The following is a 115,343-nucleotide window of genomic DNA, read 5'->3' as shown; positions in this document are numbered from 1 at the left end:
CTGACCTCGACCGCCACGCCCAGCAGCGCCAGGCAATTGACGCGCATTACGGCGGCCGCGGCCAGAAAGGCGGGCGTATAGACGAGCGCGACGATGTGCGCGGCCAGCACCGCCGTGAGCACCAGCACCGGCAGCAGCACGAACGCGACGGCCAGGTTGGCACGCTGGTTCAGGCCCAGCATGCCGGCCACGTCGCGCCGCGCCTCGAGCGCCGACAGGCGCGCGCCGATGGCGTTGGCGACGCTGGTGCGCACCAGCGCGACGAGCGGCATGATCACCGCGCCGATCGAAAACGCGGCGAAGGCGGCCGGGGGAAACAGGGCGGCGGCCACCCACTGGTCGGCCTGGCCGCGCAGCAGGAAGAGCGCCCCTGCCATGCCGAACGGCAGCGCGTAGGCGAGCTGGGTGCGCAGCAGTGACTCGTGCGCCGAAGGTGGCGGTGGCGGACGCGGCGGGCCGCCGCACCCGTCGCTGCGTACGGGCTCGACGTCGGTGTCCTGGCGCCGTACTTCGCCGACCACCAGCGCCAGCTTGAAGGCGGCATAAGCGACCAGCGCGGCAAAGACCAGCTCAACGCGGCCCCACAAGGCGGCCAGCGCGATGGCCGCCACGCGCAGCACCGCCAGGGCAACGATGAGGCGGGCCTGGCGGCCCACGTCGCCGCGCGCGCTGGGCAGAAATTCGGCCAGGCTGGCCGCCACCCAGAGTGTCAGGAAAGCCGGCAGGAACCAGGCCGCGCCGGCGATGCCGCGCAAGCTGGTCGGCAGAACACTGTTCCAGGGACCGAACAGCAGGCCGGCGCACGCGCCGCTGAGCAACAGGAGCAGCATGGTGTTGCGCACATACACAGCGCGCTCGGCGGCACCCGCGCGCGGCAGGAAATAGAACAGACTGCGGGGCAAGCCCAGCGGGGCCAAGGCCATTGCCGCGCCGATTGCCAGCCAGGCCAGCCGGTAGTCGGCAAAGGCCGGCGCCGGCAGCAGACGCACCAGCGCCACGGGCAACAGCAATTGCAGCGCGAAGTCGAACATGCCGGCGGCCGTCAGCGTCAGCGCGCCACGCCTGAGGCTGGCGTCAGGCATGGCGGCCGCCATCGACGTCAACTGCGGCGTGCGCATCGACGTCAACATTCGCGTGAGTATTGGCGTGAGTATCGGGGTGAACGTCGGGGTGAACGTCGGCCTTGACGCCGGCCTGGGCGTCGTCCTGAACATCGGCCCGAGCATCGGCGTCAAGATCGGAAGCCGCATCGGGGTAGTCGCAAAACTCGACATAGCCGGCGCTGCCGCGCGTGGAAATGACCCGTGCCGGAATGCCGACCGCCACCGCGTTGGGGCACAGGTCGCGCGAAACGACCGCGTTGGCCCCGATGGCGCAGCCGCTGCCCACGGTCACGGCGCCGATGATGGCCGCTCCCGGGCCGATGTAGACGGCGTCGCCGATCACCGGCACGCCCCTGCGCGCGCCGCGGTTGAGCTGCCCGATCGTGACCCCTTGCGAAATATTGCAGTTGCGTCCGATAACGGCCGCCTCATTGACAACGATGCCACCGTAGTGCCCGATGTAAAATCCAGGCCCGATGCGCGTGGTGTAGGGAATCGATATGCCAAAGCGCCAGCGCAGCCGTTTGTGCATCAGGCGCGCCAGCAGATGGGCGGGACGCCACGGCCAGCTCGAGGCGCGCGTCATGGCCGCCAGGCGCAGCCAGAACATGAAGCGAAAGCCGGGCACCAGCCGGTAGGCGCGCAAGCCCGCCGCCAGCCCGCCCTGCCCGCTCAGATGGCGGTACAGGTCGGCGCGCCAGAGCCGGCCGAGCGCGCGCCGCTGCACGCGGTTCATGACGGCACCATGGCAGCGAGGTAGGGCGCGGCCACCGTCTCGGGTGCCAGACGGGCGCTGGCGTACTGGCGGCAGCGCGCGCTGCAGGCGGCCCAGTCAGCCGGCGCGTTCAGCAAGGCGCGCGCGCGCGCGCCGGCCGCGTCGGCAGAGTCGACGACAAAGCCCAGACCGTGCGCGGCGATCAGGCCGTCGGGGTCAAAGCTGGCAATCACGGGCACGCCATGGGCCCACGCCTGCAGGTAGGTATTGGGGAAGCCTTCGAAGGCCGACGTGTTGACGAACAGACGCGCGTTGGCAAACAGCGCGCTGGTGGCGCCAAAGCGTACCTGCCCGTGGAACTGCAGGTTGGGCAGCAGCGCCGCCGCGTCGAGCACGCGCCGGTAGAGCGCTGTTTCGCCGGGGTGGGCCGCGCCAGCCATATGGCAGCGCAGGCGCGGCACCTGGCGCGCAATGTCGATGAACCATTCAGGCCGCTTCATAGCGCGCAGGTTGGCCACCCACAACAGGTCGGCGTCGCGCTCGTCAAGCGGGCGCACGCTGGCGGGCAATTCCGAAAACATGCCGGCCAGGCGCGCCTGTACGCCGTAGTGCTCGCGCAGCAGCTTGGCCTGGGTGCGCGTCTGGGCCAGCACCGCGTGGGCGCGCTGCAGGCCGTAGCGGTACAGCAGGCGGTCGCGCGCATGGCCGAGCATGAGCGTGGCCGGCGCGCAGTCGGCGTCGGACGCGACGCGAAACACGAAGCGGCGCGCATGGCGCCGGCAAAAATGCGCCATGACCGCTGCCATCGGTCCGGCGCAACTGGTGTAATAAATGTCGGCGTCCGCTTGCACCAGCGCATTCCAGGTGCTGGCCAGGCGCGGCGAAAAAAAGCGCAGGCCCGGCAGGCCGTCGGCCAGCGCGAAGGTCTTGCGCACGTCGACCCCGTCGATGCGCACGAGCGCGTTCTGGCCGAAGTCGCCCACCAGGGACGTGACCGCGTACCCCTGGCGGGCCAAGTGGCGCGAGAGCAAGGCATGCTGCACTTCTTCGCCGCCGATGTGCACATCCTGCCCGTCCAGGTCGGCAAATACGCCCCAGGCGTAATAGTTCAGCATGCAGATGCGCGCCGGCCGCGCTGGGTTGTCGCGCGCGCTCATCGGGCTTCCCCCGCCGGCGGGCCGAACGGCTGGTGGACCCAGGCCGGGGCCGATGCGACCGGCCTGGACCGGCCGTGCAACAAGCCGCCGCAGCCGAACAGGATGCCCAGTGCGATCCAGAAATAGGACTGCGAAAAGCTGGGCGTGAAATGGTCGTCCGTCAAGCCCTGCACAAACCACAGGGGAATGAGCACGGCGCCGCCGGCGAACAGGCCGCGCAGCGCGGGCGACGCATGCGCGCGCGACAGACGGATGAATTCGCGGCGCGCGAACAGCAAAAAAGCGAGCACAAAACCGAAGCCGACCAGGCCCAGGTCCATCAGGCCGCCCAGCCAGGCGCTGTGCGGCTGTGCCACCGGCAGCATGCGGTTGAGCCTCACGGGCGGGCTCCACAGGATGGAGTAGATGCCGTGCGGCATGACCGGTTCAGCCAGCACGTAGGGCAGCAGCGGCAGCCAGATGCCGTCCAGGCGTCCGGCGGTGACGGCGCCGCGATCGGCGCGGGCCACGCCCGTCAGCGCGCGCTCCGAGAGCGGCCCCAGCACGGCCGGGCCGATGCAGGAGGCCACGATCAGCGCCACGATCACGGCCTTGATACTGACGCGGCGCCAGAAATACACGAGGTTCACCAGCAGCAGGCCGACGAAGGCACCGCGCGAAAACGTCATCAAGACCGACACGGCGAACACCAGCGCCGAGACGAACAACAGGCGCCGGGTAAAGCCGGGCCCGTGCGCGCGGATCGAAAACAGCGTCAGCGCATAGAGCATGTTCAGGAGCAGCCCCATTTCATTGGCATGCATGCCCAGGCGCCCGAGGAAGGTGCGCGCCAGCGGCGAGGCCAGTTCGCGCAAGGTCATGCCGGAATTGACCAACAGGAAGCCAACCAGCGCGCAAAACACCCAGCCCGAGGCGAGCATCAGGTAAATGAAGCGCTCCGGCCGGCGGCTGTGGCGCACCGCGAGCGCCACCAGCAGCGCCAGCAGCACCATGAACTGGGGCTTGAAAAACATGTCGCGCAGGTAGCCCAGGCCGTCGTTGAACTGGATCAGCTTGTCCGCTTCAAAATGGCGCGGGATCAGGTGCACGCTGGACACGCCCACCGCGGCGGCAACGCCAATGGGCAGCACGTACCATAGCAGCAGGCGGGTGGGAATGAGCGGGTCGCGCCAGCGCCGCAAGCCGGCGTGCACGACGTAGGACACGGTGGTCAGGAACAGGATCAGGTTGAGCGGATTGAGGCCGCGCATGCCCATCATTTCGTGCGGGAAGAAGGTCAGCGCCGACAAAGGCATCAGCACGATGGCAAAGCCGACGCCGGCCCGGAAGTCGAGCAGCACCCACAAGGAAAACGCGGCCATGACGACAATCGCCGGCACCAGCAGGCCAATGAAGGGCACCGCCGCGCCAAGCACGGCGGCCAGCAGCAACAGCGCCGCGCCGGCCAGGGCGGCCCTGGCGCCGCCGTGGAACATGACGCGCGCGTACCCGCCTGGCGCTTCATGTGTGCTCCGCGCTGCCTGCGCGCCTTGCGCCGCCTGCGCCTGCGTGCTCTCACCCGTGCGTGGAAACTGGCTCATGCGGTCCTCACTGTGCGCCGGCACCCAGCAGGCGCGCGCGCACCGCAGGGTCAAGCGCCTGCATCAAGTCGTCGACAAAGGCCGCCTGCAGCGCGAACGCGGCTTGGGCGTCGGCGCCGATGGTCGAGACCCGGAACAGGTAGCCGTCGGGGATGTAGTCGGACAGCGCGTACTTCAGCTCAACCAACTGGCGGTCGAGGTAGCTGCGCACCACGCTGCTGCCCATCGTGAACCAGTACGTTACCGGTTCGATGCGCGGCCCGTTCGAAGCCACCATGCGCGTGACGGGCACGTTGCGCCCGCCCACCCGCAGCTGGCCGCTGCGCAGCGCGTCGATCTGAAAGCCTTGCGCCACATAGCACACTTCCTGGCGGTGCGCGCGCAACTGGCGCGTCTGGTTCGATCCATAGGCGATGGCCAGCATCACGCGTTGTCCCTGCGGGTTGACGTAGGTGCGACTCAGCGTCTGGCTATAGATCTGGCTGATGGCTTCCTGCTTGACGCCGGACGGCACCACGGCGAGCACTTGCGGGTCGAGCCGCCAGCGCCCAAACGCGGCCGGCACGCTGGTTTCGAGCACGATCTTGGGCGCGGTATCGGCCAGCAGTTTTTGCGGCTTGATCAGTACGGCGGCGAGCGCGGCGCAAGCCATCAGCAGGGCCGGCGCCAGCGTGGCGCGCGGCGCGCCGAAGGCTGCGCTGGCTGGCGCGCGCGGCGCGGGCGCGCCGGCAGCGCGCCGGAACAGCGGGATGCCGGGACCGGCCACGCCGACGCGCAACAGCGAGTCGGCCGCGATGATCAGCATCAGCGCGCTGACAAACAGCACCATGCCGGCAAAACCGTGCAGGAAACCCTGCCCCGCCGCGTCGCCCAGGTGATAGGTGACCAGCGTGAGCACCAGCACGCGGATCACATTGCTGGCGAAGGAAATGGGCACGATCAGGATGGCCAACAACACATTGCGCGCCAGCGATTGATGGCGCACGACGTTCAGGTACAGCAGGCCAAGCGCCTCGAGCGTAAACAGCGTGTGCAGGCCGGCGCAGGCGTCGGCCACGAGCAACTGGTATTGCCCGATCTGCAAAATGACGCCGGTGCGCGAGATCGGGTAGCCGGCCCAGTAGAGCAGCTTGTCGACCAGGTAGGAGACGGCGGTTTTCATCGGCAGCGTCAGCATGTCGACCAGGGAGCCGGGCAACGGCAGCATGAACAGCATGAAGAACAGGGCGAACCACTGCACCCGCAACGCCGCGCCGCCGCGGGCCAGCAGCAGCAGACCGGCCAGGTTGGCCAGCAGGGAGCCGATCTCGAAGAGCGCGATATCCTGCGAGCGGCCCAAGAAATACAGCGCGCAGCCGAGCAGCAGCGCCGGCCAGCCCAGCCAGCTGCCGGGCGCGCCTTCGCTGGCGGCGAGCATGGCATTCCAGTTGCGGTAAATGAGCCACAGGGCGATGCCGAGGATGATGGGTCCGTGCGCCTGCTCTTCGGTGCCCCAGGGGCCGGTGAACATGCGGTACAAGCTGGGTATGTACATCAGCGCCAGCACCAGCGCCAGCGGGGCCCAGCCCGCGGTCTTGCGCAGGGCGCGCGCGCGCGACGCGCTGCCAGCCGCGCGCGCCATACCAAAGGCGCCATTGGCGGCGGCACTGTTGGCGGCGGCGCTGTTGGCGGCGGCGCTGTTGGCGGCGGCACTGTTCCCGGTCGCGCCGGCACCCGCTGGCGGCAACCGCAGGCTCATGGGAACTCCACCAGCACCGCGCCGAGCACCTTGGCGCCGTTCTGGCCCACCTTGTCGGCCAGCGCATGCAGCTGGTCAAGGTGGGTGCGGTGCTTGCGCGCCACGATCAGCACAGCGCCGGTGCGCGCGGCCAGCAGCAGGGCGTCGAGCGCGCGCGCGCTGGGCGTGACGTCGTACAGCACCACGTCGTGGCGCGCCTCGAAAGCGGCGTTCAGGCTGGTCATCGCCGGGCGGCTGAGCAGCTCTTGCGGATTGGGCGGCAGGGTACCGGCGCCCAGCAGCGAGAGCGTGCCGAACGACGCCAGCGGTTCGGTCAGGTCGGACTCGATGCGCCCGGCGAGCATGTCGGCCAAGCCCTGGCGCGCGCCCGTATTGAAAATGGCTTGCTGCGACGGATGGCGCAAGTCGGCGTCGACCAGCAGCGTGCGCCGCCCGAGCTGGGCAAAGGCGACCGCGAGGTTGGCGGCAAACAGGCTGGCGCCGTCGCCCTGCCCCACGCCGGCCACCACCAGCGACTTGTGGCCGCGCGCGAACCAGCGCAGCAGCAGCTGGCTGCGCACGGCGCGCAGCGTTTCCGCCCGCGCGCCAAAGGGATCGCAGGCGGCCACGAGGTAAGGCGAACAGCCGCCCTGGCCCGGTTGCACGTACGGATAGTCGAACTGGCGCGCCAGCACCTGATCGATGTCATCGTCGTCGACCAGGCCCAGGCGCTGGGCCGCTTCGCCGAAGCGAATGCCCAGTTCGTCCTGCATGCGCAGCACGCGCTCGGCGTGTTCGGGGGTGATTTTACCGGCAGCGAGCAGCAGCGCGCCAATGCGCGACTCGGCGCGGCGCTGCTGTTCGGCTGCGGCGATGGACAGTTCGGAATGGGTCATGCGATTCCCCTAGTTGAGCCGCAAACGGCGCGGCAGCATGGCGAGCATCGGATTGCGGCGCGCGCGTGTGGGCGCGCGCCAGTCGATGACGCCGAACACGGGCACCTGCAGCACGTCGACAACGTCGGCGTCCGAACGCACCCGGCGGTCGAGCATTTCGGCCAGCAAGGCGAACGCCAGACCCAGCATGGCACCCAGGAACAGCGCGACCATGGTGTTGAGCATCACGCGCGGGGCCGCCGCGCCGCTCGGAGCGGTGGCCGGGTTGAGCACGGAAATGTCGGACTGTTCGGATTGCCCCTCAATCTTGGTTTGCGAAAAGCGCTGCGCGGCCGCGTCAAAGGCGCGCTGCGCGCTCTCGACGTCCTTGACCAGCACGCCGAGCTCGTCGTGGTTGCGGTTCAGTTCGAGCACGCGCGTCTTTTGCGCCTCGAGCGCTGCGCGCAGGGCCCCCGCGCGCTGCTTGAGAATCTGCGCGTTGTTGCTCACGCTGTTGGAGGCCGACGCCAGCTGCGCGCCCAGCAAGGTGCGGATCTTGTCGACTTCGGCGCGCACGCTGCGGTACTGCGGGTGGTTGCTGCCCAGGCGCGCGCCCACCTCGGCCAGGCGCGTTTCGGCCGAGGCAAGCTGCACCTTGAGGTTTTGTACCACCGGGCTGGCCGCCACGTCGGGCGACTCGGCCGCGCGCTCGCCCAGCGCCATGCCCTGGCGCGAGGCGGCCTCCATGGCCTGGGCCTGGGCCGCGACCAACTGGGCCGACAGGTCGCCCAGCCGGTTCAGCTCAACGTCGACGCGGCTGTCGATGCTGACGATGCCGCGTTCCTGCTGGTATTTTGACAGGCGGCTCTGCGCCGCTTCGACATTGTCGCGCAACAGCCTGGTTTGCTCGTTGAAGTAGGCGGCCGCCTTTTTCATCGGTTCGGCCTTCAGTTCGACCGACAGCTTTTGGTATTCGTCGGCAAAAGCGTTGGCGATGCCGGCGGCAAAGCGCGGGTCCGAACTGCGGAAATTGATTTCCACCACGCTGCTCTCGCGCGACGGCACCACGTCCAGGTTCTTGAGGAGCAAGTCCGCCAGCCAGTCGCGCACGCTGCCCTCGCCGCCGGTGCTGGCGCGAAAGCGCTCCAGCACTTCCGGGCTGGACGCCAGCTTGAGGCGGTCGACCACGCGCCCGGCCACGTTCTTGCTGCTGATGATGTCGATCTGCGTGGCCATGTAGCCCGGCAGCAGCTGGCTGGGGATGACGATGCCGGTCAGGGTGTCCATGCCCTTGTAATTGAGCAGCACCGACGCGGTCGCGTTATACGACTTGGGCAGCAGCACGCTGACCAGGAAGGTCAGTGCAACGGTGACGAGCACGGTGGCGAAGATGATGCGCCTGCGCGCAAGCAGGATTAGCAAGAACTGGAACAGTTTCATCGGGCTACACTCCTGGTGGTGCCGGCGCCGCCGGCGATGGATCAGAACCAGCTCTCCTTGACATACACGACGTCGTCGACCTGGATCAGGTCGTCGCCGCGCGCTTTGATGGTGCGCAGTTGCCCTTGCCCGTCGCGCCGCTTGATGACCAGATCGCGCTCGGTGCCGCGCAGCGACAGCCCGCCCCCGGCCGACAGCGCCTGCGTCACCGTCATGGCCCGTTCCAGGCGAAAGGCACCGGGGCGCTGCACCTCGCCGTAGATATAGAAGCGGGGCGCACGCTCGACAAAGACAACGTCGCTGCCGCTGACCGGATAAGCGTCACCCAGCTGGCCGGCGCGCATCAGCTGCACCACGTCGACTTCGTCGCGCGTGCTCTGGCCGTTACGCGTGCGAATCAGGCTGACCTTGTCGCCACCGTCGCTGGAAATGCCGCCCGCCATGGCCAGCATGTCCATCAGGCTGCGCTTGCCCTCGACCGGATAGCGGCCCGGGCGGTTGACCTGGCCCAGCACCGACACCGTCTGGCTTTGCACGGCGGTGACGATGATGTTGACCTGGGGTTTTTTGACGTAGCCGCCGGCCTCGAGCAGCGCGGCGATTTTTTTTTCGGCCGCCGCCGTCGACAGCCCGCCGACTGCCACCTGCCCCACCAGCGGAAAGCTGATATTGCCCGCTTCGCTCACGCGCGTTTCAAGCGCCAGGTCGGGGCTGCCGTAGACCGACACCTTGACGACGTCGCCCTCGCCCAGCGGCAGGTCGGCGCCATGGGCAGCGCTGATGGAAAGCATGAACAGAGTCGCCAGGGCGGCATGCAAAAGTCGTTTCATGTTGTCACCTCGCTTGATGAGTGATGATGGGAATTGCCAAAAAAGCGCATGCTTATTTCAGTCCGGCCACGCCGCGCGCGGTCGCCTCGTACCCCGCCGCCGCCGACCGGGTTGGGCCGGCCGGGCTGGCGGGGCTGGCCGGGCTTCCGGCAGCGGCTGCGCTGGCCTGGCTGGCGCCGGGCAATGCCGCCAGGTTGAGATACTCGATGCGCGCGCCAGCGCGCAGGCGCGCAAGTTCGGCCTCGGCCGCCTCTTTGCCGCGCTTGGTCATGAGGAATTTTTCAATCTGGGGCGCCGCCAGCGCCAGCGAGGCTGGACTGTCCTTGATGCCGGTGATGCTGACCAACATGCTGCGCGCCCCTTCCTTGACCACGAACAGGCGCCCGGGCGTCATGCTTGCCAGCCGGGCCGCCAGTTCGGGCGCGAGGTCGGACGTGGTGCGCGATGCCTCGCCGCGCACGTACTTGATGCGCCTGGCGTCGAGCCAGGCGGCCACGTCGTCGAGCGTGCGCGCCTTGTCGGCCGCCAGCTTGAGCTCGTCGCTAAGTTCGCTCGTGTCGATGATGAGCTGCTGCATGTCGAACTGCTTGCGGCGGGCGAAAAATTCGGGATGCTTGCCGTAGTACTCGCTTACTTCCGCCGCGCCGGGCTTGTCGATGCCGCCGATTTTTTTCTGCATGTACGCTTGCGCGACGATCAGCGACTTGGCCCGTTCGATGGCCTGCACCACCTTGGGATCGCGGTCGAGCTTTTCGCGCGCGGCCTCGTTTTGCAGCAACTGGCGGTCGATCAGCGCCTCAAGCAGTTGCTTGCCGGCGCCTTGCTGCTGGGCTGCCTGCACATTGGCGCGCTGCAGTTCTTCGTTCAGCTGCAGCACGGTGATTTCCTTGCCGTTGACGCTGGCAAGCGCTTGCCCCGGCTTGGCCGGCGCATCGTTTTTGCTGCACGCCACCAGCAGGCCGGCGGCAAGCATGAGGGCCAAGATGTTCGTATTCAATTTGACTCCTAGCAATATTGTTAAGATTAATTAATACATAACATTCTGTCGAAATTATCACACACATAAAAAAAGAACGCGCCCATCGTGGCGACGAATTCCGCGCTGCATGCCGGGCTCGTGGCCCCGCCGCTCAGTGCGCGTTTTCGCGCGTGAGCACGACCTTGACGGTCTTGACGATGATCCACAGATCGAGCCACAGCGACCAGCTGCGCAGGTAATCGAGGTCGTAGCGGATGCGCGCTTCCATCTTCTCGAGCGTCTCGGTTTCGCCGCGCAAACCATTGACCTGGGCCCAGCCGGTGATGCCGGGCTTGACCTTGTGGCGCAGCATGTAGCCCTTGATCAGCTTGCGGTACTGCTCGTTGTGCGCCACCGCATGCGGGCGCGGCCCGACAATGCTCATGCGTCCCTGCAGCACGTTGACGAATTGCGGCAGTTCGTCCAGCGAATGGCGGCGCAAGAAAGCGCCCAGGCGCGTCACGCGCGGATCGCCCGCGCGCGCCTGGACGATGGCCGCGCCGTCGTCGGTCACGGTCATCGAACGGAATTTATAGACAATGATTTCCTCGCCATACAGCCCATAGCGGCGCTGGCGGAAAATGACCGGCCCGGGCGAGGTGCACTTGACCGCCAGCGCAATGAGCAGCATGGCCGGCAACAGCGCTGTCTGGATCGCCAGCGCCAGCACAATGTCGCTGCCGCGCTTGATCATGCTGTTCAAGCCCATGAAGGGCGTCTCGCAAATGGCGATGGCCGGCATCCCGCCCACATTGTCGAAGCGCGCCTGCATCAGGTCGAATATATAAATGTCGGGCAAAAAATAGACCGAGGCGGTGGTGTCCTGCAATTCGTCCAGCAGGCGGCGGATGCGCGGCTGGGCCGAGATCGGCTGGCTAATGAAGATGAGCTTAATGTTCTGGGCCCGCACATGGGGTGCGATGTCGGCCATCTTGCCCAGCATCGGGTGGCGCAGCGCGGGCGGGTGGCGTGCGGCCAGGCGGTCGTCGAAAAAACCGTCGACTTGCATGAACAGGTTTTTCTGGCGCTCGCAAATGCGCGCGAATTTCAGTCCCACCTCGTTGGCGCCGATGATGACGACCGAGCGCACTTCCGTGTGCCTGCCCTTGACGACGGCGCCGCGCCGCAAGCCGATATGGCTGACCAGCATCAGCAGCGGCACGGCCAGCACCCAGGCCAGCAACACGCGCGCGTCATAGTAGTACACCAGGCCGCTGGTACGGCCCAAAAACAGCAGCACCGCCACCGTCAGCAGCCAGCCGAACAGCGTGTCGCGCGCGTAGGCCAGCATGCGCCCGCTGCGCCAGGCGCGGTAGGGGTCAACCTGCTGGTACACGGCCGACGAGACGAAAAAGGCCAGGATCATCAGCACCAGCGCGTAGCCGTTGAAGGGCTCGCTGAAAAAGCGCGCCGACAGGTACAGCGTGCCCATGATGATCAAAGGGTCGAGCACGCGCTGGAAAAACGAAATCAGCGGTATGTCGTTGACCGTCATGGCGCGTTCAAAACTGGGCGCTGGCACTCACAGAAAACGTGTTGGCCTTGAAACTGCCGTTTCCCAGGAAGACGGCGCCGCTGCGGCGCTGGTGCGCATAGTTGGCGTTCAGTTGCAAGGTGCTGCGGGGCGACCAGGTGACGCCGAGCGCCGCATTGCGCAGCCGGTCGCGGGCCTGGCCCTGCAGCGCCGACAGAAAGCCCCCTTGATAGCGCCGCCGCTCGCTCGACAGCGAGGCGTCCACCCGCACTTTGGCGCTTGCATCCCAGCTGGCCCCGGCGCTGGCGCCGCGATTCAGGCTGTAGCTGACCAGGTCGCTTTCGACGGCGGCGAACTCGCGCCAGGCCGCCGCGTTCAGGCGCAGTTTCTGGCGCGGATTGAGGCTGGCCGTGACGCGGCCGTTAAAGCCCTTGGCGTCGCGCTGGCCAAGCAGCTCGTGGCGGCGCCTGGCGTAGCCGGCCAGCACATTGACGCTGCTTGCACCGGTGACGTTCCAATGGACCTTTGCTTTAAGCTCGTCCTGGGTGAAGTCGTCGTTGACCAGCATGCCACTGATGCTGCGTGGATTCGGATAGCGTCCCTTGACGCGGCGCACCACCACGCCGGCCGTGCTCCCGCTGCGGGGCGTAAAGTCAAGACCTGCCTCCAGCGCGTCTTCAGTGCGGTCGTTCACTTGCTGGATGGGAATTTGATAGCTGTACTTGTCGCGCGCGGCGGCCACGCGCAGGCGCCACTGCGGATGCATGCGCCAAGCGCCGTCGGCATGGCCGCGCCGGTGCTCGCGCAGGTTGCGCTCGCGCGTGCGGATATCGGTGTACGGCGCCAGCGTTTCGGCGTAACTGGCGCCCAGGCTGCCTTCAAGCCGGTTGCCGAGCTGCCAGTCGAGCAGGCCGAGCATGTCCTTGCCGTTGTAGTCGATCTGCTTGAAGTGATCGAACTTGACGCTCGACACCTTGCCTTGCAGGTAGACCTTCTGGCGACCGTAGGCCTTGTCGAACAACAGTCCACCGATCAGGTAGCGCGCCCAGTCGCTGCGCTGGTTGTCGAAGGCGGGCCGGTCGCCGGGGATGCGAAACAGGTTGTCGTCGTGCAAGGCGCCGGCGCTGGCAACCAGGTGAAAGCCGCCCAGGGGGCCGGGCGGAGTTTCAGGGCGCTGCTGGGCCGCCGCGCCACCGGCGAAGGCCAGTAGCAGAAGAGGTAGCACCAGCGGCGCAAGGCCGGGTGCAAACGCCGGCCCGGGGCCAGGATGAAGACGCGAAATGGTTGCCATCGTCGTTTGTCTTGGTGTTTGGTCGTTCTGTTAGCACGGCAATCATTACCAAAATGTCCATTGAGCAGTACGCACGATCCACAGGCCGAGGATGCCGTTGGTCACGCCATGCGCAACAATGGCCGGCCACAGCGATCGCGCTCGCATGTACAGCACGCTGTAAGCGGCGCCTGCAACAATGCCCGCCAGCCAGAGGTTATGCTCGAAGCCGAACAGCACTGCGGCGATGGCCACGCTCGAGAGCCTGACCTTGGCTGGATCAACGGATTCAAAATTGCTGTTGTCGAGCCAACGCAGCAGGAACGAGCGCCAGAACAGCTCTTCCATTACAGGCACCACCAGCGCCGCGCCCGCAATGCGCAGCCCCACCAGCAACCAGTCGACCTGGCCGTTGGTACGGGGGTCGAAACCTGCCGGGGAACCGATCAGCATCCAGCCGCTGCTCAGGCTGATCCACAGTGCAAAAACGGCCAGGCCGACCAGCACAGCGATACCAGCCCCTATAGGAGTGAGCCGGATGCTGTGGAGTTCCGTGTAGTATCGCCAGCATATGACCAGGGTCACGACAACGGTAAAGATCTTGACGGGATAGAGCCAGCGCAAAGCAGACGCGGACACGCCTAGCCGCTCGCGCAAGTCGGCGACGACGATGAAGGCCATGTAGGCCAGGAAAGGAAGGATGCGCACCCATGCCGCGTGGCTGAGCATGGGCGCGTTGGCGGTGCTCGCCTGGAGTGGGGATTGCCTGTCGTTGTCGGACATACTGTTCCATTTCCAGGCACGCGGCCCGTGAATCTCACCCTTGCTATCAGCCCTTGGCGCGCGCCTCGATCAATTCCCATTTTTCAAGCGCGTCCACCAGCAACTGGTCGATCTGCTCGAAACGGGTATTCATGCGCTTGGCGTCGGCCGGATTGGTCTTGTAGAAATCCGGCGCATTGAGCTGGGCCGTGATGGCCGACTGCTCGTCCTCGAGGCTGGCGATCAACAGCGGCAGCTCGTCGAGCTCGCGCTGTTCCTTGTAGCTCAACTTGACTTTTTTGGCAACCGGCGTTTGCGCGGCAGCGGCGGCGGCGGCAGCCTTGGCGGCCGGCTTGGGCGTGGCCGGGGCCAGCGCCTTGACGCGTTCCCAGTCGCTGTAACCGCCCACGTATTCGCGCCAAAACCCATCGCCTTCGGCCACGATGACCTGGGTCACCACGTTGTCGAGGAAGGTACGGTCGTGGCTGACCAGGAATACGGTGCCGGTATAGTCTTCCAGCAATTCCTCCAGCAATTCGAGGGTGTCGATGTCCAAATCGTTGGTCGGCTCGTCAAGCACCAGGCAGTTGGCCGGCTTGGCGAACAGGCGCGCCAGCAGCAGGCGGTTGCGTTCGCCGCCCGAGAGCGACTTGACTGGCGAGCGCGCGCGTTCCGGCGCGAACAAGAAGTCGTTCAGGTAACTCATCACGTGCTTTTTGGCGCCATTGATTTCGACCCAGTCGCTGCCCGGCGCGATGGTGTCCATCAGCGTGGCGTTCTCGTCGAGCTGAGCGCGCATCTGGTCGAAATACGCGACCTGCAGCTTGGTGCCCAGCTTGACCTTGCCACTGTCGGCGGTTTCTTCGCCCAGGATCATTTTCAGCAAGGTGGTCTTGCCGGCGCCATTCGCGCCAATCAGCCCGATCTTGTCGCCGCGCAGGATGGTGGCGCTGAAGTCCTTGACGATGACTTTTGCGCCGTAGCTCTTGCTTACGCCCTCGAGGTCCGCCACGATCTTGCCCGAGCGCTCGCCCGACGTCACTTCCAGCTTGACCTGGCCTTGCTGGTCGCGGCGCGCGGCGCGCTGCAGGCGCAGCGCTTCGAGACGGCGCACGCGCCCTTCGTCGCGCACGCGGCGTGCCTTGACGCCCTTGCGGATCCAGATTTCTTCTTGCGCGAGCACCTTGTCGAACTTGGCCGCTTCCACTTCTTCAATTTCCAGCTGTTCGCTCTTGCGCGTCTGGTAGGCGGTAAAGTTGCCCGGATATGACAGCAGCTTGCCGCGATCGAGTTCAATGATGCGGGTCGCCACGTTGTCGAGGAACGAGCGATCGTGGGTAATGAACAGGACCGAGCCCTTGAAGTCGCGCAGCAAGCTTTCCAGCCACATGATCGAGCGGAAGTCGAGGTGGTTGGTCGGCTCGTCGAGCAGCAGCACGTCGGGCGCCGACACCAGCGCCACGGCCAGCGCCACGCGCTTTTGCATACCGCCCGAAAGCGTACCCATCAGCATGTCGCCCGATAGGCTCAGCCGGTCAAGCGTGGTATCGACCTTGTTTTGCATGCTCCAGCCGTCGCAGGCGTCGAGCTTGACTTGCAAGTCGTGCATGCGGTCCATCAGCGCGTCGTCGTCGCCCTGCCCGAACTGGCCGGTCAGTTGCTCGTACTCGGCCAGCATGGCAGCTTGCTCGCCCATGCCGGCGGCAACCGCGTCGAACACGGAGGTGGCCGGGTCGAAGCTCGGTTCCTGCTCGACGTAGGCGATTTTCAGGCCCTGTTGCTGGACCAGCAAGCCATCGTCGAGCTTGAACTTGCCCGAAATGACTTTCAACAGCGATGACTTGCCGGTGCCGTTGCGCCCGATCAGGCCGACGCGCTCCGTGGTTTCAAGGGAAAATTCTGCATGATCGAGCAGCGCGACGTGGCCGAACGCGAGTTGCGCCGACGATAGGGAGATGACAGCCATAGTGATTTCAGAGTGCGCGGCCCGGAACTGGCGGCCAAATTGAGGAAAGAACGCAGTATTGTACAGATAGATGCGCTACAGCACCCATCTGGGTGCCAATTTACCGACAAGCAACCGACAAGCGACCGACAAGCGACCGACACGCAGGGCGGCAAGTGGTGGTATCGCCAGCAGGAATCGAACCTGCATCTATCCCTTAGGAGGGGATTGCACTATCCATTGTGCGATGGCGACACACCAGCGGCGAATTATACAGGGTAGGCAGGCGTGCCGAAAGCTCAACAAGGGCATTGTTGTACGCGGCCGGTTGCGCGGCCCTCCTTCGTCGTGGCGCTAGTCGCCAAGAAACCGTTCCATTGGCGTTAAGGGGCGCGACAATGCTCACACAACGGTAAGCGCGATCAAAACGGCGCAACAGGCGCATGCCGCTTCCACCAGCGGCCTAGCTGCTGCCCACCGCGCTGTTCGCCGCAAGCAAGGTAACCGCACACCAGCGCGCCCCCTTCCCGCAAGCCATCGTTGCCGGCGCACAGTTTGCAGACCAGCTTACGCGCTACCTCCCCATCGTTGAGCAAACCGAGTTGGCGCTGCAAGCCGGCCATTGCCCCAAGATACGGGCGCACGCGCCTGGCGGGATACACCGACGCAAAAAATTCAGCGGCATAGCGCGCGCGCTTGGCCGCGATGCGCACGCGGTGCCGCTGCTCCGGCGTAGCGCCCTTGAGCTTGCTTCCACGCTTGAGCAGACGCTGCTGCTCCGCTGCCAGCACGGTATCGGCGAAATCGACAGCGTGCATCTTCAGCCGGGTCTTGCCTTTGGGCGATAGACCATCGCGCCAGCCGCGTTGGTCCACCCACTGTTCCAGGTGCTTGACCAGCCTTTTAAATCGCAGTGAGGAAACCTCCCGGGCCACCTGTTCGTGCGACGCCAGGCGTGCCTGTTGCACGGCATCCCTGACGCCGGCCAGCGCAGGGTTGCCCGGCAATGCATCCTCGACCTGCGGCAGCGTTTCGGTCAGCAGCACGTCCCAGTCGCGCGCCGGTCCGAGCTGGTCCATCAGCCACACCAGTTCCAGCGCGATCTCCTCGGGCGAGCGCAACACCTCATCGAACATCGCCAGCGCGGCGCGCAAGCGGCGCACTCCCACGCGCATCTGGTGCAAGCTTTCCATGTCATGGAAACGCGTAACGCCGACTTCGTTTTCCAGTATCTGTTCGATACCGTTGCGCATGATCGCCTCGAAGGATTGCTCCAGGCTCATGCGCTTGCTGAGGTGCAAAGCAGCAGCCTTGGCTGCTTTGGGTGTCGTGGGAAATTGAACAGCGGCGTCCATGTGAGTTCCTCCTCACTGCCATTGTGAGCGTGATTACCATACGAGGTGGTTTCGTTACCTCATTGTATGTTCAAGCAGTGAGCGTCCCGGCACCTTCGATCAGCGATCAGGCAGGCTGTCCAGAAACGCGGGACCACAACCGCGCAAGCGGGCCGGCGTGTCATCAATGAACGGCGGCGCCAGGATATTGTTGGCATATAGCGCCATCAATCCCGAGACCAGCAACACCGGCAGTGCAGTCCAGCCCAGTGGTTCGTAGGAATACCCCATGGCGCCAACGATGCACAGGCCGCCGAACACAAGCAGCCCAAGAGCGGTCAGATTGAAGGCGCGGCGGCGCTGACGATGCGCGCCGCACAGGCCGATGGCGAGTTTGACTTGCTTGCGTACGATCAGGTGGGCAATGATGTAAAACAGCAGCGCGACAAACAGCAGAATATACCAGCCCGGACTGTGCCAACTGTAGGTGCGCGGCTTGTCCATGGTCGCCGGCGCATTGCATTTCACGCAGCGCTCAGGCAAGCCTTGGCCCGCCGGCACCACCAGCAATTTGCCATCTCGAAAGCATTCAGTTCCCGAACTGTTCAGTGCGGACTGTGGTGGGGCATACGGATTGGCAACGGGTTTGTCGAAATTCAAGATGGCGCTCCGAGTGTCTCTGGTAACAGGATGATTGTTGCACATGCGCGCCGCAATAGTGGCGTGCCATCCTCATGCAAAATCATGACAAAATGTAATTTTTTGTATGTGCAGACAGACAGTGTTGGCCCTACTGCTCAGGAATCACCGCCGTCACCTCGATCTCCACCCGCGCCCGGTCTTCGATCAGCCCGGCCACCTGCACCGCCGTCATGGCCGGAAAATGGCGCCCGATCACGTCGCGATACGCCTGCCCCACTTCCTTGTGCGCGGCCAGGTATTCCTTCTTGTCGAGCACGTACCACGTCATGCGCACGATATGCTCCGGCTTGGCACCCGCCTCGGCCAGCACATCGACGGCATTTTGCAGCGCCTGGCGCACTTGTCCCGCAAAGTCGTCGGTATGAAACGCGCATTGGCCATCCCAGCCGATCATCCCGCTCACATGCACGCTGCGCCCGCTGGCCGCTATGCCGTTTGAATAGCCGCGGGCGCGGGCCCACCCGGGAGGTTGAAGAAAGTCCATGTCAAACCCTTTGTTGTCTAGCCGATCTGCTGTTCAGTGGCCGCGTCGCGCAGCAGTTCGCGCGCGATGATCAGCTGTTGCACTTCGGTCGCGCCTTCATAAATGCGCAAGGCGCGAATCTCGCGGTACAGCCGCTCCACGGGGTGCTCGCTCACCACGCCCAAGCCGCCAAACATTTGCACCGCCGCATCGATCACCTTTTGCGCCGTTTCGGTCGCCGTCATCTTGGCCATCGCCGCTTCCTTGGTCACCTTGCGGCCCTGGTCGCGCTGCCAGGCGGCGCGGTAGGTCAGCAGCGCGCAAGCGTCGATCCCGGTTGCCATCTCGGCCAGCTTGGCCTGCGTCAGCTGGAAGTCGGCCAGCGTCTGGCCGAACATCTTGCGCGTGGCGGCGTGGGCGATCGCTTCGTCAAACGCGCGCCGCGCAAAGCCCAGGGCAGCGGCGGCAACCGAGGTGCGAAACAGGTCCAGCGTTGCCATCGCCACCTTGAAGCCTTGCCCGCCCTCGCCCAGGCGTGCACTGGCCGCCACGCGGCAATTGCGAAACACCAGGCGCGCCAGCGGATGCGGCGCGATGACGTGGATGCGCTCGGCGATTTCCAGGCCCGGCGTATCGGCGTCGACTATCAAGGCGCTGATGCCGCGCGCGCCGGGCGCTTCGCCCGTGCGGGCAAACACCACGTAAAAGTCGGCGATGCCGCCATTCGAGATCCAGGTTTTTTCGCCATTCAGCACATAGCTGTCGCCATCGCGCACCGCGGCGCACTGCATCGCCGCCACGTCCGAGCCAGCCTGCGGTTCCGACAGCGCGAACGCCGCAATCGCTTCGCCGCGCCCCACGCGGGCCAGGTAGCGCTCCTTGTTGGCAGCGCTGCCGAACAGCGAAATGGCGCCGGAGCCCAGACCTTGCATTGCAAAGGCGAAGTCCGCCAGGCCATTGTGGCGCGCCAGCGTCTCGCGAATCAGGCAAATGGCGCGCGTGTCGATGGCGCCGCTGTCCTTGCCCACGGCGAAATGCAGCCAGCCGGCGTCGCCCAGCTGGCGCACCAGCTTGCGGCAATCTGCATCGACATCAAGCCCGTGCGCGCCGGCCACGTGTTGCAAGGCCCAGGCGTCGAGCGATTTTTCCAGTTCGCCATGGGCCGGCGCGAAAAACGGCCAGTCCAGATAGGTTTTGTCTGCCATGTCAGTCGCCTTCAAATTGCGGTGTTTGTTTGGCTACAAAGGCGTGGTAGGCGCGATGAAAGTCGTTGGTCGCCATGCAGATTGCCTGCGCCTGCGCTTCGGCTTCGATCGCTTCATCCACGCCCATATTCCACTCCTGCTGCAGCATTTTTTTGGTCATGCCGTGCGCAAAAGTGGGGCCGTCGGCCAGCGCGCGCGCCATTGCCTGCGCCTGCGCGAGCAGCGTTTCGGGCTCGCTGATGCTGTTGAAAAACCCCCAGCGCTCGGCCTCCGTGCCCGACATCGAACGCCCGGTGTACAGCAGTTCGGCGGCCCGGCCCTGCCCGATCACGCGCGGCAGCAGCGCGCAGGCGCCCATGTCGCAGCCGGCCAGGCCCACGCGCGCAAACAAAAAGGCGGTCTTGCTGCGCGCCGTGCCAAGGCGCAGGTCCGACGCCAGCGCCAGGATCGCCCCGGCGCCGGCGCAAATGCCGTCAACGGCGGCGATCACGATCTGCGGGCAGGCGCGCATCGCTTTGACCAGGTCGCCCGTCATGCGGGTAAAGGCCAACAGGCCAGGCATGTCGAGCTGCGTGAGCGGGCCGATAATGTCGTGCACGTCGCCACCCGAACAAAAATTTTCGCCGGCGCCCGTGATCACGAGCGCCTTCACATCGTCGGCATACGCCAGCGCGCGAAACAGGTCGCGCAGTTCGGCGTAGGAGTCGAACGTCAGCGGGTTCTTGCGCTCGGGGCGGTTCAAGGTGACGGTCGCCACGCCCTGGTCGACGTCAAAGCGAAAGTGCGTGGCCTGGTAGTTGGCCAGCGCGCTGCGGTTGCCCGGCAGCTGCTGCGCCTGGCCTGGAAGATAGCGCATGGTGAGTCCTTAATCTTTCTTGTCGTCCGACGTGTTCAGGTGCTGCTTCATGTGCGACAGCAGGTGGATCAATTGTCCCTTGTCTTCGGGCGAAATCGCGTGCAGCATCTCGGCGATCCAGCCTTCGTGCACCACCGCCATCTGGGCAAAGGTGCGCCGCCCGGCGTCGGTCAGCTTGACGGTGTAGACGCGCCGGTCCTTCGCATCCGGCACGCGCGCGACCAGCTTTTCCTGCTCCAGCTGGTCGGTGATGCCGGTGATGTTCCCGCCGGTGACCATCATGCGCTTGGACAGCTCGCCCATGCGCAAGCCGTCCGGATGGCGTTCGAGCTGCGCCATCAGGTCAAAGCGCGGCAGCGTGATGTCGAACGTGGCGCGCATGCGGCTGCGGATCTCGTTCTCGATACGCACCGTGCACGAGAGCATGCGCAGCCACAGTTTAAGCGACTGGTGATGGTCTTGCGTGAGGCGGCTGGCAAGGTCCAGCGCCGCCTCCTGATTGCCGTTTTCCATTTCGCCCATGTCAGCTCTCCAGGAGTTTGGCCGCCACCTGCTGCGGCGTGAGGCCGGCGCCGGCGGCGGCCAGCTGCCGCTCGCGCTCCAGGTTGCGTTCGAGCTGCAGCTTGGCGGGCCGGTACTGCTTGGGCCACTCCACCGCCGCAAAGCCGATCCTGGCCGTCTCGGTCAGCGTCCACGCCGGGTTGGCCAGGTGCGGACGACCGACCGCGCACAGGTCCGCGCGCCCGGCCGCGATGATGCTGTTGGCGTGGTCCGCCTCGAAGATCGCGCCTACCGCCATGGTCGCAATGCCCGCTTCGTTGCGCACGCGGTCGGCGAACGGCGTCTGGAACATGCGCCCGTAGACCGGCTTCTCCTGCTTGCTCACCTGTCCCGACGAGCAGTCGATCAGGTCGGCGCCGGCGTCCTTGAACAGGCGCGCGATCTGCACCGCGTCGTCGGGCGTGATGCCGCCTTCGACCCAGTCATGGGCCGAAATGCGCACGCTGATCGGCTTGTCCGCCGGCCAGGCCGCGCGCATGGCGCGAAACACCCGCAGCGGATAGCGGCAGCGGTTTTCCAGGCTGCCGCCGTAGGCGTCCTGCCGGTAGTTGGTCAGTGGCGAAATGAACGAGGACAGCAGATAGCCGTGCGCGCAGTGCAGCTCGAGCCAGTCAAACCCGGCTTGCGAAGCGGCGCGCGTCGCGCGCACGAAATCGGCCTCGATGCGCGCCATGTCTTCCTCGGTGGCGGCGCGCGAGACTTGCGACACGCCTTCCAGGTACTGCTGGCTGGACGCCGACACCAGCGGCCAGTTGCCGTCGGCGAGCGGCTGGTCGATCCCTTCCCACATCACGCGGGTCGATCCCTTCGCGCCCGCGTGACCGAGCTGGATCGCGATTTTGGCGCTGGTATTGGCATGCACAAAGTCGACGATGCGCGTCCACGCAGCCGTATGCTCAGGCGTGTACATGCCCGGGCAGGCGGGCGTGATGCGCGCGTCCGCCGACACGCACGTCATCTCGGCGAACACCAGGCCCGCGCCGCCCATGGCGCGCGCGCCCAGGTGCACCAGGTGGTAGTCGCCGGCCACGCCATCGACTGCCGAATACTGCGCCATGGGCGAGACCACGATGCGGTTCTTGAGCGTGACCGCGCGCAGGCGGAAGGGCGTGAGCATCGGCAGCATTTGACTTTGACCCTGCCGCTGGCTCGGCGCCGCCACGCCTGCCTGTTCGCAGGCGCGCCGCGCAATCCACTCCTCAAAACCGGCCACGTAGGCAGCGTCGCGCAGGCGCAGGTTTTCGTGCGACAGGCGCTGGCTGCGGGTAAGCATCGAGTAGGCAAACTGCGGCGCTTCCATCGCGCTGTAGCGTTCAACGTTTTCGAACCACTCCATCGAGTTGCGCGCGGCGCCCTGCAGCTTGAGCACTTCGAGCGCGCGCGCGTCCTGGTATGCCTCCAGCGCGTCGCGCGCCGTGGCGTGCTTGCCAAAGCAGCGCGCCAGTTCTATGGCGTCTTCCAGCGCCAGCTTGGTGCCCGAACCAATCGAGTAATGCGCCGAGTGCGCCGCGTCGCCCATCAGCACCACTGGCGTGGCGCCGTTCCAGTGTACCCACTGGGCGCACGCCACGCGCGGGAATGTGATCCACATGGCAGAACCGCGCAGGTGACTGGCGTTGGACATCAAGCCATGGCCGTCCAGCTGGTCGGCGAACAGGCGCTCGCAAAACGCGATCCCCTCTTCTTGCGTCATCTGTTCCAGGCCGCTGTTGCGCCATACTTCCTCGGGCGTCTCAACGATAAAGGTCGAGGTGTCGGCGTCGTACTGGTAAATGTGGGCCTGGAACCAGCCATGCTCGGTTTGCTTGAAGGCGAACGTGAACGCGTCGAACTTCTTGCGCGTGCCCAGCCACACAAAGCGGCAGCGGCGCGCTTCCACCTGCGGCTGGAAAGTGGCCGCATAGCGCTTGCGAATGCGGCTGTTCAAGCCATCGGAGGCGATCACCAGGTCGGCCTGGTAAGCGGCGGCGATCTGCTGGTCGTCCTCGACATCGCATTCGAAGATCAGCTGCACGCCCAGCTCTTCGCAGCGCCGCTGCAAGATATTGAGCAGGCGCTTGCGCCCGATGCCGCAAAAGCCATGCCCGCCCGAGGTGATGCGTTCATCCTTGAAGAAGATGTCGATATCGTCCCAGTGGTTGAACGATTGCAAGATGGCGCGCGCCGATTCTTCATCGGCCAGCGACAGGTTGCCCAGCGTCTGGTCGGAAAACACCACGCCCCAGCCAAAGGTGTCGTAGGGGCGGTTGCGCTCGACGACGACGATGTCATGCGACGGGTTCTGCTTTTTCATCAGCAGACTGAAATACAGGCCGGCGGGTCCCCCGCCGATACAGACGATGTTCATTTATGCGGCTCGCAGTTTGAAGCGTTGAAGCTTGCCCGTTTCGGTACGCGGCAGCTTGTCGATGAAGGTGATCGCACGCGGATACTTGTAGGGCGCAATCTGCGCCTTGACGTAATCCTGCAAATCGCGCACCAGTGCGGCGTCGGCCGCCACGCCCGGCTTGACGATGACGTAGGCCTCGACTAGCTGGCCGCGTTCGTCGTCGGCGCGGCCCACCACGGCGCATTCGAGCACCGCCGGATGGCGCAGCAGCACGTCTTCCACCTCCGGGCCGGCGATGTTGTAGCCGGCCGAAATGATCATGTCGTCAGTGCGCGAGCGGTAGTAAAAATAACCGTCGGCGTCCATTTCATAGGCGTCGCCGGTCAGATTCCAGCCGTCGTGCACATAGTCCAGCTGGCGCGCGTCGGCCAGGTAGCGGCAGCCGGTCGGGCCCTTGACGGCCAGACGCCCGATCACGCCGGGGCCGGCCAACGCCCCGTCGGCGCCGATAATGCAGGCTTGGTAGCCGGGCACCGGCTTGCCGGTGGCGCCGGGCCGGATGTCGTCGCCGGCGGCCGAAATGAAAATGTGCAGCAGTTCGGTCGCGCCGATGCCGTCGATCATGCAAAGGCCCGTTGCCGCCTGCCAGGCGTCGCGCGTGGCCAGCGGCAGCGCTTCGCCGGCCGACACGCTCTTGGCCAGGCTGGACAAATCAAAACCGGCGGCCAGCGGCGCCATCTGGCGGTAAAAAGTGGGCGCGGTAAAACAGACGGTGGCGCGGTAGCTGGCAATCGCGGCCAGCAAGCTGTCAGGGGTGAGTTTTTCCAGCAGCACGCCGGCCGCACCTACGCGCAGCGGAAACAGCAGCAGTCCGCCCAGGCCAAAGGTGAACGCCAGCGGCGGCGTGCCGATAAAAATATCGTCAGCCTGCGAGGCGAGCGTGTGGCGCGGGAAGCAGTCGCAAATGGCCAGTGCGTCGCGATGAAAATGCATCGTCCCTTTTGGCACGCCCGTGGTGCCCGACGTAAAACTGATCAGGCAAACGTCGTCGGCGGCCGTGTCCAGCGCTGCAAAGGGCGTTGTGTGGCGCGCCATGCGCAGTTCCAGCGCATCCGGCTGGCCCGGCGCGTTGAAGTAGACGATGTGGGAAACCGGTCCAGCCAGAGCGTCGATCTCGCCGCGCAGGTTGGCCGAGCAGAGCACCGCGTCGATGCGCGCCTTGCCCGCGATGGCCTCCAGTTCGCGCGCGCGCAGCAGCGGCATGGTCGGCACGGCGATCAGCCCCGCCTTGAGCACGGCCAGGATGCAGGCGGCCATCATCGGGTTGTTGGCGCCGCGCAGCAGCACGCGGTTGCCGCTGACCAGGCCCAGGTCGCGCCGCAGCACGTGGGCAATCGCGTCGACCCGGCGCTGCAGTTCGCCATAGGTCCAGCGCTCGCTTGCGCCAATGACGGCGATGCGCTCGCCCCAGCCTCTGGCCACGGCCGCGTCAAGCAGTTCGGCCACGCAGTTCAGGCGCGCGGGATAGGCCAGCTCGGGCAGGTCGAAATGGAAGTCGGGCCACTGCTCGGGCGGGGGCAGATGCTCGCGCGCGAACGTGTCCTGGTAGGCCGATGGGCTCAATACTGGTGCAGTGAAGCGTGTCATGGTCGCCCCGATGCGGTTCAGTCAAATATCCGAGCAGATACTTTAGACTTAAACTATCGCCCGATCAAGACAAATCGCAAACCAGGCGGCAAACGTGGCGGCGCATCTGGCCCGGCAGGCTCGGCAGGCTCGCGGCGCTTCAAGCTCCCAGCGATCAGGCGGCGCGCTGCAGCCGCTTGACCGCTTCGCTCTGGTGCATCACTGCGCGCACTGTCTCGCCCAGCGCGTCGCGCACCTGCTCGTCGTCGAGCGTGCCTTCGGGAAAGCCGCGCAGGATGGCGGCCGCCTCGCCCAGGCCGAGCGTCAGGCAGCCGGCGTGCAGGCGCTCCAGACGCACGCGCGCCTGGCTCGACTGGCCTCCCGCGAGCAGCGCGGCGATGTCGCCGCTGGCACTGGTGAGCTGCGCCTGAAAGCCGCCCAGATAGACCAGCAGGCGTTCGCCGTTGATGCCCAGGCGCTGCATGGTGGCCTGCGCGGTCTCGGCGCCGGGCGTGGGCGCGGGTGCAAACGGCGCCATGTAGGTCTTGACCTGCTCGCCCTGGAACGGCTTGACCAGGTAGCCGTCCACGCCCAGGACTTCTGCCTGGCCGACCGTGGCGCTGTCGTTGGCGGAGGTGACCAGCACGAACGGCATGGCGCCCAGCGCGCTGTCGGACTTGACGCGGGCCAGCAGATCCATGCCGGACAAGCGCGGCATGCGCAGGTCGCAAAAACAGATCGCGGGGCGCAGGCCGTCTGCCATTTGCTGCCAGGCGTCCTCGCCGTCTTCGGCTTCGAGGATGTCGAATTTGCCGCACGCGTCGATCAGGTGCATGAGCACCATGCGCGAGACCACGTCGTCGTCGACTACCAGAACTTTCATGCCTGTCTCCATTGTGAGGCCTGCTCGTAGTATGGCAAGTCAATCAATATTACAGCAAATTCATGGGCGATTTAAGCATTAAATATTGAACAACTCAAATTGAACAAGGCCATGTTTTGAGCGCAGCTTGAAAAGCACGTGCGATAACCAGCCCTACCCTCTGCTGGCGTGGTTGGCGCTGGCCGCAAAGTGGTCGAGCAGAACGCGCAGCTGCGGCAGGCCCGCCTCGACCTGCTCCCACTGCCGCGCGTCGGCGCCCGCTTCCAGTTCGCCGCACAGCGCGTGCAGTTCGCGCGCGTCGAGGTAGGCGGCGCTGCCGCGCATGCCGTGCAGCAGGCGCCCCGCCTCGAACTGGTCGCGCGCGGCGACGGCGGCCTCAAGGTCGGCGCGCCGTCCAGGCAGGTCGGCCACGAACGCGGCGCGCATGCGCGCTTTCAGGTCGCTGCTGCGGCGCCCCGCATTGTGCGGCGGCGCGATCGACAGCGCCGGCCCGCCCGTAAACACGCCGAACATGGTGTCCAGTTCACTGGTGCTTGGCGCCGGCGCGCCGGGTGCGGCCATGGGCGCCATTGCAATGCCGCGCGCCAGCTGATGCGCGATGGCGCGTCCGAGCTGGCAGTGGAGCGCAGCTTCATCGACGGGTTTGCTCAAAAAGTCGTCCATGCCGCTGTCAAGGTAGCGCGCGCGGTCTTCCTCGCTGGCGTTGGCGGTGAGCGCGACGATCATCAGCGCGCTGTCCTGCACCGGGGCGCCGCGCACCCCGCCGGCGCGGATCAGGCGCGTGGCGGTGGCGCCATCCATTTCCGGCATGCGGGCGTCCATCAGTATCAGGTCGTAGCGCACGGCGGCGCAGGCGGCCACGGCGAGCGCGCCATTGTCGGCGATGTCGACTTCATGCCCGAGTTCTTCGAGCATCATGCGGATGATGATCTGGTTGGTCGGGAAGTCTTCGGCGCACAGCACGCGCAGGCGGTAAGGGTGCGGCGCGAGCGGCGCATCGTGCGCGCTGGCCGGCGCCACGCCGGCGGCCAGCGGCAGCACCACGCTGAAGGCGCTGCCCTGCCCGAGCGTGCTGTCGACCTCGATCCGCCCGTCCATCAGGTCGACCAGCTGGCGGCAGATCGCCAGTCCCAGGCCGGTGCCGCCGTAGCGGCGCGTGGTGGTGCTGTCGGCCTGCTCGAACTTCTGGAACAACCTGCTCAAAGCGTCGGGCGCAATGCCGATCCCGCTGTCTTGCACCGTCAAGCGGATCAGGTGCGACTGTTCGGGCGCGCCGGGCAAAGGCTCGACCCGCACCCGCACCGCGCCGGCATGGGTGAACTTGAAGGCGTTGCCCACCAGGTTGACCAGCACCTGGCGCAGCCGGGTCGGGTCGCCCTTGACGAACGGCGGCAGGCGCGCATCGAGCTCGATGGCAAAATCGATGCTGCGCGCGGCGGCTTGGCCCTCGAACAGGGTGGCCACGTTGTCGAGCATGGGCTTGAGCGCAAAATCGATGTGCTCGAGCGTCAGCTTGCCGGCCTCGATCTTGGAAAAGTCGAGCAGGTCATTGATGATGGTCAGCAGCGACTGGGCGTTGGCCTGGCCGCGCGCGATCTGTTCGCGCGTATTGTCCTGCAGGTGCGCATCCTTGAGCGCAAAGCGCAGCATGCCGATCACGCCAGCCAGCGGGGTGCGCATTTCGTGGCTCATGTTGGCCAAAAATTCGGACTTCTGGCGCGTTGCATCCTCCGCCTTGAGCTTGGCCACGCGCACCTGCTTTTCCTGCTCGACCAGCCGGGCCTGGGTCTCTTCAAGTTCGCGGTAGGCGCGCGCATTGTCGAGCGCCACGGCGGCGTGCGCGGCCAGCGTTTGCAGCATGTCCATGTGCACCTGCTGGTACGCGTTCTTTTCCACGCTTTGCACCGACAGCACGCCCATCACGCGCTGCTTGACGATCAGCGGCACGTACATGGTGGACACCGGCAGCGAGCCCAGGGCGTTGTCGAGCAGCGCCGACGGCGGCGGCGCGCTGGGCGGGGCCTCCAGATAATTCGGCCACTCAGTGGCGATGTCGTTGATGAACACTTCGCGCCGGTGTTCCAGGCACCACACGGCCAATTGCAGCGGATCGGACAGCGCGCGGCTGTAGAGCGGGCGCCGCACGCCCTGGTCCATTGCGAACGGAAACGTCAGCTGGCCGGCCGCCTCGTCGAAAAAACCGATACCGAAAATGCGCGCGTCCATCAGGTGGTGCACATGGCGGTACACCGTCATCATGATGGTTTCCATGTCGAGCGTGGCGGTCAGCTCGCGTCCGATTTCGGACAGCACCGAGATATTGCGGTGCGCTTGCTCGACGTTTTCCTTCTGGCGCTCCACTTCCGCCTTTTGGCGCTCGGCCTCGGAGCGGCGCAGGTCCGCTTCGCAGCGCTCGCTTTCGGCGTCGCTGCGGCGCGTTTCAAGTTCGCCCTTCTGGGTTTCGAGCAGCCGGTTCTGCTGCTCGATTTCGAGCGTGCGCGCGCTCACCTGGCGCTCGAGCCGCTCCTTCTGGCGCTGCAGGCCGGACAGGCGGCCCCGGTAGGCGCCCCAGGCGCTGCCCAGCACCAACAGCGCTGCGCCCGTGCGCAGCCACCAGGTCTTCCACCACGGCGGCAGGATCGTCACCGTCAGCGTGGCTGCGTCCGCGCTCCACACGCCGTCCTTGTTGGCCGCCTTGACGCGGAACGAATAGCGTCCCGGGTCCAGGTTGGTGTAGGTGGCGAAGCGGCGCGCCGCGTCGGTGACGACCCAGTTTTCGTCAAAGCCCACCAGTTGGTAGGCGAAGCGGTTGCGCTGGGGCGCGGCGTAGTGCAGGCCGACGAACTCGAACGAAAACACCGAGTCGGCCGCTGCCAGCGTCAGCGCGCCGGTTTTTTCGATGGGCGCCGTCAACAGGCGCGGGTGGACCTGTTCGACCGGCTTGTTAAAGATCTGAAAGCCCGTGATGACGGCGCGCGGCGCCATGCCATTGTCGTGGATCGCATCCGGGAAAAACGCCGTCACGCCATTGAAGCCGCCAAAGTACATGGCCCCGTTGGGCGCGCGCAGCGCCGAGCCGTCAAAGTACGCCCCTTCGATGGTGCCGTCGATGGCGCTGTAGTTGCGCCACTGGCCGCTCTTGACATCGAGGCGCGAAATGGCGCTGTTGGTGCTGACCCACAGCTTGCCCGCGCCGTCTTCAAGCATGGCCGCCACGCCTTCGTCGGCCATGCCGTCCTGCACCGTGTAGCGTTTGAAGCGCGCCTGGCCGTCGGCGCCGATCCGCATGCGATTCAGGCCGCCCGCGGTGCCCACCCACAGCGTGCCTGCACTGTCTTCAAGCAGGTAGTGCACCTCGTCGTGGGAAAGGCTTTCCGGATTGCGCGCATCGTGCCTGAAGTGGCGGAACTTGCCGCTGGCGCGGTCGAGCAGTTCGAGGCCGTCGAAGGTGCCGATCCACAGCCGGCCGCGCCGGTCCTCCAGGATCGGGCGACCGATATTGTCGGACAAGCTGGTGCTGTCGCTCGCATCGTGGCGGTAAGTCAGTACCTTGCCGCTGGCCGGGTCGAGCCGGTGCAGGCCGCCGCGCGAAGTGAGCCACAGCATGCCGGCGCGGTCGGTGAGCATGCCGCGGATGGTATTGCTGTCGGCGTCGCCGTTGGCCAGCACGTGGCGCTGCATGGCGCCGCTCGGGTCGATGCGCGTGAGGCCCGTGGTACTGCCCACCCACAGCGCGCCCTGGCGATCGCGCGCCAGCGCGCTGGCGGTTTGGCCTGCCAGTGTGTTCGGGTCGGCGGCGGCGTGCCGGTAAAAGCGCGCCTCGCCGCTGACCGGGTCGACCCGGCTCAAGCCATCGTTACTGCCGATCCACAGCTTGCCGTCGCCGGCGTCGAGGATGGCGCGCGCCTTGTTGTCGAGCAGCGCATACGGCGCGGCGCTCTGACGCACGATGCGCGCGAAGCCGCCGCTGTTCAAGTCGACCCGGCTCACGCCCGCGTACCAGGTGCCGACCCAAAAGGTGCCGACGCGATCGCGGTACAGGGCCGACACCTGGTTGTCGCCCACGCTGCGGTTGTCGCCCGGCGCGTGCCGGTAGTTGGCAAAGCGGCGCGCGGCGCCGTCCCACAGATACAGGCCGTCGACACAGCTGCCGACCCACACGGCGCCTTCGGCATCCTGGTACAAGGCGCTGATGGCGCCCGCCTTCAAGCCGTGCGCGGCGCCCAGCGCCACGCGCGGCGCGCCAGGTTGGCCCAGCTTCCAGCTTTCCAGGCCGCCCTGGCTGCCGATCCACAGCGTATTGCTGCGGTCTGCCATCAGCGCCGCCACGGCAGTCAACTTCGGATCGGCGCCGGCGGCGGTATGGTGGATAAACGGTGCGCCGCGCCCGGCCAGGCTGTCCAGGCCCGCATTGGTGCCGATCCACAGCGTGCCGGCGCGGTCCAGCGCCAGCGCGCCGATCTGGTCGTCGGCCAGGCTGGCCGGATTGGCGCTGTCGTGGTGCCAGGCCTGGAAAGCGCCGCTGGCCGGATCGAAGTGCTGCAGGCCGTCGCCCGTGCCCAGCCACAGGGCGCCGTGGCCGTCGTCGACGATGGTGCGGATGCGCCGGTTGCCGTTGCCATTGCGCTGCGCCTCGCCGGGGCGGTAGTGGCGAAAGCTGCGCGTGGCCGGGTCGAACAGGTCCAGGCCGCCGTCGGTGCCGATCCACATGCGGCCCTTGGGATCGATGTGCAGCACGCGCACCCAGTTGTTGACCAGGCTGCGCGCGTCGCCGGTGGCGTTGCGGTAGTTGATGACGCGGTAGCCGTCAAAGCGCGACAGGCCGCCCTGGCTGCCGAACCACATGAAGCCGTCGCCATCCTGGGCCACGGCCAGCACCGATTCCTGGGCCAGGCCCTGGTCCACCGACAGGTGCTCGAAGCGCAGCGTGCGCGCTGGCGCGCCGCCGGGCGCGGCCTGGGCTGACGGCAGCCAGAATGGCAACAAGCCCAGCACGCAGCACAGCAGACAGCACAAGCGCCAGAACAACGCAGAGAACAAGGCAGAGAACAAGGCAGAGAACAAGGCGGTAGGCAGCGCGACGAAGCGCCGCAACATCGGACCGTGAGAGCAGGCGCGGGTCGGCAAGGTCAAAATGTCAGGCCGCGGCGCGTCTAGCCGGCGTGGCGCCGGCGGCGCGCACGCGCCTGGCCTGGCGCTGCACGGCATCGGCCACGGCGCACAAGGCCGCGTCCAGGCTGGCGCTGTCGTTGGCGCCCTGGCGCGCCACGTCGAGCGTGGCCGCCGCCTGCCACAGGCCGAGCGTGGCGCAGCCGTTCAAAAAAGCGTCCACGCGCAGCCTGGCGTCGTCCGTATTGCCGGCCTCCAGCAGCGCGGCCAGGTCGCGCCGCCCGCTGTCGAGCTGCTCGCCGAAGGCGCCCAAGTAGGCCAGCAGGCGCTCGCTGCCGATATGCAGGCGCTGGGCCGTGACGAGCGGGTCTTCGGCCAGCTTATCGAGCGTGACCTTGAAAATTTTGTCGAGGTGGGCGCGCGCCTCAAGCGCGTGCAGCGGCTTGAGGATGTAGCCCACCGCACCCAGCGCCACGGCCTGCAGCACCGTGTCGCGGTCCGAGGCCGAGGACACCAGCACGAAAGGCAGCGCGGCCAGTGCCGGCGCGGCCTTGATCCGCTGCAGCAGGTCGATGCCGGACATGCGCGGCATGCGCACGTCGCAAAAGCAGATGACGGGGCGCAGGCCCGCCTCGAGCAGGGCCCAGGCGGCCTCGCCGTCTTCGGCTTCGACCAGGTCGAACACGCCATACACCGACAGCAGGTCGATCAAGGCCATGCGCGAAACAATATCGTCGTCCACTACCAGCGCTTTCATGCGATGTCCTTTTTCATGTTGTGCTTGGGCCTAGTCGCCGAAAAACTTCAGGACATCGGTTTTGCGCGCCTGGGTGTCGCGCTGGCCCAGGCGTATCAGTTCGCAGGTGTAGCTCGATTCGAACAGCAGATAAGACGCCAGCGCCGCGCCGCGCGCCTCGGTCGCGCCGATCCCCGAAAGCATGGTGCGCACCGGGGCCGGCAGGCTGCCCGTGTGGCGCGCGGCGATGGTGTCGAGCCGTTCGGAGGGCGCGATCACCAGCAGCTCGACCGGTTTGAGGGGCGTTTTGGCCAGGTACTCGGGCGGCAGCATCGACAGCGTCAGGTTGATGCGGTTGAGCCGTTCAATGTCGACCGCCAGCGAATCGAGAAAGATCGACGACATGGCGTGGCCGGCGATTTGCGCCAGGCTCGGATAGCGCGCCTGCTCGGCGTCGTGCACGGCCGGTTCGTGCAGGCGCCCGGCGCCGATCACCAGCACCTTGGTCGCACCGAGGTGGATGGCCGGCGAAATGGGGGCCAGCTGGCGCATCGAGCCGTCGCCGCAAAACTCGCGCCGCCCGCCCAGGTACAGCGGCACGGCCGGAAAAATGAAGGGAATGGCGGACGAGGCGAGCAAGTGTTCGACGCCGATCTGGTGCTGCATGGCGATGCGCTGCATGCGGATCCAGGGCGCGATGTCGGCCGCGGTCTGGTAAAAGGTGACGTGGTTGCCGGCGGTGTAGGACGAGGCGGTCACGGCCAGCGCGTGCAGCAAGCCGTCGCCGAGCGCCGCGTCCAGCCGCGGCAGGTCGAGCATGCGGTGCAAGAGGCCCACCAGCGGAGTGTTGTCGAGCAGTGAAGTAGGCGGCGAGGCGCGCCACTTGCGCAGCAGCCAGCCGAACGAGAGCAGCGAGAGCCAGCGCGCACCGGAACGGATCACGCCCAGCGAATCGGCGCGGTAGACCTGGTCGACGGTGAAGTTTTCCCAGACGTCGAGCAGCTTTTGCACGCCTTCGCTAAAGTTGTCGGCGCGGCAGGCCAGGGCCACCGCGTTGATCGCGCCGGCCGAGGTGCCGCAGATGATATCGAAGGGATTGCGCGCGGGGCGCCAGCCCGCTTCCCACAGGATCTGGGAGATCGCTTGCAGCACGCCCACCTGGTAAGCGGCGCGCGCACCGCCCCCGGAAAGAATCAAGCCGGTTTTCTGTTCTATTCCCATACAGCAAGGGTATCAGGGTTTAAGGCGTGTACGATAGCAAAACCTTGCGGTTTGAGCATTTTTGGGGACAGACCACCACAGCATCCCCAACGGGAGGTGGATTTCCGTTTGGATTCGTGCACCGTTCCCGCTCAGTCGCCTTTGGCTACGCCTTCGCGGCGCGGGTCGGCGCCGCCGAACCACCAGTCTTGCCCATGAATGTTGATGCGCTCGATCGCGTGCAGGCCGGAATTCATCTCGAAGCTGCGCAGGCTGTGCCCGCGCGCCTTTAACGCTTCCTGCACCGCCGGTGGAAAACGCCCGGTCTCCAGCTCCGTCGGTCCGTTGCGGCTGCCAAAATTGGGCAGGTTAATGGCCTGCTGCACGTTCAACCCCCAGTCGAGCGTGCCCACCAGCGTCTTGGCCACGTAGTTGATGATCGCCGGCCCGCCGGGCGAACCGACCGCCATCACCAGCTTCTTGCTGGCGCGGTCGAACACGATCGTGGGCGACATGGCACTGCGCGGGCGCTTGCCGGCCTGGACCCGGTTGGCGACGGGCCCGTCGGCGTCGGCCGAATCGAACGAGAAATCGGTGAGCTGGTTGTTGAGGATGAAACCGCGCACCATCTGGCGCGACCCGAAAGCGTCTTCCACCGAGGTCGTCATCGAGACCGCGCCGCCGCGCCCGTCCACCACCACCACGTGCGAGGTAGAGGCCGTTTCGATCGCGTTGTCGCGGCCCCACGCCACCTCCATGCCGGGCGGGGTGCCGGCGGGCGCGGTGCCCATTGATTTTTCGCCGATCAGCGCGGCCCGCTTGGCCAGGTAAGCTTTGTCGATCAGGCCGGCCACGCCGCGCCCCGGCAGCGGCACGAAGTCGGTGTCGGCCGCGTAGCGATTGCGGTCGGCGTAAGCCAGGCGCGCAGCTTCGGTCATCAAGTGCAGCGCCTCGATGGCGGGCACGCCATTGACCGGCGGATAGGCGCCCAGGTTGCGCGTTTCCAGAATGCCGAGCAGTTGCGCGATTGCGATCCCGCCTGACGAGGGCGGCGGCATGCCGCACACGGTGTAGGCGCGGTAGTCGCTGCACACGGGCGAACGCAGCTTGGGCCGGTAAGCCTTGATGTCGGCCGCCGTCAGCAAGCCCGGATTGGTCGGGTGCGATGCCACCTTGGCGGCGATATCGCGCGCAATCGGGCCGGTGTAAAACACTTCCGCTCCGCCTGCGGCGATTTCGCGCAAGGTGGCAGCGAGCGCCGGGTTTTTCAACACGTGGCCGCTAGGCCACGGCTTGCCATCCTTGTAAAAATAAGCACCGGCTTGCGGATCCTTGCCGATGTGCTGGTCGTAGGCCAGCAAGCCGTTCAGGCGCGCGCTGACGGCAAAGCCGTGCTCGGCCAGCCCGATGGCGGGCGCGAACAGCACCTTCCATGGCAGCTTGCCGTGCTGCTTGTGCACCATGGCGAGCATGCGCAGTACGCCCGGCGCGCCGGTCGAGCGCCCGCCCACCACCCCGGTCATGCGCGAGACGGGTGTGCCATCGGGGTTTTGGAACAGCTTCTCGGTGGCGGCCGAAGGCGCCGTTTCGCGCCCGTCGAACGCTTGCATGGTCTTGCCGTCATAGTGCATCAGGAACGCGCCCCCGCCAATGCCCGAGGACTGCGGCTCGACCAGCGTGAGCACCAGTTGCACCGCGATGGCCGCGTCAATCGCACTGCCGCCTTTTTTGAGCATCTGGTAACCGGCATCGACCGCGAGCGGATTGGCTGCGGCGACCATGAATTTTTTCGATGCCCAGCCTGCCTTGGCGGCGTAGCCGGTGGCCACTTCAGGCGCCGCCTGGACGGCATCTTGCGCCGGCGCCTGGCTAACGACACACGCGCAGGCCAGCGCCAGCAGCTTCAACTTGACCATGTACTCTCCAAATGAAACGCGCGGCCCCAGGCCGCGCGCTTGAACACCGGTATCGTACAGGAATTGCGTTACTTCGGTTGCATGCGGATCGCGCCGTCAAGACGGATGGTTTCGCCATTGAGCATGGTGTTCTCGATGATGGCGCGGGCCAGCTGCGCGTACTCGGACGGGCGGCCCAGGCGCTGCGGGAACGGAACCATATTGCCCAGCGCGGTGCGCACTTCTTCGGGCATGCCCATCAACATGGGCGTTTCAAAAATACCGGGGGCGATCGTCATTACGCGGATGCCGCTGCGCGCCAGGTCGCGCGCCATCGGCAGCGTCAGGCCGACCACGGCCGCCTTCGAGGAAGCGTAAGCGGCCTGGCCGATCTGGCCGTCGTAGGCCGCCACCGAAGCGGTGTTGATGATCACGCCGCGTTCGCCCGACTCGGCAGCGTCAAGCTTGCCCATCGCGTCGGCAGCCAGGCGCGCCATGTTGAAGGTGCCCACCAGGTTGATGTTGACGGTACGCTGAAACACGTCGAGCGGGTGCGGTCCATCCTTGCCGACGGTTTTGACGGCCGGTGCGACGCCGGCGCAGTTGATCAGTCCGCGCAGCGTGCCCAGCGCGGTGGCGGCGGCCACGACGGCCAGGCCATCGGCCTCGGAAGTCACGTCGCACTTGACGAAGCTGCCTTGCAATTCGGCGGCCAGCGCTTTGCCAGCTTCCACCTGCACGTCGGCCAGCACGACTTTCGCGCCCGCCTCGACCAGCATGCGCGCGGTAGCGGCGCCCAGGCCCGATGCGCCGCCGGTGATGATAAATACATTGTTTTCGATTTGCATGATATCCCCTTAAAAGTTCTGTGTAACGTTTACGTAAACGTCAAGTAACCCGATTGTATCGAACTTTGGGCGGGAAAAACCGGTCAGCCGCAATTTTTAGAAGCACTGCACCGTCATGCCATTGTTATTGCATAACTTGCCCTGGGGACTGATCAGCGTGGTGCCGACCCCGCCATTGAAGCGGCCGCCGTTGGCGTCGGTGCAGGTGGCGCCCACGCAGTTGAGGTTCAGCGGCCCCGGCGCCACGCCCGGAACCGGCAGCGAGGATGGTGGCGACGTCAATTGGGGTGCATACACTGCCGGCGGCGGCGCCGGGCGCACATCGTCGTCCAGTACTTGCCGAACGGCACGCCGCTGGGCCGGCTTTTTGGCGGGCGCGGGTTTCCCGTCAGCCGGCTTTTTCGGCACGATTCTTTCCTCGCCCACGCGCGGCGGCCGTTCGGTTGCTGCCGCGCCGTTTGCGAACAAGGCGCTCGCGGCGAGGGCCGAGAGCAAGACTGGTTTCAGCAGGTTCATGAAGGTCCTCCCGGGGGCGCATGGCCAACAGCTCATTATGTGCTTGCGGACCACGGTTCGTTAGCGCGCGAAACACTTTGTAACAAGGCCCGCAGCTAGCCCTACGTCAGACACTGCGTCAGGCACGGGTCAGTTTGCCCCTGTACCATGGCGCAAACTATAGGAGACGCATTATGCAAACGGCACAGCAGATGTACCAGGAAAAATTATGCAAGGCGGCCGAGGCGCTGGCCGTATTGCGCGATGGCGATATGATCATCGTGCCCACCGGCGTGGGCGAGCCGCCGGCGTTGTTGACGGCGCTATCAAGCGAGCGCCGAACGTTTCAGGACGTCAAGGTGGCGCAAATTCTGGCGATGCGCAAGTTCGATTATTTTGACATCGACACGGCTCATCACGTTCGTCACGCGGCGCTGTTTTTGGGCGGCGCCTCGCGCGCGGCGGGCCAGACCGGCTGGTGCGACTTCATTCCGAATTATTTTTCAGAACTCCCCAAGCTGATCGACGACGGCCTGATGCCGGCCGACGCGGTCTTTTCGCTGGCCTCGCCCATGAATGAACAGGGCTTCTTTTCATTGAGCCTGGGCACCGACTACACCATGGCGGCCGTGGCCAAGGCGCGCGCAGTGGTGCTCGAGTGCAATCCCAACGTGCCGTTCGCGCACGGGCAGTGCCACGTGCACATCTCGCAAGTCACGCGCATCGTCGAGAGCGCCGAACAGGTCATGGAGGTGGGTTTGCCGACCATCGGGCCGGTGCAAGAAGCGATCGGCAAATACGTGGCCGACATGATCGACGACGGCTCGACGCTGCAAATCGGCTACGGCGGCATTCCCGACGCCGTCGTGATGCAACTGTCCGGCAAGCACGACCTGGGCATCCATACCGAAATGATGGGCGACGGCATCCTCACGCTGGTCGAGTGCGGCGCCGTCACCAACCGCCAGAAGAGCTTCATGAAAGGCAAGATGGTGGCGACCTTCGCGCTGGGCTCGAACAAGCTGTACCAATTCATGCACCACAATCCGATGATCGAAATGCATCCGTCGAACTTTACCAACGACCCGTACATCGCCGGGCAAAACGACAAGCTGATGTCGATCAACGCCAGCTTGCAGGTGGACTTGCTGGGCCAGTGCGGGTCCGAGAGCATCGGCCACCTGCCCTATTCCGGCACGGGAGGCCAGAGCGACTTTGTGCGCGCGGCCAACCGTTCGCGCGGGGGCAAGTCGTTCATCGTGCTGCCGTCGACGGCGAAGGACAACACCTTGTCGCGCATTGTGCCCGTGCTCTCGCCCGGCACGCATGTGAGCACCAGCAAGAATGACGTCAACTATGTGGTCACCGAGTACGGTGTGGCGCAGCTGCGCGGCAAGTCGGCCAAGCAGCGCGCGCAGGCGCTCATTGCGATTGCGCATCCGGATTTCCGCGGCGAACTGCGCGCGGCGGCCAACAAGATGGGCGTGTTTTAACGGCGCGTTCAGCGGCAATATTGACGCGACGTGGCGGTGATTGAAAAGGCTACGCCTTGCACCATGCCTTTCAATGAAGCATGGTGCAAGACGGGCAACCGGTCCAGTCAGGCTGGCGTGCCTTCGCGAATGGCTTCGCGCAGTTGCTGACGAAACGCTGGCGTGTCCTGGTGATTGTGCACGCTGACCGCGTGCTGCACGGCCACTTCCATCAACTCGGCGTCGCTGTCGGCGGCAATCGTGACGGTGCACTTGGATTCGCTGGGAAACTCGCGGCAATCGATATATTTGCGGGACATGATGGCCTCCTCCAAAAATAAACTCCCACAAAAAAGTATAGGTCCGCGCGCGCAAAATTCAAGCAGCAGCAAGACCAGGTCTACCCCGGGGTGGAGTTTCATGAAAAAAAGCCGCGCGGCGGGGGCCGGACGGCTTGGTTAAGGAAACAGGGGTGAACTCCGTGGCGCGCTACTTGAGCTGGACCGGTTCGCCTTCATCCTTTTTGAGGTCGGCCGGTACCGGGTTGGCGGGGACGACGTCCGGTGTCGGCGCAGGCATCGGCACCACCGACGGTTCGATGTTCTGCGCCGCCGGCGCGGCCATCGGCAGCGGGGCCACGGGCGACGCTGGCATCACTGCCGGCGCATGCATCGCCGCGGCCGGCGTGACGGCAATCCAGCCCGTCACCGGCAGCAGCGGCACCAGCAGCAGCGCGACGATGTTGATGATCTTGATCAGGGGGTTGACCGCGGGACCGGCCGTGTCCTTGTACGGGTCGCCCACGGTGTCGCCCGTGACCGCCGCCTTGTGCGCTTCCGAGCCCTTGCCGCCAAAGTGGCCGTCTTCGATGTACTTCTTGGCGTTATCCCATGCGCCTCCGCCCGTGGTCATGGAGATGGCGACGAACAGGCCGGTGACGATGGTACCCATCAGCAGGCCGCCCAGGGCGGCAGGCCCCAGCAGCATGCCCACCACCACCGGCACCACCACCGGCAGCAGCGACGGCAAGATCATTTCCTTGATCGCCGAGGCGGTCAACATGTCGACCGCCTTGTCGTATTCCGGCTTGCCGGTGCCATCCATGATGCCCTTGATATCGCGGAACTGGCGCCGCACTTCGACCACCACGGCGCCGGCGGCGCGCCCCACCGCTTCCATCGCCATCGCCCCGAACAGGTAGGGAATCAGCCCGCCGATGAACAGGCCGACGATTACCATCGGGTCCGACAGGCTGAACGAGGCGGCCTTGCCGGCCGATTCCAGCGCGTGCGTATAGTCGGCAAACAGCACCAGCGCGGCCAGGCCGGCCGAACCGATTGCGTAGCCCTTGGTCACGGCCTTGGTGGTGTTGCCCACCGCGTCCAGCGGATCGGTAATGGCGCGCACCGATTCAGGCATGCCCGACATTTCGGCGATGCCGCCGGCGTTGTCGGTGATCGGTCCATACGCATCGAGCGCGACGATGATGCCGGCCATCGACAGCATCGACGTGGCGGCAATCGCAATCCCGTACAACTGCCCCATCTGGTACGAGGCCAGGATCGCGGCGCACACGGCCAGCACCGGATACGCGGTCGACTTCATCGACACGCCCAGGCCGGCGATGATGTTGGTGCCGTGGCCGGTGGTGGAGGCTTCGGCGATGTGCTGCACGGGTTTGAATTCGGTGCCGGTGTAGTACTCGGTGATGTAGACCATCAGGCCGGTGAGGACAATGCCAACCACGGCGCAGCCCATCATCTTCATGCGCATCGCTTCTTCGGCCCACACCATCCAGGTGACGGCGGCAAAGCCGATCAGCGACAGGCCGGCCGCCCACCACAGGCCCGTGTACAGGGCCGACATGATTTTTTTGCCCGGCTTGGCCTTGACCAGCGAGCAGCCGACAATCGAGCCGATGATCGACACGGCGCCCAGCAGCAGCGGATAGATGACCGGGGTGGTGCCGGCGTTGGTGATCATCAGCGCGCCGAGTAGCATGGTGGCGATCAGGGTGACGACGTAGGTTTCGAACAGGTCGGCGGCCATGCCGGCGCAGTCGCCGACGTTGTCGCCCACGTTGTCGGCGATGACGGCAGGATTGCGCGGATCATCTTCGGGGATGCCCGCTTCGACCTTGCCCACCAGGTCGGCGCCAACGTCGGCGCCCTTGGTGAAGATGCCGCCGCCCAACCGCGCGAAAATCGAGATCAGCGAGGCGCCGAAGGCCAGGCCAATGAGCGGCTTGATGATGTCGTGGGAAGTCAGGGGGCTGCCGGCGGCCTGGCGCGAGAGCATCCAGTAAAACAGCGTGACGCCCAGCAGGCCCAGGCCGACCACCAGCATGCCGGTGATGGCGCCGCCCTTGAAGGCAACGTCGAGCGCCTGGTTCATGCCCTTGGTCGCCGCCTGCGCGGTGCGCACGTTGGCGCGCACGGAGACGTTCATGCCGATGAAACCGCACGCACCCGAGAGCACGGCGCCCAGCGCAAAGCCGATGGCGGTGTTCATGTCGAGCAGGATGCCGATGGCAATCAGGAGCACCACCCCGACGATGGCAATGGTGCGGTACTGGCGCGCGAGGTAGGCGGCTGCGCCTTCCTGGATGGCCTGTGCGATTTCCTGCATCCGGGCGTTGCCGGGGTCCTGCTTGAGAATCCAGCTGCGCGTGAGCAGACCGTAGATGACGGCGATCACGCCGCATGCCACTGCAAAGATCAAATAGCTTTCTGCCATGTCGTCCCCTTATCCTATTTTTTCAAGTAACACAAAAACACATCCGAAAGGCCGGGTAGGCCTGCCTTACTGCGCACTGCAAAACGTTGAATCAACATCTGGAGCGAGGGATGGCAAAGCATCCGCATTAAAAAAGCGGACTTGGCGTCCGCTTCTTTTTACATCTGTTTTTACATTTATTCCGACAGCGCCGCGAAGGCCGCGTCGCGGATGGTGTCGACAGGTCCGACACCGGAAATGCGGCGGTATTTTGGCGCGCCGGCCAGGCCCGATGTGGCCCAGTCGTTGTAGTAGCCCAGCAGGACTTCGGTCTGGTTATGGTAGACCGACAGGCGGTTCTTGACGGTTTCTTCCTTGTCGTCGGGACGCTGAACCAGCGGCTCGCCGGTGACGTCGTCGATATTGTCCACTTTTGGCGGATTGTTGGTGATGTGGTACACGCGCCCCGAGGCGGGGTGCGAGCGGCGACCGCTCATGCGGTCCACGATTAGCTCGTCAGGGACGTCGATTTCAAGCACGTAGTCGATGCCCACGCCCGCTTCTTTCATGGCGTCGGCCTGGGCGACGGTGCGTGGAAAACCGTCGAACAAATAACCGGACTTGCAGTCTGCGTCTTTCAGGCGCTCTTTGACGAGGCCAATGATAATGTCGTCACCCACCAGGTCGCCCACATCCATCACTTTTTTCGCAGCCAGGCCAAGTTCGGTGCCGGCCTTGATGGCGGCACGCAGCATGTCGCCGGTGGAAATTTGCGGGATGTTGTATTTTTCTTTGATGAAGTTAGCTTGGGTGCCCTTGCCGGCGCCGGGTGCTCCTAACAGAATGAGACGCATGAAAAAATTCCTAAGACTGATTTAAAATTGGTGGTGATGCATATGCGATGACCTTGATACGAAACTTACCACAAAAGTATGCGTCAACGCCAATCGGGGGGTGAATTGCCGTCTTTTTGCTTGATATGGCGCAAAACGGGGATGTTTTGACCGCTTGCAATGTTCGTGTAAGTAAACTCAGTTACCGGTTTTTACGTACCGCAGTGAGGAATGTAGGTCGGATAAGCGCTAGCGCAATCCGACATGCGTCGCGTTGACGCACGTCGGATTGCGCTGCGCTTATCCGACCTACGCCCGATCCCAAAAAACGCCGCGTTTCGCGAGGACGATGGGAGATGATTTTACTGTGTGTAGTGCTTGCGTACGCGCGCCAGATCTTCCGGCGTATCCACCCCCGCCGCCGGCGCACTGTCGGTCACGTGCACCGCAATCGGATAGCCGTGCCACAGCACGCGCAGCTGTTCCAGCGCTTCGATGTCTTCCAGGGGCGAGGCTTCAAGTCCCGGATACACTTGCAGGAAGCGGTTGCTGTAGGCGTACAAACCAATATGGCGCAGCGGCACATACCCGGCCGGCAGCGCCGCCCGATCGGCGCCAAACGCGTCGCGGTGCCACGGGATGGTCGCGCGCGAAAAATACAGGGCCCGTCCCAGTTTATCGAGCACCACTTTTACCACGTTGGGATTGAACGCGTCGGCTGCGTCGCCGATCGGGTGGGCGCAAGTGGCCATCGGCACCGCGTCGCTGATGCAGGCGGCAGCAGCTCCCAGCAACGCCGGGTCGATCAGCGGCTCGTCGCCCTGCAGATTGACCACCACCGCGTCGGGCGCCAGTTCCAGCGCGCGCGCCACTTCGGCGATGCGGTCGGTGCCCGACGGATGGTCGGCGCGCGTCATGCACACTTCCACCCCGTGCGCGATGCAGGCGGCGGCGATGTCGTCGTGATCGGTGGCCACGACAACCCGCGCAGCGCCCGACAAGGCGGCCCGTTCGGCCACCCGCACCACCATCGGTTTGCCGCCAAGGTCGGCCAGCGGCTTGTTCGGCAGGCGCGTTGAAGCCAGGCGCGCCGGGATGATGACGATGAAACCGTTGGCCGCGCCCATTACACGGGCTCGATCTTGCGCGCTTCGTCGGCCCACATGATCGGGATGCCGTCGCGGATCGGGAAGGCCAGTCGGTCGGGGCGGCAGGTCAGTTCCTGCGCTTTTTTGTCGTACTCCAACGGCCCTTTGCATACAGGGCAGACCAGGATGTCAAGCAGGCGAGCGTCCACGGCATTTCTCCACAATGTGTTCGGCCAGCGCGGCGTCAAGCTGCGCCGTCACCGGAACGACCCACAGTCTCGGGTCGTCTTTGAGATGTTCAATTTGCCGACATTTTACTGCATCCTTCTCGGTGATCAGGATGATCTCGGCGTCCAAGCCGGCAAACGGCTGGTCCAGGAAATCGTGATGGTCGGGCAGCGCCAGCTCGTCCACGTCCAGGCCGGCGGCGCGCAGCATGGCGAAAAAGCGCGCCGGATTGCCGATGCCGGCCGCCGCCACGATGCGCCTGCCGGCCAGCGACGCCAGCGCCACGCCCTGCCCCGGGCGCAGCAAGGGCTCGGCCAGCGCGCCTTCAAGCTGCATGCGGTACGGCTGGCCGCCCACGGCCTGGCGCAGCGCGTCGGTCAGTTGCGGTGCGTTGACGACGGTGAAATCGCGCCGGCGCGTGGCCGGCTCGCGCAAGGGACCGGCCGGCAGCAGATAGCCATTGCCCGCGCCGCGCGCGTCGAACAGCATGATTTCGACGTCGCGCTGCAAGGCGTAGTGCTGCAAGCCGTCGTCGGAGACCAGGATATCGACCTCGGGGTGCAGCGCCAGCAGCGCTTGCGCGGCCGCCGCGCGGGACCGCCCCACCACCACCGGGCAGCCGCTGCGCACGTGGATCAGCAGCGGCTCGTCGCCCACTTCCTGCGGCGTGGACGCCGCCGTCACGGCGCGCGGCGCCTGGCCGCTGGCGCCATGGCCGCGCGAGACCACGCCTGGCCGAAAGCCTGCTTCGCGCAATACGCCGCACAGCCAGATCGTCAGCGGGGTCTTGCCGGTGCCGCCGATGAAGATGTTTCCGACCACGACCACCGGCACCGGCAGGTGCGTGGACTGCTTCAAGCCGGTGCGATACAGCAGCGCGCGCAGGCTTGTTAGTGCCCGAAACAGCAGCGAGACCGGCCACAGCGCGCGGGCCAGCAACCCGCGGCGCTGCCAGGCTCGGGTGAGCGTCGTTTCAAAGGAAGGGGAAGCCATGGGCGATCGGATGGAGAAGCCAGGGAGCGCGGAAAGCTACCCGCGCGTCCCTGTTACTTCTTGGTGCCGGTCTGCGCGGCGAAGGTCAGCTTGTCGTAGCCGGCCAGGCGCGCAGCTTCCAGCACGTTGATGACCATCTGGTGCATCGCGAACTGGTCGGCGTTGACGATCACAACCGGACTGACGTCGGCCGCCGCGCCTTCGGGCTTGGCGGCGCCGGCGGCGCGCTTCATGTCTTCGGCCAGGTCGGCCACGCTGCGAAACGAGACCGCGGTGTTGTTGATCGTGTAGTTGCCCTTGGCGTCGACCGTCACGTTCAATTCAAACGGCTTGTCGAGCGCTTTTTCGGCGTCCGCCGTCGGCAGCGTGATCTGCAGTTCGGTAAACTTGCTGTAGGTGGTCGTCACCATCAGGAAGATCAGGATCACCAGCAGCACGTCGATGAACGGGATCAGGTTAATTTCCGGATCCTCGCGCTTGCGGCCACGGCGAAAGTCCATCATTTGCGCGCACCGTGGACGATGTCGACGAATTTGACGGCCTGCATTTCCATGTCGATGATGAAGGAGTCGACCAGCGCGCGGAAATGGCGGTACGCCACCAGCGAGGGCATGGCGATGGCCAGGCCAAAACCGGTGTTGTACAGCGCGACCGAAATGCCGTGCGCGAGCTGGGCCGGATTGGCGCCGCTGGCCGACTGCGAACCGAAGATCTCGATCATGCCGACGATGGTGCCGAACAGGCCCATCAGCGGCGCGAGCGAGGCGATCGTGCCCAGCGTGGTCAGGAAGCGTTCCAGCAGGTGGGCCACGCCGCGCCCTGCTTCTTCGATCGACTCCTTCATCATCTCGCGCGGCGCTTCGACGTTGCGCAGCGCGGCGGCCAGCACGGTGCCGAGCGGCGAATTGATGCGCAGCTTGTCGATCACGTCAGGGGTGATCTTGCCATTGTGGTAGACGCGAATGACCTCGTCGAGCAGCTGCTTGGGCAGCAGCTTGGAGCGGCGCAGGTAGATGGAGCGTTCAATGATCAGCGTCACGGCGACGATGGAGGCAATCAGCAATAGCCAGATAGGCCAGCCTGCAGCTTGAAGAATGGCGAGCAAAACAAACTCCTGAGTAAGGGTACTACCGGATCGGAACGAACCCCGGCAATGTAACGTGTTGCCAGCCGGACGGCAAGTACAGTTCTGCACATCTTCTGTGGATAAGATTGTGTGCAAGAATCGCGGTAAGTCGCCAAGTCTTTGTTTTTAAATAGAAAAATAGTCATGCGCAAAAACAAGGCAGTAGAAAATTAATCACGGCGCCGGTTGACCGGCAGCCGCAGGTGATCGGTTCGGGCTTCCCGGCCTGGCAAGTTCTGCACAACTTCTGTGGATAAGATTGTGTGCAACGATCCTGGCACTGCCGCAGGTCATTGATTCTTATAGGATATATGCCGGTGCGTAAATTGAAGGCATCGCCACTTATCCACAATCGCGAGCTTTTGCACATCTTCTGTGGACAACTTTGTGTGCAACCGTTCGGGGAGCTCGACAACTGTTTGAAAGCAAAGGAAATTTTACACCTGCTTAACTTTGTGGCGCCTGCCCCGCGGCAAAAGTGGTCTGACCCTGTTGTATAACATGGCAGCACGCTATAGCGGCAGCGGCGAAGTTTTGCACACCTTCTGTGGACAACTGTGTGTGCAAGGCGCATGGAAGTCGTGCAAGTCGTTGAAAGGTAAAGCAATTTCTTACCTGCCAAACTTTGTGGCAGCGCGCGCAAAGACTGCCGGCAACTGGAAAATTTATTTCCTTGTGTGATTATTTCTTGGCAACAAGTATAATACCGCAACTATTTCCCGGTCGCTGGAATTAGCTCTTGGACAATGGAGCAGCAGCATGGCAGGTGCAAGCGCAGTGCAGATGTCAATGCAGGTGGCAGTCGAGGGGCAAGCCGATGGTGCCGCCCAGGCGTCCAGCGCGCCCGGTGTTGCGCCAGAGTCGGCGTCGGACCCGCTGGCGGCGCTCCGTGCGATGTGCGCGATCGCTCACTTTCACCAACTGCCCGCCGACCCGGCCACCGTCGCCCACCAGCTCGGCCTGTCCCCCAGCGACGCCCCTTCGGTGAACGATCTGTTGCACTGCGCCCGTCATCTCGGCCTCAAGGCCAAACTGAGCAACACCACCGCCGAGCGTTTCAGCAGCACCCCCTTGCCGGCGCTGGCATTGATGCACAGCGAGCACGGCACGCTGCGCGCTGTCATCCTGGCCCAGTGCGACGGCCAGCGCGTGCTGTACCAGGAAGCGGGCCGCAACGGCGGGCGACCCATGATTGAAGCGCTGGACGCCTTCGCCGCCCAGTGGACTGGCCAGCTGATTTTGGTGGCCAGCCGCGCCAGCCTGACCGGCGCGCTGGCCAAGTTCGACTTTTCCTGGTTCATTCCCAGCCTGGTCAAATACCGCAAGCTGCTCGGCGAAGTGCTGCTCATTTCTTTCATGCTGCAGCTGTTCGCCATGGTCAGCCCGCTGTTCTTCCAGGTCGTGATGGACAAAGTGCTGGTGCACAAGGGCGTGACCACGCTCGATGTGCTGGTGACCGGCCTGGTGGTGGTGGTCATTTTTGAGAGCGTGCTCAGTGCCTTGCGCGCCTACGTCTTTAGCCATACCACCAGCCGCATCGACGTCGAGCTGGGCGCGCGCCTGTTCCGCCACCTGGTGCAGCTGCCGCTGGCCTACTTTCAGGCGCGCCGCGTGGGCGACTCGGTGGCGCGCGTGCGCGAACTGGAAAATATCCGCAATTTCTTAACCGGCAACGCGCTCACGGTGGTGCTCGACGTGTTTTTTTCCATCGTGTTCATCGCGCTGATGATGTTTTACAGCGTAGCGCTGACGCTGATCGTGCTGGTCAGCCTGCCGCTCTACTTTGGCCTCAGCCTGGCGGTGGTGCCGCTGCTGCGCCAGCGCCTGGACGTGAAGTTCGCGCGCGGCGCCGAGAACCAGGCCATGCTGGTGGAAACGGTGAGCGCGATCCAGACCGTCAAGGCGACCGCGCTCGAACCGGCTTTCGGCAAGCGATGGGACGCGCAACTGGCCGCCTATGTCGCCGCCAGCTTCAAGACCCAGAACCTGGCCAGCATCGCCCACGAGGGGGTGAACCTGATCGGCAAGCTGGTGGGGGCGGCCACGCTGTGGTACGGCGCCCATCTGGTGATGGACAATGAAATGACGGTGGGCCAGTTCGTGGCCTTCAATATGTTCGCCCAGCGCGTGTCGCAGCCGATCATGCGCATGGCGCAATTGTGGACCGATTTTCAGCAAACCGGCATTTCGGTGGCGCGCCTGGGCGACATCCTCAACACCCGCACCGAAGTGGCGCCGGCGAGCGCCGCCCAACTGCCCCAGCTGCAGGGCCATGTCACGCTCGACAACGTGACCTTCCGCTACCGGCCGCAGGCCGCGCCCGTGCTCAACGGCGTGTCGCTGGCCATTCGCGCCGGCGAAGTGCTCGGCATCGTGGGCCGCTCCGGCTCGGGAAAAAGCACGCTGACCAAGCTGGTTCAGCGCCTGTATTCGCCCGAAGCGGGACGCTTGCTGGTCGACGGCATCGACATCGCCCTGATCGACGCGGCCCAGTTGCGCCGCCAGGTCGGCGTGGTGTTGCAAGACAATTTGCTGTTCAACCGCAGCGTGCGCGAAAACATCGCCATTGCCGACCCGGGCGCCCCGCTGGAAGCGGTGATCGGCGCGGCCAGGATGGCCGGCGCCCACGAGTTCATCAGCGAATTGCCCGAAGGCTACGACACCATGGTCGGCGAACAGGGCGGCAGCCTGAGCGGCGGCCAGCGCCAGCGCGTGGCCATCGCACGGGCGCTGTTTACCAATCCGCGCATCCTGATCCTGGACGAGGCCACCAGCGCCCTCGACTACGAAAGCGAGGCGATCATCCAGCGCAACATGGCGCAGATCTGCAAGGGACGCACCGTGATCATCATCGCCCACCGTTTAAGCTCGGTCCGCCGGGCCGACCGCATCATCGTCATGGACAAGGGCCATATCGTCGAAGCCGGCGCCCACGATGCGCTGCTGGCCCAGCCGGGCCTGTATGCGCACTTGTGGCGCATGCAAGATGGCGGCCAGCCGATCGACGCCGCTGCGGCGGCGCAGCCATGAGCGGCGCTCCCCATCCGCTGCGCGCGCTGCTCGCGCGCTACCGCAGCGTATTGGGCGCGGCCTGGGACGAGCGCGCCGCGCTGGCCGGTCCGGCGCGCCTGGCCGACGAACTGGCCTTCCTGCCGGCCGCCATCAGCCTGCAGGAAACGCCGCCCCACCCGGCGCCGCGGCGCCTGGCCTGGTGCCTGATGGGACTATTCGTACTGGCGCTGGCCTGGTCCATCATCGGCCAGGTCGATATCGTGGCGGTGGCGCCGGGGCGCATCATTGTGAGCGACCGCACCAAACTGATTCAGCCGCTCGAAGCGAGCGTGGTGCGGCGCGTGCTGGTCAAGGATGGCCAGCATGTGCAGGCCGGCCAACTGCTGGTGGAACTGGACCCCACCGCCGCCAGTGCCGACCAGGCCAGCGTGGCTGAACAGCGCAGCGCGGCCCTGAGCGAACAGCAGCGCAGCGCCGCGCTGCTCCGTGCGCTGGCCGACGGGCGGCGCCCGGATGCCGGTGACAACGCGCAGCATGCGGCCCAGCTGCAGTCGGAATGGCTGGACATCAGCGCGCGGCTGGCCCGGCTCGACGCCGACAGCGATCACCGCCAGGCCGAAATGAACACGGTGCAGGCGGGCGTTGCCAAGCTGGAGGCGACGGTGCCGCTGGCCCAGTCGCGCGAATCGGACTTCAAGCAGCTGGTGGGCCAGGGCTATATGTCGGGCCACGCCACCCAGGACAAGACGCGCGAGCGCATCGAGCTCGAACGCGACCTGGCAACCCAGCGCGCGCGCCTGATCGAAGCGCGTTCGGCGCTGCAGGAATCGGTGCAGGCCAAGGCGGCCTACCGCGCCGAAGCGGTGCGCAGCCTGAGCGACCGCGAAGCGCAGGCCAAGAGCCGTTACCAGCAGCTCGACGCCGAACACAGCAAGGCAAGCCAGCGCAAACAGCTGACCCACCTGAGCGCGCCGGTGGCCGGCGTGATCCAGCAATTGGCCATCCATACCGCCGGCGGCGTGGTCACCCCGGCCCAGGAGCTGATGATCGTGGTGCCCGATTCGGCCCAGGTCAGCGCCCAGGTCAGCGTGGCCAACCAGGACATCGGCTTCGTGTATGCCGGCCAGATGGTGGACGTGAAGCTCGAGACCTTTCCGTACACCCGCTACGGCACGGTGCGCGCGCGGGTGGACGTGGTCACCAGCGACGCCGTCACGGACGACAAGCATGGCGCCTTTTATCCGGCCACGCTGACGTTCGCGCAAAAGGATATGCTCATCGATGGCAAGCGGGTGGCGCTGGCGCCGGGCATGAACATCACGGCCGAAATCAAGACCGGGCGCCGGCGCATTATCGATTTCCTGTTAAGTCCCGTGCAAAAGGCCGGCGGCGAAAGCCTGCGCGAACGCTGATCCACCCAGTTTGCGGCCCAGGCTGCAGGAGCACTGATGAAAGCGATCTATCCCGTCCTGGCGGTCGGCGCGCTGGCCGTGCTGCTGGCGACGCTGCGCGCGCCCAAGGCCCCGCCGGCTCCCATTGACGGCTACCTGAACGGCCGGCACGTGGTGTTCCCGGCAGAGCGCTATACCTTTCTTGCCACCACGCGCATGGTGGCCGGACGCAGATTCATCACCGACAATTTATGGGGTTTCCGCTATCCCAGCATGGCGCCCATGCTGCCGCGCGAGCGCGCCGACTTCCTGCGTGCCTACGCGCATACCGACTGGATCAAGGTGGCGGTGCTGGGCTACACGCCGGCCGTTGACGCCGACTTGGCAACGAGAGCGGCACGCACCTGCATGAATTACACGATCGCCCACGCGGACCAGCCGGGACATGCCATGCTCCTGACTGACAAGGATGTTTTCGAGCGCGACCCGCAACGCCATTTCGGCGGCCTGCACCGCTTCAACGCGCCGTCCAGGCCGCCCTACAACGATGCCAGAACCTATGGCGGGCCGGTGTCTATGTACTGGGACGACAGCAGCGGCGCGGCCTGCACGCTGATTCAATGCAGTGCCTATGCGCGCCAGCTGAAAGGTCAGCACTGCGATCACACGTATCAAGACCGGGTACGGCATCTGGAATTTTCGATGGACTACGACTCGGCTCTGCTTCCCCATTGGCGTGATATCCAGAACCAGACCGTTGCCATTTTCGATTCGTTCCGGTAGAGCGACAGGGGTCTCGACGGCGCTTGTCGGATAAGGGGGCCGCCCAGGCGACTACGTCCTTTTCCGACGCCATAGCCGACACTTCGGCGTCCAGATTGCCTTTTCCTTCCTTCATCTTTTGCACATCTTCTGTGGACAACTTTGTGTGCAACCGTTCGGGTTGCTCGACAAGCCATTGAAAACAAATGACTTTTTGCACCTGCTTAAGTTTGTAGCGCCGCCAGCTTTTCCACTTGTGGTCTGACCCCGAATTGACGCGCGGCCCGAATTGTGCGGCAAGGCGGGCTATTTTTGCTGGCGCTGGGCAAGTTCAGTCGCTTCGATGAACTTGATCAGCCAGGTCTGGAAGGTATCTTTCCAGATACCGTTGTGGCCATTCAAAATCGTGCCGTCGGTGCGGGCGACGAGAAAAGGATTGCCAGGCTGCGCTTCCTGCGCGGTACGGGTCAGGCACAGCGTCTCCTCATTGCCACGCTCGTTTTTTGTCTTTTCACAGAATTGATCGAACCACCGCGCGTCGGCCAGCTGCTGTGGCGCGCTCGCGGTTTTGCGCAGCGTGTGCGTGACGTAGTCGCCATAGTTGCCCAAGGTAGTACGTTCCCGTTCGCTCCAGCGGCCCGTCAGGAGTTGCCCCGCGGAGAAGGCAAAGCGCGTCGGATAGTCGTTTGATGTGGAAATTGTCAGCAGCGTGGGCTCTTGCGCCCGGTTGTATTGTTCCTGGATGCGCCGGTTGCTGTTGAAGGCGGAAAACCGGGAGGCTTCGAAGGCCGGGTTGAGCAAGATCGTCAGGTTCGCCGCGCCATAAAAGGCGTCGTAGACGCCGTGGCCGCCCGGATGGGCCATCGATTGGTTGTGCAGCAGGACGGGCGCGACCGATGAGAACAAGATGCGCGCGCCAAAGCTGTGGCCAATGGCGGTGATGAAGTCTTTTGGATCGCTCCGGCGCCGTTTGATGTTAGCCGCGGCGCCCAGCAGCTTGGTGACGTTTGAGACGGCAATGGCGCGGTCCGCCGCATTTTTGCGGTCCCAAAACGTGAGGTTTTTCAAGCCCGGCACGGGACTGGAGGCACCCGGCCAACCGATGAACACGCCCACCACGTCTTGCCCGCTGTTCTTTTTGGCGTCCGTCAGCTTGGCAACGAGCGCGGTAAAATTTTGCAGGTCGCTGTCTGCAGGAGCAGAATTGTGCTTCCAGCCATGCACGTAGAAGACGACGAATTTCGACCGGTGCGCACTGCCCGTCGCCGTAGCGCCGCCGCCGATTTCAAGCAGGACGTCCGTCCACTGGCAGCGGTCCATCAGTTCGCCATTGTCCGACAGGTCGAGTTTGCGAACGATGGGACTGCTTGATGGTCGGGGGATGTCGGACGGATCAGGTCCTTTCCAGCGGGACGTCGTTTTCCATGGTTCGCAGCCTAAACTGACGTCCGCATCGGTCGGTGTGTGGGTGCATCCGGCCAGCGCAAAGCAGACAAAAGCGGCGACTGACCCAACTGCCCCAACTGCGCCGACTGTTCGGACAGTCGCGCCCTTCAAATGTGTCGGAAGCGCCGCCGCCATGGATCTTGTTGTCATCTGCCGCGTCCGGATAAAGGTTGTCGAATAGCCAAAGTATGCATGGAGTCGGCCCATTTTGCTACCAGCGCAAAGGCGGGCCGGCTCCTGCGGATCTATCACCAGAATCTGTGGATAACTTTGTGAGCAACTATGGAGCGGTTCGCCAAAGTCATTGATCTATAAGGGTTTTCGTCCACTGCCTCTAAATGACGCAGCCAGCGTTTTTCTTTTATAATCAAACACTTATAAAAAATACTTGATGTCGCGGCGGAACTGTGACATAAGCATGACCGTCGTAAATTTTTGTGGACAGCTTTCCCCATGCAGACTTCGCCCGACCCCGATTCCAGCTATACACCGCCGCCGGTACTGACCGTCACCGCCCTCAACGCGCAGGTGGCGCGCCTGCTCGAGCGCTCCTTTCCGCTCACCTGGATCGGCGGCGAAATCTCCAATTTTACGCGCGCCAGTTCCGGCCACTGGTATTTCACGCTCAAGGATGATGCCGCCCAGGTGCGCGCCGTGATGTTTCGCGGCAAATCGCAGTTCGCCGGCTTTACGCCGCGCGAAGGTGACAAGGTCGAGGTGCGCGCGCTCGTCACGCTGTACGGGGCGCGCGGCGACTATCAGATCAATGTCGAGGCGATCCGGCGCGCCGGCGTGGGCGCCCTCTACGAAGCGTTCCTGCGCCTGAAGGACACGCTGGGCGCGCAGGGTTTGTTCGACCCGGACCGCAAGCGCGCCCTGCCCCTGTTTACGCGCAGCGTGGGCATTGTCACCAGTCCCAACGCGGCGGCCCTGCGCGACATTCTCAGCGCGCTCAAGCGGCGCGCGCCGCACGTGCGCGTGGTGCTGTACCCGGCGCCGGTGCAAGGCCAGGGCGCGGCCGAACGGATCGCCGCGGCGATTGCCAGCGCGTCTTTCCGGGCCGAAGTCGATGTGCTGCTGGTGTGCCGCGGCGGCGGTTCGATCGAAGACTTGTGGAGCTTTAACGAAGAAGTCGTGGCGCGCGCGATCGCCGCGTGCAGCATGCCGGTGATCGCCGGCGTGGGCCACGAGACGGACTTTACGATTGCCGACTTTGCCGCCGACGTGCGCGCCGCCACGCCCACCGCAGCGGCGGAACTGGCCGCCACCGCGCACGCCGACTGGATGGCCTCGCTGGGTGCCGACGCCGTCGACCTGCGGCGCGCAATGCGGCGCACGCTGGGCGAGGCCAGCCAGTCGCTCGACAACCTGGCGCGCAGGCTGCAAAGCCCGTCGGCCCAGATTGGCCACCAGCGCCTGAAACTGGTGGCGCTGTCGACCGCGCTCACGCACGCGGTGCGCGCGCCGGTGGGGCGGCACGGCTTTGCGCTGGCGCAGTTGCGCGCGCGCTGGGCCAGCCACAAGCCCGATGCGCGCGCGCGCCGGATCGAGATCGACTCGCACCGCCAGCGCCTGGCCAGCGCGCTCGCCTACCAGCTAAGGCAGCGGCGCCATGCGCTGGGCGCGCTGTCGGCCCAGCTCGAGCTGCTCAATCCCCAGCGCACGCTGGAACGGGGTTACGCGATCGTGCGCGACGGGGCCGGAAACGTGCTACGCTCACCGTCCCAGATCGCGCCGCGCCAACTGCTCAACATCCGCCTGGCCGAGGGCAGCGCCGAGGTCGGGGTTGCCAGCGTGCAGGGCGCACTGGATTAGCCTGCATCGAAAGCCGAGACGCACTACAATAAGGGTCGTTTGCACATTCATCACGCTCTTAACGCCAATCACGCTCTCAACACCAAAGGACAAGCCATGGAACATACACTGCCGCCACTCCCCTACGACATGGACGCGCTCGCGCCGCACATCTCCAAAGAGACGCTCGAATACCACTATGGCAAGCATCACCAGACCTACGTCACCAACCTGAACAACCTGATCAAGGGCACCGAGTTCGAGAACCTGTCGCTCGAAGAGATCATCAAAAAATCGTCCGGCGGCATCTTTAACAATGCGGCCCAGGTGTGGAACCACACCTTTTACTGGAACGGCATGAAGCCGGCCGGCGGCGGCGCACCAGCAGGCGGCGCAGCGGACGCGATCAACGCCAAGTGGGGTTCGTTCGACAAGTTCAAGGAAGAATTCACCAAGTCGTGCCTGGGCAACTTCGGTTCCGGCTGGACATGGCTGGTGCAAAAGGCCGACGGTTCGGTCGATATCGTCAACACGTCCAACGCGCTCTGCCCGTTGACCACCGGCGACAAGCCGCTGCTCACCTGCGACGTCTGGGAGCATGCTTACTACATCGACTACCGCAACGCGCGCGCCAAGTACGTGGAAACGTTCTGGGGCCTGGTCAACTGGGACTTCGTGGCCAAGAACTTCGCGTAACAAGCGACGGCGCGCGCTGTGCGGCGCACCGCGGCGCGCGCTGCAAACAAGGCCTTTGTCGCAAGACAAGGGCCTTTTTTTCATCACAAGCGATAGTGGATTCTCATCTCGAGGGATCTCGTCATGCGCTTTCGTTCATTGCTGCCGGCCATTGTTGCCGCATCCTGCCTGGCCCATTCCGCCCAGGCACAAGAAGTTCTTCCCGGATTGTATTTTTCGTATGCCGACTGGGAACTTGCCTGCGACAACACCGGCACGTGCCGCGCCGTCGGTTACCAGCGCAGCGCCGATGCGGCGCCGGTATCGGTGCTGCTGACGCGCCGCGCCGGTCCGGGCCAGCCGGTCAGCGGCCAGTTGCTGCTCGGCGAGCGAGTCGATGCCGCGGCGCGCCTGCCGCCGGTGCTCGCGCTGACGCTGCGCATCGACGGGCGTGACGCCGGCAGCGTGATGGCCGGGCGCAGCAAGGTGGCCCTGCCGCCCAAGGTGCTGGGCGCGCTGCTGGCCGCCCTGCCCGGCACGGCCAGCATCGCCTGGACGGCTGGCACGCAGCGCTGGCAATTGTCGGGCGAAGGCGCGGCGGCGGTGCTGCTCAAGATGGATGACTTTCAGCGCCGCATCGGCACCCGCGGCGCCTTGCTCAAGCCGGGCACGCGCTCAGAAGCGCAGGTGCTGCCGGCAACGCCGGTTCCGGTGGTCAATGCGGCGCGCTGGGTCAGCACCACGCCGCCAGATGCGCACTGGGTCCAGGCGCAGGCCGCGCCCCTGCGTCAAGCCTTGCGCACCAGCCTGGGCGAGCAGGATTACTGCCCCGTTCTGGACGACGCCGCGGCAGCGCCGCTGACGGTGCGCCGGCTCGACGCGCAGCGCCTGCTGGTGTCGGCCCGCTGCTGGGCGGGCGCTTACAACGTGGGCGACGGGTACTGGGTGGTCGACGCCGCGCCGCCGTTTCACCCAGTGCTGGTCACCACCTCGGGCAGCGAGGCCGACGAGCCGGCCATCGTGGCCAGCCACAAGGAGCGCGGCCTGGGCGACTGCCGCGCCAGCGACGCCTGGACCTGGAACGACGCTGCCTTCATCCATACCAGTTCGGCGACTTCGGGCATGTGCCGGATGGTGGCCGCCGGCGGTGCATGGAATTTGCCGCGCATCGTCAGCGACGTGCGCCCGGCCCGCTAGCGGGCGCTCACTCCCGGTGCGGCACCTGCATGCCAAGCTGCACCGCGGGGCGCGCGAGAAAAGCTTCCAGCACGCGCATCACGTTGGTGTAGCCGGCGATCCCGACCAGCTCGCCGGCGCCGTAAAAGGTGTTCAGCGTATTGACCCACGGAAAAATCGCAATGTCGGCGATCGTGTACGCATCGCCCATGATCCAGTTGCGCCCGGCCAGGCGCTGGTCCAGCACGGCCAGCAAGCGTTTCGCTTCGGCCGCGTAACGCTCGCGCGGGCGCTTGTCTTCATAGTCCTTGCCGGCGAACTTGGTGAAAAAGCCGAGCTGGCCGAACATGGGGCCGATGCCGCCCATCTGGAACATCAGCCACTGGATCGTTTCGTAGCGGCCGGGGGCATCGGCGGGCAGGCATTTGCCGGTTTTTTCGGCCAGGTACAGCAAAATGGCGCCGGACTCGAACAGCGGCAGCGGCGCGCCGTCCGGGCCATTCGGGTCGATGATGGCCGGGATCTTGTTGTTCGGGTTGAGCGAGAGGAATTCGGGCGAGGTCTGGTCGGCGCTGTCAAAACTGACCAGGTGCGGCTCGTACGGCAAGCCTGCTTCTTCGAGCATGATGGCGACCTTCACGCCGTTAGGCGTGGGCAGCGAATAGAGCTGGAGGCGCTCCGGGTGGCTGGCGGGCCATTTTTTGGTCATGGGGAAGGCGGACAGGTCGGGCATGCTGGCTCCTGGTAAAGATGGGTAGCGCTGGAGTCTACGTGCTATTCAAAAATCACGCTGGGGGCTGGAATGTTCGGAGTCGGTCGCAGATTTTCAGCACGCTGGCGTGTCATCAAATGTATCCATTTGTCCGCCCTTTTGCGCATCTGGCCGTTGGCGGCGCGACTCTTATACAATAGCCGCCGAGGAGATATGCCATGTACCGAGTGATGCTGGTGGAAGACGATATGCGCCTGGCGCAGCTGGTCACGGAATACTTGAACAGTTATGAATTCACGGTCGACCTGGTCACCCGCGGCGACACCGCGCTGGCCAGTTTCAAGTCGCTGGCCCCGGATGTGGTGGTGCTTGACCTGATGCTGCCGGGATTGGACGGGATGGTGGTGTGCCGCCAGATTCGCGAGCTTTCCGCGGTGCCGGTTCTGATTTTGACGGCGCGCGAGGATTCGTATGATGAAGTGTCGGTGCTGGAACAGGGCGCCGACGATTTCGTCAACAAGCCGGTGCAGCCGCGCGTGCTGCTGGCGCGCCTGCGCGCACTGATGCGGCGCGCTAGCGGCAGGAGCGAGCCGGAAGGCCAGGGCATGGTGTTCGGGGCGCTCTCCATTGCGGTGAGCGACCGCAGCGTGACGTGGCGCGGGTTGCCGTGTGTGCTGAGTAATACGGAGTACAAGCTGCTGCTGGTGCTGGCCGAGTCGGCCGGTCATGTGCTCTCGCGCGATGCGCTGCTCAAGAAAATGCGGGGGATTGAGTTCGATGGGCTCGATCGCAGTATTGATAACTGCATTTCCAAGTTGCGCCGCAAGTTCGATGATGTGGATTCGGAAAAGATCAAGACGGTGTGGGGTGAGGGGTATTTGTTTTCGCCGTCGGCGTGGGGGTGATCTGCGCTTTTCCGCCCTACGTTGCGCTGGCGACTATGCGGGTGGTGGGCTATTCGTAGATGGGGTTGATCGCCAGGGGGGCGTTTTGGGTGACGACGTGGCTCTTTTCGCCCGCCGCGCTGAAGCGGTAGGTCACTACCCGGAAGCCTTCGTACGGGTCGCCCGGAAAGGCCGGGCCGTCTTGCGTCGTCAGCGCTTCGCCCTCCCCTTTGCGCACCCGTACGCCCGGGTCAACCATGCCGCGCGCGAAGACGAAGCGCACGCCGGTGCAACGCAGCGCGCGCAGCGTGGCGTCCACTGTGCGCTGGTAAGCGAGCGCTTCTTCGCAGGCGCTGCGCAGGTCGCCCGTTTCGTACACGCCGTCCGCTCGCACCACAATCGAGATGCGCGGGCGGAATACGTACTGGCTCACTTTGCGATTTAACACCAGCGCCGCATTCTCGTCGTATGCCGACTTGAGCAGCGGGAAGACGGTGCGTCCGGTCGCGTCCAGCGGCAGGTTCACACTGGTTCCCTTGCCCTGCAGCGATAGCTGCAAGCCTTCGGGCGCCAGGTTTTTGTCCTGGGGCATGACCTGGAAGTGGTTCTGGATGAAGTGCTTGCTTTTGCCGTACTTTTCGAACGCGACCATCGCCCGGTAGGCGTCGCGGTAGCTCACCCATTGCCCGTCATTGACTTGCGCCACGCCCGATCCGGCCGTGAACAGCAGTGCAAAAAACGCGGACAAGGAGGTGAATGCGCGCATGTCAGAACCGGTAGGCCAGGCCAGAAGAAACGGAAACATTTGTCGGCCGCTGTACCAGCGGGCTATGGCGCGCGTCACCCTGCAATCGCGTGACGCGCGCCCCGCTGACCAGCAGCCAGCCGGGCGCCAGCGCCCAGTTCCAGCGCGCCCCCAGATACACATCCTGCACGCCCCCGCCGGGCGCGTACGGGCGGTGGCCGCTGCTGGTCGCTTCGCTGCCGCCGACGCCAAAAAAACTGGCGTTGTAGCGGTTGTTGACCAGCGTGGCGCCCGCCGACCAGCTCAAGCGGTGGTGCGCGGTGATGTCGGCGGCGGTGTGCTGCACGGCCAGGTTCCAGACCAGGCCGTCATGCCACTTGCCGGCGCCGTACAGCACGCTGTTGGTCAGGCGTAGCGTGGGCGTGACGTCATAGTTGACAAACGCGCCGGCCTGCAGGCGCGCCTTGATCGGGTCCATGCCTTGCAAGCCGTCGCCGCCGGACGCTGCCCCGCGCTGGCTGGTCGGCTGCATCACGCCGGGGACGGTTTGCTGGCCGATGCCGTCGATGGCCTCGCCGGTGCCATCGACGCCGCGCCGGGTCTGCACGGACAGCAGGGGCCCGTATTCGAGCGTGGGCTGCTGCGACAGATGCATGCCGGCGCTCATGCCGGAGACGAACACGCCATTGCTCCACTCAAGCTGCAGCAGCGGCAGCGCGCGCACGCGCCGCGCGTTGCCGCCCTGGTAGACGGGCTGCGTAATGGCGCCCAGGCCGATGTACAGGTCGCGGCTGCCGTCGGGCATCGGGTTGTTCGCGGGCGTCTGGGCCTGCGCTGCGCTGCAGGTGAACAACAGCGTGAGCAACAGCGTGAGCAACAGCGTCAGCGGCGGCGCGAGAAACGTTTTCATGGTGGTGTCAGGGGAAAGTCCGGATGGCTCATATTCTACCTTGCCCGTTGACATCCCTAATTGCACGGCAAGTAAGTGCACGGCAAGTAATTGCACGGCATGTAACATGGCACCCGGCCGGGCCGCCAGGCGACGCGCTAGGCGTGCGGCGGCCGGACCGGTTGCGCGTACTGCGAATAAAAAAAGCCCACGATACTGATGCATCGGTGGGCAAACGGAAACCGATAACTTCATCTTAGGCAACAATGCATTCCCATTCCCCCTCACACTGTCCCGTATTTGTCGTCCATTTGTAATGTTCCCAAGCCGATCGGCCTCGCATACAATGCTGGCAGGAGGAAAGCAGATGGTTTTGGCAACAGAACGTGAGGCGCTGCCGCGAAAGGGTGCATGAACCGCATCTTCTTTCGCTTTTTCGTGCTGGTCATGCTGTCTATCACGGTGGCCACGTTCGTCATCTATTTCGTCATCAGTCGCCTGTTCGGCGACCCGCTCGACGACATCGCGCGGCGCCAGGCGGCGGCCCAGATTTTTCTCATCGAACAGTATGTCGACAAGGCCCCCGGCGACGAGTGGCTGGTGCGCCTGAACAAGGTGCGCGAAGTGTCGGGCATCAATATCGAACTCATCGCGCTGGCCGATGCGCGCACCGCCCTGCCGCGCGACCTGCATGCGGCGCTCGCGCGCGGCGAGGTCGTGCTCGACATCTCCGGCAAGGCGTTTTACCGGCGGGTTGACCTGTCGGGCAGCTACTACGTGGGCAGCGCCGACGAGGTAATCCTGGCGCGCGACTTGCCCATCGATATAGGACTGGCGCTGCAGATGGAAGCGGTACGCTATGTGATCGTGGCGCTGGCGCTGCTCATTCCGATTGCGCTGTGGTCGCGCTCGCACTGGATGGGCTTGCAGGTGCTCTCGCAGGTCGCCGACCAGGTGGGCGCGGGGGATTTATCGGCGCGCGCGATACTCAAGCCGGGGGCCAGTGTGTATCCGCTGGCCGAGCGCATGAACCTGATGGCCGGGCGCATCCAGAGTTTGCTCGACGCTCAGCGCAACCTGATCCATTCGGTGTCGCATGAATTGCGCACGCCGATTGCCAGGCTGGGGTTTGCGCTGGAATTGCTGCGCGCCCACGCGGGCGATGCGGCGCTCGAGCCGCGCATCGCGGCCATGGAGGGCGATGTCGAGGAGTTAAATGGGCTGGTCAATGAGTTGCTGGGGATGATCAAACTCGATAACGCGCAGGCCTTGCAGCTGGAGGAGGCGCGCGTCGACGCCTTGCTGGCCGGTTGTGTGGCGGCGTTGCCGCCGTCAACTTGCAAGGTGCAGGTGGTGCTGGGCGAGCAGCTGGGCATGGTCCGGGCCGACCGCCGCTTGCTGGCGCGCGCGATTGGCAATTTGCTGACCAATGGGCAGAAGTATTGCGATGCGACCGTGGTGCTGTCGGCCAGGCGCGGGGCGGGGCTGGAGATTGTGGTGGAGGATGACGGGCCGGGGATTCCGCAGCAGGAACGCGCGCGCGTGTTTGAGCCGTTTTATCGGCTTGACCGCAGCCGCGATCGGGCCACCGGCGGGTTCGGGTTGGGGTTGTCGATCGCACACAAGGCGGTGGCGCTGCATGGGGGGACGATTCGGGTGGAGCAGTCCGTGGTATTGGGAGGGGCGCGGTTTGTGATCAGTTTGCCGGGTTAGGGGTAGTGGGGGGCGTCGATTTTTGGCAAACGAGGATGTTGCCACAGTGGCGTCGTGTCGTAGGTCGGATAAGCGTAGCGCAATCCGACATGCGTCACGTTCACGCACGTCGGATTGCGCTACGCTTATCCGACCTACTTGCCTTGGCAACGCGACGATCTACCGGGGCTGGCGCGCTATTCTTTGACGCTCGGCTGCAGGTGCGTGAGGCCGTACCACAGGTGTTCCCACCAGTGGGGACGCGAGTTGACAACCTGCATGCAGATGACGTCAACCTCGCCCTTGAAAACCTTGTCCTCGCATTGCTTCGTCATCAAGGCGTGGCGCTGGTTTTCTGCATTGACCAAGGCGATGGCCAGCCATAGCGCCAGGCCAGCCATCAACACCGCCAGCGTCCACGCGACCTGATTGACGTGGCTGGTCTCGAACAGATCCTTGACGTCGGGCCGCGACCCGTCGTAAATTTTCAAGATCTTTTTTTCCGTTTCGTCGCTCATTTGCTCACGGTTTTCTTCGCTGGCGCAGGCGCCGCCGGCGCGGCGGCGCTGTAGCCTTTTTCCTTCATCGCCATGGCAACGAGGGCGTCGAGCGTGGCGCCGGCGGCCCCCGCTACGCCGCTGCTGGGAATGGCCGGGTTGGCCTGGCCTACCGCGCCTGGCGAGGTGACGTATTTGCCGTCGACGACGAAGGTCGGCGTGCCGTCAATCTTGTAGGTGGAGACCATCTGCGGCAAGCGGCGCAGCTTGGTCAGCACGCCGAAGGAATTCCAGTATTCGGTGAACTTGGCTTTGTCCAGGCCGCTCTTGGCCACCCAATCCAAGATGGCCGCGTCAGTCATCAGGCGCTGGCGCTCGACGTGCACGGCGCGAAACACCTTGGGGCCGTATTCGTCGCTCTTGCCCATGGCATCCAAGGTTACCCACAGGTGCGCTTCCGGATCGGCCGGTCCCTGGAAGGGAAAGGCGACGCGCTTGAAGGTGACGTCGCTACCGTGTTTTTTGACCCACTCGGCCACGTGCGGCTCCATCAGGTTGCAGGCCGGGCAGTGATAGGCGAAAAATTCGATCACTTCGATCTTCTTGCCAACCGCCTGGGTCGGCTGCGGCGCGGCCAGCGTGGTATATTCGGCGCCGTTTTTCGGATCGGCAGGAGTTGCCATGGCGGTGGTGGCGATCATGGCGACGGCGGCGACAGCAAGACGGAGGGAACGCATAAGGTAGTCCTTGTTGATTGATTGAGCGAACGACGCGAGATTACCACTTTTTTGGGCCAGGCCCGGGCCGGCGGGAGCATTATTGCAATTACTTACCTCTGTAACGCAGGGTTACCGCCGGCGTTGACGCGCCAGTTCGAGTTTTTCGCATAGGTCGGCCACGCCGGCAGCCATGCGCGGCCCGGCGCGGGTCAGCGATTCCGGCGGGCTGAACAGGTTGTTGCGGCGCACCGCCAGCATGCCCTTGTACGCGCGCCACATGTTCAGGCCAGCCTCGGGCGAGTCGTCGCGCACACTGCCGATGATCGCTTCCGGATTTTGTTCGAGCACCGCTTCGGTGCTGACCATCGGCGCCTTGACCTTGAGCTGGCCGAAAATATTCACGCCGCCGCACAGGCGAATGGCGTCGCTGGCGATCTGACTGTTGTTGAGCGTGAAAAGCGGCTTGTCCCAGATCTGGTAAAACAGGCGCACCGGTGAACGCCTGGCGTAGCGTTTTTCAAGCGCGGCGATTTTGGCGCGAAAATTTTGCGCCGTCTCCTGCGCAGCCGGTTCGGTGCCGAGCAGGACGCCGAAGCGGGTCAGGCTGTCGGCCACGTGTTCGAGGCGGGTGGGCTCGCTGTAGAAAATGGGGATGCCGGTCTGGCGCAGTTGCTCAAGCTGGCGCGCGGTGTTCCCGCTTTGCCAGACCACGAGCAGGTCCGGCTTCAGGGCCAGCACGCGCTCCATGTCAAGCTCGCTGCTGCTGCCGACCACCGGCACGCGGCGGGCCGCCTCGGGATAGTCGCTGTAGTTGATGGCGCCGACCACGCGCGCGCCGCCGCCGGCCGCAAACAGCAATTCGGTCACGTGCGGCGCCATCGAGATGACGCGTTGCGCGGGACGCTGCAGCACGACGCGCGCGCCGCTGTCGTCGAGCACGGAGATGGCAGCGCCTGATGACGCGGCGGCCAGCGCCAGCAAGGCGCCGATGGTAAAGCGAAGCATGGCGGCGCCCTTCACGGGGCCGGTGCGCGGCAGAGCGCGGCGGGAATGATCATGGTCGTCTCTACATTGTTAACGCGTTACAAACATCAGGCCGGCGTTCCCGCAGGCGCGGTGACGCCAGCGGGCACTAGAGCGGGCACTAGAGCGGGCACTAAGCCGGACACTAAGCCGGACACTAAAACGGGGCCATTATAAACGCAGCGGCGTCGCTAATCGAAAGCGCAATGGTCGGCCAGAATGTCTTCTTCGCGGCGCGCACCCGTGGTGCGGCGCTCGTCGGCGTGCACCGGGCGCGCGCTGACCCGCTCCACCAGTTCGAGCATGGTCTTGAGCGCGTCGGACATCACGAGCGCGGCGGCGGCGACCGTGTCGGCCGGTGAGGCCGGCCCCTTGGCAGCCTGGCTGCGCAGCGTGCGTTCCTGGTCGGCGCGGCAACTGACCGCCTGCTTCCAGTAACGTTCGCCAGGTAACCTGAGCCACACGTCGCGCCAAGCGTTGCGCCCTTCGCCAACAACGGCGAGCGTGAAGCCGCGCGGCGACACGCGACGCCCTTGAAACAGGATGTCGTCGCCTTCAACGCGCGCGTGATAGGTCGATTGCCGGGTAGACATGCGCAGCTCGGTGCCGCTGGGCAGGAACAGGGTTTTCCATTGGTAACCCTGACTGCTTGCGGGATCGGCAGAGGCCGGTGACGGTTGCGGCGAGTTTGCCGCGATCCATGCACGGATGGCGGCAGTAGCAGCCTGCACTACGGAAAGCTTGCTGCCGCTATTGCGCAGGTGCAATACCAACTCGGCCACGAGGTGGGTGGGTACGGTGTGACTCCCTATTGCATTCATACTCGTTCTCCGTCTGGATTTGTCGAATTTGGGGCCTCTTTGAATTATTAGGCAATCTTGACGCGTCCAAGTTTCAAACCAGGCGACGATTCGACAAAACGAGGCGTCGAATTCGACACGATGCAATAGGGACTGGCATCGCACTACCCACCTTCCGTCGCCGTGAAATTCGTCACGGAAATGTATGTACCAACATGGTCCTCGAGATAGTTTCACCCGCCCTGTTTCCACACGTATGCAGGCGCGTGCATTTGCTTTCGTCTGGCCAGCGTTCCCGCTTGTCATTGTTTTGGCGACATTCGTCGGATTGATTGGCTTTTTATAACTCATGTAGCTATAGTTCGCAGCACAAAAACACCGTTCCCATCAGGAGTCATGCATGACCTTAACCAGAGTCAGTCATAGCGCTGTCAAAGTGCTGTCGATCACAGCGCTGCTGCTTGCCGGCAGTGTCTTCCACGAAGAAATCATGGCGCAGGCAAACGTTGCCGTCACGCCGATTGCGCAGCCAGTCACCGATACCGGCATTGCGCTGGCCCCCGCGCGGGGCAGCGCCGTCAGCGTGGCCAGCCTGCCCGATGCGTGGGGTGGGCAGCGCAGCGGCGCCGAAGCCACGCTGTCGGATCGGGTCGTCCATTACCAGATCGCCGCTACGCTCGACCCGGTCAAGCACACGGTCGAAGGCAAACAAAAACTGACGTGGCGAAACCGCAGCAAGGTGGAAGTGCGCAGTGTCTATTTGCACCTCTACATGAACGCCTTTGAAGGCGGCGAGAGCACCTTCTTTACCGAACAGCGCAACAGCGGCAAGGGTTTTCGCACAGGCGTGGGCACCAAGCAAGGCGAATGGGGCCACATTGCGCTGCGCAGCGTGACGCAAGGCGGCGCCAAGGTTGCCTGGTCGTACGTCCATCCCGACAACGGCCCGCAGACCGACCACACGGTGGTGCGTTTCGACCTGCCGGCGGCGGTGGCACCGGGCGCCTCGACCGTCATGGACATCGATTTCCTGACCAAGCTGCCGCGCGTCATCGCCCGCACCGGTTACTTCGGCAGCTTTCACCTGGTGGGGCAATGGTTCCCGAAGATCGGCGTGCTCGAACTGCCCGGCGAACGGGGCGCAACGGCCCCGCGCTGGAACGTGCATGAGCACCACCAGGAATCCGAGTTCTACGCCGACTTCGGCAACTACGACGTCACGCTGACCGCGCCCAAGGCGTACACCATCGGCGCGACGGGCGTTTTGCAGGCGCCGCCGGTTGAAAAAAACGGCATGCTGACCCATCACTACGTGCAGGGCGACGTGCACGACTTTGCCTGGACGGCCGACAATCGCAGCGCCAAGCCGCTGCAAGAGAGCTGGACCGGCCCGGGCAGCCCGAAAGTCGCGCTGTCGGTCATTTACCCGCCGGAAATGAAAGCGAGCGCCATCGCGGCCATGAAAGCGGCCAAGGATTCGCTGGCCTACTTTTCGCGCACGCTGGGGCCGTATCCGTACAAGACGCTGACCGTCGTGGTCCCGCCTTTTAACGCTGCCGAAGCGGGCGGCATGGAGTACCCGACCTTCATGACGATCGAAGGCAAGACGCGCGTCGAACCGAAGACAATGGCCGCATTCGACATCGACTTCGTGACCATCCACGAATTTGGGCATGGCTACTTTTACGGCATCCTGGCGTCGAACGAACATGAAGAGCCGATGCTCGACGAAGGCCTGAACGAATACTGGGACCACCGCATGCTGGTCGAGCGCAAGCAGGACGTGTATCCGGTCACGCCCTTCCTGAAGGCGATCGGCATCACTTTCTCGGCCAAGGGCTTTGACGGCGAGCGCGCCGGCGCCCCGCGCGAAGAACCGGCCGATCCGATTGGCGAAAACGCCTATGACCGCCTGCAGGGCATCGGGCCGGCGTATGTACGCAGCGCCACCATGATGCGCGACCTGGAAGCGCGCCTGGGCAAGGACGCGACCGAGCGCGCATTCAAGGAATACTACAAGCGCTGGAAGTTCCGCCATCCGAGCGTGGCCGACCTGCGCGAAGCGCTGGCCGACGGCAGCGGCCAGCGCGCCGTGGTGGAAGCGGTGTTCGCGCAGCAGGTCTACGCCACCGCCAAGATCGACGACCGGGTCGACAAGTTCTCCAGCGACGAAGTGCTGCCGCAGCGCGGCACGCGCGACGTCAAGGGCACCTGGGTCGAGGAAAACGCGGACGCTGTCGACAAGCGCGTTGCCGCATTGCGCGCAGCATGGAACAAGGCCAACCCGAACGTTAAGGCGGGTACCAAAGCGGGTACCAGGGCGGCTGCGGGCCCCTTCCCTTACCGCACCAGCGTGGTGCTGCGCCGGCGCGGCGCGCCCGTGCCGCAGACGGTGCTGGTCAAGTTCGCCGACGGCAGCAGCGAGACCGTGACCTGGAACAACGAGGCGCGCTGGCAGCGCTACACCTGGCTCAAGCCGAGCCGCGCGGTGTCGGTGGAACTGGACCCGCAGCGCATGCATTACCTGGACGTGAGCAAACTGGACGACAGCCGCACGCTGAAAGCGGACACTCGCGCCTCGCGCCGTTGGAGCGCTGACCTGGCCGCCATCTTCACCCTCCTCTTTTCCCTGATTGCGAACGTATGATGAACCCGACCCCGCCATTTTCGTTTGCCGCCGTCCCGCGCGCGGCGCGCGCCGCCTTGCAATGGCGCTTGCTGCTGCTGTGGGTGTTGTGGATGCTGATCCCGACCGCCATCCTCGGGCTGACCGTTTGGCAAACGATGAGCGCGCAGCTCGACTACTCGGTGCATGCGGCCGAATTTGCCAGGCAGCTCGACCTGACCGTGTTTGCCGACCTGATGGCAGCGCACGGCAAGAACGTGGCTGCCTTCAACGTGGCCGGCGTGGTGGCGCTGATCGTCACCTTGCTCATTTCGCCGCTGCTTAGCGGCATGGCGGCAAGCGCCGCGCGCGCCCCGGCCGCGCTGGGCTTTGGCGCCTTGACCGCGGGCGGCCTGGCCGAATATCCGCGCATGCTGCGCATGCTGGTCTGGTCCGTGATTGTGCTGGGCGTGGCCGCCGCGCTGGGCGGCATCGCACTGGACGCGTCGGCCGAGTATGGGGCCGGCGCGATACTCGAGTCGAGCGCCGACCTGGCCGACTATGGCGCGCTGGCGCTCGCCGCGCTGCTGCTGGCGCTCGCGCACGCCACGCTGGACGCGGGACGCGCGGCGCTGGCGATCGAGCGGCGCCGCACGTCGGCGGTGAAGGCCTGGTGGTCGGGCTGCAAGCTGCTGCTCAAGCGTCCGCTGGCCACTTTCGGGGGATATTTTTTGATCAGCGCTGTCGGCCTGGCGCTGGCGGGGGCGCTCGTTATCGGGCGCATCAACGTCTCGGGCGCCAGCCTGGCGGGCTTTCTCGGCGCGCTGCTGCTGGTGCAGGTCACGGTGGCGGTGCTGGGCTGGATGCGCAGCGCGCGCCTGTTCGTGCTGGTAGAACTGGCGCGCTCGCAGCGTGGGTAAAAAGCGGCGCGTTCTTGAAGAGCCCGCGCAATCGATATAACCAGTCCCCGCACCACATCGTCCTCGCACACGCGGGGACCCATAGAACGGGTCAACTGAGCAACAAAAAGGGGCTAGTTCACGTACGCGAGGACGATGTAACCCTGCTGCACCGTTACCCATTTAAAACAACCCCGAATGCCGGCACGGCCCAAGGCACACCATCACGTACCGCGTTTGCCCCGGGCGCTATCCGCAGCTTTTTTGGCCGCCGCTTCCGCCGCCTTGGCCGCCTTGGCCGCCATCTCGGCCGCGTGCTCGGCCAGCCTCAGCTCGCGCGTCTCGGGCGTTTCCAAACTAATCCGCCCCAGCGTCCCGGTGCGGTAATCCTGCAAGAAAATATGGGACGCCTTTTCAAAATCCAGGTCGCCCCCCTTCTGCCGATACCCCCTGCGCGCGGCCACGCCCTCGACGACCGCAATGCCGTCCAGCCCCTCGGTCTTGAACCCATAACGCGCCGTCAACAACTGCGGATACTTGGCCAACAATTGCTCGGCCAAAAACACCGCCACCTCATCCTCGATCAGCGCATTGGACCCGATCGCGTGACTGGCGGCGAGCATCAAGCCATCGCTGGCCAGCGCAATCTTGGGCCACAGCATGCCGGGCGTATCGACCAGAATAATGTTCTTGCCCAAATAGAGCTTCTGCTGCATCTTGGTCACGGCCGGCTCATCGCCCACCTTGGCCACTTTTTTCTTGAGCAGCGCGTTCATCAAGGTCGACTTGCCGACGTTGGGAATACCCATGATCATGATGCGCAGCGGCTTGGTCGGCACGCCCCGGTGCGGCGCGAGCGACAGGCACAGCTCGGGAATTTTGGCCACGTCGCCCGGTTTTTTGGTCGTCATCGCATACGCGGTCACGCCCTCCTGGCGATTGTAATAAGCGCTCCACGCGGCGGTGGCGGCCGGATCGGCCAGATCGACCTTGTTGAGGATCTTCAGACAAGGCCGCTGGCGAAACAGGCGCAGCTCCTCGACCATCGGATTGCAGCTCGCCTCGGGCAGGCGGGCGTCCAGGACCTCGATGACCAGGTCGGTGTTCTCCATCTGTTCGGCCGCCTTCTTGCGGGCGGCGTTCATGTGGCCTGGGTACCATTGTATCGACATGCTTGCTTTCAAATTCGCGTGGACAAGGCGCTATTTTACGCGGCTATGGCAGGCAGGCGCTTTTTGGCGCCGCCAGCGCCGGATCGAACTGCCCCAGCGCGGCCTTGGCCAGCGCCACATCCTTGGCAAACTCCACCAGATGGCGCGCGCGCTCTTCGCTGTGCCACTCGGCGTCGGAAAAGCCCGCCAGCGGATGCGGCTTGCCAACCACCACCTTGCCTTCCAGGCGCGGCAACAGCGCGCGGTCGGGGTCGACATTTTCCTTGAGCAGGTAGCCGTCCACATCGCGCAGCGTCAGCGGCAGCGCCGCTTCCTTGTCGCGCAACAGTTTGCCAAACACGGTCAGCTTGAGCTCGGCGGGACCGGCCGCCAGCACGTCATTGAAGCTGGCGATTGCAAACGGACGCCCCTTGGCGTCGTCCACCCTGCCCTGCACCACGTAGCGCCCGGCCTTGAGCACGTTGGCCTTCAGGTAGTACACCAGCGCGCCGTCTTCGACCGCTTCGCGCGCCTGGCCGGTCCAGGTGGCGGGCAGCTCGGGCGTATAAATCACGTCGAACAGCACGAAGCCATTCTTGCCGGCCACGCTGTAGCGCAGCTCGGTGCGGATGGTGCCGTTGAAGCTGGCCAGGCCAGTCTGGGCCGGCGCCAGGATGCCGGCCAAGGCGCCGTCGCCGGCCACCGCGTCGGCGCCCTCGCCATCGTCGGCGAACGCCAGCGCGATCTGGGCGCTGGCGCGCTGGCCCGTGTAGGTGACGCCCTGGGCGGCGGCGCGCGTGATGACCAGCGATAGCGCCTTGCCCTGGGCGTCGACGGCGCGCACCGAAAAGGCGACCGTTTCGCCCGAGGCCATGAACACGCGCGACTGCGAGGTCTGGATCTGCACGGCGGCGTCGGCCGAGCCGTCGGCGCCGCGCAACGCGTGCTCGTCGGTCACGGGTGCGTTCGGATAGACCTGGTCGGGGTGCTCGCTGATCGGACGCGAGACGGGGGGATATTTGGTGTCGCCCGCGTAGGTGCAGTAGGTGGTGTCGGCCAGCGCCACTTGCGCCAGCAGCGCCCGGCGCCGCTCGGCTTTGGCGACCGGGGTGTCCGCGCTGGCTTGGCCTGCGCTGTCAATGGCAGGCTGACCGGCAGCGCGCATGGACGGCGCCGCAGGCTGCGGGGCGGCGACGCCATCCTGAGCGCCGGACCACCAGGCCGCAGTGGCGACGATGATCGCCGCTGCGGCCCCGCCCAGCAAGACTGCCTTAGAAGGCACTGTTGACCATGGCGCTGCGCACTACCCCGACGATGCCGCCCCAGTTGCCGTTGGCGTAGTGGTTGTACGCTTCGGCGTCATCCCGAAAGGCCACCGAATGGTTGGTCCACTTGGCCTTGCCTCCTTCATTGGCCGCGATGCCCAGCGTCAGGTCGTTGCAGAACCAGTCGCTCGGATTGCAAAAGCCGGCGCCGCCGGAGCCGGACACGCCACCGGTGCTGTGATAGGCAACCACTTCATCGTCCTGGCCCGGCAGGATGGCCGAGTAAGCGGTGCCCTTGGCCCCGGCGTACATGTAAAACATCACGCCGCGCGTGACGTTATGGTCGTACATGGCGCGCGCGGTGGCCGTTTTCAGGTCCGACACCAGCGGCTCGCCGGTGGTCCAGGAACCGGCGTCGGACAATTCGGTGCCGCCGGCGGCGCCCGAGGCGGTGCGCACCCACTTGATGTTCCAGCCGGTCTGCGCGCCGCCGTCGCTGTTGCCGCACACGCCGCCGCTGGCCGTGGCCGGGTTTTTCTTCATGCGCGAGGAGGCGCCGTAATTGGCCAGCGTGTAGCCCATCATAAGGTCGCCGGCGCTGTGGGTGGCGACGTAGCACCAGTTGGCGCCCGTGCAAAAGCAGTCGAGCGCGTCGCGGATCTTGCTGTTTTGCGAAGCGATGCTGCTGCGCCCATCCCAGTTGACCGACTTTTTATTCACGCCGGCGGCCGTGCCGCCCGGCCCCCAGTAGCTAAAGCTGTTGTAGTCGCCCACCACGCCGCCGCCGGTGCGCCCATTGATCCACAAGGAATAATTCTCGGCACTGGCCTGGGTGCTCACTGCTGCCAGACAAACCAGGCACATCGACATCAACTTACGCATGAATCCACTCATTTAATTCTCCTGTAGGTACTGCGGCGGGAAAAAATAGTACGACCGTGCTAACGGTTAGCCATGAGGCTACCGTTGTAATTGAGTTATGTCAAATATGTATGTCCGATATTCAGGATGCGTATACTCGATGTGTATACTTTCCGCTACATTTCGTGAAAATCAATCCAGCTCGGCCAGTACTTTGACGTGCGCGACGACGCTGCGCCCCAGTGCCGACAGGTTGTAGCCCCCTTCCAGGCAGCTGACAATGCGCCCGCCCGCGTGCACGCGGGCCACCTGCATGATGGCGCGCGTGATCCACGCGTAGTCCTCCTCGACCAGACCCATGCCGCCGATGTCGTCCTCCCGGTGGGCGTCGAAACCGGCTGAAATAAAGATCATTTTAGGCGCAAACGCGTGCAGCGCCGGCAGCCACTGCTCGCTGACCAGTTTGCGCACCACCTCGCCCGTGCTGCGCGCCGGCACCGGGATATTGACCCAGGTCGCCGTCTGCGGTTCAGGTTCGCTGTACGGATAAAACGGGTGCTGGTAAAAGCTGGCCATCAGCACGCGCGGGTCGGCCCGGAACGATTCGGCGGTGCCGTTGCCGTGGTGGACGTCAAAGTCGATGATGGCCACGCGCGCCAGGCCATGGACGTCGAGCGCATGGCGCGCGGCGATGGCCACGTTATTGAATAAACAAAAACCCATCGATTGCGTGGGCCGCGCATGGTGGCCGGGCGGGCGCGTGGCGCAAAAGGCGTTGGCCAGGCTGCCGTCGATGACGGCGTCGGTGGCGGCCAGCGCGGCGCCGGCGGCGCGCAGCGCGGCGCGGTAGCTGTGCGCGCACAGCAAGGTGTCGCCGTCGAGCGGATAGTGCTCCCCTTCCAGCGTGGGGGTATGCTCGCGCACCAGCGCCACCATGGCCGCGCTGTGGTTGCGCAAGATGGCCGGCAGCTCGGCCGAGGGCGCCGTGCGCCGCTCGACCAGGCCGTCAATACGGGCGGCGATCAGCTGGTCTTCAATCGCTTGCAGGCGGGCGGGGGATTCGGGATGCCACTCGCCCATGTCGTGGGCGCTGCATTCGGGATGGCTGAAAATGGCTGTGCTCATGGTCGATTCTGTCGCGCCCGTCATCAATGTTGCACCGGATGCGCCGTTCTCGAATAGAATCGGGAAACATGTCGTGATGACGGATAAGGTGGGTGCCGATAGGCGCTATTTTACAATGCCTGAACGACAACCGCCGTGCCGTGCCCCCATAAAGACAATCCCATGTTCAAAAAATTGCATGCAGTAGCACACCAGGTCAGTCAGATCGTCGTCGGCAAGGAACTGCAGGTACGCCAGGCGCTCACCTGCCTGTTGGCCGGCGGCCACCTCTTGATCGAAGACGTGCCGGGCGTGGGCAAGACCACGCTGGCCCACGCGCTGGCCATTTCGCTGGGGCTGCAGTTCAACCGGGTGCAGTTCACCAGCGACCTGCTGCCGGCCGACGTGGCCGGCATTTCCGTCTACGAGCGCGAAAAAAACGGCTTCGTGTTCCACCCGGGCCCGATCTTTACCCAAGTGCTGCTGGCCGACGAGATCAACCGCGCCACCCCCAAGACCCAGTCCGGCCTGCTCGAAGCGATGGAAGAGCGGCAAGTGAGCGCGGACGGGGTCACGCGCGCGCTGCCCGAACCGTTTTTCGTCATCGCGACCCAAAATCCCCTGCACCAGGTGGGCACCTACGCGCTGCCCGAGTCGCAGCTGGACCGCTTTTTGATGTGCCTGTCGCTGGGCTACCCGGACGCGGCCGCCGAACGCGCGCTGCTGATGGGCGAAGACCGGCGCAGCATGTTGAAAGCGCTGCCGGCCGCGATGCAGCCGGAAGAACTGGCGCTGGCGCAAAAAGGGCTGCGCCAGATCCACGCCTCTAGCGCGCTGATCGACTACGTGCAGGCGCTGGCGCAAGCGTCGCGCCACAATGGCTTGTTTGCCGAAGGCCTGTCGCCGCGCGCGGCGATCGCATTGCTGCAGGCCGCGCGCGCCTGGGCCGCGCTCGAGGGGCGCGACCATGTGGTGCCGGAAGACGTGCAGGCCGTGCTGGTGCCGGTCTGCGCGCACCGCTTGCGCGCGTTAAAGTCGGCCAACGGCGTTGCTCTGGCCAGCCGCGACCTGGTGCTGCAGCTGCAAAAATCGGTGCCGCTCTAAGCGCCCGCGGCCCCCGTGTTTGCCACCATGTTTGCAACCGTTCGCCTGGCCGTGCGCCGCCGCGCCGACCAGTGGCTGTTCCAGCTGCGCGACGCCGAGCCGGGCGAAGTGTTTCTCAACCAGCGGCGCGTGTTCATCCTGCCCACCGGGGCCGGGATGGGCTTTGGCGTGCTGCTGCTGGTGCTGCTGATCGGCGCCACCAATTACAACCTGAGCCTGGGCTTTGCGCTGGTGTTCGCGCTGGGCGCCTGCGCCGTCGTCGACATGTACCTGACCTACCGGAACCTGGGCCAGCTGCACTTGGCGCCCGGGCGCGCCCACCCCCTGTTCGCCGGCGAAGTGGCGCAGTTCGAGCTGAGCATCGTCAACCGCAGCAAACTGGACCGCTACGCGCTGTGGGCCGATTTTTTACAGGCCGGCGAGGCGCGCTACGTGGCCGACGTGGCGGCGGGCGAGCACACGGCGCTGCTGCTGTCGGCGCCCAGCACGGCGCGCGGCTACCTGGCCGCGCCCCGGGTGCGCCTGGCCACCCGCTTTCCGCTCGGCCTGTTTCGCGCCTGGAGCTACTGGCAGCCGGACGCGCGCGCGCTGGTCTATCCGTTTCCCGAAGCGGTGGCGCCGCCGCTGCCGATGTCGGGCGTGGCCAGCGAAGACGGCCACGGCCACGCGGGCCACGACGACTTTGCCGGCATTCGCAGCTACCAGGCCGGCGACTCGCTGCGCCACATGGCGTGGCGCCAGATCGCGCGGCTCGACCCGGCGCTGGGCGGGCAACTGGTGACCAAGCATTTTGAAGGCGGCGCGATCGAGGAACTGATGCTCGATTTCGACGCCTTGCCCGCCACGCTGGCGCTGGAACTGCGCCTGTCGCGCATGACGCGCTGGGTGCTCGACGCCGAGCAGCGCGCCCTGCCCTACGGCTTTCGCCTGCACGGCCACGCATTCGCCCCGGCAGTGGGCGCGGCGCACCAGGCGGCCTGTCTGCGGGCGCTGGCGCTGTACGGCAGCAAGGAACGCCCATGATGGCGCGCCTGGCCTTGCAGCTCTCGCGCGACAAGGCGGACACCTTGCTGCTGCTGGCGGCCACGCTGCTGGTGCTGGGGCCCCATGCGGCGCACCTGCCGCCGTGGGTCTCGCTGGTGTGCGCCGCCACGCTGGCCTGGCGCGGCCTGATCACGTTCCGCGGCACCCGCATGCCGCCCACCTGGCTGCTGCTGCCGCTCGCCTTCGCGGCCATGGCCGGCATTTTCATGACCTACAAGACGCTGCTGGGGCGCGAAGCGGGCGTTGCGATGGCGGTGCTGCTGGTCGCCTTTAAAATGCTGGAAATGCACGCCCGGCGCGACCTGTTCGTGGTCATCTTCCTCTGCTTTTTCCTACTGCTGACCAATTTCTTTTACTCGCAAAGCATCGCCATGGGCGTCATGATGGTGCTTGCCATTATCGCCCTGTTGAGCGCGCAACTGACGTTCCAGTACAGCGGCGTGGTGCCGCCGCTGGGGCGCCGCCTGCTGCTGGGCGCCAAGATTTTGGGGTTCGCCGCGCCGCTGGCGCTGGCGCTGTTCTTCCTGTTCCCCCGACTCCAGGGCCCGCTGTGGGGCATGCCCGGCGACGCCACGGGCGCCCGCACGGGCCTGTCCGACAGCATGAGTCCGGGCAATATCTCGAATCTGGCCCAGTCCGACGAGATCGCCTTCAGGGTGCGCTTCAAGGCGAACGCGCCGGCCCAGTCGGGCCTGTACTGGCGCGCCGTCGTGCTGGGCGACTTCGACGGGCGCAACTGGACCCACGCAAGGCGGCGCCACCTTGGCGAATCGACCCAGCTCTCGCTTAGCGGCACCCCCGTCGACTACCAGGTCACGCTCGAGCCGCACGGCAGGACTTGGCTGTTCGCGCTCGACATGCCGGGCAGCGTGCCGGTACTGCCCGAACAGGCGGCCCTCACGCCGAATGTCGAATTGCGCGCCGGCGTGCCCATCGACAAGCGGCTGCGCTACGACGTCACGTCGTACCCGACCTACCAGCTCGACGCCGGGGTTGACCTGCCCGAGGCCGAGCGCTATCTGGCGCTGCCGCGCGGCTTCAATCCCTTGGCCATGCAGGCCGGCCTCAACTTGCAGCGCGAGCCGGACCCGGCGCGCCGGGTGGAACAGGTGCTGCGCGAGTTTCGCGACGGCGGCTACGTGTACACGCTGCAGCCGCCCAAGCTGGGACCGAACTCGGTGGATGACTTTTTATACAGTTCGAAAGCAGGCTTTTGCGAGCATTACGCCAGCGCATTTGTGTTCCTGATGCGCGCGGCCGACGTGCCGGCGCGCGTGGTGACCGGCTACCAGGGTGGCGAGCGCAACCCGGTCGATGGCTTTACGGTGGTGCGCCAGAGCGACGCGCACGCCTGGGCCGAAGTGTGGATCCGCAACAGCGGCTGGGTCCGGGTCGACCCGACCGCGGCGGTGGCGCCGGGGCGCGTGGAACGGGGCATGGCGCGCACGCTGGCCCCAAGCGAGCAGTCCGGCATCGCGCGCCTGGGCAGCCTGATCAACCTGCAGCTGGATGGCGATTCGCTGATCGGGCGCCTGCGCTATCAAATCAGCGCCATGAACAATGGCTGGAACCAGTGGGTGCTCAATTACGACCCCGAGCGGCGCCAGGGCTTGCTCGACACGCTGCTGGCGGCGCTGGGCAACTGGCGCAACCTGGCGGCGCTGGCGGCGATTGCCGCTCTGCTCGTCGTTGCGCGCAAGCTGCACGTGCGCAGGCAGGCAGATCCGGTCGATGCGCTATACTCGGCGCTCAATGTGCAGCTGGGGCGGATCGGTCTGGCGCGCGCGCCGCACGAAGGGCCGAACGCCTGGGCGCAGCGGCTGGCCGAGACGCCCCTTGCGCCGGACCGGAAAGAGCGATTGCTGCGTTTCCTGGCGCTGTACAGCGCGCACAAATACGCGGACCGCGCACCCGACGCGGCGCTGCTTACCACCATGAAAAGGCTGCTCGGCACTTCCCGATGAAATTGTTCACCACCCTGCTTTTGCTGCTGGCCGTGTCTGCCAGCGGCGCGCTGCACGCCGCACCGGTCCACCCCAAAGCCAAGGCCGAGGTCAAGGCCAAGGCCAAGGCCAAGGCCAAGGCCAAAGCCAACCCGAAGCCCAAGCCCACCATCGCCAAGCCGACACCGCGCAAAGTTGATTACGCGGGCGAGCAAGTCAATTTCGTGGAATGGAAAGCGGTCAGCGAGTTCGCCGACGAGATCGCGCTGCGCCACGGATTTGTGCGTAAGGAATTGACCGCGCTGATCGCGCAAATCCGTTACGTCGATTCGGCGGTGCAGCTGGTCAAGCCGGCGCCGGCGGGCAAACCAAAGAACATGACGGCGGTGCGCGCGCTGATGCTCGAACCGGTGCGCATCAATGCCGGCGTCGTCTTTTGGAACAGCAACGCCGACACGCTGGCGCGGGCCGAACGCGACTACGGCGTGCCTGCCGAAATCATTGCCGGCATCATCGGCATCGAAACCGTGTATGGACGCAACACGGGGCGCTTCCGCGTCCTGGACGTGCTCACCACGCTGGCGTTTGCCTATCCGGAAGCGCCGAATCAGGCCGCGCGCATGGCGTTTTTTCGGGGCGAACTGGAAAATGCCCTGGTCTTGGCGCGCAAGAACGCGATCGACCCGTTCAGCCTGCTGGGATCGTTTGCGGGCGCCATCGGCATGCCGCAGTTCATGCCGGGCAGCGTGCTCGCGTACGGCGTCGATTACGACCGGGACGGCGCCGTCAACTTGCAGAACTCGGCCCAGGACGCCATCGGCAGTGTCGCCAATTTTCTGGTGCAGCATGGCTATCAACGCGCACTGGGCGGGCCGTCCGTGTACGCGGCGCACGTGGCGCCCGACGAGCGCTGGGAGCGTTTCATCGGGCAAGGCTTGGCGGCCAAGTTTTCGCTCGACGAACTGCTCGCCGCCGGCGTGGCAAGCGCCCCCAGCCCCCCTGGCGGGCGCCTGTACGGCTTGATTGACCTGCAAAACGGGGCCGAAACGACAGAATACTGCTTGGCGACGGATAATTTTTTTGCTATCACCCAATACAATCGCAGTTACTACTATGCAATGTCGGTGCTTGAACTGGGGCGCGCGGTCAGGCTCGCGCGGGGTGCTCAGGCGCTTATGCCCGGAGAAACTTTGTAAAGAAATGTAACGAGTCCGGCAGTCTTCCCCGCCATGTCAGGCGGTAGCGCGGGGTATACTGGCGCGGGGTATCCTTGGAAGAAACGGCCCGTGCGCCCGGGAAAACTGTTTTGTGGCAACATACTGTTGCTATTCTTGCTTTTCATCCAGTACTTGCCGGTACCGTGCGGATCGAAGACTATAATTGCCCTACAATTAAACTTTCTGAAAAAACAATTAATTTTTCAGTGGTTTTGTGAGAGAATTGCACACCAACCATGTTGCGGGTAGACAACATGGTGGCCATCATTTTGTAATCTTCTATTGCTTTTGGGTACTAGATTCGAAAAGGGTTGTACAATTGTGTATAGTTTTTAAAAAGTGTTCCCTCGGATAAATTTGGCCAGCCGCACTGCGATAGTTGTAGCTACAAGCGAAGTCCGTGTATCGACCAAGCAAACAACTCACAATAGGAAGTAACGACATCATGACAAACCAAGTCGGTATTGATATGAACAGCGATTCGGATTCCGATGATCTGCTGCAATACAACCCCAACAGATTGTTGGACACCCTGATCGAGAATCTGCGTCTGAAAAACGATGCCGCCTTGTCGCGTGCGCTGGAAGTGGCGCCACCGGTGATTTCGAAGATTCGCCACCACCGCCTGCCGGTAGGCGCATCGCTGTTAATCCGGATGCACGAAGTAAGCGACCTGTCGATTCGGGACCTGCGTTATTTGATGGGCGACCGCCGCAACAAATTTCGCATCAGCGACAAGCAATTCAAGCCAAAAGAAGGCGAGCCACAGGCTTGATGAATGCGTCGCGCGAGAACAGCGCGTGACGCATTCATCACACCGTAGGGCGGAAAAGCGAAGCGCATTGCGCCATGCTTGCGTCAACGCGACGCGAACATGGCGCAATGCGCTTCGCTTTTCCGCCCTACGGTGTTACGCCAACGGTCAGCCTAGGCCGGAAACACCCCGGTCGACAAATAGCGGTCGCCGCGGTCGCACACGATAAACACGATCGTCGCATTTTCCACCGTCTGTGAAATCCTCAGCGCAATCTCGCACGCCCCGGCAGCTGAAATCCCGCAAAAGATCCCCTCTTCGGCCGCCAGCCTGCGCGCCATCTGTTCGGCCGCAGCCTGGCTCACGCTTTCAATCTGGTCCACGCGCGCCTTGTCATAAATCTTGGGCAGATACGCTTCGGGCCACTTGCGAATACCGGGAATCTGCGAGCCTTCCTCCGGCTGCGCGCCGATGATGCGCACCGCCTCATTTTGCTCCTTCAAATACTGCGACACGCCCATGATGGTCCCGGTGGTGCCCATGGCACTGACAAAATGGGTAATGCGCCCCCCGGTGTCGCGCCAGATTTCCGGCCCGGTGCCGTCATAATGGGCGCGCGGATTATCCGGGTTGCCGAACTGGTCGAGGATGATGCCCTTGCCGTCGCGCTGCATCGACTCGGCCATGTCGCGCGCATACTCCATCCCGCCCGACTTGGGCGTGAGGATGATCTGCGCGCCATACGCGGCCATGCTCTGGCGCCGCTCGATCGACAAGTATTCCGGCATCAAGAGCAGCATCTTGTAGCCGCGAATGGCGGCCGCCATGGCCAGCGCGATCCCCGTATTGCCGCTGGTCGCTTCAATCAAGGTATCGCCCGGCTTGATCTGACCGCGCTCCTCGGCGCGTTTGAGCATCGACATGGCGGCGCGGTCCTTGACCGAGCCGGCCGGATTGTCGCCCTCCATCTTGCCGAGAATAATATTATTGCGCGCAACAGCATCAGCGCCCGGCAAGCGGACTAATTGCACGAGCGGCGTATTACCGATCGTGTCTTCCAGGGTCATATAGGGCATGGGAACTCTTCTACGGTATCAACAAACCATATTCTAATCCACCGCGTCGGCCTGCGTATGCAAGCGGCCAGCTTGCCCCCACAACATCTCCCCGGGGGAGATGGCGAAAAAAAGCCCGCAGGTGGGCGCTGCGGGCAGGGTGGAATGCTTACATGCGCGCTGGCGCGGCGCCCTTCGCCTCAGCCGGCTTGGTCTTCGCGGCGGCGGCCGGCTTGGCCATCGCGGCGCCGTCCAGAGGCTTCCCGGCCACTACCAAGCCAGCCTGGGACAGCTTCGCCGCGCGCTTTTCGCCCACGCCCTTGACGCGCTTTTGAAAATCCGGCCAGTCCTTGAATTCGCCCTTGGCGCGCTCGTCGAGGATGGCCTTCGACATGCTCGGCCCGACGCCTTTCACAGCGTCGAGTCCGGCTGCGTCGGCCTTGTTGACGTCGACCTGGGCGAATGCAAAACCCATCGTGGTAACCATGGTGGCAACTGCAAGCAACAGTTTCTTGATCATCTCGGTGTTCTCCATATTGATGATGAGACGGGACGGCCCATGCCGCCCTCCCGTACCTAACGCCCTCCCCCCGCCCGGCAGTTGACCCGCACGATAGAGGCTCATCAATATCGTCAACCCTACTTGCCGAACAACTCCGCGCGCGTCACCGTCGCCGTGCCCAGCTTGCCAACCACGATGCCGCCGGCGCGGTTGGCCGTCATGATCGCGTCGGCCATCGGCATGCCCGCGCCCAGCATGGCGGCCATGGTGGCGATCACCGTGTCGCCCGCGCCCGAGACGTCATACACCTCGCGCGCGTCCGCATGCATGTGCAGCACTTCGGATGCCGTGTACAAGCTCATGCCTTCTTCGGAACGGGTCAGCAGCAAGGCATCCAAGCCAAGCGCTTCACGCAAGCCCTGGGCCTTGCTGGTGAGCTGCTCTTCGCTGTGCCAGCTGCCCACGATGCGTTTCAGTTCGGATTTATTTGGCGTGAGCACGGTGGCGCCCGCATACGGCGAAAAATCGTCGCCCTTGGGGTCGACCATGACGATCTTGCCCGCCGCGCGGCCGGCCGCGATCATCGGCGCCACGTTGACCAGGCTGCCCTTGTTGTAGTCCGACAGGATGATCACGTCATAGTCGGGCAGCAAGGCGTTAAATTGGGTGAGCTTGTCGCGCAGCACGGTGTCGGTCGGCGCATCCTCGAAATCGATGCGCAGCAACTGTTGCTGGCGCCCGATCACGCGCAGCTTGATGATGGTCGAGATCGCTTCATCGCGCTGCAAATAGCTGTGGATCCCAGACTCTTGCAGCAGCTGCGCCACCTGGGCGCCCGCTTCGTCAGCCCCCACCACCCCCAGCAAGCCGCAGTGGGCGCCCAGCGCGGCCGCATTGCGCGCCACGTTGGCGGCGCCCCCCAGGCGCTCTTCGCGCCGCTCAATGCGCACGATGGGCACCGGCGCTTCCGGCGAAATACGGCTGACGTCGCCGAACCAGTAGCGGTCGAGCATGACGTCGCCCACCACCAAAATGCGCACGGCGCCCAGGTCGGGCGCGGCAATCGGCGGGTAGCTGTCGGCAGTAAGGAGACGGCTGATCATCATTAATTCATCACGTTAAGTTCTTCGGTACGGCGCGGCGGGTAGGTTTCCCAGTTGCTGCAACCGGGACACTGCCAGTAGAACTGGCGCGCCTTGAAGCCGCAGTGGCTGCAGCGGTAGCGCGCCAGCTTCTGGGTGTAGCCGTGGATCAGGTTTTTCACCATCGACAACTCTTCCCAGATATTGGCGGGCGCGTCCATCAGGCGCGCCTCGAGCAGCTTGTCCAGGCCCAGCAGCGTTGGATTGCGTCGCAGTTCGTCCACCACCAGTTCCTTGGCCGCATCCACGCCGTCCAGCTCGATAACAGCCTTGAACACGACTTCGATCAGGTCGATCGAGGAGGCTTCGGCCAGGTAGGCGCGCAGCAGGTTGACCCCTTCCTGGGGACGGCCGACCTTGCGGTAGCCATCCATCAGGCGCGCCGCCACCAGCGCCACGTGCGGCACGCTTTGCTGCTCGACCCGGCGCCACGTCATCAAGGCGCCTTCGACGTCGCCACTGACCAGCTGGGCGTCGCCGATGAGCAAGGTGGCGCGCACGTTCTTGCGGTCGGTGTGGACCGCCTTCTCGAGCAGGGCCAGGGCGTCGGCCGTGTGCAGGTGCACCAGCGCGTCCTGGGCCAGTTCGCAGTAGAACTGGGCGATTTCCTTTTGGCGCGCGCCGGCGCCGGACTCTTGCAGGCCGATGGCAGCTTCAATGGCGCGCGTCCACTCCTTTTCACGCTGGAAAATTTCCAGCAGCGAGCGCCGCGCTTGCACCGAATACGGCGTCTCGACCAGCTGGTTGAACGTTTCCTCGGCGCGGTCGAGCAAACCCGCTTTCAGGTAATCCATGCCCAGTTCGTACTTGGCCTGGGCCCGCTGTTCGCTTGGCAAATCGGGCCGGGCCAGCAAGTTCTGGTGGACGCGGATGGCGCGCTCGATTTCGCCGCGGCGGCGAAACAGGTTGCCGAGCGCAAAGTGCATATCGGCCGTTTCCGGGTCCAGCTTGACGATTTCGATAAAGGCATCGATCGCCTTATCGGGCTGCTCGTTGAGCAGGAAGTTCAAGCCCTTGAAGTAGCCGCGCGGCAGCGTGCGCGATTCCGACAGCAATTGGCGGATATCGACGCGCGCGGTGATCCAGCCCATTGCGAAAAACAGGGGGATGCCGATCAGCATCCAGGTTTCAAATTCCATGCGGTTCTTTTGTTCTTAGTATTGTTATGGCGCGATGTGGGTATTCACACTGTCCGGCGCGGGCTGGGTGGGGCCGGTACGGGCGACGCTTTGCAGCGCCTGGATCGTGGTCTTATGCTTGCTGGTTTCGCGGCGGTGACGAAAGACGGTGGGCGTGACGGCCAGGATGCCGAACGCGGCGCCGGCGACAAAAAACGCGAGCAGCATCAACACCAAAGGCCCGCGCAATTCATAGCCGAGGAAGAAATTCAGGTCGACCGGATGATCGTTTTTCATCGCGAAGCCGAAAAACAGGATGAACAGAATGACGCCGACGATGGAGGAAACGAATTTCATCAGAACTGCCCGGGGTAAAGTGATCGTGAGGCTTGCATATTACACCAAATAGATAGGCACTAAATTACCCCCACATCGTCCTCGCGCACGCGAGGACGATGTGGTGGTCGCGCAGGCATAAAAAAACGGCACCCGAAGATGCCGTCTCTGGAAGTCGCCAAACGACTCAGTCCTCGATAATCGGTTGCCCGACCATCGCGTCGACCCGCTCGCGCAATTGCTTGCCCGGCTTGAAGTGGGGCACCCGTTTTTCAGGCACCATCACCTTGTCGCCGGACTTGGGATTGCGCCCAATGCGGGGCGGCCGGCTGTTCAGGGCGAAACTCCCAAAACCACGGATCTCGATGCGCTGGCCAGTCGATAAAGCATTGGTCATTGCATCAAGAATGGTCTTGACAGCATATTCCGCATCCTTGGCCACCAGCTGAGAATAACGCTCAGCGAGGCGGTTGATCAGTTCGGACTTCGTCATCTGGCAAGGCTCCCGATCTCAGTGCTGCACTTAGTTCTTGTTGTCGAACTTAGCTTTGAGCAGTGCGCCCAGGCTGGTGGTGCCCGAAGCGGCATTGCTGTCCGAGGTCGACGCCATTTTCTGCATCGCTTCCTGGGTCTCGACATTGTCTTTCGCCTTGATCGACAGCTGGATGCTGCGAGCCTTGCGGTCAATGTTGATCACCAGTGCTTCAACGCTGTCGCCAACCTTCAGGTGGGTGCCAGCATCTTCAACACGGTCACGCGAGATTTCGGAAGCGCGCAGGTAGCCTTCGACTTCTTCGGACAGGCCAATGACGGCGCCTTTAGGCTCGACCGACTTGACCGTACCCGTTACCAGGGAGCCTTTGTCGTTCATTGCCGCGAAGTTGTTGAACGGGTCGCCTTCGAGCTGCTTGACGCCCAGGGAAACGCGCTCGCGCTCGACGTCGATGGCCAGCACGATGGCTTCCAGCTCGTCGCCTTTCTTGAAACGGCGCACTGCTTCTTCGCCCGTTTCGGTCCAGGACAGGTCGGACAGGTGCACCAGACCGTCGATGTTGCCGGCCAGGCCAATGAACACGCCGAAGTCGGTGATCGACTTGATTGCGCCACGGACTTTGTCGCCCTTTTTATGGGTAACGCCGAAGTCATCCCACGGATTGGCTTTGCACTGCTTCATGCCCAGCGAAATACGGCGGCGCTCTTCGTCGATCTCGAGAACCATGACTTCCACTTCGTCGCCCAGCTGGACAACTTTGTTTGGCGCCACGTTCTTGTTGGTCCAGTCCATTTCGGAAACGTGGACCAGGCCTTCGATACCCTGCTCGACTTCAACGAATGCGCCGTAGTCGGTGAGGTTCGTGACTTTACCGAACAGGCGGGTGCTCTGTGGGTAACGACGGGACAGACCGGTCCAAGGATCGTCGCCCAGTTGCTTGACGCCCAGCGACACGCGGTTCTTTTCCTGATCGTACTTCAAGACCTTGGCGGTGATTTCCTGGCCAACCGTCAACACTTCCGACGGGTGACGTACACGGCGCCATGCCAGGTCGGTGATGTGCAGCAAGCCATCGATACCGCCCAGATCCACGAACGCGCCGTAGTCGGTGATATTTTTGACGATACCGGTAACAACCGTACCTTCTTTGAGCGTTTCCATCAGCTTCTGGCGCTCTTCGCCCATCGAAGCTTCGATCACGGCGCGGCGCGACAGAACGACGTTGTTACGCTTGCGGTCGAGCTTGATGACCTTGAATTCGAGCGTCTTGCCTTCGAACGGGGTGGTGTCCTTGACAGGGCGGGTATCGACCAGGGAACCTGGCAGGAACGCGCGAATGCCGTTGGTCAGAACGGTCAGGCCGCCCTTGACTTTGCCATTGACGGTACCGATGACGATTTCGCCCGATTCCATGGCTTTTTCCAGTGCCAGCCACGATGCGAGGCGCTTGGCCTTGTCGCGCGACAGGATGGTATCGCCGAAGCCGTTTTCCAGCGATTCAATCGCTACGGAAACGAAATCGCCGACTTGAACTTCCAGTTCGCCCTGGTCGTTCTTGAATTCTTCGATAGGAATGAAAGCTTCCGACTTCAGGCCAGCGTTGACGATCACGAAATTGTGGTCGAGGCGCACGACTTCAGCGGAGATGACTTCACCGGAGCGCATATCTTGACGCGACAACGATTCCTCAAACAGGGCTGCAAAACTTTCCATACCGCTTACTTCAGTTGTTGCTGTTGACATATGATTTACACGAGTTAGCCAGCAGAGTTCGCACGACGCGACTTAAACTGGGTTAGGTTGAACCACGCCTGCACAAGCACTATTGCCTGGTCAGGCACCTGCTACCGCTATTTGACTGCTGCGTAGTATTTCAGCACTTCCTCAAGGGCCTCATCGGCCGTCATATTGGAAGTATCCAGAATATGCGCCCCCTCCGCCGGCACCAGCGGGGCAATCGCGCGATTCGTATCACGGTCGTCGCGCGCTTGCAAATCCGACAGAAGGTCTTCCATGCTAGCAGAAAATCCCTTGTCAATCAATTGCTTATATCTGCGTTGCGCCCTGGCCGCAACGCTCGCGGTGAGATACACCTTCAATTTTGCATTGGGGAAAATCACCGTCCCCATGTCGCGCCCGTCGGCAACTAGCCCCGGCATCTTGCGAAAGTTCAGCTGCAGCGCGAACAGGGCTTGCCGGACGGTGGGGAAAGCGGCTATTTTCGATGCCATGTTGCCAACGGCTTCGGCGCGGATGGCTTGGGTCACGTTTTCATGGGAGAGAAAGATTTCGCCCTGGTCGAAGTGGACCGGCAAGTGCTCGGCGATCTTGGCCAGTGCGTGCTCGTCGCTCAAGGGCGTGTCGCGTCGGATCGCCATCAGGGCGGTCAGGCGGTACAGTGCGCCGGAGTCGAGGTAGTGGAACTTGAGGCGGTCGGCCACTTTGTGGGCGACGGTTCCCTTGCCCGAGGCGGTCGGACCGTCGATGGTGATGACTGGGATGTGGGTTGTTGGCATTGTTATTAACCTTGTTAGCTTAAAAGCAGCACGTTCCATGGGTCGGCGCCCACGAAGCTGTTGTAAAAGGGGCATCTGCGCAAAGTTACATCGTCCTCGCGCAGGTGCGAGGACGATGTCGTTTTGATTTTCGAAGTCTCACATATCGCGATTTATGGGTAGCCAGTTGGTTCTGGAGCATTCTGCAATACCGTCACACGCGACGTAGAAACGCACTTAAAACAGCTCTTCCCGCGCAATCGCGGCAAACGCCTCAAAATAATCCGGAAACGTCTTGGCTACGCACTTGGGATCGAGAATACGCATCTGATTGCCGCGGCGCGCCTTGCCGTCCAGCGTGGCAAGCGAAAAACACATCGCCATGCGGTGATCGTCATAGGTCTCGATGGTGGCTGCGGCGATCACCTCCGGCGGCGTGATGGAAATGAAATCGGCCCCTTCCACCACCACCGCCCCCAGCTTGCGCAGTTCGGTCGCCATGGCCGCCAGGCGATCGGTTTCCTTCACGCGCCAGCTGGCGATATTGCGCAATGTACTGGTGCCGTCCGCATACAAGGCGGCCACGGCAATCGTCATCGCCGCATCGGGAATATGATTGAAGTCGGCGTCGATCGCCTTCAGGACACCGTTCGAAGTCGCCTCGATCCAGTTGTCGCCCCGGGTGATGGTGGCGCCCATCTGCTCGAGCGCCTCGGCAAAGCGCACGTCGCCCTGGATGCTGTCGCGGCCAACGCCTTCCACCCGCACCGGACCGCCGCCAATCGCACCGGCTGCCAAGAAGTACGAGGCCGACGACGCATCGCCTTCCACGTGGATCTCGCCCGGACTGACATATTTTTGCCCCGGCTGCACGGTGAACGACTGCCAGCCGTCCTGCTCCACCGTCACGCCGAAGCGGCGCATCAGGTTCAGCGTGATCTCGATGTATGGCTTGGAAATGAGTTCGCCGACCACGTCAATCGAGACCGGATGCTCCCTGGCCATCAGCGGCGCGGCCATCAGAATCGCCGTCAAGAACTGGCTCGACACATTGCCGCGCACCGACATGCGCTCGGCATGGATATGCCCGCGCCGGATGCGCAGCGGCGGATAGCCTTGCACGCCGGTGTATTCGATCTGCGCGCCGACCGCATTCAAGGCGTCGACCAGGTCGCCGATGGGCCGCTCGTGCATGCGCGAGACGCCATGCAGCGTAAAGTCGCCGCCGATGACCGCCAGCGCCGCCGTCAGCGGCCGGATCGCGGTGCCCGCGTTCCCCATGAACAGATCGGCCGTGTGATGCGGCAGCACGCCGCCGCCACCGTACACCATGTGGGTATGGTCGTTCACCTGGTTCCACTCGATGCCAAGCGAGCGCAGCGCGCCCAGCATGACGAGCGTGTCGTCGGACGCGAGCAGGTCGTGGATCAGCGTAGTGCCTTCGGCCAGCGCGGCCAGCAGCAAAATGCGGTTGGAAATGCTTTTCGATCCGGGCAGACGGACCACGCCCTCCACGTGCATGACGGGCTTGATGTCGATGTGCTGCGGATAGTGTTTTTGCTGCATTGTGGGTGATCCTATTCTGCGGTGTCGGGTGATGCGGGTGCTTCTGCGGCCTCGATGGCTTCGATCCAGCGGCAGCGGGCGCGCTGCGCGTTGGCGTAGACGGCTTCAATGCCGGCGCCGTCGCCGGCGGCCAGCATGGCGCGCAAGCCTGTCAATTGTGCCAGATAGGCGTCCAGCTCGGCCAAAAGCGCGGGCTGGTTGGCCAGCGTGATGTCGCGCCACATTTCCGGCGAGGAACCGGCGATGCGGGTAAAGTCCCGAAAGCCGCTGGCCGCGAACTGGAACAGCAAAGCGGCATGCGGCTTGGCGGCGATGTCGTTGACCAGCGCGTAGGCAAGCAAATGCGGCAGGTGCGAGACCGAGGCGAAGACCTTGTCATGCTCCTGCGGCGTGAGGTGATGGATGACGGCGCCGCACGCCGTCCAGGCGGCGGCAACGCGCGCCACATCGGCTGCGGCGTTCTCGGTCAAGGGCGTGAGCACCGTCTTTTTGCCCTGGTACAGGTCGACGATGGCCGCGTCCGGACCGTTGGTTTCGCGTCCCGCAATCGGGTGGCCCGGCACGAACTGCCCTACCCGCTCGCCCAGCGCCGCGCGCGCCGCCTGCGCCACGTCGGTCTTGGTGCTGCCCGCGTCCGTGATGACGGTGTGCGGCTCGAGGAACGGCAGCATGGAAGCGAGAATGCGACCGGTCTGCGCAACTGGCGCTGCGATCAGCACCAGGTCGGCGCCCTGCATTGCCGCCTCGATGGAAGCCACTTGGTCAACGATGCCCAGTTCAAGCGCGCGCGCCAGCGCTGCGTGGGACCGCCCCACGCCGACCAGCGTCTTGACCGCACCGGCGGCGCGCAAGGCGCGCGCGAACGAGCCTCCGATCAGTCCAACGCCGACAATGACGACCTTATTCATCACTCAGGACAGCGCCTTTTTCAATGCCGTGATGAAGACCGCATTTTCCTGCGGCAGGCCGATCGAGATGCGCAGCCACTGCGGCAAGCCGTAATTGCCCACCGGGCGCACGATCACGCCCTGCTTGAGCAAAGCCAGGTTCACGCGCGCGCCAGCGCCGTCATCACTACCAACCTTGACCAGCACAAAATTGCCGAACGATGGCACATACTGCAAGCCCAGTTCATCGAACGCTTCAATGAATTGCGCGTAGCCGGCGGCGTTGTTCTTGGCGCCCTGCTCCAGGAAGGCCTTGTCGTTGAGCGCCGCAATCGCCGCTGCCTGGGCCATGGAATTGACATTGAACGGCTGGCGAATGCGGTTCATCAAATCGGTCAGCGCCGGCTGGGCGATGGCAAAGCCGACCCGCAAACCGGCCAGGCCATAGGCCTTGGAAAAGGTGCGCGAGACCAGCAGGTTGGGATACTTTTTGGCCCACTGGGCCGACTCGAACTGCTGCTCGGGCGCGAGGAACTCGTTGTAGGCTTCGTCAAGCACCACCACCACGCCAGCGGGCACCTTGGCCAAGAAAGCTTCGATCTCGGCGGCGGGAATAAAGGTGCCGGTTGGGTTGTTCGGATTGGCGATGAAGACCAGGCGCGTGTCGGCGTCAATCGCCGCGGCCATGGCGTCCAGGTCGTGCCCATAGTCTTTGGCGCCAACCACGATCGCGCGCGCACCCACTCCCTGAGTCGCCAGCGCATAGACGGCGAACGAATACTGCGCGTAGACCACGGCCTGGCCTTTCTGCACAAACGCGTGGGCCGCGATCTCCAGGATGTCGTTCGAGCCATTGCCCAGCGTGATCCAGTCGGCCGGCACGTCGTAGCGCTTGGCCAGCGCCGCCTTCAAGTCAAAACCGTTGGCGTCCGGGTAGCGGCCCAGGTCGGCCACGGCCGCAGCCATGGCCCGCTTGCTCGACTCGGGCACGCCGAACGGATTTTCGTTGGAAGCGAGCTTGACGATATTTGCTTCGTCAAGGCCGAACTCGCGCGCCACTTCGGCGATGGGTTTGCCGGCCTGGTAGGGGGCGATGGCGCGAACGTATTCTGGACCGAATTGCTGTGGCATGGACTGTCTCTTTATGATTTAGGTGAGGCTGAGCGGATAGGATCCCAGCACCTTGAAAAATGCGGCGTTGTCCTTCAATTCCTCGAGCGCCTTGGCAACTGCGGGATTTTGGACGTGGCCTTCGATATCGACGTAAAAATAGTATTCCCAGGTCCCGATGCGGGCCGGGCGCGATTCAAAGCGCGTCATTGACACGCCATTCACGGCCAGGGGCGCGAGCAGGTTGTAGACGGCGCCCGCCTTGTTGGGCACGGCCAGCACCAGCGAGGTCTGGTCTTCGCCCGAAGGATTGGTCTGCAAGTGGCCGATGACGGCAAAGCGCGTGCGGTTGTGCGGGTCGTCCTGGATGTGGCCATTGACCACGCCCAGGCGGTACTGCTCGCCCGCCATTTCGCTGGCAATCGCCGCCATGGCGGGGTCCTTGCTGGCCATGACGGCCGCCTCCGCGTTGGAGGCCACCGCGCGCCGCTCCAGGGCCGGGTAATGCTGGTTCAGCCACACCTGGCACTGGGCCAGGGCCTGGGAATGGGCGCACACCACCGTCACGCCGTCCATGGTGCCGGACTTGGTCATCAGGCTGTGGTGAACGGGAATCGAGATTTCGCCGCTGATGATGGTGGTGGTGCCGAGCATCAGGTCGAGCGTGCGGTTGACCGCCCCTTCAGATGAATTTTCGATCGGGACCACGCCAAAGTCGGCGGTGCCCGCCTCGGTCGCGCGAAACACTTCGTCGATCGAGATGCACGGCAAACCCTCCACAGCGCTGCCGAACTGCTGATACACGGCCTGCTCGCTGAAGGTGCCGGACGGGCCGAGGTAAGCGACGGTAACGCGCTTTTCCAGCGAACGGCAGGCTGACATGATCTCGCGGAAAATGGTCTGCACTTCGGCGCCCTTGAGCGGACCCGGATTGCGTTCGGCCACACCGCGCAGCACCTGCGCTTCGCGTTCGGGGCGAAACACGGGGGCGTTGGTCTCGGCCTTGACGTGGCCCACTTCCTGCGCCAGTTCTGCGCGCCGGCTCAGCAATGCAAGGATTTGGGCGTCGATCGCATCGATCTGTTCGCGCAAGGGTGTCAGTTTGTCTGTCATGGGTCAGCAATATTCTGGTGGTTGGCACCGGTGGATGTTAGCGACCGGCGAACTCGTTCAAATAATCGACCAGGGCTTGCACGCCCTCGATCGGCATCGCGTTGTAGATCGATGCGCGCATACCGCCGACGGACTTGTGGCCCTTCAGTTGCAGCAGGCCGCGCGCTTTTGCGCCGGCCAGGAATTGTTCATTGCGTGTTTCGTCGCGCAGGAAAAACGGCACGTTCATGCGCGAGCGGCAGTCTTTGGCCACCCGGTTCTCGTAGAAATCATCGACGTCAATGGCAGCATACAGCAGCGCGGCCTTGGCGATGTTGCGCTTTTCCATTGCGGCCACGCCGCCCTGTCGCAGCAGGTGGGCGAACACCAGGCCGGCGATGTAGATGCCATAAGTGGGCGGCGTGTTGTACATCGAATCGTGGTCGGCGACGATTTTCCAGTCGAAGGCGGACGGGCAGATCGGCAGCGCGTGGCCGAGCAGGTCTTCGCGCACGATGACCAACGTCAGGCCCGCCGGGCCGATGTTCTTTTGGGCGCCGGCGAAAATCACGCCGTACTTGGTGACGTCGATTTCGCGCGACAGGATGTGCGAAGACATGTCGGCCACCAGCGGCGTGTCGCCCTGGATGGTGGGCACGAAGTTGTATTCCACGCCGTCGATGGTTTCGTTGGTGCAGATGTGGACATAGGCCGCGTCGCGCGTGAGCTTCCAGTATTCCTGCGGCGGCACCGACGTGAAGTGGCCGGGCTCGGACGTGGCGGCCACGTTGACGTCGGCGTAGCGCTGCGCTTCCTTGATCGACTTGCCCGACCAGGAACCGGTGTGGACAAAATCGATCGTGGCCGGCTGCGCCATGCGCGCGACCAGGTTCATGGGCACGATGGCGTTTTCGCCCAGGCCGCCGCCCTGCAGGAACAGCACCTGGTAATTGGCGGGAATCGACAGCAGCGCGCGCAGGTCGCGCACGGCAGCCTGATAGATGGAGATGAATTCGGGACCGCGATGGCTCATCTCCATGACCGACATGCCGCTGCCGTGCCAGTCGAGCATTTCAGCGGCGGCCTGTTCCAGCACTTCTTTGGGCAGCACGGCGGGGCCGGCGGAGAAATTGTAAATGTGGGTCACGGCGATCCTTGGTTATTTTTCTTCAGTGAGTTGCTTCAGTGAGCTTGCCGATGGCAGCACCGATCTTTGGCATGACAATTTTCTGGCTGATCTGCAGCGCTTCGTAGCTCAGGCGCGGGGTCAGGAACAACATCTTGGTGCCGGCGGGCGTTTCGTAGAAAGCGGCCATTTGTTTAAGCTCTTCCACGCTGAAGTAGCGCGCGTAAAGGGGCACGATTTCGGCCAGCAGTTCATCCATCAGCTTGGGGTCGCGAAAGGTGGCGCCGAAGGTGGCGGCCACCGCCGGGATTTCCTTGGCCGCCTTGTCGATGGCTTTCTTTTTTTGTTCGGCGGTGAGCTTGGTGTTTTTTTCCAGCGCGGCGGCAACGCCTGCCGTCATCATGGACGGCATGTCTTGCTCGAGCTTGATGAAGGAGGCCAGCATCACTTCGCGGTACTTCATGGCGGTGAGCAGTTCGTTGACGGCGGCGGTGGTGGCGGGGTCGGTCACGGGAGCGCTTTGCGCCCACAGCGATGGCGCTATGAACGCCAGTGCGGCGAAAAATACGGTGGCGATCTTTTTCATATCCGGGACGTGTCTGGTTATCGTAAGGGCTCGGCGCCCCACCGGAAAAGCGAAAGCGCATTGCGCCATTCCAAGCGCCACGTGGACGCTCGCAATGGCGGAATGCGCTTCGCTTTTCCGCCCTACGTTGATTCATGCGCTTGGGGCACTATTATTTTCGCATGAAACAGCGCCCCTTGCAGCCTTACTCCGGCGGCGTTTCGAGATCGACGTCTTCAAGGTCGGTTTCGACCACGCGCTGCAGGCCCGAGAGCTTGGTGCCGTCTTCGACGGCGATCAAAGTCACGCCTTGCGTGGCGCGGCCCATCTCGCGAATCTCGGACACGCGGGTGCGAATGAGCACGCCGCCGGTCGTGATCAGCATGATCTCGTCGCTCGGCTCGACCAGCGTGGCGGCGACGACCCTGCCGTTACGCTCGCTGGTCTGGATCGCGATCATGCCCTTGGTGCCACGGCCGTGGCGCGTGTACTCGGTGATCGGGGTACGCTTGCCAAAACCGTTCTCGGTTGCCGTGAGCACCGACTGCTGCTCGTTCTCGGCCACCAGCAGCGCGATCACGTTCTGGCCTTCCTCGAGGTTCATGCCGCGCACGCCGCGCGCCGTGCGGCCCATCGGACGCACGTCGTTCTCGTCGAAGCGCACCGCCTTGCCCGAGTCCGAGAACAGCATCACATCGTGCTCGCCGTCGGTCAGCGCGGCGCCGATCAGGAAGTCGCCATCGTCCAGGTCGACCGCGATGATGCCGGCCTTGCGCGGATTGGAAAAGTCGCGCAGCGGCGTCTTTTTGACGGTGCCAAGGCTGGTCGCCATGAACACGTAATGGTCTTCCGGGAACGTCCGGTTCTCGCCCGACAGCGGCAAGATGACCGTGATCTTCTCATTGTCCTGCAGCGGGAACATGTTGACGATCGGTTTGCCGCGCGAATTGCGCGAGCCTTGCGGCACTTCCCATACCTTGAGCCAGTACATGCGGCCGCGGTTCGAAAAGCACAGCATGTAGTCGTGCGTGTTGGCGATGAAAAGCTGGTCGATCCAGTCCTCTTCTTTGGTGGCCATGGCCTGCTTGCCGCGCCCGCCGCGCTTTTGGGCGCGGTATTCGCCGATCGGCTGCGACTTCATGTAGCCGGTGTGCGAGAGCGTGACGACCATGTCCTGCGGCGTGATCAAGTCTTCGGTGCCAAGGTCGGTCGGATTGTGCTCGATGGTCGAACGGCGCACGTCCTTGTTGCCGGCGCCGTACTCGTTCATGATCAAGGTCATTTCATCGGTAATGATGACGGTGACGCGCTCCGGCCTGGCGAGAATGTCGAGCAGGTCGGCGATGTGCGCCATGATCTCTTTGTACTCGTTGACGATCTTGTCCTGCTCAAGGCCGGTCAGGCGCTGCAGGCGCATCTGCAAGATCTCTTGCGCCTGTTCGTCCGACAGTTTGTACAGGCCGTCCGGCTGCATGCCGTAGTGCTTGGGCAGGTGCTCGGGACGGAAGGCCTCGACGCCACCGATGGTGGTGCCTTCGGCGGTGCGCAGCAGCATTTCACGCACCAGGGACGAATCCCAGGCGCGCGCCATCAGTTCGGTCTTGGCGACAGGGGGCGTGGGCGCGGCCTTGATGATGGCGATGAAGTCGTCGATATTGGCCAGCGCAACGGCCAGGCCTTCGAGCATGTGGCCCCGTTCGCGCGCCTTGCGCAGTTCGAACACGGTGCGCCGCGTGACCACTTCGCGCCGGTGCGACAGGAAGCACTGCAGCATCTGCTTCAAGTTCAGCAGCTTGGGCTGGCCGTTGACCAGCGCCACCATGTTCATGCCGAAGGTGTCTTGCAACTGGGTCTGCTTGTACAGATTGTTGAGGACCACTTCCGGCACTTCGCCGCGCTTCAGTTCGATGACCACGCGCATGCCGGACTTGTCGGACTCGTCGCGGATGTCGGAAATGCCTTCGAGTTTTTTGTCGCGCACGTTTTCAGCGATGCGCTCGAGCAGCGACTTTTTATTCACCTGATAAGGCAGCTCGTCGACGATGATCGCGATGCGCCCGCCATCCTTGCCGTATTCCTCGAAGTGGGTCTTGGCGCGCATGACGACGCGGCCACGACCGGTGCGGTAACCGTCGCGCACGCCCGAAACGCCGTAGATGATGCCGGCGGTGGGAAAGTCGGGCGCGGGAATGATCTCGATCAGCTCATCGATCGAGCAATCCGGGTTGCGCAGCACATGCAGCGCGCCGTTGATTACTTCGGTGATGTTGTGCGGCGGGATGTTGGTGGCCATGCCGACCGCGATGCCCGACGAGCCGTTGATCAGCAGGTTGGGAATGCGGGTTGGCAGCACCGTCGGCTCTTTTTCCTTGCCGTCATAGTTGGGCTGGAAGTCGACCGTATCCTTGTCGATGTCGGCCAGGATTTCGCTGGCGATCTTGTCCAGCCGGCACTCGGTGTAACGCATCGCCGCGGCGGAGTCGCCATCGACCGAACCGAAGTTGCCCTGGCCATCGACCAGCGTGTAGCGCAGCGAGAAATCCTGGGCCATGCGCACCAGCGTGTCGTAAATCGACGCGTCGCCGTGCGGGTGGTACTTACCCATGGTCTCGCCGACCACGCGGGCGCACTTGACGTACGGCCGGTTGTAGACGTTGTTCATTTCGTGCATGGCGAAAAGGACCCGGCGGTGCACCGGCTTCAAGCCGTCGCGCACGTCCGGCAAGGCGCGGCCCACGATCACGCTCATGGCGTAATCGAGATAGCTCTTGCGCATCTCTTCTTCGAGGGAAATGGGGATTGTTTCTTTTGCGAATTGATCCATTGGCGGGACTGATCTCAGGCTGTGGTTATAGTAGCTGTACGCAAACGCTGCATGCTTGGCCCCTGCCGATCCGAACGGCGCACGACACGGTGTAAACGCCGATCTTATCAACAGAAGCGTGGGATTTTAGCATGCGCCGTATAGCAGCAGGCTATTTCCTGAGTTCACGGCGGGAAGCGGACGGGTGCGAGGGAAGCTTGTCAAACTGCTATTCGACGCGCGACACGATGTTGCACGAATACAACATCCGGGCACGCAAATGCGTATGAATGAATAGCGCGGTCGTGCTATTTGGGCTGCTGTGGCAAAATGGCTGATAAGTTAATTGCCGGTTTCACAAGCGGAATAAGGCAGTGCCGGGGCAAGCGGGATTTGGCCATTCGCCAAGCCCCCTATCTTGTTCATACGCCCAAGTGCGCAGTATTGGCTGCGGATTTCCCCCCCCGAAAGGAAGAAAATATAATGAAAAAATTCTTGATGTTCATGCTGGCCGCAAGCGCGGTTGCAGGCAGCGCACTGGCCCAAAGCTCGCCGCCGTTCGCACCGTTGACGACCGACATCCAGGCCGCCAAGCCGCACAGCGCTTACGTGCAGGATGCACGCGGTGTCATCGTCCGCAATCCATTCGGTCTGTGCTGGCGTACCGGTTACTGGACCCCGGCTGACGCCGTGCCAGGCTGCGACCTGCCAATTTGCGTTGAGCCAGCCAAGCTGGAAAACGGCAAATGCGTGACCTCGCCGCCAGCAGTCGTTCCGGTCGAGCCACCGCCAGCGGTACAGCCACCGGCAGCCGTCGTTGTTCCTCCGCCAGTGATCGCTTCGGAAAAAGTCACCTTCGCCGCTGATGCGCTGTTTGACTTCGACAAATCGGTGCTCAAGCCTGAAGGCAAAGGCAAGCTCGATGACCTGGCCTCGAAGATGCAAGCGATCAACGTCGAGGTCATCATCGCCGTCGGCCATACCGACTCGGTCGGCACCGATGCTTACAATGAAAAGCTGGCACTGCGCCGCGCCGGCGCCGTCAAGGCTTACCTGCAGGCTAAAGGTATCGAAGCGAACCGCATCTACACCGAAGGCAAGGGCGAGAAGCAACCGGTCGAAAGCAACAAGACCGCAACTGGCCGCGCCAAGAACCGTCGCGTGGAAATCGAAGTCGTTGGTACACGCAAGTAATTGCTTCAAAGCGCCGCCCGGTTGCATGGGGCGGTATAAAATGCCGCTCAGTTAAACACTGGCGGCATTTTTTTTGCTGTAAGCTACCCAATCTTGCAACCTGGTGCATGCGTTCCATGGTTTCCCGCATTCGCGGGGACTGCGTGGATGCGCTGCGCGCCGCCACTTGATTCCGTATGAATGCCGACCCTCTAGAAATCCAGAAATTCAGTGAACTTGCCCACCGCTGGTGGGATCCAACGTCGGAATTCCGCCCCCTGCACGACATTAATCCGCTCCGGCTCGAATGGATTAATGCGCGCGCCCCGCTGGCGGGCAAAAAGGTGATCGATATTGGTTGTGGCGGCGGCATCTTGTCCGAGTCGATGGCAAAAAAAGGCGCGGACGTCACCGGCATCGACTTGTCGGACAAGGCGCTCAAGGTGGCGGACCTGCACAGCCTGGAGTCCGGCGTGCAAGTGCGCTATCAACTGATCGCCGCCGAAGACATGGCCGCACAGGAACCGGGCCAGTACGATGTGGTGACCTGCATGGAAATGCTTGAGCACGTGCCCGATCCTGCGGCAATCGTCAAGGCGGCGGCCACCCTGGTGAAACCAGGCGGCCACGTCTTCTTCTCGACCATCAATCGCAACGCCAAGGCCTACCTGTTTGCCGTGCTGGGCGCCGAGTACCTGCTGCGCATGCTGCCCAAGGGCACGCATGACTACGGCAAATTCGTCACGCCGGCCGAGCTCTCGCAATTCATCCGCGAAGCCGGTCTGCAGGTGGACGGCTTGAAAGGCCTGACTTACAATCCGCTGACCAAGATTTACGCGCTGAACCAGGACACCGATGTCAATTACATGGTGGCTTGCAGCCGTCCGTTATAACAGCGCTGCCGCGCCCTGACCCCTCCATCCTCCTATGACCTCCCCCGCCCTGCCGGCGCGCCCGCGCGCCATCCTGTTCGATCTCGACGGTACGCTGGCCGACACCGCGCCCGACCTGGCGGCGGCGGTCAACCGGCTGCGTACCGAGCGCGGCCTGGAGCCCACGCCCTACGCCGTGCTGCGCCCGACCGCTTCGGCCGGGGCGCGCGGCATGATCGGGGCCGCCTTCGGGCTGACGCCGGCCGACGAGGGCTACGAAGCATTGCGCCTGGAATGGTTCGACCACTACCAGGAAGATATTTCCGTGCATAGCACGCTGTTTGGCGGCGTGACCGAATTGCTGGCCGGCTTGACGCATGCGGGCATCGCGTGGGGCATCGTGACCAACAAGCCGGCCCGATTTACCGATCCGCTGGTGCCGCAGATCGGGCTGGCGCACGCAGGCTGCATCATTTCGGGCGACACGACCGGGCATGCCAAGCCGCATCCCGCGCCGCTGCTGGAAGCGGCGCGCAGGCTGGGCGTGGCGCCGACCGATTGCTGGTACGCCGGCGACGACTTGCGGGACATTGAGGCGGGCCGTGCTGCCGGCATGGTGACGGTGGCGTGCGCATGGGGCTATTGCGGCGCCATCGAGCCGGTCAACTGGGCCGCCGATCACTTACTTGATACGCCAGTCGACTTGCTCGAACTGGTGCTCAATGTCCAGGCCGCGCCCCAGCGCAAGACGCAACTGGCTTGACAGCGGCGCCGGCCGTGCCGGTTGCCGACAAACTTCGCAGATGAAAAAAAGGGCCACCCAAAGGCGGCCCGAATCAAATCATCGAGGAGAAACAGGTAAAACGAATTCTTAACCCAGGGTCCAGTTGTACGCGACCTTGGTCCAGGTGCTGTCCGGCTTGCCATCCTTGCTGCCCGGCTTGAACTTGCAAGCGGTAATCGCGGACAGTGCTGCCTTGTCGAGACCCTTGAAGCCGCTGGTCTTTTCAAGCTTCGAATCGAGCACCTTGCCGTCGGCCGACACCAGGAAAGCCATCGAGACCACGCCCTGCTCTTCATTCATCAACGATGCTTTCGGATATTCCGCCTTGCAGCTTTTGGCGTCGAAAATTGCCGGCACTTCAGCTGCCATGGCGAGGTTGCCGACGGTAGCGAGAACGAGAACGGCGGCACATTTGAAGAAAGGGGTGGTGGTCATGGTGAACTCCTGGTTTCAGGTTGGTAATAGGAGGTCGTCTTGTGGCCGACCGTTAGAGATACTATACGGCACTAAATACCGTGTGGCAATTCTTTTTGTGCCGTACGGCAACAGTTGTGCGAACAAAGTCCATGCGAATCGGGGCGCCACCAAGCTTGGCATTGCGCTACAATAGAGGTTCTGTGGGGGCGACCTGGTTTCGACGTGGGTTGCAAAGCAGCGCAGGGCATACCGAGGGCGGGCTACCTCGTAAATACAACCTGAAAAACTTAACTGCAAACGATAACTCGTACGCACTCGCAGCTTAATTGCTGCTAGCTCTAGAACACCTCGTCCCTGGGGTGGGCCGTCAAAAGCTCTAGAGTCATTTACAGGGACTCGTCTGATGCTGGGTTACTTAGCACTGGACTAAATAATAGGTAACTCGCTTGTACACAGCGTGCACGTCCGCGTTGTACCGGTTAAATTAAATGGCAGTGCTAAGTATGTAGAACTGTCTGTAGAGTGCTTGCGGACGCGGGTTCGATTCCCGCCGCCTCCACCAAAGCATGCTGAAAAACCGTCCCTTGGGCGGTTTTTTTTCGTCCGCACCGATCCGCGGCGCAAGTTTCACGCGCATGTAGCGGGCCCGAGGGACAACTTACCGCGCTAAAACGCCCATACCGCTTCGATCCCCCGATCTCGCGACGGGCTTGCTGTCGGTGCCAGAACGAAGATCTTCCAGCCAGTCAAGGTTTTCCGATCTCGCAATAGTTCCCTCAAGACATTTCGCTGGCAAGCAGTTCATCCAAGGAATACACTGCCCTTCCCGACGTCTGTTTCGAGGTACCCATGAAAAACGCCTTCACCGCCATTGCTTTGCTCCTCGTCACGCTGGTCAGCCAAGCGGAGGACATTCCGGAGACGCCCCAACATCCCGTCAGCATCGGCGACAGCTGGACCTTCAAACGGGTGTCAAAAGGCCAGATCACGGTTCAGTCGCGTACCATTTTTAAGATTGCCGAGCAAGGGGCGGACGACCAGTACATCATCAAGTCCCTGTCCGGCGAAGTGAGCGGGAACGGGCCGACCGTCTGGCGCCAAGCCGGCCGGGTGGACACCGATACCTGCATGATTGATTTTTTTGGCGGCAGCACGCTTGGCATTACCCATAGCTGCAGCACGGCCTTTGTACCGGGCATGGATTGGAACACGGAAGCAATCAACAAGGAAACCAGGACGACGCAGCGCTATCAGGTGATCGGTCCGGACGAGGTGACGGTTGGCGCGGGTACCTTTCAGGCGCTCAAGATCGAGTCCCATTGGGAAGTGGCAAAAGCCGTCAATACAGGCAAGGCGTCGCCCAAATACGGTCCGCCCCTGCGCTACCATTTTGTCTATTGGTATGCGCCCGAAACGAAAACAATGGTCAAGGCAGAGCGCGAATTTCGCAACCCTGCCGGTGCAGTGGAGACCCGCTCAACCGACGAACTGGAAGCATTTCGCGTGCAAAACCCGCGCTGAACGCCAGTGCGCACCTTTAACCGGGCCGCACCACATCGCTCCTGATGGCGCTGCCCGAGCTAGCAACTCCCCGCGCCACAATCTTGCCGGCAGAGGAAACGGGCAGCCCGGACCAGGGAGCCAGCAGTGCTCGCGCTCCCCCGGACCGCCATTGGGCGTTGCGGCTAGTGCTTGTCCGACGCCATCTTGCTGCTGGTATAAATCGAATACAGCGCCGACAACCCGACCAGCACATAGACGATGCGCGACAAGGCGGACTGCGTGCCGAACAGCGCTGCGACGAGGTCGTAGTTGAACAGGCCGACCAGGCCCCAATTGAGGCCGCCGACGATCAGCAAGACCAGGGCGACCCAGTCCAGCGCGTTCATCCGGGCCCTGTGCATGGAACCTGTCGCGCTTCGCCTGTCGGAAAGATGCCTGCGTTCAGATGCAGGTGCGTTAATTGTTGCCATTGCTACCTCCTCGGTGTGTATGGGCAGAGGCGCTGCCAGCGGCAGCGCACTTGCACCGGCATGAAAAGTACCGGGTGCATATCTACGACACCGGAACGCGGGCCAAGTTTGATCAGGATGGGGGAAAGCGGCTTGCAACATGATGTTGCGCAGCCTCGGCCAATATCAGCAGCGCTGCGCGCAGCGGTTCGGTGAATTCAGGCATGTCCATCAACGTCGCCGGATCGAACTCCTTGCGCGCGCAGGCAATGCGCACCGATGCCGCCTCGAGCACCGACCAACCCATCGTGGCAACGATTTCCGCGAGCGCAGCCTGGGCATGGCTGGCGCGCGGCGAACTATTCAGCAGCGCCACCGACTTGCCTTCCAGGCCCGTCGTGCCGACCACCCAGTCGAGCGCGTTTTTCAATGTTCCCGGCACGCCATGTGCGTATTCCGGGCAGGCGATCAGGATGGCGTCGCATTCGCGCAGCAGTGTTTGCCAACGGGCCACGGCGGCCGGCGCCGGCGTTTCGTGGTCGGGATTGAAGTGCGGCAGCGCGCCCATCTCTTCGTACAGGGTCACCACCAGACCAGGCGGCGCCAGCGCGGCCGCCGCCCGCAACAGCGCCGTGTTGACGGACGCGGCGCGCAGACTGCCCGATAGTGCAATTACATGCAGACTCACAGCAACTCCTGAAGTAAAGACAAGGGAGATGCAAGCCTACCATGCCGCCAATCACGCCGCTGTCAGGACGACGCCCCCATGTCGGCGCGCGCCGCATCGATCTGCAATGCCTTCTTGAGCGCGTCGTTGAAAGCAGGTAAGTCATCCGGTTTGCGGCTGGTGATGAGCTTGCCGTCGATGACCACTTCGTCGTCGGTCCATTCGGCGCCTGCATTGCGCAAGTCGGTTTGCAAGCTGGGCCAGCTGGTCAGGTGACTGGCTTTGGCGACGCCGGCGTCGATCAGCGTCCAGGGGCCGTGGCAAATAGCGGCGATGGGTTTGTCTTCGGTAGCAAAATTGCGGATGAAGTCGATCGACTCTTTACTAAGGCGCAACTGGTCAGGATTGGAGACGCCGCCCGGCAACAAGAGCGCATCGAACTGCCCGGGTGAGGCGTCGCGCACATTTAGTTCTACCTGAAACTGGTCGCCCTTGTCGGCATGATTGAACCCTTGAACCTGCTCACCTTTTGCCTTGGGAGAAATGAGCGTTACGGTGGCGCCGTGCTGCTCGAGAAAGCTGCGCGGCGACGTGTATTCGATCTGCTCGACCCCGTCAGTCATCAGTACCGCGACACGCTTGCCGCGCAAGGCTTGGCCAGTGCTCTGTTCCATGTGATTTCCTTTGCATGATTGAGTTTTGCATCAGTTTGCCATGCCATTCTAAAAGCCCCTGCGAGAGCGTGGCGCGCGCCTCGGCCGCCAGACATCTTTGCTTACAAATCCACTGTACGTAAATACAGCTTTGCGTCGCAAGGATTGTTATGCATCAACGATAAAGACAGGCTCAGTAGCATAGTCACTACATCACGGTGGAGGAGCCGGGCATGCGCGGTGCAGTGGACAGGCAGTCATACACGAACCGCGGCGCGCGGATTGAAGGCCAGGTCGCGCGCCATGGTCTGGTACAGCTCGCGCGCCTTGGGGCTGCTGGCAGGCGGCAAGACCACTTCGAGCTCCAGGTACAGGTCGCCAACGGGGTGGCCCGGAATGCCACGCCCTTTCAAGCGCAACTTGCGTCCGCTTTGCGAGCCGGGCGGCACGCTCACCTGCACGTCGCCGGACGGCGTGGGCACGTCGATATGCGCGCCAAGGGCCGCTTCCCAGGGCGCCACGGCCAGCTTTTCGTAGACGTTGCGCCCTTCCACCCGGTACCGCGCATCTGCATTGAAGCCAATTTCAAGGAACAGGTCGCCAGGCGGAGCGCCGCCGCTGCCCGGGTGGCCCTGCCCCGCCAGGCGCACTTGCTGGCCGGGCAGCACGCCCTTGGGAACGGGTACGTCAAGCGCGCGCTCGCGGGTGCTGATCCGGCCTTGAACGTCGCGCTGGGGCACGCGCAAAGTCACCGTCCGGTTGGCGCCGTGGTAAGCGTCAGCCAAGTCGATGAAAAGACTGGCGTGCATGTCTTCGCCGCGGGCGTAAAACGCACTGCCGCGGCGACCGACGTGGGCGAACAGGTCCGAAAAAAAGTCGTCGCCACTGCCGCCGTGGGCGGCGGCGCCTGCATCAGCGCGCTGGAAAGGCCGGCCGGCGCGCGCCCTGCTTCCCAAGGCATCGTAGGCGGTGCGCTTGGCGGCGTCGCCCAGCACGCCGTACGCCTCGTTGATTTCCTTGGCCTTGTCGCCCGCGTCCCGCGCCTTGTTGACGTCGGGGTGGTGCTTGCGCATCAGCTTGCGGTAGGCTTTTTTGATGTCCTCCGCCGTTGCGTTGCTGGCAAGGCCAAGCGTCTTGTAATAGTCCTTGTATTCCACGAGCAGCACTCCGGAACCGGTTTATACAATCGTACTGTGTGGTCGCCGCCGGGAGCGCACGCTTCCGGCACGCATCTTTAAAAGAGGAAGCCGCAATGAACAAATGGGTCAAGGGAACCAGTCTGGCGCTGGCGGCAGTGGCGGTCCTCGCGGGGGCCACCGTGCTGGTTGGCAAGGCGATGGGCGAGCGCAAGATGCAGCGCGTCATCAGCGTACCGTCGACGCAGTTGCTGGTGCCTGCGGCGCGCGCCAGCCTGGAACAGGGCCGCTACCTGTTCGCCACGCGCGGCTGCGCCGACTGCCACACGGCAAGCGGCGGCGGCAAGGAAGTCATCAACAGCGGCGCGATGCTGGTCATTTCGCCCAACATCACGCGCGGCGCCAACAGCGCGACCGCCACCTACGTCGGCACCGACTGGGTGCGTACGCTGCGCCACGGCGTCAAGCCAGACGGCAGGCCGGTGATGATCATGCCCAGCGAAGACTACAACCGCCTCAGCAACGACGACGTGGCGTCCATCATCGCCTACGTCCAACAGTTGCCGCCGGTGCCAGGGCGGCGCGCAACGGTACAGTTGCCGGTTGCCGTCAAGGTGTTGTATGCGTTCGGGTACGTCAAGGATGCTGCTGAACTGATCGACCATGTCTTGCCGCCGCAACCGCCGGTGCTGGCCGCCGTCAGCCTGGCGCATGGCGCTTACGTGGCCAACAGTTGCGTTGGCTGCCATGGCGCTACGCTCAGCGGCGGCAAGATCCCCGGGGCGCCGCCCGAATGGCCCGCGCCTGCCAACCTGACAACCGGCAACGGCAGCGCCATGAAGCGCTATCCGACGCCCGAACTGTTCATGACCATGCTGCGCAGCGGCAAACGGCCCGACGGCAGCGCGATCAGCAGCGTGATGCCCTTCGGCTCGCTGCGGGAAATGAATGATGTCGATGTGCGCGCCCTGCACAGCTACCTGCAGACGCTGCCCCAGCGCGCGGCAGGGGGAAGGTAAAGCGGGGCTCTGGCCCGCCCTGTTCTTAACGCACGCGGCGCACCGACGAGATTGCGTTGTGCAGCGTGCCCAGGCGGTCGTAACGGCCGGGGCCGAACACCTGGCACTGGCCGCGGAACCCGGCGTGTTCACAAAATTCCCACTGCCCTGCCTGGATCACGAGCGAGCCGGCGCGATCATTGAAATTGACGTCCGTCAACGAACTGATTTCATTGTTGATCGGCAAGCGCTCGCCGCCAAACCCTTGTCCCGCGAACAATTCAACTGCGCCGCCGTCGCGCCCCTCGCGCCCGTCATTCCCGTTATAGCCGTCGCGCTGGCCATAGCCGCCGCGGCGCTCGCCTCCGTCGCCAATCTGGCGCGCCGATGAAATGGCGCGGTTAAAGGCGCGATCGAGGTTGCGGTATTCTCCCGGCCCGAAAGTGCGGCAGCGGCCGCGGAAATCGGTGTGCTCGCAAAACTCCCACGTGCCGCCGCGAATGACCATCGACTGGGTCATGTCGTTAAAGCCGAGCGGCACAAAATTGTTGGCGTCGCCGCGCAGCGAGATTGAGCGCCCGCGCAGGTCGCTGCTGTCGAACAGCATCACCGATTGTTCGCCGCCCCGGTTGCGCCCTCGTCCACGGCCGCGCTCTTCGCCGCGGTCACCACGGTCGCCACGATCGCCACGCTCGCCCCCGATTTCGCGCAGCGACGAAATCTGGTTGCTGAACCGGTCCAGATTGCGGTACGGGCCAGCTTCGAAGACCCGGCATTCGCCGCGAAACTCGCTGTCGACGCAAGCTTCCCAGCGGCCCGAACGGACCATCAAGCTCATCGCGCGGTCATTGAACCCCTGGTTTTGCAGGTTGCTCACTTCGGTACGCACGGTCGATTCGCGCCCCGTCAGGTCAACGCCGGAATACAGGGTAACTTCCCCCGCGTGGGCGGCCGTTTGGGCCAACAGGGCGGTGGAAAGCATGAGGGCGAACTGGTAAGGGCGCATGGTCGGTATCCTTCGATGGGTGAAGTTGGCATTGTGAAGCTATCAACGCGCGGCGGGGGGATGCGCTGACACTTATGTTGTAACAAAATCCTACTCAGCAAGACGCACCGCAGCGTTGCAGAACGCGATTGCAAAATGTCAGTAAAATCCCTGTTTGTCCGTTTGAAGCTTCCATGACCAATCTTTCCAATCACGCGCCCTACTCCGTCCGTTCCGAAATGTCGGCCCTGTGGGGCCTTTCATGGCCGATGCTGGTCGGCCAGCTGGCCACCGTGGGCATGGGCGTGGCCGACGTCGCCATGACCGGCCATGTCAGCGCCGCCCAGCTGGCCGCCGTGTCGCTGGGCGCGTCCGTCTGGTCGATCATCCTGGTCACGGTAATGGGCGTGATGATGGCGATTAACTCGGTCGTCGCCCATGAAATCGGCGCCGGCCAGTTTGGCAGCATCGCGCACACCGTGCGCCAGGCGCTGTGGAAAGGCCTGGGCGTGGGGCTGCTCGCGTGCATCGCGGCCAACCTGGCCACGCTCCTGTTCGACCATATCGGCCTGGACGCCGAAGTGAACGCCAACGCCTCGCGCTTTTTGCACGTGATCAGCCTGGGCATGCCCGCGTTTGGCTGCTACCGCGCACTGTACGGCTACACCACCAGCATCAACCAGACCAAGCCGGTGATGGTGATCGCGCTGCTTGGCCTGCTGCTCAACGTCTTCATCAACTACCTGCTCGTGTTCGGGAATTGGGGCATGCCAAAAATGGGCGCAGTGGGCTGCGCGGTGGCCACCGTGATCGGCATGTGGCTGATGCTGGCGGCGATGCTGCTCTGGATCCGCTACGCTCCGGCCTACCGCGCCACCTATCCGTTCACGCACTGGGAGTGGCCGCACTGGCCAGAGATTAGCAGCATGCTGCGCCTTGGCGTGCCGATCGGGATCACCTACTTTGCCGAAGTGAGCGCCTTTGGCGCCGTCAGCCTGCTGATCGCGCGCTTCGGCGTGGTGCAGGTGTCGGCGCACCAGATTGCGCTCAATTTTTCGTCCCTGGTATTTATGGTGCCGCTCAGTTTCGGCATCGGCCTGATCACCCGCGTCGGCCAGGCGCTGGGCGAAGGCAACCCGCAGCGGGCGCGCTTTGCCGCCTGGGTCGGCATGGGCATGGCGCTGGCGTTCGCGGTCATCTCGGCGCTCTTCATCGTGCTGTTTCGCTGGCAGATCGCGCGCGCCTATACGTCCGACCCGCAGGTGCAATCGCTGTGCGTGGACCTGCTGCTGTTCGCGGCGCTGTTCCAGTTGTCCGACGCGGCCCAGGTGGCGGCGTCGAGCGCCATTCGCGGCTACAAGGTCACGCGCCAGCCGATGCAGATCCAGGTGCTGGCCTTCTGGGGCTTTGCGCTGCCGGCCGGGATCGTGCTGGGTCTGGCGCCCGCGTGGTGCCCGTGGTCGCCCGCCGCGCCGATGAAGGCGCAGGGTTTCTGGATCGGGCTGGTGCTGGGGTTGACGATTGCCGCCGTGCTGCTGACCCGGTCGCTGGCGCGCCTGTCGCACAGGCGCGCGCTCGCTTGATGCGCGAGGGCGACGCTACAACAGTATCGGGCCCATATTTACAGCGTTATCGAGCCGACTCTGGTATCGTCTTGCGGTTCCATGAGAACAACAAGATCAACCTAACGACGAGACTCCCATGCGTTTTCTGCTTTGTCTTCTAGCCGCACTTTCGAGCGCTCCCGCATCCGCCGAGCGCCTGACCCTGGACCGACTGCACGCCGACCCGGCGCTGTCGGGACCTGGCGTGCGCAACCTGCGCGTGTCGCCCGACGGCGCGCGCGTCACCTTTTTGCGCGGCCGCCCCGACAACCAGTACCAGCTCGATCTGTGGGAATACAACATGAAGGACAAGACCACGCGCAAGCTGGTCGACTCCAAGGTGCTGGTGCCCAACGAGACGCTGTCGGCTGAAGAGCAGGCGCGCCGCGAGCGCGCGCGCACCGCCAGCTTCCAGGGCATCATCAATTACAGCTGGTCGCCGGACGGCAAGCAGCTGCTGGTGCCGATCGCCTCCGACCTGTACCTGGTCGACGTGGCCAAGCCCGAAGCTGCGCGCAAGGTGGCTACCGGCAGCGTGGCCGATCCGAAGATTTCGCCGAAAGGGCGTTACCTCTCGTTCGTGCGCAACCAGAACCTGTTCGTCATCGACCTGGCCAGCGGCGCCGAAAAGCAGCTCACGCAAGACGGTGCCGGCACGGTCTTTAACGGCGAGGCCGAATTCGTCGCGCAGGAAGAAATGGACCAGCGCACCGGCTACTACTGGGCGCCGGACGACTCGGCGATCGCGTACAAACGCTACGACGAAGCACCGGTGCCGGTCGTCAAGCGCTTCGAGATTTTCGCCGACCGCACCACCGTCGTCGAACAGCGCTATCCGGCTGCGGGCGACCCTAACGTGCTGGTAGACCTGATGATCGTCTCGCCCACCACGGGTGCGCAGCGCAAGGTGGAACTGGGCGCGAACAAGGACGTGTACCTGGTGCGCGCCGACTGGAGCGAGAACAGCAAGCAGCTGCTGTACCAGATCCAGTCGCGCGACCAGAAGCGGCTCGACCTGATCTCGGTCGACGCGGCCACGCTGGCCCAGCGCACCATGCTCACCGAAACCTCCAAGACCTGGGTCGCGCTGCACAACGACCTGCGCTTTTTAAAAGGGCGCAACGCCTTTATCTGGGCTTCCGAGCGCACCGGGCGCAATCACCTGTACCTGTACGACCTCGATGGCAAGCTGCTGCATCCTATCTCGCAGGGCAACTGGGGCTTCGACGACGTGCTGGCGGTCGACGAAAAAGCCGGGCGCGTATACGTCTCGTCCAACCGCGACGCCGTCATCGACAAGCAGACCTACGCGCTGGCGATCGACGGCAGCACTGCCGACAAGCCGCTGCGCATCACCAAGGCCGACGGCTGGCATGAGTCGTCCTTCGCCAAGAACGGCCAGGTGTTCGTCGACACCTTCTCCGATCCGTCGACCCCGGCGCAGGTATCGATTCGCCGTCCGGACGGTTCGATGGTCGAGTGGCTCGAGAAAAACGAAGTCAACGCCGCTCACCCGTATGGCAAATACCTGGCCGACCACCTGAAGACCGAATACGGCACCCTCAAGGCGAACGATGGCCAGACGCTGTACTACTCGCTGATCAAGCCGGCCGGTTTCAAGGCCAATGCGCGCTATCCGGTGTATTTGTCGACCTACGGCGGACCGGGCGCGCAGCACGTCAAGCGCAGCTGGGGCGACATGTTCGACCAGTACATGGCGCAGCAGGGCTATGTCGTGTTCAGGCTGGACAACCGCGGCTCGACGCGGCGCGAACGCGCCTTCACCGACGTCATCTACGGCAACCTGGGCCAGCACGAAGTCGAAGACCAGGTCACCGGGATCGACTGGCTGGGCCAGCAAAGCTTTGTCGACAAGCGCCGCATCGGCGTGTACGGCTGGAGCTATGGCGGCTTCATGGCGCTGCGCCTGTTGTCGGCCGCGTCCGACAAGATCGCCGCCGGCGTATCCGGCGCGCCGGTGACCGACTGGGCCTTGTACGACACCCACTACACCGAGCGCTACCTGGGCGGCACGCCAAAGGGCGACCCGGCCGCGTACAAGAACAGCGGCGTGTTCGCGCACCTGGACGGGCTCAAGTCGCCGCTGCTGCTGATGCACGGCATGGCCGACGACAACGTCCTGTTCAGCAACACCACGCGTCTGATCGACGACCTGGTGAACCGCAACGTGCAATTCGAGCTGATGACGTATCCGGGCGCCAAGCACGGCATTTCAGCGCGCGCCGGCAAGCGGCACGTGCAGTACACGATCGACGCGTTTTTCCGCAAGCACCTCGCCGCACCAAAACAGTAAGCATCCAGCAATAATCTCCCCCGGGGTCAGTTCCCCCATAACGACACGAGCTCATCTGACTGCAGATGAGCTCGTTTTGCATGTCGTGTGTGTTTTTTGTACGATCAGCGGATTTTGCTCCGTGCGGCAGGCGGCGCCGGCTGGGGCAGATGCATCGTCACCTTGCCGTCGGCGTCCATGAAGTCGAGTGAGGGCTGGCCTTCCGGCGTTACCGTCATCATAATTTTAGGGCGTCCTTGCGCATCGGCAAGAATGACTGCGGAAGACTTGCCTGGCGTCTTGCCGACAAAAAGGCGACGTGTCTGTTCCCCGCCGGCGTCCTTCCAGCGGCGCAGCAGCGCCTCCTTGGCGGGCCCTTCCGCAGCACCCTGGTACGACTTCCACAAGGGGTCGTAGTCCTTCACGAGTCCGCGATCATAAATGTTCAGCCCCGACGTCATGCTGCCATTTTGCTCATAGTGTCCAAGGGCGAGCTGCTGGTCGCCGCCAAACCGGTCCATGGAGAAATGCATGCCTGCTACCGGATGACCTTCCGCATCAAGTTTCCCATCAAAGATCAGCCCGCCGCTTTCGTCTCCTGCGGCGTTATAGAAAATGATGCCTGGGCGCGCAGGGCCATCGCGTTTGATCTCCTTGCCTCCCATCACGGGCTGGGGAATGCGTTCGCGATTCGAAATAACGAGGTCTGTTTTTCCTCCCGGCGTGACGATATTGATGCGCTCGACATCAATTTCCGAGAACTTGCCACGTGGGGAGCTACTGGTCGCAGCGGCCAGCATACCAACTGCCAACATGGCGCCGCCGACTGTGACCACTTGGCGCAACAGCCGGTTCTGACGTTGAAGTTCGCGCATAATTGCCTGATCTTGATTCATTTTTTCCCCGTTAAGTAGGAGGTTGTGGGATCACCGGCATCCCAAAATATTGATGTTGTGTCAAGAGTGTAACGACAGGGTTCGCCATATGGTTCGGGTTACGACGAAGTGCTGGATGGATGGGTTAAAAAGTAGAAATCCTCGATAAACGATGTGTTTTCTCACGGACCGCGCCGCTTGAGGTGCGCCAATGCAAAACGAGCTCATCTAGCAAAAGATGAGCTCGTGTCGTAGTGGGGTATCTGACCCCGGGTGAGGTTGCGGGCAAAAAAATAGCCGCGACATACGCGGCTATTTTTTTATGCTGACTCGATATTAATTGAGCGCATCCTTGGCGGCTTCTTTCAGGTCGCCCAACTTTTCCTGGGTCTTGCCTTCAACCTGGTTCGACAAGCCTTTGACCTGTTGTTCCTTGTTGCCGACGATCTTGCCAGCCTCTTCCTGAATCTTGCCGCCGATATCTTGCAGTTTGCCGTTGACTTGGTCTTTGTTCATGGTGAGCTCCTTGGGATTGCGCATGCCCAAGTGGACATGCAATGAAGCCAGAATACCGTGGCGCAAAAAGTCGGTCTGTTCGTGTCCGCACATATTTAGCTATAAAAATGTCTTTGCAAAAAGTGATACAGCCCGGGCAATCTCCGCTCAAGAACGTATCATATTTTACCCGCCGCCCAATGCCGGCTTGCGCCAGACACTGGCCAGCCACGGTTGCTGTTCGCGCGGCAAGCCCGGCGGGCGATAGTAATGATGGAGCGGTAAGAACTTGGCGGCCGTCAGGTATTTTTCCCACGTCTCGTAGTCGTAATAACTGCCGTAGCGCTGCCCATTCCAGCCTTCTTCGTTCTGCCCCCGCGGGTTTGAACTGAACAGTACACCGCCCGGTTTCAGGCACGCGTACAGGTCGTCCAGCACCTTGGGCAGCACCCGGCTCGGCACATGAAACAGCACCGCATTGGCGAACACGCCGTCGAACATCGCCGCCGGCAGATCGAGGTGCGCAAAATCCTGGTGCCACACTTCGCAGCCGCTAAATGCCGCCGCCATGCCGGCAAACTGCTTCGAACCGTCCACGCCAATGGCGCGGTGGCCCATGGCGCTGAAAGTCTTCAGGTCGCGCCCCGGACCGCAGCCCAGGTCAAGGATGGTGTACGGAGCGTCCGCCTCGATCGCTGCGAGCAGCGCGCCGATGTTCTGGCTCACGTCATGGTCGATCGTCCCGTAGAAGAACTGCTGCGCGTGCCGGTCATAATAGTCAAGCGTGCGCTGCGCGATGTCGTCGGCGTCGGCGTCGGCGTCGGCGTCGGCGTCGTTCACCATACCCGCACCCGCTCCGCCGGCGTCAGGTAAAGCGCCTGCCCCGGCTGCACGTCAAAGGCCTTGTACCACGCATCCATATTGCGCACGATCGCCGTGCGGTACTTGTCGGGCGCATGCGAATCGGTCAGCACGCGCTGGCGCAGGGCCGCTTCGCGCACCTTCGATTGCGACGACGTGGCGTAGCCGAGGAAGAACTCGCGCCCGGCCTGGGCCGTCATGGCCTTGCCACCCAGCGAAGCTTCGAAGGCGTCGTAGGCGGCGTCCAGCCCTGCCAGGTCGGCCAGGTTTTCACTTAGCGTCAGGCGGCCGTTGACGGCCAGATCGGGAAAGGGTCGGTAGGCGTCGAACTGCGCCACCAGCTTGTCGGCGGCCTGCTTGAAATGCGCCTTGTCTTCCTTGGTCCACCAGTCGCGCAGGCGGCCCTGGGCGTCGAACTGCGCACCCTGGTCGTCAAAGCTGTGGCTGATTTCGTGGCCGATGGTCGAACCGATGGCGCCGTAGTTGGCAGCGTCCGACGCCCCCGGATCAAAAAACGGCGGCTGCAAGACTGCGGCCGGGAAGTTCATCGCGTTTTGCAGCGGCAGGTTGACCGCGTTTACTTCGTGCGGCGCCATGGCCCACGCGCCGCGCGCAACCGCCTGCCCCAGCCGGGCCAGCTGCTGCGCATAATGGAACTGCGAAGCGCGCTGCGCATTGCCATAGGCGTCGTCCGGCAGCACCGCCAGGCCCTCGTACGAGGCCCAGCGGTCCGGGTAGCCGATCCCCACCTGCATGGTCTTGAGTTTTTCCTGCGCCTGCGCGCGCGTGGCCGGCGCCATCCAGTCAAGCTTCTCGATGCGGCGGCTGAAAGCGGCGACGATATTGGCCACCATCTGCCCAAGGCGCAGCTTGTTCTCGGGCGCGAAGTAGCGCTCCACATACAGGCGCCCCACCGCTTCATCAAGCGCGCCGTTGGCGGCGGCCAGTGCGCGCTTGCTGCGCGTCCCCTGTTGCGGCGTGCCCGCCAGAACGGTGCCATAAAAGGCAAAGTGCTGCGCGCCGAAAGCCTTGGGCAAGACGTCAGCCTGCGCATTGATCTGATGGAAGGCAAGGTAATCCTTCCACGTGGCCAGCTCCTCGCTGGCCACCAGCGCGGCGGCGCCGGTTACGGCAGCCGGATGCCACACCGTGAACACGCCGGCCTGCTCAAGCATGGCGCCGCCGAAAAACGCCAGCCAGTCCATGCCCGGGGCGCGCGCGGCAAAGTCGGCCTGGGTCCAGCTGTTGTTGGCCTTGACGATGTCGGCCGAATCCTCGCGCGAGGCGTGCGACTGCGCGATCCGCGTCTCCAGTGCCATCACGCGCGCTGCGCGCGACGCCCCCTCGGCAAAACCGGCCAGCTTGAACATGGCTGCGATGTGCTGCTGGTATGCGGCGCGCAAAGCGGCCATGGGCGCGCTGTCGGTCAGGTAGTAGGCGCGGTCGGGCAGGCCCAGGCCGCCCTGCAGCAGGTAGGGCATGTTGCGCGCCGGGTCGGCCAGGCCCTGCGCCACCCACAGGCCGAACAGGTTGGCGGTCTCGAAGTCGGTGCTGTTGAGCGGGTCGACGTCCGCTCGCAGCGACGCGCCCAGCGCGCGCGCCAGGGCGCCCTTGTCGCCGATGGACGAGATCCGGGCCAGCGCCGGCCACAGGGGCGAAGCGCTCTTCGCCTCGATCAGGGCTTCATCCATAAACGCGGTGTAGTAGTCAGCCACCTTGCGCGCGTCGCCCTTGGCCGACTTGTCGGCGGCCAGCGCGGCGATCAGCGCCACGATGCGGTCATCGGTGCTCTCGCCCAGCGCCGAGAAAGCGCTCCAGCTGCTGCGGTCGGCCGGGATCTCGGTCCTGGCCAGCCATGCGCTGTTGGCGTGCGTGAAAAAATCGTCGCCCGGCAGCACCGTGGCCGGCGCGGCGAGCATGCTCTGTCCGGAGCAGTCAAAGGCTGCTGCGCCCAGCCCCAGCCCGAGTCCGAGCCGAAGCCCCAGGGCCAGCACAGAGCCGCCCTTACGTAACATCGTGGTGTGCATGGTGCCCCTCGCAGTGGCGCGCGCCGCCATGCAGGGACGGCGCGCCTTTCGAGAAATCAGATTACCACACCCGTACGCGCTGGTCAGGCGGTAAATACAGCGCCTGCCCGGGCTGGACGTTAAAGGCCTGGTACCACGGCTCCAGGTTGCGCACGATGGCGGTGCGGTACTGCGCCGGAGCGTGGCCGTCGGTCAGCACGCGCTGGCGCAGGGCCGGCTCGCGGATCTTGGTCTGCCATGCGCTCGCGTAGCCCATGAAGAACTGCCGGTCGGCGTCGCTTGGTGCAGCCTTGCCCGCAAACGTGGCCTTGTAAGCGTCGTAGGAAGCGGCCACGCCGGCCAGGTCGGCCAGGTTTTCGCTCAGCGTCAGCTGGCCATTAACGGCCAGGTCCGGAAACGGCTTGTAGCCGTTGAACTGCTGGACCAGTTTTTCGGACGCTTGTTTGAAGTACGCCATGTCGTCCTTGGTCCACCAGTCGCGCAGGCGGCCCTGGGCGTCGAACTGCGCGCCCTGGTCGTCGAAGCTATGGCTGATTTCGTGGCCGATGATCGAACCGATGGCGCCGTAATTGGTGCCGTCTGACGCCGCCGCGTCAAAGAACGGCTTTTGCAGGATCGCAGCGGGGAAGTTCATCGCGTTTTGCAGCGGCAGGTTGACTGCGTTGACCAGTTGCGGCGGCATTGCCCACGCGGTCTTGTCGACCTTTTGCTTGAGCTTTGCCACCTGCTGCGCGTAGTGGTACTGCTCGGCGCGCATGGCGTTGCCCAGGGCATCGCCCGGCACGACCTTCAGGCCGGCGTACGAGGTCCAGCGGTCGGGGTAGCCCACGCCCACGTACATGGTCTTGAGCTTTTCCTGCGCCTGGGCGCGCGTGGCCGGCGCCATCCAGGTCAGCGTGTCGATGCGCTTGCCGAAGGCGGCGATGATATTGCTGACCATTTGCTTGAGGCGCACCTTGTTCTCGGCCGGGAAATAGCGCTCGACGTACATCTTGCCGACCGCGTCATCCATGGCGCCGTTGGTGGCCGCCAGCGCGCGCTTCCAGCGCAGCGACTGCTGCGGCGTGCCTTGCAGCGTCTTGCCGGCAAACTCGAACTTCTGGTCGCCGAACGCTTTGGGCAGCATGGCGGCAAAGTGGTTCACCTGGTGGAAGGCCAAAAAGTCCTTCCAGGTGGCGACATCGGTGCTGCCCACCAGCTTTGCAATGCCCGTCACCGCGCCCGGGTGCCAGACGATGAAGCGACCGGCCCCGCCCAGGCGCGCCGCCTTGAAAAATGCGCGCCAGTCCAGGCCCGGCGCCTTGGCCGCAAAATCCTGCGCGCTCCAGGTATTGTTCGCCTTTAAAACGTCGGCCGAATCTTCGCGCGTGGCGTGCGACTGCGCGATGCGCGTTTCCAGCGCCATCACGCGCGCGGCGCGCGCATCGGTGTCGCCGTAGCCGGCCAGTTTCAGTATGGCGGCGATGTGCTGCTGGTACTTGGTGCGCAGCTCGGCCATGCGCGCGCTGTCGGTCAGGTAGTAAGCGCGGTCGGGCATGCCCAGGCCGCCCTGCAGCAGGTAGGGCGTGTTGTGATCCGGGTCCGACAAGCCTTGCGTGACCCACAGCCCGAACAGGTTTTCGGTCTGGAAGTTGGTCGAGTTCAGCGGATCGACGTCGGCGCGCAATGACGCGCCCAGCGCGCGCGTGAGCGCCGCCCGGTCCTTGATGGCGTCGATCCTGGCCAGCACCGGTTTGAGCGGCACGACACCCTTCGCTTCGATCCCCGCTTCATCCATGAAGGCGGCGTAGTAGTCGGCCACCTTGCGCGGTTCGCCGCCCAGGGCCTTGTCGGCGAGCGCCGCCTCGATCAGCTTGACGATGCGCGCATTGGTCGTTTCGGCCATCTCGGCAAATGCGCCCCAGCTGCTGCGGTCGGCCGGAATCTCGGTCCTGGCGAGCCAGTCGCCATTGGCGTAAGTGAAAAAATCGTCGCCCGGCAGCACTTGCGGCAAGGCCGTGGCGGCCTTGGCCGGCGGTGGCGGCGCCTGCTCTGCGCCATGGGCCGGCGCAATGGCCAGCGCGGCGCCGCACAGGGCCAGTGCGACGGCGCGTTTCAAAGGTGTCCAGCTGGTGTTCATGTAAGGTCCCCTTCTGGTTGAAGTGATGGCTTTTATTTTAGTGCAGAACGCACCTGGGGCAGCAAGGCTTGCTTTTGCTTGACGCGGGTGCGAATCGCATTACCCACGCGCGCCGCCTCGACCTGCGCATCGGCCCCGAAAGTCTGCTTGACGTAGGCTTCCATCATGTCGGCGTCGAGCGCCTTGGTGGACCCGGCCACGATGCCAGGGAACAGGCGGTTCTTGCCGCCCGCTTCCTGGTCCTTGAGCAGCACCTCGCGGTTGGCCAGCGCAAACGTCCAGGCCAGGTCGCTATGGCCGGCGTACGACACCAGCGGCACCACGCCGCTCGTCATGGCCGCCGGCAGCGCATCCGACAGGGCCAGTTTCAGCGAACGGGCGGCAAGCGCGCTGTCTTGCGCCATCAGCAGCGAACGGCCGAAGCGGCCGCGTTCTTCGGTGTTCTGGGTTTGCAGCGTGCGCTCGACCATCTGTTCGTACGTTTTTTGGTCGGCATAGCGCCCCGCCGTGGCAACCACAAAGTCGAGCATCGAGACGTCGACGCTGGCCGGGTTCTTGAGGTAGTTCTGCAGGCCGCTGTTGGCCTGCGCGATGGCGCCGGCATCGCCCGAGCGCGCCAGTGCGCTGGCCAACAGTGAACGCAACTGGCGCTCTTCGGCCGTATCGGCCGCCTTGACGGTCCAGCCAAGCTTGTTCATGCGCGGGCTGGCCAGCGCGATCACCAGGCGCCGAATCGCTGCTTGCTCCGGCTCGTTCTTGGCCAATTCGTCGAGCGTGGCCAGGCTCTCCATGATCGAACCCCACACCGCAAAACGCGGCTCGTCGACGTATTTGTCGAGCAGCTTGAAGTAGCCGGACAGCGGGATGGTGCCGCCCTGCGCCAGGCTCCAGGTGTCGTTCAAGAGCTTCAGGCGCGTGGTGTCGGCCAGCTTGGGCGCCTGCTGCGCCAGCGCTTCGAAGGTAACAGCGTCGTATTTGATGCGAAAGTACCCAACGCTAGCCGGGTCGATCACCAGCGCGCCGTCGCAGTTCGGCTGCGTGACGGTGACGGACGGGCCGGAGAGCAAGGTGTACGACGCCTTGCCGTTGACGGTACCGACCTGCACCGGGATATTCCACAGACGCTTTTCAAGCGCCGGCTCGTCCAGCCGGTACTGCTGCTGGCTGAGCGTGACGCGGCGCTTGCCGTTCTCGCACGCCTGCTCCACCGACACCAGCGGAAAGCCGGGCATCGTGGTCCAGTCGGAGGCGAGCTTTTCGACCGGTTTGCCGGACGCCTTTTCAAGCGCGCTCCAAAGGTTGGCGCTGGTGGTGTTGCTGTACTGGTGCTGCGCCATGTAGGCGCGAATGCCCTTGCGGAAGGGTTCCTCGCCCAGGTAGGCTTCGAGCATGCGCAAGAAGGCCTGGCCTTTGCCGTAGGTGATGCCGTCAAAGGCGGAGGCGGCCTGCTCTTCGGTCTCGACCGGGGTCTGGATCGGGTGCGTGGTCTTGCGCGCATCCTGGTTGAGCACGTATTCGCCGTTGGCCTGCACGTTCAGCGGCGCCCGCCATTCGGGATGAAAATGGTCGGTGGCCTTGGTCGCCATCCACGAAGCGAAGCCTTCGTTGAGCCACAGATTGTCCCACCAGGCCATGGTAACGAGGTTGCCGAACCACTGGTGCGCCACTTCATGCGCGTTGATGCCGAACGAGCGCTGGCGTGTGCTGTCAGGGCTGGTCTTGGGGTCGTACAGCAGCGCCGATTCGTTGTAGACGATGCCGCCCCAGTTTTCCATGGCGCCGTTAAAGCCGCCCGGGATGGCAATCTGGTCGAGCTTGGGCAGCGGATAGGGCTGGCCAAAATAGCCGTTGTAATAATTGAGGATATCCTTGGTCACCCCCAGCGCATAGGCGCCGGACGCTTGCTTGCCTTCGGTGGTCACAACGCCGATCTCGACCGCGCCCTGCTTGACGCTTGAGCGTTCCAGTTCGCCGGCCACCAGCACCAGCAGGTAGCTTGGCATTTTGGGCGTGGCGCCAAAGGCGAAACGCTGCAGGCCGCCGTCGATCTTTTCCTGCCTTTCGACCGGGGTGTTGGAGTAAGCCTTGAAGTTGGCCGGCAAGTCGACCGTCAGCTTGAAGTTGGCCCGAAACGATGGCTCGTCCCAGCTTGGGAGAAGGCGGCGCGTATCGGTCGGCTCCATGTTCGTGGCGAGCATGGATTTTTCCTTGGCGCCCACCTTGTATTTCAGCTGGAACAGGCCGCGCGCTTCGCGGTTAATCGCCCCATGAAATTTGAGCGCCAGCTGGTAGCGCCCCGGCGCGAGCGGCGTGGCCAGCTTGAAGGTGAGCGTTTCCTGCTCCTTGCTCACTTGCCCGGCCAGCTTCAGTTCGCCGATGCCCTTGCCCGACAGGC

98 protein-coding genes, 1 tRNA gene and 1 other RNA gene (2 of these 100 cut by a window edge) are annotated in these 115,343 nt (G+C 64.1%); 24 read left to right on the top strand and 76 right to left on the bottom strand.

Annotated elements, in window-relative coordinates; all coding sequences use genetic code 11:
- From ACP7BV_RS01305 to ACP7BV_RS01165, 29 genes are all read right to left on the bottom strand, one after another.
- Positions 1-1,082, bottom strand: partial view of a lipopolysaccharide biosynthesis protein gene (locus ACP7BV_RS01305; RefSeq protein ID WP_426100694.1) — the 5' portion only. It extends 631 nt beyond the left edge of the window; only the first 1,082 of its 1,713 coding nucleotides appear in the window; it begins with the start codon at positions 1,080-1,082; the stop codon falls past the left edge of the window.
- The gene (locus ACP7BV_RS01300; RefSeq protein ID WP_426100692.1) at positions 1,075-1,839 is read right to left on the bottom strand and encodes a serine O-acetyltransferase; all 765 of its coding nucleotides are present in this window, start codon (positions 1,837-1,839) and stop codon (positions 1,075-1,077) included. Before ACP7BV_RS01300 ends, ACP7BV_RS01305 begins: the two co-directional genes overlap by 8 nt.
- Positions 1,836-2,975, bottom strand: coding sequence for a glycosyltransferase family 4 protein (locus ACP7BV_RS01295; RefSeq protein ID WP_426100690.1), 1,140 nt, complete (start codon positions 2,973-2,975; stop codon positions 1,836-1,838). The genes ACP7BV_RS01300 and ACP7BV_RS01295 overlap by 4 nt, the downstream gene beginning before the upstream one ends.
- Positions 2,972-4,555, bottom strand: a complete 1,584-nt coding sequence (locus ACP7BV_RS01290) for an O-antigen ligase family protein (protein WP_426100688.1) — start codon at positions 4,553-4,555, stop codon at positions 2,972-2,974. The genes ACP7BV_RS01295 and ACP7BV_RS01290 overlap by 4 nt, the downstream gene beginning before the upstream one ends.
- 7 nt (positions 4,556-4,562) lie before the next feature.
- On the bottom strand, positions 4,563-6,293 hold the full coding sequence (gene xrtB, locus ACP7BV_RS01285) for an exosortase B (protein ID WP_426100686.1): 1,731 nt from the start codon (positions 6,291-6,293) through the stop codon (positions 4,563-4,565).
- On the bottom strand, positions 6,290-7,168 hold the full coding sequence (locus tag ACP7BV_RS01280; RefSeq protein ID WP_426100684.1) for a polysaccharide biosynthesis tyrosine autokinase: 879 nt from the start codon (positions 7,166-7,168) through the stop codon (positions 6,290-6,292). Before ACP7BV_RS01280 ends, xrtB begins: the two co-directional genes overlap by 4 nt.
- 9 nt (positions 7,169-7,177) lie before the next feature.
- A complete protein-coding gene (epsF, locus tag ACP7BV_RS01275) occupies positions 7,178-8,587 on the bottom strand; it encodes a chain length determinant protein EpsF (RefSeq protein WP_426100682.1) in 1,410 nt (469 codons plus the stop codon).
- A gap of 41 nt (positions 8,588-8,628) precedes the next feature.
- Positions 8,629-9,417, bottom strand: coding sequence for a polysaccharide export protein EpsE (gene epsE / locus ACP7BV_RS01270; RefSeq protein ID WP_426100680.1), 789 nt, complete (start codon positions 9,415-9,417; stop codon positions 8,629-8,631).
- A gap of 52 nt (positions 9,418-9,469) precedes the next feature.
- A complete protein-coding gene (locus ACP7BV_RS01265; RefSeq protein WP_426100678.1) occupies positions 9,470-10,414 on the bottom strand; it encodes an EpsD family peptidyl-prolyl cis-trans isomerase in 945 nt (314 codons plus the stop codon).
- Positions 10,415-10,547: 133 nt separating this feature from the next.
- Positions 10,548-11,930 carry an undecaprenyl-phosphate glucose phosphotransferase gene (locus ACP7BV_RS01260; RefSeq protein ID WP_426100676.1) on the bottom strand — a complete coding sequence of 461 codons (1,383 nt, stop codon included), beginning with the start codon at positions 11,928-11,930 and terminating at the stop codon, positions 10,548-10,550.
- A 7-nt stretch (positions 11,931-11,937) separates the two neighbouring features.
- Positions 11,938-13,200, bottom strand: coding sequence for an XrtB/PEP-CTERM-associated polysaccharide biosynthesis outer membrane protein EpsL (gene epsL, locus ACP7BV_RS01255; RefSeq protein ID WP_426100674.1), 1,263 nt, complete (start codon positions 13,198-13,200; stop codon positions 11,938-11,940).
- A 45-nt stretch (positions 13,201-13,245) separates the two neighbouring features.
- Positions 13,246-13,962: a CAAX prenyl protease-related protein gene (locus ACP7BV_RS01250; protein ID WP_426100672.1), complete on the bottom strand. Its 717-nt coding sequence runs from the start codon at positions 13,960-13,962 to the stop codon at positions 13,246-13,248.
- 46 nt (positions 13,963-14,008) lie between these two features.
- Positions 14,009-15,907 (bottom strand): ATP-binding cassette domain-containing protein, encoded by a 1,899-nt coding sequence (locus ACP7BV_RS01245; RefSeq protein WP_426100670.1) that lies wholly within the window; start codon positions 15,905-15,907, stop codon positions 14,009-14,011.
- 159 nt (positions 15,908-16,066) lie between these two features.
- A tRNA-Arg gene (locus ACP7BV_RS01240) sits at positions 16,067-16,141 on the bottom strand.
- Positions 16,142-16,308: 167 nt separating this feature from the next.
- Positions 16,309-17,241 (bottom strand): CHAD domain-containing protein, encoded by a 933-nt coding sequence (locus ACP7BV_RS01235; protein WP_426100669.1) that lies wholly within the window; start codon positions 17,239-17,241, stop codon positions 16,309-16,311.
- A 99-nt stretch (positions 17,242-17,340) separates the two neighbouring features.
- Positions 17,341-17,724 carry a hypothetical protein gene (locus tag ACP7BV_RS01230; protein WP_426100667.1) on the bottom strand — a complete coding sequence of 128 codons (384 nt, stop codon included), beginning with the start codon at positions 17,722-17,724 and terminating at the stop codon, positions 17,341-17,343.
- A 286-nt stretch (positions 17,725-18,010) separates the two neighbouring features.
- Positions 18,011-18,406: a RidA family protein gene (locus ACP7BV_RS01225; protein ID WP_426100665.1), complete on the bottom strand. Its 396-nt coding sequence runs from the start codon at positions 18,404-18,406 to the stop codon at positions 18,011-18,013.
- 17 nt (positions 18,407-18,423) lie between these two features.
- Complete coding sequence (locus ACP7BV_RS01220; protein WP_426100663.1) at positions 18,424-19,590, bottom strand: acyl-CoA dehydrogenase family protein; 1,167 nt, start codon at positions 19,588-19,590, stop codon at positions 18,424-18,426.
- A gap of 1 nt (position 19,591) precedes the next feature.
- The gene (locus ACP7BV_RS01215; RefSeq protein WP_426100661.1) at positions 19,592-20,446 is read right to left on the bottom strand and encodes an enoyl-CoA hydratase family protein; all 855 of its coding nucleotides are present in this window, start codon (positions 20,444-20,446) and stop codon (positions 19,592-19,594) included.
- 9 nt (positions 20,447-20,455) lie between these two features.
- A complete protein-coding gene (locus tag ACP7BV_RS01210) occupies positions 20,456-20,968 on the bottom strand; it encodes a MarR family winged helix-turn-helix transcriptional regulator (RefSeq protein WP_426100659.1) in 513 nt (170 codons plus the stop codon).
- A 1-nt stretch (position 20,969) separates the two neighbouring features.
- A complete protein-coding gene (locus ACP7BV_RS01205; RefSeq protein WP_426100657.1) occupies positions 20,970-23,354 on the bottom strand; it encodes a bifunctional salicylyl-CoA 5-hydroxylase/oxidoreductase in 2,385 nt (794 codons plus the stop codon).
- Complete coding sequence (locus ACP7BV_RS01200) at positions 23,355-24,983, bottom strand: AMP-binding protein (protein ID WP_426100655.1); 1,629 nt, start codon at positions 24,981-24,983, stop codon at positions 23,355-23,357.
- Between the two features lie 154 nt (positions 24,984-25,137).
- The gene (locus ACP7BV_RS01195) at positions 25,138-25,845 is read right to left on the bottom strand and encodes a response regulator (RefSeq protein WP_426100653.1); all 708 of its coding nucleotides are present in this window, start codon (positions 25,843-25,845) and stop codon (positions 25,138-25,140) included.
- Between the two features lie 153 nt (positions 25,846-25,998).
- Positions 25,999-30,978, bottom strand: a complete 4,980-nt coding sequence (locus ACP7BV_RS01190) for a two-component regulator propeller domain-containing protein (protein WP_426100651.1) — start codon at positions 30,976-30,978, stop codon at positions 25,999-26,001.
- A 4-nt stretch (positions 30,979-30,982) separates the two neighbouring features.
- Entirely contained in the window at positions 30,983-31,711 is a 729-nt protein-coding gene (locus ACP7BV_RS01185) for a response regulator transcription factor (RefSeq protein WP_426100649.1), read from the bottom strand.
- Positions 31,712-31,741: 30 nt separating this feature from the next.
- Positions 31,742-32,911 carry a patatin-like phospholipase family protein gene (locus ACP7BV_RS01180; RefSeq protein WP_426100647.1) on the bottom strand — a complete coding sequence of 390 codons (1,170 nt, stop codon included), beginning with the start codon at positions 32,909-32,911 and terminating at the stop codon, positions 31,742-31,744.
- A 131-nt stretch (positions 32,912-33,042) separates the two neighbouring features.
- Complete coding sequence (gene ggt, locus ACP7BV_RS01175; protein WP_426100645.1) at positions 33,043-34,806, bottom strand: gamma-glutamyltransferase; 1,764 nt, start codon at positions 34,804-34,806, stop codon at positions 33,043-33,045.
- A 68-nt stretch (positions 34,807-34,874) separates the two neighbouring features.
- Positions 34,875-35,633 (bottom strand): 3-hydroxyacyl-CoA dehydrogenase, encoded by a 759-nt coding sequence (locus ACP7BV_RS01170; RefSeq protein WP_426100643.1) that lies wholly within the window; start codon positions 35,631-35,633, stop codon positions 34,875-34,877.
- 96 nt (positions 35,634-35,729) lie between these two features.
- The gene (locus tag ACP7BV_RS01165; RefSeq protein ID WP_426100641.1) at positions 35,730-36,149 is read right to left on the bottom strand and encodes a hypothetical protein; all 420 of its coding nucleotides are present in this window, start codon (positions 36,147-36,149) and stop codon (positions 35,730-35,732) included.
- Between the two features lie 173 nt (positions 36,150-36,322).
- Between ACP7BV_RS01165 and ACP7BV_RS01160 the strand changes: the two genes are divergently transcribed.
- On the top strand, positions 36,323-37,621 hold the full coding sequence (locus ACP7BV_RS01160) for an acetyl-CoA hydrolase/transferase family protein (RefSeq protein ID WP_426100639.1): 1,299 nt from the start codon (positions 36,323-36,325) through the stop codon (positions 37,619-37,621).
- Positions 37,622-37,728: 107 nt separating this feature from the next.
- On the opposite strand, the gene ACP7BV_RS01155 is transcribed toward ACP7BV_RS01160, so the two are convergent.
- From ACP7BV_RS01155 to ACP7BV_RS01120, 8 genes are all read right to left on the bottom strand, one after another.
- Entirely contained in the window at positions 37,729-37,920 is a 192-nt protein-coding gene (locus ACP7BV_RS01155) for a DUF1059 domain-containing protein (RefSeq protein ID WP_426100637.1), read from the bottom strand.
- A gap of 169 nt (positions 37,921-38,089) precedes the next feature.
- Complete coding sequence (locus ACP7BV_RS01150) at positions 38,090-40,336, bottom strand: sodium-translocating pyrophosphatase (protein ID WP_426100635.1); 2,247 nt, start codon at positions 40,334-40,336, stop codon at positions 38,090-38,092.
- Positions 40,337-40,512: 176 nt separating this feature from the next.
- On the bottom strand, positions 40,513-41,169 hold the full coding sequence (gene adk, locus ACP7BV_RS01145) for an adenylate kinase (protein WP_426100633.1): 657 nt from the start codon (positions 41,167-41,169) through the stop codon (positions 40,513-40,515).
- A 341-nt stretch (positions 41,170-41,510) separates the two neighbouring features.
- The gene (kdsB, locus tag ACP7BV_RS01140) at positions 41,511-42,275 is read right to left on the bottom strand and encodes a 3-deoxy-manno-octulosonate cytidylyltransferase (RefSeq protein WP_426100631.1); all 765 of its coding nucleotides are present in this window, start codon (positions 42,273-42,275) and stop codon (positions 41,511-41,513) included.
- The gene (locus ACP7BV_RS01135; protein ID WP_426100629.1) at positions 42,275-42,445 is read right to left on the bottom strand and encodes a Trm112 family protein; all 171 of its coding nucleotides are present in this window, start codon (positions 42,443-42,445) and stop codon (positions 42,275-42,277) included. The genes kdsB and ACP7BV_RS01135 overlap by 1 nt, the downstream gene beginning before the upstream one ends.
- A complete protein-coding gene (lpxK, locus tag ACP7BV_RS01130) occupies positions 42,426-43,457 on the bottom strand; it encodes a tetraacyldisaccharide 4'-kinase (protein ID WP_426100627.1) in 1,032 nt (343 codons plus the stop codon). Before lpxK ends, ACP7BV_RS01135 begins: the two co-directional genes overlap by 20 nt.
- 53 nt (positions 43,458-43,510) lie before the next feature.
- Positions 43,511-43,957: an ExbD/TolR family protein gene (locus ACP7BV_RS01125; protein WP_426100969.1), complete on the bottom strand. Its 447-nt coding sequence runs from the start codon at positions 43,955-43,957 to the stop codon at positions 43,511-43,513.
- On the bottom strand, positions 43,957-44,562 hold the full coding sequence (locus ACP7BV_RS01120; RefSeq protein WP_426100625.1) for a MotA/TolQ/ExbB proton channel family protein: 606 nt from the start codon (positions 44,560-44,562) through the stop codon (positions 43,957-43,959). The genes ACP7BV_RS01125 and ACP7BV_RS01120 overlap by 1 nt, the downstream gene beginning before the upstream one ends.
- A gap of 810 nt (positions 44,563-45,372) precedes the next feature.
- Between ACP7BV_RS01120 and ACP7BV_RS01115 the strand changes: the two genes are divergently transcribed.
- From ACP7BV_RS01115 to ACP7BV_RS01105, 3 genes are read left to right on the top strand one after another with little or no spacing between them, the layout of a single operon-like run.
- Entirely contained in the window at positions 45,373-47,613 is a 2,241-nt protein-coding gene (locus ACP7BV_RS01115; protein WP_426100967.1) for a type I secretion system permease/ATPase, read from the top strand.
- Entirely contained in the window at positions 47,610-49,007 is a 1,398-nt protein-coding gene (locus tag ACP7BV_RS01110; RefSeq protein WP_426100623.1) for an HlyD family type I secretion periplasmic adaptor subunit, read from the top strand. Before ACP7BV_RS01115 ends, ACP7BV_RS01110 begins: the two co-directional genes overlap by 4 nt.
- A gap of 36 nt (positions 49,008-49,043) precedes the next feature.
- A complete protein-coding gene (locus tag ACP7BV_RS01105) occupies positions 49,044-49,769 on the top strand; it encodes a hypothetical protein (RefSeq protein ID WP_426100621.1) in 726 nt (241 codons plus the stop codon).
- 285 nt (positions 49,770-50,054) lie between these two features.
- Here ACP7BV_RS01105 and ACP7BV_RS01100 read toward each other — a convergent pair whose 3' ends face one another.
- A complete protein-coding gene (locus ACP7BV_RS01100; RefSeq protein WP_426100619.1) occupies positions 50,055-51,068 on the bottom strand; it encodes a hypothetical protein in 1,014 nt (337 codons plus the stop codon).
- 579 nt (positions 51,069-51,647) lie between these two features.
- Between ACP7BV_RS01100 and xseA the strand changes: the two genes are divergently transcribed.
- From xseA to ACP7BV_RS01085, 3 genes are all read left to right on the top strand, one after another.
- Positions 51,648-53,009, top strand: coding sequence for an exodeoxyribonuclease VII large subunit (gene xseA / locus ACP7BV_RS01095; protein WP_426100617.1), 1,362 nt, complete (start codon positions 51,648-51,650; stop codon positions 53,007-53,009).
- Between the two features lie 96 nt (positions 53,010-53,105).
- Entirely contained in the window at positions 53,106-53,684 is a 579-nt protein-coding gene (sodB, locus tag ACP7BV_RS01090; protein WP_426100615.1) for a superoxide dismutase [Fe], read from the top strand.
- A 123-nt stretch (positions 53,685-53,807) separates the two neighbouring features.
- Positions 53,808-54,860 (top strand): DUF1176 domain-containing protein, encoded by a 1,053-nt coding sequence (locus ACP7BV_RS01085; RefSeq protein WP_426100613.1) that lies wholly within the window; start codon positions 53,808-53,810, stop codon positions 54,858-54,860.
- Positions 54,861-54,867: 7 nt separating this feature from the next.
- On the opposite strand, the gene ACP7BV_RS01080 is transcribed toward ACP7BV_RS01085, so the two are convergent.
- Entirely contained in the window at positions 54,868-55,572 is a 705-nt protein-coding gene (locus tag ACP7BV_RS01080; RefSeq protein ID WP_426100611.1) for a glutathione S-transferase N-terminal domain-containing protein, read from the bottom strand.
- A 197-nt stretch (positions 55,573-55,769) separates the two neighbouring features.
- Between ACP7BV_RS01080 and ACP7BV_RS01075 the strand changes: the two genes are divergently transcribed.
- Positions 55,770-56,456, top strand: coding sequence for a response regulator (locus tag ACP7BV_RS01075; RefSeq protein WP_426100609.1), 687 nt, complete (start codon positions 55,770-55,772; stop codon positions 56,454-56,456).
- 49 nt (positions 56,457-56,505) lie between these two features.
- Here ACP7BV_RS01075 and ACP7BV_RS01070 read toward each other — a convergent pair whose 3' ends face one another.
- On the bottom strand, positions 56,506-57,201 hold the full coding sequence (locus ACP7BV_RS01070) for a hypothetical protein (protein ID WP_426100607.1): 696 nt from the start codon (positions 57,199-57,201) through the stop codon (positions 56,506-56,508).
- 1 nt (position 57,202) lies between these two features.
- The gene (locus tag ACP7BV_RS01065) at positions 57,203-58,090 is read right to left on the bottom strand and encodes a MipA/OmpV family protein (RefSeq protein WP_426100605.1); all 888 of its coding nucleotides are present in this window, start codon (positions 58,088-58,090) and stop codon (positions 57,203-57,205) included.
- Between the two features lie 390 nt (positions 58,091-58,480).
- Here ACP7BV_RS01065 and ACP7BV_RS01060 point away from each other — a divergent pair, with 390 nt between their 5' ends.
- Positions 58,481-59,782 (top strand): ATP-binding protein, encoded by a 1,302-nt coding sequence (locus ACP7BV_RS01060; protein WP_426100603.1) that lies wholly within the window; start codon positions 58,481-58,483, stop codon positions 59,780-59,782.
- Between the two features lie 176 nt (positions 59,783-59,958).
- Here the strand turns inward: ACP7BV_RS01060 and ACP7BV_RS01055 are convergent, their stop codons facing one another.
- From ACP7BV_RS01055 to ACP7BV_RS01040, 4 genes are all read right to left on the bottom strand, one after another.
- Positions 59,959-60,279: a hypothetical protein gene (locus tag ACP7BV_RS01055; RefSeq protein WP_426100601.1), complete on the bottom strand. Its 321-nt coding sequence runs from the start codon at positions 60,277-60,279 to the stop codon at positions 59,959-59,961.
- Positions 60,276-60,995 (bottom strand): thiol:disulfide interchange protein DsbA/DsbL, encoded by a 720-nt coding sequence (locus tag ACP7BV_RS01050; protein ID WP_426100599.1) that lies wholly within the window; start codon positions 60,993-60,995, stop codon positions 60,276-60,278. Before ACP7BV_RS01050 ends, ACP7BV_RS01055 begins: the two co-directional genes overlap by 4 nt.
- A gap of 111 nt (positions 60,996-61,106) precedes the next feature.
- The gene (locus ACP7BV_RS01045; protein WP_426100597.1) at positions 61,107-61,982 is read right to left on the bottom strand and encodes a cobalamin-binding protein; all 876 of its coding nucleotides are present in this window, start codon (positions 61,980-61,982) and stop codon (positions 61,107-61,109) included.
- A 209-nt stretch (positions 61,983-62,191) separates the two neighbouring features.
- Positions 62,192-62,821 (bottom strand): hypothetical protein, encoded by a 630-nt coding sequence (locus ACP7BV_RS01040; RefSeq protein WP_426100595.1) that lies wholly within the window; start codon positions 62,819-62,821, stop codon positions 62,192-62,194.
- A 379-nt stretch (positions 62,822-63,200) separates the two neighbouring features.
- Between ACP7BV_RS01040 and ACP7BV_RS01035 the strand changes: the two genes are divergently transcribed.
- Positions 63,201-65,447: a M1 family metallopeptidase gene (locus ACP7BV_RS01035; protein WP_426100593.1), complete on the top strand. Its 2,247-nt coding sequence runs from the start codon at positions 63,201-63,203 to the stop codon at positions 65,445-65,447.
- Positions 65,444-66,325: a hypothetical protein gene (locus ACP7BV_RS01030; protein ID WP_426100591.1), complete on the top strand. Its 882-nt coding sequence runs from the start codon at positions 65,444-65,446 to the stop codon at positions 66,323-66,325. The genes ACP7BV_RS01035 and ACP7BV_RS01030 overlap by 4 nt, the downstream gene beginning before the upstream one ends.
- A 203-nt stretch (positions 66,326-66,528) precedes the next feature.
- Here ACP7BV_RS01030 and ylqF read toward each other — a convergent pair whose 3' ends face one another.
- The 4 genes from ylqF to ACP7BV_RS01010 form a co-directional block, all read right to left on the bottom strand.
- Positions 66,529-67,476 carry a ribosome biogenesis GTPase YlqF gene (gene ylqF / locus ACP7BV_RS01025; RefSeq protein WP_426100589.1) on the bottom strand — a complete coding sequence of 316 codons (948 nt, stop codon included), beginning with the start codon at positions 67,474-67,476 and terminating at the stop codon, positions 66,529-66,531.
- A 43-nt stretch (positions 67,477-67,519) separates the two neighbouring features.
- Complete coding sequence (locus ACP7BV_RS01020; protein ID WP_426100587.1) at positions 67,520-68,737, bottom strand: hypothetical protein; 1,218 nt, start codon at positions 68,735-68,737, stop codon at positions 67,520-67,522.
- The gene (locus ACP7BV_RS01015; RefSeq protein ID WP_426100585.1) at positions 68,727-69,602 is read right to left on the bottom strand and encodes a hypothetical protein; all 876 of its coding nucleotides are present in this window, start codon (positions 69,600-69,602) and stop codon (positions 68,727-68,729) included. The genes ACP7BV_RS01020 and ACP7BV_RS01015 overlap by 11 nt, the downstream gene beginning before the upstream one ends.
- A 171-nt stretch (positions 69,603-69,773) precedes the next feature.
- Complete coding sequence (locus ACP7BV_RS01010) at positions 69,774-70,706, bottom strand: histone deacetylase family protein (protein ID WP_426100583.1); 933 nt, start codon at positions 70,704-70,706, stop codon at positions 69,774-69,776.
- 162 nt (positions 70,707-70,868) lie between these two features.
- Here ACP7BV_RS01010 and ACP7BV_RS01005 point away from each other — a divergent pair, with 162 nt between their 5' ends.
- The 5 genes from ACP7BV_RS01005 (at position 70,869) to ACP7BV_RS00985 (ending at position 76,768) form a co-directional block, all read left to right on the top strand.
- A complete protein-coding gene (locus ACP7BV_RS01005; RefSeq protein ID WP_426100581.1) occupies positions 70,869-71,789 on the top strand; it encodes an AAA family ATPase in 921 nt (306 codons plus the stop codon).
- Between the two features lie 27 nt (positions 71,790-71,816).
- Entirely contained in the window at positions 71,817-72,812 is a 996-nt protein-coding gene (locus ACP7BV_RS01000) for a DUF58 domain-containing protein (protein ID WP_426100579.1), read from the top strand.
- On the top strand, positions 72,809-74,797 hold the full coding sequence (locus ACP7BV_RS00995; RefSeq protein WP_426100578.1) for a transglutaminase TgpA family protein: 1,989 nt from the start codon (positions 72,809-72,811) through the stop codon (positions 74,795-74,797). The genes ACP7BV_RS01000 and ACP7BV_RS00995 overlap by 4 nt, the downstream gene beginning before the upstream one ends.
- Positions 74,794-75,972 carry a lytic murein transglycosylase B gene (mltB, locus tag ACP7BV_RS00990; protein WP_426100576.1) on the top strand — a complete coding sequence of 393 codons (1,179 nt, stop codon included), beginning with the start codon at positions 74,794-74,796 and terminating at the stop codon, positions 75,970-75,972. The genes ACP7BV_RS00995 and mltB overlap by 4 nt, the downstream gene beginning before the upstream one ends.
- 466 nt (positions 75,973-76,438) lie before the next feature.
- Positions 76,439-76,768 carry a hypothetical protein gene (locus tag ACP7BV_RS00985; RefSeq protein ID WP_099788908.1) on the top strand — a complete coding sequence of 110 codons (330 nt, stop codon included), beginning with the start codon at positions 76,439-76,441 and terminating at the stop codon, positions 76,766-76,768.
- Between the two features lie 152 nt (positions 76,769-76,920).
- On the opposite strand, the gene cysM is transcribed toward ACP7BV_RS00985, so the two are convergent.
- The 15 genes from cysM to gyrA all read right to left on the bottom strand — a co-directional run bounded on the left by cysM (position 76,921) and on the right by gyrA (position 93,058).
- The gene (gene cysM, locus ACP7BV_RS00980) at positions 76,921-77,823 is read right to left on the bottom strand and encodes a cysteine synthase CysM (protein WP_426100573.1); all 903 of its coding nucleotides are present in this window, start codon (positions 77,821-77,823) and stop codon (positions 76,921-76,923) included.
- A 148-nt stretch (positions 77,824-77,971) separates the two neighbouring features.
- Positions 77,972-78,322: a ComEA family DNA-binding protein gene (locus ACP7BV_RS00975; protein ID WP_426100571.1), complete on the bottom strand. Its 351-nt coding sequence runs from the start codon at positions 78,320-78,322 to the stop codon at positions 77,972-77,974.
- 119 nt (positions 78,323-78,441) lie between these two features.
- Positions 78,442-79,407 (bottom strand): D-glycero-beta-D-manno-heptose-7-phosphate kinase, encoded by a 966-nt coding sequence (gene rfaE1 / locus ACP7BV_RS00970; protein WP_426100965.1) that lies wholly within the window; start codon positions 79,405-79,407, stop codon positions 78,442-78,444.
- A 2-nt stretch (positions 79,408-79,409) separates the two neighbouring features.
- On the bottom strand, positions 79,410-80,585 hold the full coding sequence (gene lapB / locus ACP7BV_RS00965) for a lipopolysaccharide assembly protein LapB (RefSeq protein WP_426100569.1): 1,176 nt from the start codon (positions 80,583-80,585) through the stop codon (positions 79,410-79,412).
- 24 nt (positions 80,586-80,609) lie between these two features.
- Entirely contained in the window at positions 80,610-80,921 is a 312-nt protein-coding gene (locus ACP7BV_RS00960) for a LapA family protein (RefSeq protein ID WP_426100567.1), read from the bottom strand.
- A gap of 166 nt (positions 80,922-81,087) precedes the next feature.
- On the bottom strand, positions 81,088-81,393 hold the full coding sequence (locus ACP7BV_RS00955) for an integration host factor subunit beta (RefSeq protein ID WP_072787195.1): 306 nt from the start codon (positions 81,391-81,393) through the stop codon (positions 81,088-81,090).
- 30 nt (positions 81,394-81,423) lie between these two features.
- Entirely contained in the window at positions 81,424-83,106 is a 1,683-nt protein-coding gene (rpsA, locus tag ACP7BV_RS00950) for a 30S ribosomal protein S1 (protein WP_426100565.1), read from the bottom strand.
- Between the two features lie 137 nt (positions 83,107-83,243).
- The gene (cmk, locus tag ACP7BV_RS00945) at positions 83,244-83,909 is read right to left on the bottom strand and encodes a (d)CMP kinase (RefSeq protein WP_426100563.1); all 666 of its coding nucleotides are present in this window, start codon (positions 83,907-83,909) and stop codon (positions 83,244-83,246) included.
- A 216-nt stretch (positions 83,910-84,125) separates the two neighbouring features.
- Positions 84,126-85,454, bottom strand: a complete 1,329-nt coding sequence (aroA, locus tag ACP7BV_RS00940) for a 3-phosphoshikimate 1-carboxyvinyltransferase (RefSeq protein WP_426100561.1) — start codon at positions 85,452-85,454, stop codon at positions 84,126-84,128.
- 11 nt (positions 85,455-85,465) lie between these two features.
- Positions 85,466-86,362 (bottom strand): prephenate dehydrogenase, encoded by an 897-nt coding sequence (locus ACP7BV_RS00935; protein WP_426100559.1) that lies wholly within the window; start codon positions 86,360-86,362, stop codon positions 85,466-85,468.
- Positions 86,363-86,365: 3 nt separating this feature from the next.
- Entirely contained in the window at positions 86,366-87,472 is a 1,107-nt protein-coding gene (gene hisC, locus ACP7BV_RS00930) for a histidinol-phosphate transaminase (RefSeq protein WP_426100557.1), read from the bottom strand.
- A gap of 18 nt (positions 87,473-87,490) precedes the next feature.
- Positions 87,491-88,564, bottom strand: coding sequence for a prephenate dehydratase (gene pheA, locus ACP7BV_RS00925; protein ID WP_426100555.1), 1,074 nt, complete (start codon positions 88,562-88,564; stop codon positions 87,491-87,493).
- 37 nt (positions 88,565-88,601) lie between these two features.
- Positions 88,602-89,690 carry a 3-phosphoserine/phosphohydroxythreonine transaminase gene (gene serC, locus ACP7BV_RS00920; protein ID WP_426100553.1) on the bottom strand — a complete coding sequence of 363 codons (1,089 nt, stop codon included), beginning with the start codon at positions 89,688-89,690 and terminating at the stop codon, positions 88,602-88,604.
- A 22-nt stretch (positions 89,691-89,712) separates the two neighbouring features.
- Positions 89,713-90,255 carry a DUF2059 domain-containing protein gene (locus ACP7BV_RS00915; RefSeq protein ID WP_426100551.1) on the bottom strand — a complete coding sequence of 181 codons (543 nt, stop codon included), beginning with the start codon at positions 90,253-90,255 and terminating at the stop codon, positions 89,713-89,715.
- Positions 90,256-90,439: 184 nt separating this feature from the next.
- Entirely contained in the window at positions 90,440-93,058 is a 2,619-nt protein-coding gene (gene gyrA / locus ACP7BV_RS00910; protein WP_426100549.1) for a DNA gyrase subunit A, read from the bottom strand.
- A 462-nt stretch (positions 93,059-93,520) separates the two neighbouring features.
- Between gyrA and ompA the strand changes: the two genes are divergently transcribed.
- The 3 genes from ompA (at position 93,521) to ACP7BV_RS00895 (ending at position 95,845) form a co-directional block, all read left to right on the top strand.
- Positions 93,521-94,231 (top strand): outer membrane protein OmpA, encoded by a 711-nt coding sequence (ompA, locus tag ACP7BV_RS00905; protein ID WP_426100547.1) that lies wholly within the window; start codon positions 93,521-93,523, stop codon positions 94,229-94,231.
- 176 nt (positions 94,232-94,407) lie between these two features.
- Positions 94,408-95,103 carry a bifunctional 2-polyprenyl-6-hydroxyphenol methylase/3-demethylubiquinol 3-O-methyltransferase UbiG gene (gene ubiG, locus ACP7BV_RS00900; RefSeq protein ID WP_426100545.1) on the top strand — a complete coding sequence of 232 codons (696 nt, stop codon included), beginning with the start codon at positions 94,408-94,410 and terminating at the stop codon, positions 95,101-95,103.
- Between the two features lie 34 nt (positions 95,104-95,137).
- Entirely contained in the window at positions 95,138-95,845 is a 708-nt protein-coding gene (locus ACP7BV_RS00895) for an HAD family hydrolase (protein WP_426100543.1), read from the top strand.
- 108 nt (positions 95,846-95,953) lie between these two features.
- Here ACP7BV_RS00895 and ACP7BV_RS00890 read toward each other — a convergent pair whose 3' ends face one another.
- Complete coding sequence (locus ACP7BV_RS00890) at positions 95,954-96,235, bottom strand: energy transducer TonB (RefSeq protein ID WP_426100963.1); 282 nt, start codon at positions 96,233-96,235, stop codon at positions 95,954-95,956.
- A 250-nt stretch (positions 96,236-96,485) separates the two neighbouring features.
- Between ACP7BV_RS00890 and ssrA the strand changes: the two genes are divergently transcribed.
- Positions 96,486-96,845: a transfer-messenger RNA gene (gene ssrA, locus ACP7BV_RS00885) on the top strand.
- 287 nt (positions 96,846-97,132) lie between these two features.
- Positions 97,133-97,804 (top strand): hypothetical protein, encoded by a 672-nt coding sequence (locus tag ACP7BV_RS00880; RefSeq protein WP_426100541.1) that lies wholly within the window; start codon positions 97,133-97,135, stop codon positions 97,802-97,804.
- Between the two features lie 164 nt (positions 97,805-97,968).
- Here ACP7BV_RS00880 and ACP7BV_RS00875 read toward each other — a convergent pair whose 3' ends face one another.
- The 4 genes from ACP7BV_RS00875 to ACP7BV_RS00860 form a co-directional block, all read right to left on the bottom strand.
- Positions 97,969-98,187 carry a DUF378 domain-containing protein gene (locus ACP7BV_RS00875; RefSeq protein ID WP_426100539.1) on the bottom strand — a complete coding sequence of 73 codons (219 nt, stop codon included), beginning with the start codon at positions 98,185-98,187 and terminating at the stop codon, positions 97,969-97,971.
- 181 nt (positions 98,188-98,368) lie between these two features.
- Entirely contained in the window at positions 98,369-98,923 is a 555-nt protein-coding gene (locus ACP7BV_RS00870) for an NADPH-dependent FMN reductase (RefSeq protein WP_426100537.1), read from the bottom strand.
- A gap of 62 nt (positions 98,924-98,985) precedes the next feature.
- On the bottom strand, positions 98,986-99,576 hold the full coding sequence (locus ACP7BV_RS00865) for a type 1 glutamine amidotransferase domain-containing protein (protein WP_426100535.1): 591 nt from the start codon (positions 99,574-99,576) through the stop codon (positions 98,986-98,988).
- A 236-nt stretch (positions 99,577-99,812) separates the two neighbouring features.
- Complete coding sequence (locus tag ACP7BV_RS00860) at positions 99,813-100,712, bottom strand: DnaJ C-terminal domain-containing protein (RefSeq protein WP_426100533.1); 900 nt, start codon at positions 100,710-100,712, stop codon at positions 99,813-99,815.
- Positions 100,713-100,807: 95 nt separating this feature from the next.
- On the opposite strand from ACP7BV_RS00860, the gene ACP7BV_RS00855 reads away from it, so the two are divergent.
- Entirely contained in the window at positions 100,808-101,710 is a 903-nt protein-coding gene (locus tag ACP7BV_RS00855) for a c-type cytochrome (RefSeq protein ID WP_426100531.1), read from the top strand.
- A gap of 25 nt (positions 101,711-101,735) precedes the next feature.
- Here ACP7BV_RS00855 and ACP7BV_RS00850 read toward each other — a convergent pair whose 3' ends face one another.
- Entirely contained in the window at positions 101,736-102,695 is a 960-nt protein-coding gene (locus ACP7BV_RS00850) for a beta/gamma crystallin-related protein (protein ID WP_426100529.1), read from the bottom strand.
- Between the two features lie 173 nt (positions 102,696-102,868).
- Here ACP7BV_RS00850 and ACP7BV_RS00845 point away from each other — a divergent pair, with 173 nt between their 5' ends.
- Together ACP7BV_RS00845 and ACP7BV_RS00840 are read left to right on the top strand one after the other, a co-directional pair.
- The gene (locus ACP7BV_RS00845) at positions 102,869-104,257 is read left to right on the top strand and encodes an MATE family efflux transporter (RefSeq protein WP_426100527.1); all 1,389 of its coding nucleotides are present in this window, start codon (positions 102,869-102,871) and stop codon (positions 104,255-104,257) included.
- A 118-nt stretch (positions 104,258-104,375) separates the two neighbouring features.
- Positions 104,376-106,592, top strand: a complete 2,217-nt coding sequence (locus ACP7BV_RS00840) for an alpha/beta fold hydrolase (RefSeq protein WP_426100525.1) — start codon at positions 104,376-104,378, stop codon at positions 106,590-106,592.
- A 104-nt stretch (positions 106,593-106,696) separates the two neighbouring features.
- Here ACP7BV_RS00840 and ACP7BV_RS00835 read toward each other — a convergent pair whose 3' ends face one another.
- The 6 genes from ACP7BV_RS00835 to ACP7BV_RS00810 form a co-directional block, all read right to left on the bottom strand.
- Positions 106,697-107,467 (bottom strand): hypothetical protein, encoded by a 771-nt coding sequence (locus tag ACP7BV_RS00835; RefSeq protein WP_426100523.1) that lies wholly within the window; start codon positions 107,465-107,467, stop codon positions 106,697-106,699.
- Positions 107,468-107,782: 315 nt separating this feature from the next.
- A complete protein-coding gene (locus ACP7BV_RS00830) occupies positions 107,783-107,962 on the bottom strand; it encodes a CsbD family protein (RefSeq protein WP_426100521.1) in 180 nt (59 codons plus the stop codon).
- Between the two features lie 165 nt (positions 107,963-108,127).
- Positions 108,128-108,784, bottom strand: coding sequence for a class I SAM-dependent methyltransferase (locus ACP7BV_RS00825; RefSeq protein WP_426100519.1), 657 nt, complete (start codon positions 108,782-108,784; stop codon positions 108,128-108,130).
- The gene (locus tag ACP7BV_RS00820; protein WP_426100517.1) at positions 108,778-110,829 is read right to left on the bottom strand and encodes a M13 family metallopeptidase; all 2,052 of its coding nucleotides are present in this window, start codon (positions 110,827-110,829) and stop codon (positions 108,778-108,780) included. Before ACP7BV_RS00820 ends, ACP7BV_RS00825 begins: the two co-directional genes overlap by 7 nt.
- Before the next feature lie 61 nt (positions 110,830-110,890).
- Positions 110,891-112,948, bottom strand: coding sequence for a M13 family metallopeptidase (locus ACP7BV_RS00815; RefSeq protein ID WP_426100515.1), 2,058 nt, complete (start codon positions 112,946-112,948; stop codon positions 110,891-110,893).
- Positions 112,949-112,980: 32 nt separating this feature from the next.
- Positions 112,981-115,343, bottom strand: partial view of a M1 family metallopeptidase gene (locus tag ACP7BV_RS00810; protein ID WP_426100513.1) — the 3' portion only. Its footprint extends 265 nt past the window's final position; the window shows 2,363 of its 2,628 coding nt (coding positions 266-2,628); the start codon falls outside the window, past its right edge; it ends in the stop codon at positions 112,981-112,983.

Source organism: Massilia sp. TSP1-1-2, assembly GCF_049896185.1.
Taxonomy (GTDB): domain Bacteria; phylum Pseudomonadota; class Gammaproteobacteria; order Burkholderiales; family Burkholderiaceae_D; genus Telluria_A.
This window is presented reverse-complemented; position numbering and strand designations above follow the sequence as displayed.

Coding starts and splice junctions, on each gene's coding strand:
- gyrA (WP_426100549.1), bottom strand. CDS start 93,058: ATGGATCAATTCGCAAAAGAAACAATCCCCATTTCCCTCGAAGAAGAG.
- ACP7BV_RS00985 (WP_099788908.1), top strand. CDS start 76,439: ATGACAAACCAAGTCGGTATTGATATGAACAGCGATTCGGATTCCGAT.
- ACP7BV_RS01035 (WP_426100593.1), top strand. CDS start 63,201: ATGACCTTAACCAGAGTCAGTCATAGCGCTGTCAAAGTGCTGTCGATC.
- ACP7BV_RS00895 (WP_426100543.1), top strand. CDS start 95,138: ATGACCTCCCCCGCCCTGCCGGCGCGCCCGCGCGCCATCCTGTTCGAT.
- ACP7BV_RS00935 (WP_426100559.1), bottom strand. CDS start 86,362: ATGAATAAGGTCGTCATTGTCGGCGTTGGACTGATCGGAGGCTCGTTC.
- epsL (WP_426100674.1), bottom strand. CDS start 13,200: ATGGCAACCATTTCGCGTCTTCATCCTGGCCCCGGGCCGGCGTTTGCA.
- ACP7BV_RS01220 (WP_426100663.1), bottom strand. CDS start 19,590: ATGGCAGACAAAACCTATCTGGACTGGCCGTTTTTCGCGCCGGCCCAT.
- ACP7BV_RS01005 (WP_426100581.1), top strand. CDS start 70,869: ATGTTCAAAAAATTGCATGCAGTAGCACACCAGGTCAGTCAGATCGTC.
- ACP7BV_RS01125 (WP_426100969.1), bottom strand. CDS start 43,957: ATGGACTTTCGCCGTGGCCGCAAGCGCGAGGATCCGGAAATTAACCTG.
- ACP7BV_RS01055 (WP_426100601.1), bottom strand. CDS start 60,279: ATGAGCGACGAAACGGAAAAAAAGATCTTGAAAATTTACGACGGGTCG.
- rpsA (WP_426100565.1), bottom strand. CDS start 83,106: ATGGAAAGTTTTGCAGCCCTGTTTGAGGAATCGTTGTCGCGTCAAGAT.
- ompA (WP_426100547.1), top strand. CDS start 93,521: ATGAAAAAATTCTTGATGTTCATGCTGGCCGCAAGCGCGGTTGCAGGC.
- epsF (WP_426100682.1), bottom strand. CDS start 8,587: ATGAAACTGTTCCAGTTCTTGCTAATCCTGCTTGCGCGCAGGCGCATC.
- lapB (WP_426100569.1), bottom strand. CDS start 80,585: ATGGAATTTGAAACCTGGATGCTGATCGGCATCCCCCTGTTTTTCGCA.
- ACP7BV_RS00845 (WP_426100527.1), top strand. CDS start 102,869: ATGACCAATCTTTCCAATCACGCGCCCTACTCCGTCCGTTCCGAAATG.
- ACP7BV_RS00825 (WP_426100519.1), bottom strand. CDS start 108,784: ATGGTGAACGACGCCGACGCCGACGCCGACGCCGACGCCGACGACATC.
- ACP7BV_RS01080 (WP_426100611.1), bottom strand. CDS start 55,572: ATGCCCGACCTGTCCGCCTTCCCCATGACCAAAAAATGGCCCGCCAGC.
- ACP7BV_RS01105 (WP_426100621.1), top strand. CDS start 49,044: ATGAAAGCGATCTATCCCGTCCTGGCGGTCGGCGCGCTGGCCGTGCTG.
- ACP7BV_RS01280 (WP_426100684.1), bottom strand. CDS start 7,168: ATGACCCATTCCGAACTGTCCATCGCCGCAGCCGAACAGCAGCGCCGC.
- ACP7BV_RS01050 (WP_426100599.1), bottom strand. CDS start 60,995: ATGCGTTCCCTCCGTCTTGCTGTCGCCGCCGTCGCCATGATCGCCACC.
- ACP7BV_RS01230 (WP_426100667.1), bottom strand. CDS start 17,724: ATGGACAAGCCGCGCACCTACAGTTGGCACAGTCCGGGCTGGTATATT.
- ACP7BV_RS01235 (WP_426100669.1), bottom strand. CDS start 17,241: ATGGACGCCGCTGTTCAATTTCCCACGACACCCAAAGCAGCCAAGGCT.
- ubiG (WP_426100545.1), top strand. CDS start 94,408: ATGAATGCCGACCCTCTAGAAATCCAGAAATTCAGTGAACTTGCCCAC.
- rfaE1 (WP_426100965.1), bottom strand. CDS start 79,407: ATGATCAGCCGTCTCCTTACTGCCGACAGCTACCCGCCGATTGCCGCG.
- ACP7BV_RS00880 (WP_426100541.1), top strand. CDS start 97,133: ATGAAAAACGCCTTCACCGCCATTGCTTTGCTCCTCGTCACGCTGGTC.
- ACP7BV_RS01160 (WP_426100639.1), top strand. CDS start 36,323: ATGCAAACGGCACAGCAGATGTACCAGGAAAAATTATGCAAGGCGGCC.
- ACP7BV_RS01185 (WP_426100649.1), bottom strand. CDS start 31,711: ATGAAAGCGCTGGTAGTGGACGACGATATTGTTTCGCGCATGGCCTTG.
- ACP7BV_RS01225 (WP_426100665.1), bottom strand. CDS start 18,406: ATGGACTTTCTTCAACCTCCCGGGTGGGCCCGCGCCCGCGGCTATTCA.
- ACP7BV_RS01065 (WP_426100605.1), bottom strand. CDS start 58,090: ATGAAAACGTTTCTCGCGCCGCCGCTGACGCTGTTGCTCACGCTGTTG.
- epsE (WP_426100680.1), bottom strand. CDS start 9,417: ATGAAACGACTTTTGCATGCCGCCCTGGCGACTCTGTTCATGCTTTCC.
- kdsB (WP_426100631.1), bottom strand. CDS start 42,275: ATGGGCGCGGCCAACGGTTTCATCGTCATCATCCCGGCGCGCCTGGCT.
- xseA (WP_426100617.1), top strand. CDS start 51,648: ATGCAGACTTCGCCCGACCCCGATTCCAGCTATACACCGCCGCCGGTA.
- ACP7BV_RS01170 (WP_426100643.1), bottom strand. CDS start 35,633: ATGCAAATCGAAAACAATGTATTTATCATCACCGGCGGCGCATCGGGC.
- adk (WP_426100633.1), bottom strand. CDS start 41,169: ATGCGTCTCATTCTGTTAGGAGCACCCGGCGCCGGCAAGGGCACCCAA.
- cmk (WP_426100563.1), bottom strand. CDS start 83,909: ATGCCAACAACCCACATCCCAGTCATCACCATCGACGGTCCGACCGCC.
- ACP7BV_RS01085 (WP_426100613.1), top strand. CDS start 53,808: ATGCGCTTTCGTTCATTGCTGCCGGCCATTGTTGCCGCATCCTGCCTG.
- ACP7BV_RS01205 (WP_426100657.1), bottom strand. CDS start 23,354: ATGAACATCGTCTGTATCGGCGGGGGACCCGCCGGCCTGTATTTCAGT.
- lpxK (WP_426100627.1), bottom strand. CDS start 43,457: ATGGCTTCCCCTTCCTTTGAAACGACGCTCACCCGAGCCTGGCAGCGC.
- ACP7BV_RS01155 (WP_426100637.1), bottom strand. CDS start 37,920: ATGTCCCGCAAATATATCGATTGCCGCGAGTTTCCCAGCGAATCCAAG.
- ACP7BV_RS01075 (WP_426100609.1), top strand. CDS start 55,770: ATGTACCGAGTGATGCTGGTGGAAGACGATATGCGCCTGGCGCAGCTG.
- ACP7BV_RS01210 (WP_426100659.1), bottom strand. CDS start 20,968: ATGGGCGAAATGGAAAACGGCAATCAGGAGGCGGCGCTGGACCTTGCC.
- ACP7BV_RS01200 (WP_426100655.1), bottom strand. CDS start 24,983: ATGACACGCTTCACTGCACCAGTATTGAGCCCATCGGCCTACCAGGAC.
- ACP7BV_RS01150 (WP_426100635.1), bottom strand. CDS start 40,336: ATGGCAGAAAGCTATTTGATCTTTGCAGTGGCATGCGGCGTGATCGCC.
- ACP7BV_RS01000 (WP_426100579.1), top strand. CDS start 71,817: ATGTTTGCAACCGTTCGCCTGGCCGTGCGCCGCCGCGCCGACCAGTGG.
- ACP7BV_RS01100 (WP_426100619.1), bottom strand. CDS start 51,068: ATGGACCGCTGCCAGTGGACGGACGTCCTGCTTGAAATCGGCGGCGGC.
- cysM (WP_426100573.1), bottom strand. CDS start 77,823: ATGCCCTATATGACCCTGGAAGACACGATCGGTAATACGCCGCTCGTG.
- ACP7BV_RS01245 (WP_426100670.1), bottom strand. CDS start 15,907: ATGGCTGTCATCTCCCTATCGTCGGCGCAACTCGCGTTCGGCCACGTC.
- sodB (WP_426100615.1), top strand. CDS start 53,106: ATGGAACATACACTGCCGCCACTCCCCTACGACATGGACGCGCTCGCG.
- xrtB (WP_426100686.1), bottom strand. CDS start 6,293: ATGAGCCTGCGGTTGCCGCCAGCGGGTGCCGGCGCGACCGGGAACAGT.
- ACP7BV_RS01010 (WP_426100583.1), bottom strand. CDS start 70,706: ATGAGCACAGCCATTTTCAGCCATCCCGAATGCAGCGCCCACGACATG.
- hisC (WP_426100557.1), bottom strand. CDS start 87,472: ATGCCACAGCAATTCGGTCCAGAATACGTTCGCGCCATCGCCCCCTAC.
- ACP7BV_RS00855 (WP_426100531.1), top strand. CDS start 100,808: ATGAACAAATGGGTCAAGGGAACCAGTCTGGCGCTGGCGGCAGTGGCG.
- ACP7BV_RS00915 (WP_426100551.1), bottom strand. CDS start 90,255: ATGAAAAAGATCGCCACCGTATTTTTCGCCGCACTGGCGTTCATAGCG.
- ACP7BV_RS00975 (WP_426100571.1), bottom strand. CDS start 78,322: ATGATCAAGAAACTGTTGCTTGCAGTTGCCACCATGGTTACCACGATG.
- ACP7BV_RS01015 (WP_426100585.1), bottom strand. CDS start 69,602: ATGCGTAAGTTGATGTCGATGTGCCTGGTTTGTCTGGCAGCAGTGAGC.
- ylqF (WP_426100589.1), bottom strand. CDS start 67,476: ATGTCGATACAATGGTACCCAGGCCACATGAACGCCGCCCGCAAGAAG.
- ACP7BV_RS01180 (WP_426100647.1), bottom strand. CDS start 32,911: ATGGGAATAGAACAGAAAACCGGCTTGATTCTTTCCGGGGGCGGTGCG.
- ACP7BV_RS01110 (WP_426100623.1), top strand. CDS start 47,610: ATGAGCGGCGCTCCCCATCCGCTGCGCGCGCTGCTCGCGCGCTACCGC.
- ACP7BV_RS01260 (WP_426100676.1), bottom strand. CDS start 11,930: ATGACGGTCAACGACATACCGCTGATTTCGTTTTTCCAGCGCGTGCTC.
- ACP7BV_RS00995 (WP_426100578.1), top strand. CDS start 72,809: ATGATGGCGCGCCTGGCCTTGCAGCTCTCGCGCGACAAGGCGGACACC.
- ACP7BV_RS01045 (WP_426100597.1), bottom strand. CDS start 61,982: ATGCTTCGCTTTACCATCGGCGCCTTGCTGGCGCTGGCCGCCGCGTCA.
- ACP7BV_RS00850 (WP_426100529.1), bottom strand. CDS start 102,695: ATGCGCCCTTACCAGTTCGCCCTCATGCTTTCCACCGCCCTGTTGGCC.
- aroA (WP_426100561.1), bottom strand. CDS start 85,454: ATGCAGCAAAAACACTATCCGCAGCACATCGACATCAAGCCCGTCATG.
- ACP7BV_RS01250 (WP_426100672.1), bottom strand. CDS start 13,962: ATGTCCGACAACGACAGGCAATCCCCACTCCAGGCGAGCACCGCCAAC.
- ACP7BV_RS00835 (WP_426100523.1), bottom strand. CDS start 107,467: ATGAATCAAGATCAGGCAATTATGCGCGAACTTCAACGTCAGAACCGG.
- ACP7BV_RS00840 (WP_426100525.1), top strand. CDS start 104,376: ATGCGTTTTCTGCTTTGTCTTCTAGCCGCACTTTCGAGCGCTCCCGCA.
- ACP7BV_RS00820 (WP_426100517.1), bottom strand. CDS start 110,829: ATGCACACCACGATGTTACGTAAGGGCGGCTCTGTGCTGGCCCTGGGG.
- ACP7BV_RS00875 (WP_426100539.1), bottom strand. CDS start 98,187: ATGCACAGGGCCCGGATGAACGCGCTGGACTGGGTCGCCCTGGTCTTG.
- ACP7BV_RS01030 (WP_426100591.1), top strand. CDS start 65,444: ATGATGAACCCGACCCCGCCATTTTCGTTTGCCGCCGTCCCGCGCGCG.
- ACP7BV_RS01195 (WP_426100653.1), bottom strand. CDS start 25,845: ATGAAAGTTCTGGTAGTCGACGACGACGTGGTCTCGCGCATGGTGCTC.
- ACP7BV_RS00890 (WP_426100963.1), bottom strand. CDS start 96,235: ATGGCAGCTGAAGTGCCGGCAATTTTCGACGCCAAAAGCTGCAAGGCG.
- ACP7BV_RS01060 (WP_426100603.1), top strand. CDS start 58,481: ATGAACCGCATCTTCTTTCGCTTTTTCGTGCTGGTCATGCTGTCTATC.
- ACP7BV_RS00865 (WP_426100535.1), bottom strand. CDS start 99,576: ATGGAACAGAGCACTGGCCAAGCCTTGCGCGGCAAGCGTGTCGCGGTA.
- ACP7BV_RS00830 (WP_426100521.1), bottom strand. CDS start 107,962: ATGAACAAAGACCAAGTCAACGGCAAACTGCAAGATATCGGCGGCAAG.
- ACP7BV_RS01070 (WP_426100607.1), bottom strand. CDS start 57,201: ATGCGCGCATTCACCTCCTTGTCCGCGTTTTTTGCACTGCTGTTCACG.
- ACP7BV_RS00960 (WP_426100567.1), bottom strand. CDS start 80,921: ATGAAATTCGTTTCCTCCATCGTCGGCGTCATTCTGTTCATCCTGTTT.
- mltB (WP_426100576.1), top strand. CDS start 74,794: ATGAAATTGTTCACCACCCTGCTTTTGCTGCTGGCCGTGTCTGCCAGC.
- ACP7BV_RS01165 (WP_426100641.1), bottom strand. CDS start 36,149: ATGAACCTGCTGAAACCAGTCTTGCTCTCGGCCCTCGCCGCGAGCGCC.
- ACP7BV_RS01295 (WP_426100690.1), bottom strand. CDS start 2,975: ATGAGCGCGCGCGACAACCCAGCGCGGCCGGCGCGCATCTGCATGCTG.
- ggt (WP_426100645.1), bottom strand. CDS start 34,806: ATGGTCAAGTTGAAGCTGCTGGCGCTGGCCTGCGCGTGTGTCGTTAGC.
- ACP7BV_RS01290 (WP_426100688.1), bottom strand. CDS start 4,555: ATGAGCCAGTTTCCACGCACGGGTGAGAGCACGCAGGCGCAGGCGGCG.
- ACP7BV_RS01300 (WP_426100692.1), bottom strand. CDS start 1,839: ATGAACCGCGTGCAGCGGCGCGCGCTCGGCCGGCTCTGGCGCGCCGAC.
- ACP7BV_RS00955 (WP_072787195.1), bottom strand. CDS start 81,393: ATGACGAAGTCCGAACTGATCAACCGCCTCGCTGAGCGTTATTCTCAG.
- ACP7BV_RS00815 (WP_426100515.1), bottom strand. CDS start 112,948: ATGAACACCAGCTGGACACCTTTGAAACGCGCCGTCGCACTGGCCCTG.
- ACP7BV_RS01215 (WP_426100661.1), bottom strand. CDS start 20,446: ATGCGCTATCTTCCAGGCCAGGCGCAGCAGCTGCCGGGCAACCGCAGC.
- pheA (WP_426100555.1), bottom strand. CDS start 88,564: ATGACAGACAAACTGACACCCTTGCGCGAACAGATCGATGCGATCGAC.
- ACP7BV_RS01040 (WP_426100595.1), bottom strand. CDS start 62,821: ATGAATGCAATAGGGAGTCACACCGTACCCACCCACCTCGTGGCCGAG.
- ACP7BV_RS01115 (WP_426100967.1), top strand. CDS start 45,373: ATGCAGGTGGCAGTCGAGGGGCAAGCCGATGGTGCCGCCCAGGCGTCC.